Raw genomic sequence first — 115,343 nt, 5'->3', positions numbered from 1 at the left:
GTCCTCGGTGAGGCCGAGCGAGCGCAGGACCTCGTCGGTGTGCTCCGCGAACCGGGGTGCCCGGGTGAGGCCGGCCGGCGTCTCGTCGAACTGGACCGGGCTCGCGACCAGTTCACGGTCGACTCCGTCGGCGTCCACCACGGGCGCGATCAGACCGTTGGCGCGCAGCGCGGGATCCTGGCCGACCTCCCAGGCGTTCTGTACGGCCGCCCACTGGCCCTCTCCTCGGGAGAGGATCTCGGTCCACTCCGCGAGGGGGCGGGCCGCGATGATGCCGGCGACGATCCCGGCGGCTTCGGCGGCGTTGGCCATCAGCTTCCCGGTGCTGTCGAAGCGTGTGTCGCCGCTCAGTTCCTCGCGTCCGGCCAGCCTGCAGAATTCCGCCCAGTACCGGCCGGGTTGAAGCATCGACAGCTCGATCCAGCGGCCGTCCGAGGTGCGGTAGGCCCCGATCAGCGGGTTGGCGTGCGAGCCGTGCCGGGGCCGGGCGGGCGCGGGGAGCGGGCCGCCGGTCATCAGCGCGAGGTTGACCGTGAACTGGGTCGCCCAGGCGCCGACTCCGACCAACGAGACGTCCACGACGGACGGTCGACCGGCCGTGGCCCGGGAGTAGAGGGCGGCGGCGATGCCGCCGGCCAGCGTCATGCCGCCCATCGAGTCGCCGTAGGCGCCCGCGGGCATCCTGGTCATCCGGTCCGCGCCGGGCGGGGTGACACCGGCGGCGCTTCCGCCGCGGGCCCAGAAGGCCGTGCTGTCGTAACCGCCCTTGCCGGCCTCGTCCCCCCGGGCGCCGAAGCCGCTGCCGCGGACGTAGACGATGTCGGGGTTGACCGCCCGCACGTCCTCCAGGTCGATGCGCAGCTTCGCCCGTGCCTCCGGCAGGAAGTTCGTGAGGAACACGTCGCTGGTGCGGATCAGTTCCTCCAGCACGCGACGCGCGGAGGGCTTCTCCAGGGCGAGGCCGACGCTGCGTTTCCCGCGGTTGGGTCCCTCCATGATCGGGAAGAAGGACGACCCCTCGCTGGCGGCCTCGTAGCCGAGCACCCGGACCAGCCCGCGCTGGGCGTCGCCGCGCTCGGCGTGCTCGATCTTGATCACGTCGGCGCCCCAGTCGGCGAGCACGGCACCCGCCGCCGGGACGAAGGTGAACTGCGCGACTTCGAGCACCCGCACGCCCTCCATCGGCCTCTGCATCGGACCAACTCCTCTGCGGCTCATCGCAATTGCGCATACCCAATGCGCCAAGTCTGCCCCAGAGTATGGACCGGGGGCCACCAAAAAGTATACTGTTTTCGCCATGCTGGATTTCACGATCGACCCTGACTTCCAGGCCCGGCTGGACTGGGCGGCGGCCTTCGTGCGCGAGGAGGTCGAACCGCTGGACCTTCTGTTCCCGCACGGCGGCGACCCGTACGACACCCGCAACGAAAAGGCCCGCGCGATCCTGCGGCCGCTGCAGCAACAGGTCCGGGAGCAGGGCCTGTGGGCCTGTCACCTGGGCCCCGAACTGGGCGGGCCCGGCTACGGCCAGGTGCGGCTCGCCCTCCTCAACGAGATCCTCGGCCGCTCCTACTGGGCCCCGACGGTGTTCGGCACCGCCGCCCCGGACACCGGCAACGCCGAGATCCTCGCCCTGTTCGGCACCGAGGAGCAGAAGGCCCGCTATCTGCGTCCGCTGCTCGACGGGGAGATCGTCTCCACCTTCTCGATGACCGAACCGCAGGCGGGCGCCGACCCCAAGGAGTTCGTCTGCCACGCCCGGCGGGACGGCGAGGAGTGGGTGATCGACGGGGAGAAGTGGTTCTCCTCCAACGCCCGGTACGCGGCCTTCCTCATCGTCATGGCCGTCACCGACCCGGACGCCCCGCCGCACGCCCGGATGTCGATGTTCATCGTGCCGGCCGAGACGCCCGGCATCGAGATCAAGCGCAACGTCGCCACCATGGACGAGCGCGGCTCCCTCGACGAGGGCATCCACGCCTACCTCCGCTACCACCGGGTCCGCGTCCCGCTCGACGCCATGCTCGGCGGCCCCGGCGAGGGCTTCGAGGTCGCCCAGGCCCGGCTCGGCGGCGGCCGGGTGCACCACGCGATGCGCACGGTGGGCAAGTGCGCGCGGGCCTTCGACATGATGTGCGAGCGGGCGCTGTCCCGCCGGACCCAGGGCACCCTGCTCGCCGAGAAGCAGGCGGTGCAGCAGTTCATCGCGGACTCCTGGGTGGAACTTCAGCAGTTCCGGCTGCTCGTCCTGCACACCGCCTGGATCATCGACAACCGGCCGCACGGCGCCGCCCGCACCCAGATCGCCATGTGCAAGGTCCAGACGGCCAAGGTGCTGCACGACATCGTCCAGCGGGCGGTGCACCTGCACGGGTCGCTCGGCACCACCGACGAACTCCCGCTCGCCAAGTGGTGGATGGCCGTGCCCAACCTCGCGCTCGCCGACGGCCCGACCGAGGTGCACCGCACCACGATCGCCAGGCAGCTGCTGAAGGACCGCCGGCCGGCCGAGGGGCTGTTCCCCAGCGAACACCTCCCGCCGAAGCGGGAGGCCGCCCGCAAGCGGTACGCGCACATCATCGGCGACGACGGCCTCCGCGGCCGGGTGGACGGATGAGCGACGCCGACGCCCCCGGCCCGGACCGTCTGTTCGACCTGTCCGGCAAGGTGGCGCTCGTCACCGGCGGCAGCCGGGGCCTGGGGCGGGAGATGGTGCGGGCCTTCGCCGCCGCGGGCGCCGACGTGGTGATCGCCAGCCGCAGGCTCCCCGCCTGCGAGACGGTCGCGGCGGAGGTCCGCGACCTCGGCCGGCGCGCACTGCCGGTCGCCGCGCACGTGGGCCACTGGGACGACCTCGGCCGACTGGCCGACACCGCCTACGCGGAGTTCGGCAGGGTCGACGTCCTCGTCAACAACGCCGGCATGTCACCGCTCGCGCCCTCGTCGCAGGGGACCGGCGAGGAGCTCTTCGACAAGGTGATCGGGGTCAACTTCAAGGGCCCGTTCCGGCTCACCTCGCTGATCGGGCAGCGGATGTCCGAGGGCGACGGCGGCTCGGTCATCAACGTCTCCTCCTCGGGAGCGCTGTTCCCGCAGCCGAGGTTCGGCCCCTACGCCGGCGCCAAGGCCGCGCTCAACGCGCTGACCACCGTCTTCGCCCTGGAGTACGGCCCGAAGGTTCGCGTCAACACCATCTCGGCCGGTCCGTTCCTGACCGACGTCTCCCAGTCCTGGTCCGCGGAGAAGCGCAGGAGCACGCGCAGCGCGATCGGCCGCCCCGGCCGCCCGACGGAGATCATCGGCACCGCGCTGTACCTGGCGAGCGACGCCTCCAGCTACACCACGGGCTCACTGATCCGGGTGGACGGCGGGCTGTACTGAGCGCTGCGCCGGCTCCGCGGTTCGTTTGGCTGCGGTCCGGTCCTCCGACCGCGGCCGGTTCGTTCTGCCACGGGCCGGCTCTTCGGCCACGGGCCGGCTCTTCGGCCACGGGCCGGCTCTTCGGCCGCGGGCCGGTCCTCCGACCGCGGCCCGTTCGTTCTGCCGCGGGCCGGCTCTTCGGCCGCGGGCCGGTGGGGGCTGGTCGCGCAGTTCCCCGCGCCCCTGGGGGTCGGGCGTGGCGCGCCGGCTGCCTGGTGACGGCCCTTGGGTTCCTCGCGATCTCGGGGATGGTTAAGGCGTTACCCCTGGGGGTGGGGCACGGCACCCTCAGGGGAGCACGGCCTTCCTGACGGTGGGGCCCGGCGTCCCTGGGGTTCAGGCCGCTCGGCCGAGGAGGGCCATCGCCTCGGACAGCAGTACCGGCAGCGCCGGCCGCATGCGCCGGTGCATGTCGGTCAGCCGGTCCGCCTTGCGGCCGCGCTTGATCAACAGGGCGGTCGCGGCGGACTCCTTGTACTTGGTCAGCGCCTCGAACCAGGCCAGGTCCGGCAGCGGGCCGCCCCGCGCCTCCTGGTAGGCGTCGATCAGCTCCGCCTTGCCCGGCATCCCGGTCGGCTCCGGCGACGGGGACGCGGGGTGGCGGGCCTCGTCGGTGAAGAAGGTCAGCCAGGTGATGTCGACCCGGGGATCGCCGAGCGACCAGATCTCCCAGTCGATGACGGCGTTGACCGCGTCCGCGTCGCACAGGGCGTTGCCGAGCCGGTAGTCGCCATGGGTGAACACCGGCATCATCGCGGCGGGCATCGTGGCACGCAGCCGCTCCTCGACCGCCTCGTAGCCGGTGCGCAGATCCTCGGGCACGGTCGAGAAGGCCCGGGTCCAGCGGTCGATCTCGGCGCCGAGGGTGACGACGGGCTCGACGGCCAGGGCGGTCCGCTTGGGGTCCGCCCGGTGCAGGTGCGCGAGCATCCGGGCCGCGTCGAGGGCGCGGGCCCGTACCTGCCCGGCGGGAACGGTCCCCCGGGGCACGAGCACCGGCTCCACGCACTGACCGGGCACGAGCTCCATGGCCACGAAGGGCTGACGAGCCGTCGGTGCCCCCCGGTCGGAGAACAGCACCTTCGGCACCCGCACCCCGGGCACCCCCGCCAGCAGCTGCATCAGCCGCGCCTGACGCAGTACGTCCCGGTTGCGGACCGGTTCCAGGCCGGGCGGGGCCACCTTGAGGACGACGCGTTCACAGCCCGCCGGGACACCCGCCAGCGCGGCCACGTACGTGAGGCTGGACGTGCCGCCGGTGAGCGGTTCGACCGACTCCACGGTGGCCCCGGGCGCCCAGTCGCGGACCGCGACGGCCGTGCGCCGCGCCAACTCCTCGGTCGATTCGGTGCTGTTGGCGAAGACGGTCATGGGTCTCATCCCTGTCGGCAGACGGCCGCCCGGCGGTATCCGGCGGTCAGCGGTCGGCGGTCAGCGCCTCGACGATGTCGCGGCGTACGAGCTTGCCGGTCGGGGTACGGGGCAGTTCGGGCCAGCGGGTGATGCGGTCCGGCGTCTTCGAGCCGCGCAGCGTGCCGCGCACCTGTGCGCGCAGGGCGTCCGTGTCGGTCGCCACACCGTCGCGCAGGACGACCACCGCCTCGATCCGCTGGCCCCACTCCTCGTCCGGAACGCCGACGACGACCGCGTCGAGTACGTCCGGGTGGTCCAGCAGGACGTCCTCGATCTCGGCGGGCGCGATGTTCTCGGCGCCGCGGATGATCGTGTCGTCGGCCCTGCCCTCGATGTGGAGATAGCCGTCCCGGTCGATGCGGCCACGGTCACGGGTGTGGAAGAAGCCCCGCCCGTCGACCGCGGAGCCCTGCCCCGCGTACTCGCCCGACACCTGCTCGCCGCGCACCCAGATCTCCCCGGTCCCGCCGGGTGCCGCGACCGCGCCGGACGCGTCGCGGACCTCCACTTCGACACCCGGCACCGGCAGCCCGGCCGAGCCGAGCCGGGCCCGCACCACCGGATCGTCGCTCGCCACGGCCGTCCGGTGCTCCCGTGGCCCCAGGACCGTGATCGTGGACGAGGTCTCCGTGAGCCCGTAGGCGTTGACGAAGTCCACCTGCGGCCAGACGCGCAGCGCCGTCTCGATCACCCGCACCGGCATCCGTGCTCCGCCGTAGGCGAGCGCGCGCAGCGACGGCACCGACAGGTCGGGACCGCCGGTGTCCATGATGCGGGCGAGCATCGTCGGCACCACCATCGCGTGGGTGATCCGCTGCTCCCGTACGAGGCCGAGCCAGCCGTCCGGCGTGAACTGCTCCAGGGTCAGGGTCCGGCGCCCCGCGTACAGGTTCGTCAGCACGCTGGAGACGGCGGCGATGTGGTACGGCGGGACGCTCACCAGGGCCGCCGCGCCGGGATCGGCTCCGGCGAACTCGACCGTGCCGAGCACGTACGACACCAGGTGGTGGTGGCGCAGCAGCACCCCCTTGGGCGCGGAGGTCGTACCGCTCGTGTAGATGAGCACGGCGGGCGGTGCGGACCGCGGCGGCACGGGCTGGGATGGTGCGGGCCGGGCCGGTACGGGCTGGGCCGGTACGGGCTGGGCCGGATCGTCGGCGGCGGCGGGGCGGCCGGCGTTCCGCGCGGCCCCGGCCAGCCACTCGGCGGGGCTGTGCGCCGCCAGCCCGGCGCGTCGCAGCGCCTCGCCGTGTTCCGGGTCGGCGATGCCCAGCGCGCGGGGGTGGTTGGCCAGCAGCGCGTCGAGCTGGGCCTCGCCCAGGCGGTAGTTGACCGGCACGAGGGGGACTCCGGCGCGGGCCGCGGCGAACAGCGCGACCGGAAGGGCCGGACCGTTCGCCGCGAGGTACACGATCGCGTCGGCGTCGGACGCCCGCACCAAGTGTGCTGCGCCCACGGCCAGTTCGCGCAACCGCCGGGCGGTCAGCCCGTCGTCCGCGCGCCCGATGACGACCCGGTCGCCGAAACCCTCGGCGGCCATGTCCGACAGCATCGACAGGTTCACGGGGCCGCCCCGCCCCTCAGTCCGAGGCCGGGAGCGGCTTGGCGCTCTTCACCGGCAGCGGGACGCCGTTCACCGCGAGCGTGCCCGGTCCGGGCTTGGTGCAGAGGAGTTCGAGGCCGAGGTCCTCGGCGGCGTAGCGCTTGCCGAGCAGCGAACCGCCGAGCAGTTCGGGGTCGGCGGTGCCGGTGGCGGCGGAGGCGGGCCCGGTCCCGGTCCCCTCCACCATGGCGGCGCCGCCGCACGTGATCTCCAGCTCCTCGTCCGGGCACCTGACGACGATCACCGCCGTCGGATCGACCGTACTGGCGAGCATCTGCCCCACGCGTGGCCTCATCGCAGTGTCCTCCGCGGCTCTCGTGGTACCGGTCAGTGGCATCGAGCAACCAGAGAAAAGTATACTACTTTCCTCGATCGCGTCGAGAACGGAGCTGTTGGATGGAACTCAAGACCGTCCTGTTCGAGGTGACCGGCCACGTCGCCACGGTCACCCTCAACCGGCCCGAGGTCATGAACGGCTTCAACCAGCGGATGCTGGAGGAATTCGCCGCCCTCTGGCACACCGTCAGGACCGACGACGAGGTGCGGGTCGTCGTGTTGCGCGGCGCCGGTGACCGGGCGTTCTGCACGGGCATGGACGTGAAGGAGGGGATCGGCCGGCACCCCAACGTCTGGTCGCGGACCGATCCCGGGGAGCACCTCTCACCGAAGCTGAACCAGGTGTGGAAGCCCCTGGTGTGCGCCGTGCACGGGATGGCCGCCGGCGGCGCCTTCTACTGGCTCAACGAGGCCGACATCCTGATCTGTTCGCAGGACGCCACGTTCTTCGACCCGCATGTCAGCTACGGACTCACCGCGGCCCTGGAACCGATCGGCCTCGCCCGGCGCATCCCGCTCGGCGAGGCGCTGCGCATCGCCCTGCTCGGCCTGGACGAGCGCGTGTCGGCCGCCCGCGCCCTCCAGATCGGCCTGGTCAGCGAGGTGTTGCCACGCGAGGAACTGTGGGACCGGGCCGACGAGATCGCGCGCCTCATCGCCGCCAAACCGCCCGCCGCCGTCCAGGGCACCGTCCGGGCGATCTGGGAGTCGCTCGACTCGACCCGCACCCAGGCGCTGCGCACCGGTCTGTCGTACACCCAGATCGGAAACCCGGTCGGGACGGCCGGGCTCGACCGCTCGGCGGTTCCCCGTGGGCGGTGGACACTGCGCTGAGCCTCCCCTAGCCTCTCCTAAATAAGTGTACTTTTTTACAGGTGCACGTCCCAGCTTCGGACATCCAGCGGGAGGCTCTCATGCGGTTCGGCATGCCCTGGCCCGGCCGGGACGTCGGACGGGAGGCGGAGCAGTCGGGCGTCGGCGCCTTCTGCGCCGGGGAGTTCGCCGGCCACGACGCCTATCTCACCGTGGCCGACATCGTGGCGAACACCGAACACGCCCTGGCGGGCCCCGCCATCGCCTACGCCTTCGCCCGCACCCCCTACGCGCACGCCACCGCCCTGCGCCAGTTGCACGCCCGGGCGCCGGGCCGGCTGTTCCTCGGCCTGGGCAGCGCGGCGTTCCGGATCAACCGGGACTGGCTGGGCGTGCCCGCCGAGCGTCCGGTGGCCCGGATCGCCGAGACCGTCGGTGCGGTGCGGGCCTGGCTGCACGCGGAGAACGGCGACCGGGTCCGCTACCGCGGCGAGTTCTACGCACTCGACGCCGACGTCCGCGCTCCGGTGCTCGGCCGGCTGGACGTCCCCGTGCTGCTCGCCGCGTTCAACACCCGGATGGCGGCCACCGCGGGCCGGGTGGCCGACGGTCTCGTCGGGCACGGGCTGTTCACCGGTCCCTGGTGGAACGAGGTGGTACGCCCCTCGGTCGCGGGCGGCGCGGGCGACGGGGACCGGGCCGGCGCGCGTCCACTGGAACACGGCTGGATCATCACGGCGGTCGACGACGCCGCACCCGAACGCGCCATCGCCGACGCCCGGCGGATGATCGCCTTCTACCTCACCGTCAAGACGTACGACCCGTTCGTCGCCCACCACGGCTGGGAGGAGCCCGTCGCCCGGCTCCGGGCGGCGTTCCGCGCCGGTGACACCGACGCCATGGCACGGGCGGTGACCGACGAGATGGTCACCGGGATCGCCGTCTGCGGGACGACCACCGACGCGAAGGACACCCTCGCGCGCCGCGCCGGTTCGCTCCCCCACGATGTCGGCTACTTCGCGCCGCCGAGTTTCCTGGTGAGCCACCGGCGCCGGGCCGCGTACGCCAGGGCCTCGCTGGCCCTGGTCGGCGCCGTGCCGGAGCCGGCCCGACCCGGCGCCGCGCACCGGTCCCGGGGCGCGACCGCTCCCGGCCCGGTGCGCGGCCCGGCCGCGGTCAGGCGTCCTCGGTGACGGGGGCGAGCTTCCTGCCGGTGTCGAAGTGCACGACGCCGGCGAGGGTGCCGCCCAGGATGGCCGCGCGGTCCTCGTCGGAGACGGTGTCGTCGAAGTTGTCCGCGATGCACTCGGCGCTGCTGCGGAAGGTGCCCTCGGCATGGGGGTAGTCGTTGCCCCACATGACCGTCGAGACCCCGGTGATGTGGCGGGCCTTGACGGCGGTCGGGTCGTCCGCGAACTGGACGTGGATCTGACGCCGGATGTACTCGCTGGGCTTGAGCGGGTAGGGCCACTTGCCGTTGATGGTGAACAGCCGCCCCATGGCCGGCTGTTCCTTCGGCGAGCGGCTGTCGTCCCAGAAGCCGAGCCACCAGTCGGGGTCCTGGCCGATGCCCGTCCTGAAGGACTTGTCCATGAAGCCCATGTAGGAGACCAGCCAGCCGGCGCTGAACTCGATGAGGTTGAAGTGCAGTGCGGGGAACCGCTCGCAGACGCCGCCGCCGACGAGGTCGGCGATGATGCGCTGCGGGCTGGAGAAACCGGCGGCGGAGTTCTGGAGCCGGCCCGACACCATGTCGTCGGTCAACTGGCCCTTGCCCATGTTGACGGCCGTCATCATGCTCCGGACGGTCAGCGCCGTCTCGGAGGTGCTCTCCTTCGTCTTCACCCCGCCGGTGGCGACGTGGATGAAGACCGGCATCCCGTTCGCCTGGGCGGCCGCCCACAGCGGGTCGTACGTCCGCGACGCGTACGGCACGGGCGGGGTCTCCGGGATCAGGATCGCGCCCAGCCCGAGGCGCGCGCACCGCTCGATCTCGGCGACGGCCTCGGGGATGTCCGTGACGGGGATCGCCGCCGTCGGGCGAAGCCGGTTCTTGTACTGGAGGAACCGCTCGGCGATGTAGTCGTTCCAGACGCGCGCGTGCGCCATCGACAGTTCGTGGTCGTCGGTGAACAGGACGAAGAGGGAGAGGTTGGGGAACATCACGGAGGCGTCGACGCCGTCGAGGTCCATGTCCCGGATGATGTGCTGCGGCTCGCCGTCCGGGGTCTGCCCGCCGAACTGCCGGTACTTGGAGATGGTCCAGCCGTCGTAGCCGATGGTGTGCAGCTTCTTGAACTCGGTGTGCCCGCCTTCGACGATCGGCTCGTCGAGCGTGAACTCCTCTTCCCACAGTGCCCGTTCCCTGAGGTGCACGGGCAGCCGGGTCTTGAAGAGATCGACCGGCTCGATGATGTGCGAATCACCGGACACGACAAATTCCTTGAACACAGGCGGTACCTCTTTCGAACCTCGTCGTTCGTTGCAGAACCCACCCCGCGGATGCTGCCGAAGTTAGCTGTACCGACCGGTCCAGTCAATGATTCAGCATACGGATTCATCGACCGGCCGAGGCCTCGAAACCTGACAGAACGCTGACACAAAGCCGATGGCGCTCTCCTCTTCTACCGAAGGCGTAATTCAGTACACTCAAATAGAAAGCGTCCACAGGCGATCAGGAGACGGCACATGGCGACGGCGTACTCGTTCTCTTCGCGGCTCTACATCGACGGGCGCCGCACGGACGGCCGTTCGGACACCCCGGTGACCGTCCGCAACCCGGCGACCCTGGAGACGGTCGCGGAGGTCCCGGGCTCGTCGCCGGCGGATGTACGGCAGGCCGTCGAAGCGGCCCGGCGCGCCTTCGACGAGGGTCCCTGGCCGCGGCTCAGGCCCGCGGAGCGGGCCGCCGTCCTGCTGCGCATGGCCGCGGAGATGGAGCGCAGGCTGCCCGAACTCGTGGCCGTCAACATGGCGGAGGCGGGCTCGGTCCGCGCGCTGGCCGAGACCCTTCAGACCCGGGTCCCGGTGGCGCATCTGCGCGACATGGCCGAGCGGGTGATCCCGGCCTTCGCCTGGGAGCGCCCGATGGACGCGACGATCGCGCCGGGCGCCGGCATCTTCCAAGGGGTGCTGCGCCGTGAGGCGTTCGGCGTGTGCGCCCTGATCTCCGCCTACAACTTCCCGTTCTTCCTCAGCATGATGAAGGTGATCCCGGCGCTCGCGGCGGGCTGCACGGCCGTACTGAAGCCGGCGCCCGCCACTCCCCTGGAGTCCCTGCTGATCGGCGACTTCGCGGACGCCGCCGGACTGCCGCCGGGCGTGCTGAACATCGTCACCGGCGATGCCGAGGCCGGCCGTGAGCTGACCACCCACCCCATGGTGGACCTCGTGAGCTTCACCGGGTCGGACACCGTCGGGCGCAGGGTCCACTCCCAGGCAGCCGCCTCCCTGAAGAAGGTCGTCCTCGAACTCGGCGGCAAGTCGGCGGCCCTCGTCCGCGCCGACGGCGACCTCGGCGGCGCGGTCCGCTCCGCGCTCTCCGGCATCACCACCCACGCCGGGCAGGGCTGCTCCCTGCTGACCCGCACGCTCGTGCACGAGTCCGTGCACGACGAGTTCGTCGACCGGCTGAGCGCCGCCCTCGCCGAGGTCAGGGTCGGCGATCCGGCCGACCCGGCCACCACCATGGGGCCGCTGATCAGCGAAGCGCAGCGGGACAGGGTCGAGAAGCTGATCCGGGTCGGCGAGGAGGAGGGAGCGCGCCTCGTCCACGGCGGCGGACGTCCGGCCGGCCTCGACCGGGGCTGGTTCGTGGAACCGACCCTCTTCGCCGACGTCGGCAACGACATGACCGTCGCGCGTACGGAGTTCTTCGGACCGGTGGGCGTCGTCATCCCGTTCGCCACGGACGAGGAGGCGGTGCGGATCGCGAACGACAGCCCCTACGGCCTCGCGGGCGCCGTCTGGAGCGCCGACACCGCCGCCGCGTACGAGATCGCGTCCCGTATCCGGGCCGGCGGTGTGACCATCAACGGCGGCAGCGCCGGGGTGAACCCGCGAGCCGCGTTCGGCGGATACAAGCAGAGCGGACTCGGCCGGGAGTGGGGCGAGTTCGGACTGGACGAGTACCTCCAGACCAAGTCGGTCAGCTGGGCCGCCTGCTGAGCACCCGACCGGGATCACGCACAATTAAGAGCACTCAAATATGCGAAGCGAGGCCCACTGCTGCCCTGTTCCGCCATCCATCTCGACCAATCGAGTAATAGAGGATACCTTATCTTGGTGGACTTCGAGCTCAGCGAGGAGCAGGGCATGCTGCGCGCGGCCGCACGCGAGCTGCTGTCGGACCGGGCCCCGATGGAACACGTGCGGACCTGGGCGGATCGCGACGAGGACGTCGACCCGCAGGTGTGGCGGCTGACGGCCGGCCTCGGCTGGACCGGTCTGGGCCTGCCCGAGGAGTACGGCGGCGCCGGCCAGGGCCTGGTGGAACTCGCGCTCGTCGCGCAGGAGATGGGGCGGGCGCTCGGGCGGGGCCCGTTCGCGCCGACCGCGATCGTCGGCCGGTCCCTGGCCGCCGCGGGGCCGCCCGCGCTACGGGCCGCGGTGCTGCCCGAGCTCGCCACGGGATCGGGCTGGGGCACCTGGGCCTTCGCCGAACCGCGCGCCCCCTGGTCCCTCGACGGGATCCGCGCCACCGCCCGCACCGACCGGGACGCGATCGTCCTCGACGGGGTCAAGACGGCGGTGCAGGACGCGGGCGGCGCCCGCTGGCTCCTCGTCACCGCACGTCACGACGGCGTCCCCGGGTCGTTCCTGGTGGACCGGTCGGCGCCGGGCGTCACCGTCCGGCGGCAGCGGACCCTGGACCTGACCCGCTCGTTCCACGAGGTCCGGCTCGAAGGCGTACGGGTGCCGCCCGCACACCGTCTCGCCGGCGGGCCGAAGGAGATACAGCGGATGCTCGACGAGGCGTCGGTGCTGCGGTGCGCCGACGCCCTCGGGACGATGGAGCGGATGCTGGAGCTCACCGTCGAACACACCACGTCGCGCGTGCAGTTCGGCCGGCCGATCGGGATGTTCCAGGCCGTCAAGCACGCGTGCGCCGACATGGCACTGCTGGTGCACGGCACCCGCGCCGCCACGGCCTACGCGGCGATGGCCGCCGACGCGGGCGCCGACGACGCCGCCCGAGCGGCCTGCGCCGCCGCCTCGTACACCGCGGCCGGGACCGGCGAGGTCGCGGCCCGGGCCCTCCAGCTGCACGGCGCCATCGGCTTCACCTGGGAGCACGACCTCCACCTCCACCTGCGCCGGGCCAGGGCCGACAGCGTGCTGTACGGCGACGCCGCCGTGCACCGCGACCGGCTCTGCACCCTCCTGCGGCAATCCGCCGCGTCCGCCTGAGCCGGCGACCACCTGAGCCGGCGACCCGAAAGGTTCCCGATGGAGATCAAGGGCAAGAAGGCCGTGGTGTTCGGCGGCGCCTCCGGCATGGGCCGGGCCACCGCCGAGCTGCTCGCGGCCCGCGGCGCCGACGTCGCCGTGCTCGACCGCCCGGCATCGGCGGGCGCGGAGGTCGCCGCCGCGCTCGGCGGCAGCTTCCATCCCGTCGACGTGACCGACCACGACGCGACCGGGAGCGCGCTGGACGCCGCCGTGGCGGCCCTCGGCGCGCTGCATGTGTCGGTCACCACCGCGGGCGGCGGCAGCGTACGGCGCACACTCGGCAAGGACGGTCCGCACGACCTGGAGACCTTCCGCCGGGTGCTCGACCTGAACGCCGTCGCCACCTTCAACATCAGCCGGCTGGCCGCCGCGCACATGAGCCGCAACGCACCGGAGGATCCCGAGACCACCGGCGAACGCGGCGTCATCGTCAACACGTCGTCGATCGCCGCCTTCGAGGGGCAGATCGGCCAGGTCGCCTACTCGGCCGCCAAGGCGGCGATCGCCGCGATGAGCCTCACCATGGCCCGCGACCTCGGCTCGCTCGGCATCCGCGTCGTCGCCATCGCGCCCAGTCTGTTCGAGACCGGCGCCACCGAGCGGATCCCCGCCGAGACGCTGGCCGCGCTGGTGCGGGACGCCGCGTTCCCGCGGCGCCCCGGCCGCCCCGAGGAGTACGCCAGGCTCGCCCTGGCGATCGTCGACAACCCCATGCTGAACGGCCAGTGCCTGCGTCTGGACGCGGGCCAGCGGTTCGGTCCGAAGTGAGGTTCTGATGCCGGACAACCAGGTACCGACGCCACAGGACACCGCACTCCGGGGAAAGGTGGCCCTCGTCACGGGAGGTGGCCGGGGCTTCGGCAAGGCGTTCGGCGCGGCGCTCTCGGCGCTCGGCGCGCGGGTCGTGCTCGCCGACATCGACGGCGCCGCCGCGGCCGGGGCGGCGGCGGAACTCGACCCGCGGGGCGCCCGCGTGACCGCAGTCGCCTGTGACGTGGCCGACGAGGATCAGGTCGGCGCGGTCGTGAGCGAGGTCGCCGAGCGCCACGGCGGACTGGACGTCCTGGTCAACAACGCCGGCCTGCACGCCGCCTACAACAGGCCGTTCACCGAGCTGGGCCTCGCCGAGGTACGACGGGTCCTCGACGTCAACGTCATGGGCGTCGTCATCTGCTCCCTCGCGGCCCGGGAGGCGATGCGGGGCCGCGCCGGCGCCTCCATCGTCAACATCTCGTCGGCGGCGGCCTACGCGAACCGCAGCGTCTACGGCGTGTCCAAGCTCGCCGTGCGGGGCCTGACGGTGTCCTTCGCCCGCGAGTTCGCCGCCGACGGCATCAGGGTCAACGCGATCGCGCCGGGCCTGATCCTCACCGACACGGTGCGGGCCCAGCTGTCGCCGGCCGAGGCGGACCGCGTCCTCGGCGAGCAGATCCTGCGGCGGGAGGGCCGGGAGCAGGACATCGTCGAGGCGCTGCTCTACCTGGTCTCGTCGAAGGCGTCCTTCGTCACCGGGGAGACGCTGCGCGTGACGGGTGGCTTCGCGCTCTCGGTCTGACGTCGGCGCCACGCCGGTGGCCGTGCCCCGCGAGGTGGATCGCGGGGCACGGCCTCTGTGGTGCGGCCGGCCTACCGCGGCTGTCCTACACCGTCACCGGTTCGGCCTCCGGCTTCCCGGCCAGCTCCTTCTCCTCGGACGTGATCGCCTTCAGCAGCACGTACGGCGTGGCGATCTTCCAGAAGACGTACGCGATCGAGGGGATCAGGTACGCGAGGAGTCCGTCCCAGGCGAGCGGTCCGGTCCGGTTGAGGAAGACGAAGGCGCCCGGGACGAGCAGCACCCCCAGCGCCATGCTGAGCCAGCCGTACCAGCGCGGAAAGACCGGCTTCTCCCGGGTGTGGTCGATGAACGCGGCGTATCCGATCGACCAGACCTGGAGGACGAAGACGCAGGCGTTGCCGACGAACATGAGCCAGAAGGTGTCGGTCATCGCGGACAGGACGTCGGCGGAGTGGGCCTCCGGCCGGTAGGCCGCGGCGGCGAGGATCGCGAGCGGGAAGAAGAACCCGGCCGGGGCCATGATGCCCGTGGTGAGCTGGATCATGGACAGCATCCCCCAGCCGCCCTCGACCCGGCGCAGCTGCATGCTCGTCACGATGACGTACGGGTACTCGAACGGGATGAGCAGCACCATCAGGGAGACACAGGTGAGGATCCCCGTGCGATGGTCCTCGAGGAAGGCGGCGATGTCCTCGGGGCTCTCCGTGGGGCTCATGGGCGGGGTGAGACCGCCCACGGCGAACGCGGCGAGGAATCCCACGAAGAGGATGACACCGCACCACGCCGACACTCTCTGCAGTCTTGTGTAGAGGTCCTTCTTCATCTGCGGCTCCTTTTTCGCTCGCTGCTATCGGCCTGTCTCGTCCCACCCGACGAGCCTGTCGAGCAGCAGCGCGGCGCTCGACAGGTAGTCGCCGTATCCGCCCCGGAAGAACAGCAGCGGGGTCTTCATCGACTCGACGCGCAGATCGTGGACCGATCCGACGACCAGCAGGTGATCACCGATCTCGACGATCTGCTCGACCGTGCAGTCGACCCACGCGACGACCCCGTCCAGGACGGGGCTGCCCAGCGCCGACGCCTGCCAGCTCGTGTCCGCGAACCGCTGCCGGGCCGATCCGGCCGCCAGCCTGCGGGACAGCCGCTCCTGGTCGCCCGCGAGCGCGTTGGCGCAGAACCGGCCGGCGGCCCTGATCGTCCTCAGGGTCGTGGAGGAGCGGCCGGCCAGGAAGGACACCAGGGGCGGGGTCAGCGACACGGAGGTGAAGGTGCCGACGATCATCCCGTGCGGCCGGGCTTCGGCGTCCGTGGTGGTGATCGCGACCACGCTCGTGGGGAAGTTGCCCAGGACGTCGCGGAATCGGCGCCCGTCGATCGCGTCCGTCGTCCGGGGACGCCTCACGCCGTCGCTCATACGGCCTCCTTGCCTCTGCGATCTCACCGGGTCCACGTCAGATCAGGACGCGCATCGCCTCGGGCAGTTCGAGTCCCATCCGGGCCAGGGCGTTCGCGTGGTACGCCGAGCCGGGCACATGGATCATGTGCTGGAGTCCGACGTGCGCGTCGCGCCAGAACCGCTGGATCGGGTTGCCCCGCCGGATCGCGTTCCCGCCGGACCGCGCGAAGACCTCGTCCAGGGCGGAGACGGCCCGCCAGGCACAACGGACCTGGTTGCGCCGGACGTTCGCCCGGTCCTCCAGGGTGATCGGCCGGCCCGCATCGACCTGGTCGTACAACCGGCTGATGCCGTCGATGAGTTGCACCCGCGAGGCGGCGATCTCCGCCGCGGCCTCCCCGGCCGCGTAGAGGACGTACGGGTCGTCGCGGACCTGGACGCCGGTGACGGCGACCCGGTCGCGCTGCTGGGCCAGGTGGATGTCGAGCGCCCCCTCGCAGATGCCGATGACCGCCGCGGTGATCCCGAGCGGGAACATCGAGCTGAAGGGCAGCCGGTAGAGGGTGTCGGTCAGCCCGACCGCCTCCGCGGCCGCCCCGTCCTGGACCGACTCCTGCCTGATGACGCGGTGTTCGGGGACGAACGCCTTGTCCACGACGACGTCCTTGCTGCCGGTGCCCGACAGCCCGATCACGTCCCAGGTGCCGTCGATGATCTCGTAGTCCGAGCGGGGCAGCACGACGTGCAGCACCGTGATGGGCCCGGCCGGCCCGCCCTTGCCGTCCCCGAGGAGCGCGCCGAGGAAGTCCCAGTCGCAGTGGTCGCTGCCGGAGGAGAACGGCCAGCGTCCGCTGAGGACATAGCCGCCGTCCACCGGCTCGGCGATGCCGTTGGGCATGTAGGGCGAGGCGATCCAGGTGTCCGGGTCGTCGTCCCACACCTCGTGGGTGAGCCGCGGATCCATCTGGGCCAGCTCCCACGGGTGGACGCCGACGACGCCGCACACCCAGCCGGCGGCCCCGTCGTGCCGCGCGACGGCCATCACCGCTTCGGCGAAGTCCCGGGGGTGGGCGCCGAATCCGCCGAACTCCTTGGGCTGGAGCAGTCGGACGACCCCCGCGGAGCGGAGCAGTTCGACGGTCCGGTCGCTCAGCCTGCCGAGTGACTCGTTCTCGTCGGCGAGTGCTGCCAGTTCGGCGCCCAGCTCCTCGACACGACCGATCACTTCATGCGTCACGCCGTACACCTCCTGGTGACTGGTCCCTCGCATCCGCCGCGCTTCGCCGACGGTGGGACGGCCACAGTGTCGGGGCCCGCGGCCGGCACCCGCTGCGCACTTTCCGCTGACCGGGACTGTGGACTCAGCGGGTGACGCGGGGCCGCAGCGCGGCGGTGGAGCGGCCCTTCAGGGCCGAGAACCACACGCCGGCCCCGTAGGCGAGGTCGTCGAGGCGGCGGGCGAGGCCGTAGCGGAGCGGATCGAGAGGAGTGCCGTCGCGCCGGTACTCCAGTGCGATATCGGCCACCGCGGCGACCGCCGCGGCCCGGCGCAGCCGGCGGGAGGCCAGACAGCCGACGGCCGTGAGCGGCCACCAGTGGCGGGTCAGCAGCGCGGAGGTCTGCGCCAGGGTGCCGAGCGCCCCGTCGGCGGTGAGCCGTACGGCCAGCCGGTACGGGTGCGGGGTGTCGTCGAGCCTGCGGGCGATGCGCAGGGTGACGACACCGAGGACGGCACCCGCGGCCGGCACCGACCAGCGCCGCTGGACGAGCAGCGCGGCGGCGAGCGCCGCGCCCCACGGGGCGAACACGGCGGGTGCGATGTACGCGGGGTGCCGTCGGGCGAGCGGCTGTGCCCCGGTTCCGTACACGGCCTTGCGCAGGAGCCAGTCCCGCACGCGCACGCGATGCTCGTGGGCGGCCCGGACGGCGGGTTCGTAGCGCACGCGCCGGCCGGCCGCGATCAGCCGCCAGCACAGGTCGACGTCCTCCCCGACCCGCAGGCGCTCGTCGAAGCCCTCCCCCAGGGCGTCCACCCGTGCCACGAGGCAGGCCGAGGACGCCCAGGAGACGGGGGTGCCGGGCCGGACCCGGGCCGGGCGGTCGCCGAGGTCGAGCGAGGACCGGGCGTTCTCGTACCGTTCGATCCAGGTGGTGGCGGGGGCCGGCAGGCCGGTGATGCGCGGTACCGCCATGGCGACCAGGGGGTCGGCGAAGTGCCTCAGCAGGGTGGGCACGGTCTCGGGGTCCAGCACGATGTCGGAGTCGGCGAAGACCACGTACGGGGTGGTGACGAGACGGAGCCCGGCGTTGCGCGCGCCGGCCGGTCCGGCGTTGGCGGCCAGGACGACCAGCCGGGCGCCGTGGCCCGCGGCGACCCCCGCCACGGCGGCCGGGCGCCGGGAGGCGTCGTCGACGACGATCACCGGGACGTCCGCGCGGATGCTCCGCAGCAGCCGGTCCAGTTGGCGTGGGCGGTCGCGCACGGGTACGACGACCGTGTACCGGGGGTCGACAGGCGCCGGGAGCGCGTCGGCGACGGGATGGGCCATGCCGGTGTCGGTCAGCCGGTCCGCGAGGAGCGCGCCCGCCGCGTCCCGCACGGTGAGCGACCGGCCGTCGAACAGCCGCCGGGCCCTCGGGGTCAGTCGCAGCAACCGGGCCGGGAACCCGCCGAGCAGGGCCCGGCCGCCGTCGATCACCCGGGTGTGCCGGTCGAGTTCGACCCTGAAGCCGACGGGAAGCGTCACCGGCGTACGGCCTTCGGGGGTACCGGATCGGTGAGGCGGCCCCTGGCGTCGCAGGTCCACGCGGTGATCCGGCGGACCGCCGCTGCCACCATCGCCTCCGACGCCCGGCGGCCCTCCTCGGCCGAGGCCCCGGCCGGATCGCCCAGCACGCCGGAGGGCGAGACGGCGCGCACACCGCGGGCCGTCAGCTCCGGCAGCAGCGCGGCCAGCGGCCGGGCGTCACCGGCGACGGCGGCGTCGAGTCGTACCCGCTGCGGGGCCAGATGCAGCAGCACGGAGGTTTCCGCGCGCCCGGCGTGCGCGTCGCCGCCCGGCACCTCGCAGCCGGTCCAGCCGGCGTCGTGGCCCTCGGCCCGCAGCAGTGCGAGGGCGGTGTCGAGGGTGGCGGTGTTGCCGCCGTGGCCGTTGACGAGGACGACGCGGCCCGCCCACCGCGACAGCGAGCGCACCAGTTCCACGACGACCACGCGCAGCGCGTCGTGCCCGATCGAGACGGTCCCCGGGAAGTCCGCGTGCTCGCCGCTGGCGCCGTAGCCGAGCGGCGGCGCGACGAGCGGTGGGCCGTGCGGTCCCGGGGCGAGGGCGTCGGCCGTCCGCCGGGCGACGGCGTGGGCGACGACGGTGTCGGTGTCGAGGGGCAGATGCGGTCCGTGCTGCTCGGTGGAGCCGACCGGGACCAGGACGAGCGCGCCGGGCGGCACGGCCGGCCAGGCGGTGTCGGCCAGCACTCTCGGCATGGCGTCCCCCGCCCCGCTCAGGCGACCGGGGGCTCGGCGCCGGCCGGGTCCGCCGAGGGCGCCGCCGGCAGGCCCCCGCCGCCCAGGACGAGCGGGAAGCCCGCGGGAATCACCAGGTCCTCGGGCCCCAGCTCGTGGACGGAGGAGTGCCCGAGGCCCAGCACGGCCGAGTCGAGCCCGCCACGCAGGATGTCCAGCACGTTCTCGACACCGGCCTGTCCGTTCGCCGCGAGGCCCCAGAGACAGGCACGGCCGATCAGAACGGCGCGGGCCCCGAGGGCGAGTGCCTTCGCCACGTCGCCGCCCCGGCGGACGCCGCCGTCGAGGAGGACTTCGATCTCGTCGCCGACGGCTTCGGCGACGGAGGGCAGGATCCGGATGGTGGCGGGGGTGGTGTCCAGGTTGTTGCCGCCGTGGTTGGAGACGGACAGGGCGCTCACCCCGGCGTCGACGGCCCGCTTCGCGTCGTCGACCCGGGTCACGCCCTTGAGGAGCAGCGGTCCGCCCCACTCCTCGGCCAGCCACTTGACGTCCTCCCAGGTCGGGGGCGTGGTCTGCATCCACTCGCCGTAGGCCGCGAAGAAGCCGGGCGCCTCGCCGCCGGGGGCGCGCAGGTTGGGCACGGTGAGTTCGGGGAGACGGCCGGACCTGGCGTACCGCCACAGCCAGCCGGGCCGGGGCAGTACGTCGGGGGCGAACCGCAGCATCGTCCTGAGGTCGAGCTTCTCCGGTACGGCGGGGCTGCCCCAGTCGCGGCCGTGCGAGAAGGACCAGTCGAGGGTGACGATGAGCGCCTTCGCGCCGGCGGCCCTGGCCCGGTCCATGCGCTGCGTCATCGTCGCGCGCGTTCCGCTCCAGTACAGCTGGAAGAAGAGGTCCGGCTGGGCGCCCGCCACCTCCTCGACGGGCCTGCTCGCGAACGAACTCAGCCCCATGACGACGCCCCGGCTCGCGGCGGCCCGGGCCACGGCCACCTCCCCGTCCGGGTGGACGGCCTGGACTCCGGTCGGCGAGATGAGCACGGGCAGCGCGGTGGGCACGCCCAGCACGGTCGTGGTCAGGTCGCGGGCGGCGTGGTGTCCGACGACCCGTGGGGCGAAGCCCAGTTCGGCGAAGGCCGCCACGTTGGCGTCGATCGTGCGGCCGCGTTCCGAGCCCGCGACGAGCGCGCCGTAGACCGGCCCCGGCAGCCGCTTGCGCGCCCTGCGCTGTGCTTCGGCCACCGTCTCGAACCAGGGGTTCCTACGCATGTGCCGCGTCCCTTCCGGTCGGCGCCGGATCCATCCCGGCCAGCGGGCTCTCGTCGCAGCGCGCGACCGGTGGCCGGCGGGTGAGGACGAGGGGCACGGCCCTGCGCGAGTGGTCGCCGGACGGCCTGGGCGGCGCGGTGCCGTCACGGTCGGCGAGCAGCGCCTCGCCGTGGCCCCGCACGCACTCGGGGTCGGGGCCGTCCAGCGGAAGTCCGGTGAAGAACTTCGCGGCCATGCAGCCGCCCTTGCACGTGTCGTAGAAGGCGCAGGAGGCGCAGGCCCCGCCGTGCTGCGGGGTGCGCAGCCGCCGCAGCAGCCCGGAGTCGCGCCATACGCCGGAAAAGCCGCCCGGCCCGGTCACGTTGCCGGCGAGGAACTCCTCGTGGATGGCGAACGGGCAGGCGTACACGTCGCCGACCGGGTCGATCAGGCAGACGACGCGTCCGGCGCCGCACAGGTTGAGGCCGGGCAAGGCCGCGCCGTACGCGGAGAGATGGAAGAAGGAGTCCCCCGTCAGCACCTGCTCGCCGTGCGCCGACAGCCAGTCGTACAGCTCGCGTTGCTGCGCGGCCGTCGGACGCAGGTCGTCCCAGACGTCGGCGCCGCGTCCGGAGGGGCGCAGCCGGGTCAGCCGCAGCCGGGCGCCGAAGCGGTCGGCCAGCGCCTTGAAGCCGTCCAGCTGCGGGATGTTGTGCCGGGTGCAGACCACGGAGATCTTGAAGTCGCGCAGGCCGGCGGCGGTGAGGTTCTCCATGGCCCGCAGCGCCGTCGCGTACGAACCGGGCCCGCGCACCGCGTCGTTGACGTCGGCGGTCGCGCCGTCGAGCGAGATCTGGACATCCACGTAGTCGTTGCCGGCGAGTCGCTTCGCGGCCCCGGGAGTGACACGGACGCCGTTGGTGGAGAACTTCACTCCCACGTGGTGGGCCGTGGCGTAGTCCAGGAGCTCCCAGAAGTCGGCGCGGACGGTGGGCTCGCCGCCGCCGATGTTGACGTAGAAGACCTGCATGGCCTCCAGTTCGTCGATGACGGCCTTGGCCTGCGCGGTGCTCAGCTCACGGGGGTCGCGTCGGCCGGAGCTGGACAGGCAGTGCGTGCAGGCCAGGTTGCAGGCATAGGTGAGCTCCCAGGTGAGGCAGATCGGTGCGTCGAGCCCGTGCTCGAACAGGTCGACCAGCCGGGGCGTGGTGGTCATGAGGTCCTTCCGACGACCATCGACGACCGGACGAGGACGGCGAGGGCCCGGCCGTAGCGGGGCAGTTCGTCCTCTCCGAGACCCGCGGCCCGGCAGGCGGCACGGGCCGTGGGCGCGTGGGCGAGGCCCTGGACGACGGCCAGGAGCCGGCGGTCCTTGAGGAACGAGAGCCTGCGGGTTCCGAAGTGGTAGAGCAGCGCGCCGAAGGGTTCGGGCCGTACCGAGACCTGCGGATGCAGGTCCCAGGCGCGGTCGAGATCCATCCCTGACATCCGGCGGCGCCTAGTAGACGCCGCACATGCCGTCGATGGAGATCTCCTCCAGGAGGTCCTCGGCCTCGATGACCTCCGAGGGGAGGGCCTCGGCGTCGGCATCGATGACCGCCTCGGTGACGGACCCGGTGACCGCCTCGGTGACGGTCTCGGTGACGGTCGATTCGGGCTGGGCGGAGCGGAGCTCGTTCATGCGACTCTCCCTGGGCGCCCCTGGCGCCCGGTGTCGGAACCGAAGAGGTGCGCGCCGCGACCGAGGAGGTCCGCGCGGCCGACTCGCGTACGGCGTCCGACGCTAGGCCGGCGGCCCGCCCGGCACCCGGGCCGGTCCCGGCCACCGGGACGCACCACCGCGCCGCCCGGCCGCCGCGCCTTCAATCACGTGTCCATGAAGAGGACAGAGCGGCCCGAGCGGCAGGGGCGCGGGGACCGCCGGGTACGCCACCCGGACGTCATCGTGGTGGGCGCCGGTGGCAGCGGCGCCGCCCTCGCGGCGCGGCTCAGCGAGGACCCCGACCGCACCGTACTGCTGCTGGAGGCGGGCCCGGTCCCGCGTCAACCGGGCACGTTCGCAACCGAGTTGCTGGACGCGCGACTCGTCCCCGGTGCGCAGCCCGGCCACCCGGCCGTCCAGGCGTACGCCGTGCACCTCACTCCGACGCGGCCGTACACCGTGGTCCGCGGGCGCGGCCTCGGTGGCTCCACCACCGTCAACGGCGGGTACTTCGTCCGCGCCCGGCGGGACGACTTCGACCGCTGGTCGGCCGTGGGAGGCGCGGCCTGGTCCTACGACCGGACGCTGCCCCTGCTCCGCGCCCTGGAGACCGACCTCGACCACGGCGCCGGCCCGCTGCACGGCGACCGCGGGCCGGTACCGGTGCGCCGCGGGGAGCTCGGCCACCCCGCCGCCGTCGCGTTCCGGGCGGCCGCTCACCGGCTGGGCTTTCCCGAGGAGCCGGACAAGAACGCCCAGGAACCGCCGGGATTCGGTCCGGTGCCCTCGAACGCCGTGGACGGGGTGCGCGTCAACACCGGCAGCGGATACCTGCTGGGCGCGTCCGGACGTCCCAACCTCCGGGTGGAAGGGGACAGCACGGTCCTGCGGGTCGTCCTCACGCGCGGCCGCGCGAGCGGCGTGGAGGTCGAGCGGCACGGACGCCGCCGCCTGGTCGGCGGCGGCGAAGTCGTGCTCTGCGCGGGCGCGTTCCGCTCCCCCCACCTGCTGCATCTGTCGGGCATCGGGCCGCGTCGGGACCTGGAGGCCCTCGGTGTCCCCGTCGTCCGGGACGCTCCCGCCGTCGGAGCCCGGTTCGGCGACCATCCCCAGGTGACCCTGGAGTGGACGCCCCGACGGCCGTTGCCGGCGCCCGCCGACTCATGGCTCGGCGGGGCCCTGCACCTGTCCTCGCCGGACGGGGACCACCCGGGCGACCTGGAGATACTCCAGTCCCTCGTGCCCATGGCCGGGCTGACGGGCGGACGGGTGCCCGTTCCCGGTCCCGACGCGCCCCTCGCGTTCCTCGTCTGCGTCCAGACCCCTCGGCTGAGCGGCCGGATGCGGACCCGTTCCGCCGATCCCGCGACGCCCTTGAGCCTCGACTACCACTATCTGTCGACCGCGCGGGACCGGCGGCGCATGCGTGAGGCGGTTCGTGTCACGGCGGAGTTGGCGGCCACGCGTGACTTCGGGGAGGTCTCCGGCGGACTCGTGGAACCGGGGGCGCGGGTGCTGGACGACGACGGCCTGCTCGACCGGTGGATCCTCGGCCGTCTCGGCACGGCCCACCACACGTGCGGCACGGTTCCGCTGGGCCCCGCCGGTGATCCCCGGGCCGCCGTCGACCGCTACGGCAGGGTGCACGGTGTCGGCGGGCTGAGGGTCGCGGACACGTCGATCCTGCCCGCGCCCCCGCTGCGGGGCCCGGCGGCCACCGCCGTCCTCATCGGCGAACTCGTCGCCGACGCCATGCGGCGCGGACTGACGTGAACCGGTCCGAAGGCCGCGCGCATCGTCGTCGCACGGCTCACGAGGCCCCGCGGACCGCGCCGACGAGCCCGCCGGAGCGCGACGACCCGATGCTCGGTGACGTCCCGAGGCGGGGCGACGACCCGAGGCGGGGCGACGAAGGACTGATGCTCCGTCCCGACGGGCGGGTGGGGAATCCCGTGCGGTGCCTGGTTCTCGACGACTGGCACGACGCGTCCGCGAGCCGGGTCGAGGCCGAGGCCGCCCGGTTGGCCGACTCCCTGCCGCTGGCCTTCGGCATCGCCACCCGGCAGCCACCGGACCGGCTACGACCGCTGCTGGAGGCGTTGACGCTGACCCTGGCGGCGCCCCGGGCCGGCGCCCGGGCACGGGAGTCGGTGACCGTCCACGATCCGCAGGCCTCGTTCGACGAGCTGGCCCGGCTCGTCGGTCGTCGCCCGCAGGCGAGCCTGGTGCTGGGGCAGTTGCTGCGGCAGACGCCGCTCCTCGGCACCCTGCACGGCCTGGCGGCCGAGGCTACGGCCTACTCGACGCTCCTCGGCGGAGCGGAGTTCGCCTCCTGGCTCGCCGGGCGAGGTACGCCCCGGACCGCTCCGGAGGAGGGCCCACTGGTCCGCGTCCGGCGGGACCACGGTCGGCTGTCCGTCCTGCTCGACCGCCCGCGCCGGCGCAACGCGTTCAGCTTCCGGATGCGCGAGGAGCTGTTCGAGGCCCTGGAGATCGCCCTGCTCGACGGCACGGTCGACCGGGTCGAACTGGCCGGTGCCGGGCCGGTGTTCTCCAGCGGCGGCGACCTCTGCGAGTTCGGGACGGCAACGGACCCGGTCGCGGCCTGTCTGGTACGGCTGGACCGGGCGCCCTGGCGGCTGATCGACCGGATGCGGGACCGGGTGACGGTCCGCGTGCAGGGCGCGGCGGTGGGCGCGGGGGTGGAGACGGCTGCCTTCGCGGGGCGTGTGGTCTGCGCACCCGGGGCGTTCTTCCAGCTGCCCGAGGTCGCGATGGGTCTGGTGCCCGGCGCCGGCGGCACGGTGAGCGTGCCGCGGCGGATCGGCCGGTGGCGGGCGGCGTGGATGATGCTGAGCGGTGCCCGGATCGACGCGGCGACCGCCCTGCGGTGGGGGTTGGTCGACGAGATCACCGAGGCCGCCGGGTGCACCGAGATCACCGAGGTCACCAAGGTCGACGACAGCGACGAGGACGACGAGGGCGACGAGGGCGACGACGGCCGTCAGCGGTGAGCCGCGAGTGGCGGTCGCTGAGCGCTGATCGGCGAGGCGCCCCCGCTCGACGCCCTGCCGCTCCGTCCGTATCGGTCTCGGACCCCGATCTACCGCACCCACTGCACCCACCGCACCCACCGCAGGGCAGAGCGCCCGGCCTGCGTCGAGAACCTCAAGGCGGCGTCACTCGTCCTGCACCGCCGCGCACAGGCCGCCGTCGACGACGATGTCGACGCCGCTGACGAAGCTCGCCTCGTCCGACAGCAGGAACGCGGCGACCGCGGCGACCTCGTCGTACCGGCCGGTGCGGCCCAGCGGCGTGCGCTCGATGAGCTGGCGTACCGACTCGTGCCGGGCCGCCTCCTGCCGGGTCCCCGGGGTGTCGATGGCGCCGGGCGACAGGGAGCACACACGCGCGCCCACCGGCCCGAGCCGGACCGCCTCGGCACGGGCGAAGCGGTGCACACCGTAGGTGGCCCACGGGTACGCCCACGCGGGATCCTCGACGGCCGGTCCGATCGCCTCGCGGATCCCGTCGAGGAACCCCTCCTCGAGCGGATCGTCCAGGACGGCCGCGACCACCGGGTCGGGGTCGATGTGAGCGATCAGCGGGGACACCGAGGCGCAGTACACGAACGCCGTACCGGCGGTGGCCAACGGGCGGAGCGCCTCGGCGACCAGCGCCGTCCCGACGAAGTCGACCTCGAGGATCCGCCGCCAGCCGGCCTCCCCCGCCTCGACCCCGTCGGCGTGCGCGACCGCCCGGAGGGTGCCGAGCTCCCCGGCCCGTCCGGCCAGCCGGGCCAGGCCCTCCCCGTCGGTGACGTCCGCTTCGAACGGCTCGACGACGGCCCGCACGCCCCGTCCGGCGAGGTCCTTCGCGACCGCGGCCGCCGCCGCCTCGTTCCGGTCGGCGAGCAACAGCACGTCCACCATGTCGGCAAGACGCCTCGCGCACGCCTCCCCCGTCCCGCGGCCCGCGCCGGTGGCGATACCTACCGTGGTCATGCGTCACTCCTCACTGGGGACACTCGTCACAGCACGAGTGTCTCGCGGCCGACGGCGTCCGGAACCGCCCGGACGCCCGTCGCGCCTCCGGGGAGCCGTGACCGCGCCACCCGGGCTCGCCCCTTTGACGTACCGTCTGGTCTAGCAAACCGAGCGACGCCCCGGAGCCCGCTTCCCCCGGATCTGCCGAGAAAGCCGTCCGACGTGGTCCCGGGGGGTCGCCCTTGATCGACGTCGTCACGTCAAGCGGGGAGAGAAGCGATGCCACGACCGCCGGGCCATGGACCGGGTTTCGAGGTCAGACGCCAGAAGATCATCGACATCGCGGCGTCGCTGTTCGCCCAGCAGGGGTACGCGGCGACGTCCATCAACGACCTGGGCCGGGCGGTCGGCCTCGCCAAGGGAGCCCTGTACTACTACATCGGCTCCAAGGAGAACCTGCTCGTCGAGATCCAGGCGCGGGTGATGGGGCCGCTGCTCTCCCGCGCCCGCCAGATCGCGGACCTCGACACGGATCCCCTGTTGCGGCTGCGCCTGCTGTCCGAATCGCTGCTCACCATCATCTTCCGCAGGCTCGACCACATCTGGGTCTACGAGCACGACTACCGCAGCCTGAGCGGCGCGGAGCTGAAGACCCTGCTGGGCCAGCGTTCCGACTTCGAACAGGTGATCTCGGGGCTGCTCGCGGAGGCCGTCGACCAGGGCACCTTCCGCGCGATGCCACCGCGGCTCGCCACCCTCCAGTTCCTCAATCTGCACAACCACACGTATCAATGGGTGCGCACGGACGGGCAGTGGGACGCGGCGTTCCTGTCCCGTGAATACTGCGCGACCCTGTTCCGCGGCTTCGGCGCGCCCGACCACGCCCTGCCGAGGCTCGAGAAGCAGGCCGAGGCGTTCAAGCACGACCGCCCGGAACTGCCCCTCGACCCCGAGGCCGGCTGGAATTCCCCGTCCGCCACCGGACAGCCGGCCGGGCCCGGATCAGAATCCGCATGACGACCGGCCCCGGTCAGGTACCGTCCGGGGCCGTCAGCAGGGTCGGCTGGGCGAGGTGTTCCGGGACGTTCCAGCAGGCGCGGACCGGCCGGCTCGTCGGGGGCTGTGCCGACTTAGCCCTTTCGCAGGAGCCGGGGGGCCTATCGCCTCCGGTCGGGGTTCAGTCTGGTGCGCAGGGATTCGGCGTCGGTGTGGCCCAGGTCGTCCATGATGGTCAGGGCCTCGGTCCAGGCGGCGTGGGCCGCGTCCGGGGAACCGGCGCTCAGGTGGGTGTCGCCGAGGTGGGTGAGGGCACTGGCGACGAACCAGGGGAGGTCGCCCTGCCGCCGGTAGAGGGCGAGGGCCTGGTGGAAGGCCGGGACGGCTTCGTCGTACTGGCCCAGATGGTGGTGGGCGTAGCCGACGCTGTCCCAGGTGTGTGCCGCGTTGATGTCGTCGCCGAGTTCGAGGCAGAGGGCCAGAGCCTGTCGGCAGTGGTCGAGTGCTTGCCCGTAGCGGCCCAGCAGGACATGGCCCCAGCCGACGGCGTTGAGTGCCGAAGCGATCGCGGTCCGGCTGCGGCGCTCGTCCGCGCCCCGGCCTTCACTGGCGCGGAAGAGCGAGAGGGACTGTTCCGCGGCGTCGAGCGCGCTCTCCAGGTCCCCGTTCTGCTCGAGCGACCAGGCCAGCGTCCGGTGGCTCTCGGCTGCGGCTCTGATGTCGCCGGCCGCGGTGAAGAGGTCGATGGCCTGCCGGGCCTCGGCCGCGGCGCGGTCGAAGAGTCCCCGGCCTGCCAAGGCCAGGCCGAGGCCGCGGTGGGCGTACGCTTCGGCGACCCGGTCGCCCAGGCGGCGCGCCGAGGTCAGGGCGGAGCTCTGCATCGCCTCTTCTTCCTGCCAGAGACCGCGCAGGTGCAGATGGTTGGCGACGGCCCAGGCGAGCTGCCAGGTGTGGGTGTCGAAGTGGTGGGCGGTCGCCTGCTCGACGGCGGCGATCAGTACCGCCTGTTCGGCGGTGCACCAGGCCGTCGCCTTCCCCGCGTCCTCACCGAACTCCTCGGGCCGTACTCCCTGTGCCGCCGGTTCGAGGGGGATGAGTGCGCGGGCCCGGTTGGTGAGCGCGGCTGCCCGGTGGGCGGTGTGGAGGTAGTGGTCGAGAGCGCGGTGGCGGGCGGCCCGGGTGTCTTCGGGCGTTTGCAGGCTGTGGGCGAGTTCGCCGGCGTAGGTGCGGAGCAGGTCGTGGGAGGCGTAGCGGCCGGGCGTCGGTTCGTCGAGGAGGTGGGTCTGGACGAGTTCGGTGAGCAGGCGCCGGGTGTGCGGGAGGGCGTGGCCGGTGAGGCTGGCGGCGGCGGCCGCGGTGGTGTCGGGGCCGGGGTGGACGGCGAGGAGGCGGAACAGCCGGGCGGCGTCGGGGGTCAGGGCGCGGTAGGACCAGGAGAAGACGGCGCGTACGTCGGCGGCGCTGTCGCCGTGGCCCTGGAAGGCGTCCAGGTCCGCTGCGCTGTCGCGTAGTTCGGCCGCGAGGGCGGTCAGGGTGAGGGCGGGGCGGGTCGCGGCGCGGGCGGCGGTGACGGCCAGGGCGAGCGGCAGGCGTGCGCAGTGGGTGATGATCTCGTCGACGGCGTCCGGTTCGGCTTCCACGCGGGCGGCTCCCAGGCGTCGGGTGAGCAGGGCGTGGGCTTCGGCGGGGGTGAGTACATCGAGGTGGAGGGGGTGGGCGCCGTCGACGGCGACGAGGCCGGGGAGCCGGTCGCGGCTGGTGACGATGGCCAGGCAGCCGGGTGCTCCGGGCAGCAGCGGCCGGACCTGTGCGGCGTCGCGGGCGTTGTCCAGCAGCACGAGCACCTGCCGGCCGGACAGGAGGGTGCGGTAGGTGGCGGCGAGCGCGTCGAGTTCCTGGGGCAGACCGCGCAGGTCGGCGCCCAGGGACGCCAGCAGGGTGCGCAGCGCGTGCTCGGGTGCGACGGGGAGGCCGACCGGGTCGAAGCCGCGCAGGTTCAGATAGAGCTGCCCGTCGGGGAATCGGGTGGCGATCCGGCGTGCCCAGTGCACGGCGAACGCGGTCTTGCCGACGCCCGCCATGCCGGCTACGGCGCTGACCACCAGGGTGCCGTTCGCCGACTGCGCCTCCGCCTCGCGGAGTTCGGCCGTCCGTCCGACGAACACAGGCAGTCCTGGCGGGAGTTGGGACGGTACGGGCGGGGCGGGGGTGCGTGGTGCCCGAGTGGGGTTGGGGTCGGGCCGGGGCTCGGCCGGGGGCTGCGCCGGGATACCGGCGTGGGCGGGGGGCTGTGGCGTGAGGAGGGTGGGGTCGGCTCGCAGGAGGCGTTCGTACAGTGTCTGCAGGGCCGGGCCGGGGTCCACGCCCAGTTGCTCTGCGAGCAGTCGCTGGGCCTCACGGTAGGTGGCGAGTGCCGCTGCCTGTCGTCCCGAGCGGTAGTAGGCCAGCATCAGCAGGGCGCGGAACCGCTCGTCCAGTGGGTGGCCGGCCACCAGCCCGGCCAGTTCCGCGGTCGCCTCAGCGGGGGTGCCGAGGTCGAGCTCGGCGGTGAGGCGGGTTGCCTGGGCGGTCAGACGCAGCTCGGTCAGACGTCGGCGCTGATGTCGGGCGTACTCGCCCCGGAGACCGGCCAGTGCGGTGCCGTGCCACAGGCCCGACGCCTCTCGCAGGTGTTTCACCGCGCCCGCGGTGTCTCCCTGAGCGCGTGCCTGTTCGGCCCGGGTGCACAGGTCCCGGAAGTCGCGCAGGTCCGACTCGACGGGTGTGCGCAGTCGGTAGCCCTCTCCGGCGGAGCGGATGACGGAGGTGGCGGCGTCGGCGGTCGGGTGCAGGGCCTTTCGGAGGCGGTGGACGTAGGTGCGCAGAACGCCGGGCGCCGATGCCGGTGTCTCGGTTCCCCATACGGCGTCGGTCAGCCTGGGCACCGACACCTGTGCGCCCTCGGCGAGCAGCAACGTGGCCAGTACCAGGCGTTGTTGAGGTGAGCCGAGTTCGACTTCGGTCTCGTCGCGCCATGCCCTGACCGGGCCCAGCACCGAGAACCGCCACCGTTGTTCCATCCCGACGTCCTCCCCGTGGCCGGTCTGAAGTCTCCCAGAGCGGCGCGGGTGGGCGGACCGCCCGGTGGGCCGGGCCGGGGACGACAGTGGTCAGCGTCTCCCCGGGCCGCGCGGGTCGGAGGTCCGCTGGTTCAGGTGGGCCGGTGGCGTCGGCGTGGGCGGGCGGGGCGAGGTGGTGGCCGCCGGGGTGGCCGGGGCAGTGGTGATCCTCATCGCCGCTGCCGCCGCCGTGCTCGTCCAGGGGTCCGTCGCCGACGGTGGGGTGGGTCGCCGGCTTTCCAGCCGCTGTCCGACCTCACGCACGGTCAGTTTCCCGCCGGTGTGGCGCCGTCGTGCCTCGGCCACCGATGCGCGCATGGCGTGCAGAGCGCTCTCCAGGTACTGACTCTGCTGCGTCACCGCGGCGGTCAGGCCGTGGACAGCCGCATTGGCATAGCCCTGGTGTACCGCCACGGCCAACCGGTGCACCACTTCTTGGGTATTCCTCAGAGCGTCGCCGTGGACCGAGTCCAAAGTGTTCACGGAGGATCCCAGAGAATACGCGTAGGTGACTCCTTCCTCACCTCTGCGGCCACCGAACGAATGGCTCGCGATCGGCCTGGAGAGCTGATCGTCCCGTTCCCTGGCGACCGTTGCGATCTCCTCCCTGCACTGCGTGAGGATGCGCTGGAAATCTTTGTGCGCGGCGGCGAACTGCTGGTGTGCCACGTACTTCTCAACGACTTCACGCGCCGCCTTGAAATGCTGTGACGATGATTTGTCCATGGCGGATCCTCCCCCCTGCCCCGCACGCCTGCCGTCCTTCTCCCGGTTCATCAGCGCGTTGAGCCTGTCGGCCACCTGCCACAGGTTCCCCTCCTGGATGACGTGTTTCGTCAGGAACAGATCGGGCAGCGTGGGTCTGTCGGCGCGGTGCCTGTACGCGTGGATGGCGTCGACGACCTCATCGATGGGGTCCATCTCTCTCCTTCGGGTGAGGCGTTCTCCTGCATGCCGTCGGCGGTCCCGAGAGCTGCCTGGTGCCACGGCGCGGCCACCTCGTCCGGTGCAACGGCTCGGCCGCCCGCCCGGTTCACGGGCTCATGTCTTCGCAGGTTCGCCGGGTCGTGTACACCGGCAGGGCTTACGGACTGCGCCTCTTCCCCCGGCCGGCCCGGTGTCCCCGGCGCACCGGGGTGACCGCGGGACCCGCGCTCGGCGGCCACCAGGCCGGGACCTCCACAGGATGCCCCGGCCCCGCCGCGTATCCGGACCTTTGGGGGTACGCGAGCGGGCCGCCCCGCGCGAGATCAGGCCGGAGAACCCTGAATCGACGGCGCCGCAGGCCGTCGTTCCGGGTGGCACGACACCACGTCCGCTGGTCGGGGGCGTGCACGGTGTTCGGAGTGTGTGCCGGGTGTGCGGGCACCCGTGTGCGTCATCCAGGTGGTGCCGCCGTCCGGGGTTCCTCGACCGGGGGCGGCTCCTTCGGCCGGTGCTGGCCCGGCTTGCAGCCCGCGAAGACGCCCGAGGGATCACGCAGGTTGTTCATCGTCGGCGTGAGGAAGTCCCGGTGCCACATGGCGGGGCCGGTCAGCGGTGAGCGGCTCCCGGTGAGGTCCTGCCACGCCATCCAGAGCCCGTAGAGCTGCGCGACGGCTTCCACGTGTTCGTACCAGCGCGTGCACCAGGGGGCGGTGGAGGAGACCTCGCGGCCGTATACCGGCACCAGCAGGCCGTGCACCCACAGCGCCAGGTCCGCGACAGCCACGCCGAAGTCCTCCCCCGCCTTGTAGAGGATGAACGGCGGATCGTCCGGAAGGACGGGATCCGCCGGGACGGAGCCCGGAGAGGCGGGATCCGCCGGGGCGAAGCCCGAAAGGCCGGGATCCGCCGGGGCGAAGCCCGAAGGGCCGGGATCCGCCGGGGCCAAGCCCGAAGGGCCGGGATCCGCGGGGGCGGGGACTGTGGGAGGGCGCTGCGGGGGCTCGCCGGGCGGCGGTTCCGGGGCCGACGGGGCGTGCGGCTCGGTGGGACGGGGGTCCTCGTCGGCAGCCGGTGCGGCGCGTACCCATCCGTCCATGACCGTCCTCTCCGCCCCCGCCGGATCCGTACCCGGCAGGTCCGCGCCCTCAGTGCTCGGTCCCATGTCCCTCCCCTGTCCACTTCTGTGCGGCGCGGCGGGTGATGGCCTGCGTCTCCTCGGCCGCGGCGGCGGAGACGGCCGCCGCGCCGGGCTCCTTGTACCAGGGGCGCAGCCGGATCATGGCGGGTTTGACCCCGGTGGCCAGCAGGAGCGCGGTGCCCTTGGGCAGGGCGCGGATGCGGTCGGGCGGGAGAATCGGGTCGAGGCGGTACGACGTGGAGCGCGAGGTGCCGTCCTTGCCGCGGGAGACGCTCACGGTGGCCACCTCGTGCTGGCCGACCAGCTTGGAGACCTTGTCGACGAAGTCGGCGTCGTCCAGGCCCGCGCCGAGGAGTTTGATGGTCGCGGCGCTCCACAGCGCGTCCATGCCGGCCTCGCCCCAAACCCGGCTGCCCTGGCGGTAACTCTGCAGCAAGGTGACGACGTTGATGCCGCGGGATCCCAAGTGGCTGTACAGGTCGGGGAGATCGGAGATGCGGCAGACGTTGGCGGCCTCGTCGAGGACGGCGGTCATGGGCGGGTCGAGGCGCCCGCCCATGCGTTCGGCCGCCATCACCCCGGCGCGCATGGTGCTGTCGGCGAGTCCGGCGACGACCCCGGCCGCGGAGCCTCCGCCGTCCTTGGAGAGGAGGTAGAGAGTGTCGCGGGTCAGGACGTGGTCGTGCGGCCGGAACTCGGGGAGGCCGGGCTGCGGGGTGACCCAGGCGACGATCTCGGGGTCCAGCAGACACGACACACACTGGCGGGCCGTCTCGTAGATGCCGTCGCGGGTCTCGACGGCGCCGCGGACCGTGCCCTGGAGCTGTTCCGCGAAGGCGTGCATGCCCATGTCGCGCAGCAGGTCGATCGGGGTGCGGTCGGCGGGGTCGGCGAGCCAGGCGAGCAGGTCGGTGACCTGCCGCCTGCCGCCGGCGGCGGCGTGGAAGAGCGCGGTGAGGGTGTTCTGCGCGGCGGAGATCCAGAAGTCCTTCTTCGAGGAGTCGTCGTTGACGGAGGCCACGAAGTGTCCGGAGAGGCGGCGGGCGCCCTCGATGGTGACGCAGTCGGCGAGCATGTCCCACCACATCTCACGCGGGGCGTGGGCGATGCCCTGCGGGTCGAAGGTCCAGACCCGGCCGGTCGCGGCGCGGGCGGCGCGGGTGACGGCGTAGACGTCGGACTTGTTGGAGGTCAGCAGGACGGCGCCGCGGGCGCGCAGGACGCGCGGGATCGCGATGCCGGTGGACTTCCCGGCGCGCGGGGCCATGAGGTCGAGTTCGACGTCCTCGAAGGAGGAGCGCAGTTCGGGGCCGTCGGGTGCGAGGTCGCCGAGGAGGTTGCCGGTGTCGTCGCCGTGCAGTTCGGCGATCCCCTTGAGGGAGGGGCGCAGATCACGGGCGCGGGCGGCGATGCCCTTGGGAGTGAGGGCGGCGAGTTCGCGTGCGCCGGCCAGGCCGGAGCCGGGGCTACGGCGGCCGCGTACGACCGTCAGCAGCACCACGACCAGGGCGGTGACCGAGGCGAAGGCTCCCGCGATGCCGCCGTACACGGCGAGCGGCGGGGCACCGGGCCATGCGCTCTGCGTCCCGTGGGAGGCGAGCTGGGCGAAGGTGGACAGGGCGAAGGGCGGTGGGTTCCAGCCGGCGCCGGTCAGTACGGCGGCGGTGGTTCCGCCGAGCCAGACGGTGGCGGAGAGCAGCAGGGTGACGGCGGCGACGGCGACGACCGCCCAGGGGGCGAGTTCGTTGCCGGTGAGCCGGGGGCGGTTCGTCATGTCGTCCGCCTGTGGTCGGGTCCGGTGGGGCGGGGCGGTTCTCCGGCGGCCCAGCGGCTGTTGGTGTTGTGCAGGTCGCGTTCGGTCTGCGTGATGGCGACCTTGATGGGGATGCCTGGCCGGCCGCCGACCTTGATGAGGAACCGGCCGCGCCCCGGAGGTTCCTCGTGTCCGCCGGTGACGGCCCAGCCGGGCGGGGAGGACCAGGAGGAGACGAGGTCGATCTCGCGCTCCGACAGCCCTACGACGCGGCCGAGTTCCTCCATCTCGGTGCGGGGCAGCCCGGCACAGACGACCATGCCGGCGCGTTCGACGAAGCCGCGCGCCTTGGCCCGGTCGGACTCGCTGCCGAGGGCCTCGGCGTCCTTGAGGGTGTGGGTGATCTTGGCGTCGCCGAGGCCGAGGGAGCGGTTGAGGCGGGTCAGGGCGTCGATGCGGTCGACGATGCCGGAGGCGGCGCGCAGGGGGCGCCAGAGTTCGTCGAGGACGGTGAAGTACCAGCGGCGGGGGGCGAGTCCGGCGTCGGCCAGGGCGTGCGCGGCGGCGACCGTGCCGAGGCCGTCGGACCAGGCGGCGAGCATGGCGGCCGCGGTGAGCTGGGTGTCGGACTCGCCGATGCGGGAGATGTCGATGCACACGGCGGGCGCGGCGGGGTCGATGCGGGTGGAGGTCGGTGAGGAGAAGGTGCCGCCGAGCGGGCCGTCGAGGATGCCGAGCAGGGAGCGGTGCAGGGGGTCGACCGCGTCGCGGTACCGGGTGTCGTCGCCGCGGTCCAAAGTGACGGCGCGGACCCTGTCGGGACCTTGCTGAAGGACGGCGAGCAGGTCGGGCAGCAGCGGTGCGCGGCCGGTCGGCGTACGTTCCCTCAGATGGTGCAACGCCGCGGCGAGGACGGACTGTTCGTGGTCGTCCATGGGGCGGCTGCGCACGACGGAGATGAGCGCGGCGACCATGTTGAGGACGCGGCCGTGTGCCTCGGCGGCGAGGCTCTGTCCGGCCGTTCCGCCGAGGCGGGCGGCGGCGGCGCCCATCGCGCCGGGGTCGAGGATGTTGATGCCGCCGACTCCGCGCCCGATGGAGATGACCTGTCCGCCGAGCGCCCGCACGGTGTCGGCGTAGTCGGGCTTGAGGTCGCCGAGGACCAGGGGCACGACTCCCGTCGCGGCGAGGCCGATCAGCATGCGGTTGACGAGGGTGGACTTGCCCAGGCCGGGCATGCCGAGCATGAACAGGGAGGGGTTGGAGATGTAACGGGCGCGGGTGAACCAGGAGATGGGGTCGCCGCATACGGTGGCGCCGGTGTCCAGGTGCTGGCCGAGGGGTACTCCCGTCATGGGGGACCCCGATCCGGCGGCGAACGGCCAGAGCCCGCAGGCCTGTACGGTCGTGGCGCGCCACATGGTGGGCGGGTCGAGGTGGCCGATCTCGCCGCCGCCGGGGCCGGGCCAGCCGCGTGCGCCGGGCAGCGGCTGGGTCTTGGGGGCCGGGGGCCGGGGGCCGGTGCTGCTCACAGTGCCTCCTGGAGTGCCTGCGGGACGAGGGTGTGCTCCCAGGGCAGTACGCCGACGGGGAGGGTGCAGGTGAAGGCCGCGGCCTGCATACGGTCGGCCGGACGCAGCGAGAGCCGGGCGGCGGCCTGGAGGTTGCGTACGGTGACGGCGGCGTCGGCGAGTTGCTCCTGGGTGTCGACGGTCACGGTGACCATGAGGGAGAACTCCACCAGCCCGGCGCCGGCGGCTTCCTCGGCGGCGGTCTGCTCGGCGGCGCGCATCTCGGAGGCGGCCCGGGCCTGGACCATGCCCTTGCCGGAGGTCGCCATGAACTGGGCGGCGCGGCGGTCGGCTTCGACGATCCTGGCCGAGGTCGCCGGATCGATGGGCCGGTAGAGCAGGGCGACCCGCTTGCGGCGGGTGTTCGGCGCGGCTTCCAGGAGGCCGCGCAGCACGCTGGAGCGGACGGTGCCGCGCGGTGCCAGGGTCAGCAGCCAGGTGCGGGAGATACCGGAGTCGTGCCGGTAGGAGTCGACCGTCTCGACGGCGGCGGCGGGGCCGGCGTCCTCCCAGGCCAGCCCGGTCGCGCCGTAGCGTGCACGGGCGTCGAGGACGTCTCCGGCGATGTCGGGGTCGTAGGCGACACGGACCATCTCGGCGATGCGCTCGGCCGACAGCGGCGCGGCGGAACCGCCGCCCGCGCCGACGAGCCCGCTGAGCAGGCCGGGGATGCGCATGGCCAACTCGGTCACGATCTCGGACTGTCGGCGTTTCTGGCCGGGCAGGACGCCGTAGGTGAGGGCGATGTAGGTGTTCATCTCGGAGGAGGCGGAGGGGTAGCGTTCGACGACCTCGCGCATCACGGCCTGGGCGGCGGCGGGCGCGTCCGCCTTGATCCTGGGCAGCACCTCGTTGGCCAGCCGGGTGCCGGAGTCGGGTGCGGTCTCCACCACCACGCAGGCGCCGCGCAGTTGGGGCTCCTGGGAGAGCCGCGCCAGCCACTGCCCCCAGGCGGCGACCCATACGTCCGTCTGGTCGGGGTCGACGAGCGAGCCGCCGTCGGGTTCACAGCCGAGCACGATGGTGTACGTGTTGCGCCCCGGGTGGTGCAGGACGCCGAAGGGACGGTCGTAGGCGTCGCGTCCCTCGCTCATGGTCAGGCGGCTGAGCAGTCCGGGCGGGCCGAACCGTCCGCCGGGGCGGGTCGACAGGGGTCCGCTGACGTAGAGATGGGCGCCCTTGGAACGGCGCCGCAGCCAGCCGACGCGCAGGCCGAGCAACTGGTAGAGGTTGCGGCCGTCCTGGGTGCGCACCATGAGCGGCACGATCACCGAGGCGAGCGGGAAGAGGACGAACAGGGCCGCCACGAGGGAGACCAGGGAGACGAGCAGGGTGAGCACCAGCCCGCCGAACACCACGAACGTGCCGAGCAGCCCGAGCGGGCCGAGTCCGGGGCGGCGGGGGCGGCGCCAGTTCCCGTAGGTGGGATGGACGACCGTATCCGTCGACATGGGGGTTCCTGGGGTGATGAGTTGATGGGTCGTGGGGGCTGAGGAAGTGGGCCCGGCATTCCCGCGGATCGTGGGGATGCGGCGGTGCGGGCCGGCATGGGCCGTGGTGGGTGGCGCGGCTAGGGCGGTGTCGTGGGCCGTGCCCGGGACAGTGCCCGCGCCCGCGCGCACCCGCGTCCCGCTTACCGGTTGTGTCCTCGCTCGCCGTCGGCGCCGTCGACGGCTCCTGCGGCCACCCGGCCCACGAACCGGCCCGCGGTCATCGCGGCGGCAGCGGCGGTGCCCACCGGTCCGGCCGCGGCGGCGGCGCGCGCTTGGCCGGCGCCCGCGGCGCCGGAGGGCCCGGCCGCACCGGACGGTCCGGCGGCGCCGGGCATCTGGCCGCCGCCGCCGGAGGAACCGCCCCCGCCACCGATGGACTTGGCGCCCGAGGCGAGCGAGCCGACCGCGGCACCCGTACTGCCCGGGGCGCCGCTGCCGAGCGCGGCCGTGGCCGGCACGATCAGCTTGAGCAGGGCGGGCAGGGCGAGCGCGGAGAGCAGCAGGACCCCGATGCCGGCGATCTTCTCGTGGATGCGGCTGTCGCCTTCGCCGTCGTTGGACAGCATCGCCGCTCCGGCGAAGATGACGAGTCCGGCGGCGGGCTTGTAGAGCAGCCAGGCGACCATCCAGCCGATGTGCTTGCGCCACCAGCCGCCGCCCCAGTTGGTCATGGACGCGGCGGCGGCGAGCGGCAGGGTGCCGAGCAGGATGATCATGACGCCGAGCCGGATGTAGAGCAGGACGGTCTGCACGATCGCGGCGATCAGCAGGAGGAACGCGAGGACCAGCAGGAGCACGGAGGGGATGCCGTCGCCGCCGCTGCATCCGATGGTGGTGAGCTGCTGCTGGGCACCGGTGGCGAAGAGATGGTCGGCGTACCGGTCGGAGAGGCTCGCCAGGGCGGTGACGACGGCGGTCGCGCCGCCGGCCACGAGGATCACCCGCAGCAGCCCCTTGAGTGCCGCCGCGCCCGCCTCGCCGCGTCGCTCCAGCGCCATCCGTCCGGCGGCGAAGAGCAGCGATCCCACGGCGGTGTAGACGACGACCCACTGGGTCTGCTGGTTGACCTTGTTCGCGGTGCCGTCGGAGACCAGGGTGGGGATGCCGGTGGTCAGGTCGCCGAAGACCGCGATGGCGCCCGCGAGCACCTTGTTGGCGATCACCTCCAGGATGGTGCCGATGGGGTCGCCGAGGAAGTCGAAGAAGCCCTTGATGACGTCGCCGGGGCCGCTGCCCGTTTCGCAGGCCATGTCACACCTTCCAGAGCACGAAGCCGTCGGTGCCGCCCACCGAGGACAGTTCGGTGTGCAGTGCCCCGTCGTTGGCGGGCCGGACCTTCCAGTCGCCGCCGCTCCACAGCAGCCGGACCGAGGTGCTGAAGCAGGGCCCGTCCGGGCTCTTGATCAGCACGTCGACCGTGGCGGCGGCGGGGCTGTACTCGGCGAGCAGGAATCCGGCGTAGGTGCCGTTCCTGCGGGTCTTGAGGCGCGCGTCGGAGAAGGAGGCGCGCTGCGAGACGAACAGGTCGCGTCCGAACCCGGCCACCACCTGGTCCCGGGTCACCGCGCGCCAGTCGGGCGAGGTCATCTGGGCCGGGATGACATGGGCCGCCAGGACCGCGCCCATCGGGGTGCGGGCGAAGCACCACAGCACCGGTCCGGTCTCCTGGGTGGGACCGGCGGCCGCCGAGACGGGGACCCGGGTCCCGCCGAGGGTGCGCCAGCGCAGATCGGCGGGCGGTGCCTCGGGGGTGGCACGGTCACCGTCGTCGGTGGCACAGCCCGCGGGGCGGCCCGTGGTGTCCGAGGCGGCCTCCGTCAACGGGCCGGGCGCGGAGGCGGTTTCGAGGAGGGGAGGGGCGTCGCCGCGGGTGGCGAGGGCGAGGAGCGAGAGGGCGAGGGCCGCCGCGAGGAAACCGGCGGCGAGCAGCCGGCCCCGCTGTCTCCAGAAGGGAAGCGCGAACGGGTCCTCACCGTGATGCCGGGAAGGGGCGGGGAGGGGGACGACGGGGGCGGCCGGGGGGCCGACGCCCGCCTCGGCGGTCGAGGGGCCACCCGCCGCATCGGCGGCCGAGGCTCCACTGTGGTTCTCCGGAGCCCCGCCGGGGACCGCCAGGGTCCCGCCGGGGACGGCAGGGAACCCGCCGGGGACGGCAGGGAACCCGCCGGGGACGGCTGGGAACCCGCCGGGGACGGCTGAGGCTCCCCCGTGGTCGGCTGAGGTAGACATGGGGTGTTTTCCCGCCGGTTCAGTTGAAGACGAACTGGACGAGGGGGCCGGCGGTGGCGACCAGGACACAGCCGCCCAGCACCATGCCGAGTCGGCTCATGTGCTCCGAACTCTCGCCGCGCTTCACGGAGATGGCCATCATCGCGCCCGTCACCAGCACTCCGGCCACTCCGGCCGCGGTGCCCGCCCAGGCGGCGATGCCCAGCACGAGGTCGATCTTCTCGGTGAGGGCGGCGGGGGCCTGTCGCTGGGGGTCGGGGACGGCGGCGGCAAGGAACGTGAGCATGACGAATCTCCTGATGGGCGGTGAGAGGTGTTCGGTGACGTATGACTTGGGGCCTGACGACCCGTTTTCACAGCCCCAGGGGGCCGAGGAACTGCACGATCGGTCCGGCGGTCGTGGCGAGCACGCATCCGGCGATCACGAAGAACAGGCCCCGCATGTACGAGGCGCCCTCCCCGGGTTCACCGCGGCGCAGTTGGAGGGCCATGAGGATGCCGGTGATGAGGACGCCGGCGACCCCGGCGGCGGAGGCGCACCAGGCGAGGACGCCGAGGAGGAAGTCTGCGTCGGCGCCTGGGTCGAAGGTGGCGGCGAGGACCTCGTGGGCGGCGGTGGCACGGGGCATGGACCGTCCTTGGGTACGGGTCGGAGGTGACGGGGCGGGGCGGCGGGGCGGCGGGCGCGGTGTTCGAACCGGGGCCGGCTACGCCGGGCGGCGGGCGGCGGTCTCGGGGGGTGGGGTGGCCTCGGGACGCGTCGGGATGAGCGCCGCGAGCTCCACGACGGAGCGGGGCGCCTTGGGGGCGGGCCTCCCCACCCGCCACTGGGCGATCCAGGGCACGCTGAAGGTGCGTACGGCAGCGCGCAGGACCCGGACGCGACGCCACAGTTCGGGCGGGAGGCGGCCGGGCGCGTCGGCCACCAGGACGAGCGCCACCAGCCGCACCCCGGCGGGGTGGCGGCCCGTGCGCAGTGAGTCCAGCGCCTTGGACGCGGCCTGGAGACCGGCCAGATGGGTCCGGGCCAGCAACAGGATGTCGCCGGGTTCGCCCTGGGCGACCTCCGGCCAGGCGTGGCCGATGTCCGTCCCGCCGAGCGCCGCCGCGAACGTGGTCGCGCCGGCACCCCCGTGCGCGCCGACCCAGCTGATCCCGACAGCGGGCGCGGGCGGGGCCTTGAACACGGGGGGCGGGGCCTGCCGGATCTCGGGGGGCAGGGACAGGACGGCAGTGGGCGAGCCCTCCTGGAGCAGAGCGGGCGAGGCCTCCTGGACCGTGGGGGCCGGGGCCTCCTGGATCGGGACGGGCGGATCGGGGCGGTCCACGGGGACAGGGGTGGGGGCGGAGGCAGGGACGGAGGTGGGAACGAGGCTGTCGGTGGGGCCGGGGGTGGCGGGCTTCGGCGCCGGCCGTTCGAACGGCCTCGGCTCGGCGCTCGGCTGACGTATCGACACCGGGCCGCGGACCCAGGGGTCCGTCGGGGGGTTCACGGCCGAGGCGCTCATCGGGTTCCTCTTCCTTCTTCCGCGCGGGGTGTTTGCGGGCACGCCGGACACCGGGTCGGTGACGGCGGTTCGGGGAGCCCCGGGGACCTGTGCGGACGTACGGGGTCCCACCCGTGGCGGGCGGGGACGCCGGGTTCCGGGCTCCGTCGTCCGGCGCGGTCGTCGGGCCGTGGTGCCGGGCTTCGGAGGTGTCCGCAGGAGGGTGGTTCGCCTCCGTGTGCTCCCTACGACAGCCACCTACGGCCGCAAGCCCGCCGACAGTTCACTCCCGGATCCGATTGATCGAAATTGAACTGCCCGGGCGGTCATGGCCGTTGCCGAGCACGAACAGATCCGCACCCCGCCCCGAGCACGGGGAGCGTGCCGGATCCGGTCGGACGAGGCCGCGCAGGGGACGGCCGTCAGGAGTCGGGAGAGGTGGGAGCGGTGAGCGGGAACGCGGGTGATTCCGGAGGGGGGACGGGCGGCGAGGGCATGGGGACCGCCGTGAAGGCCGGTGCGGCGGTGGGCGGCCTGGGGTGCCTGCTGTCCCCCGTCGCCATGGCCGTGGCGATCTCCTCCGTGTTCGTGATCGGCGGCTTCGGAGTGCTGTTCGCGCCGCTGATCGCACTGATCCTCTTCTTCGGCGGCGGAGGCGGCGGGGGCGACGGCGCCGGTGAGGCGCCCGATCCCGACCTCATCGCCGGGATCATCCAGGGTGACGGGAGCGGCGAGTTCGACCCGAAGTCGGTACCGGAGGGCATGGCCGACCCCATCACCGAGGCGGGCGCGCTCTGCCCCGGCATCGGCCCGGTCGTCATCGCCGCCCAGATCGACCAGGAGTCCGGCTTCCGGAGCGACAGGACCGGCCCGGAGGGCGAGCAGGGCGTGTCCCAGCTGCCGCCCGACGTGTTCACCCGGCTCGGCAAGGACGACGACGACAACGGCGAGACCTCCGCGCTCGACGCGGCCGACTCGGTCCTGGCCCAGGGCCGCTTCATGTGTGAACTGGCGGACCGGATGCGGCCGTTGGTGAGCACGGAACCACTGAGCGATCTGGTGAGCCTGACCCTGGCGGCCTACGACGCCGGGCCGGACGCCGTGCGCGAGGCCGGACGCGTCCCCCGGACCAATGCCTCCCAGCAGTACGTCCTGGCGATCCGCGCCAAGTTCGCGATCTACGAGGGCGCGGTGCCCGCGTCCCCGCCCGCCCAAGACACCGAAGGACAGTGAGAGCCATGTTCCAACTGGAACGGCGTGGCGCGAAGAACGCGCAGGCCGACCTCGGCGCCGTCGCCGGCGCCGGCATCGAGCGGGGCGACGGCCCCGGGGGCAGGCCGTGCCCCGTGTTCGTCTCCGCCGACGGCACCGTGGCGGTCGACGGCGAGGTCATCGCGACGGCTGCCTCGGGCGACGCCGCGCAGACCGCCGTGCTCGACCGTCTGCACCGGCGGGCGCTGGACCTGGCCGCGCCGGTCGAGGCGTCGATCCTGGACCAGCAACGGCGCATCGTGCTGCGCATCCGGGTACGGGAGGACGGCGCGAGCGAGCTGCTGGAGGACCCGCTCCCCCTGGACACGGCCGACTCGCCGACCGCGCCGGGTCCGGCGCCGGTGCATCCGTCGCCCACGGCCTCGCCGGTGCATCCGGAGCCCACGGCCACGCCGGTGAGTCCCGCTCCCCTGATAACCCCGGCCCCCTCTGCCGCACCCTCGACGCCGGAGGTGCCCGGTTCGGGCGCGGGGGCGGGGGCGGGCGCGGGGGCGGGCGCGGGGGCGGAGGGAGGCTCGAGGTCCGGGCCGTACCGGGATTACGACACCGCCATACTGACCGCGCTGAGAACACCCCCTCACGGTCCTCCGTCACAGGCCGTCCCGGCGCCGAACCCGTCTCCGCATCCGTCACGCGCGCCGGTCGCGGTGCCGGAGGAGCTCGTCGCCGGGGTGACTCTGGTCTGCGAGACCGTCACCAGCGGCGAGCCGGCGCTGGCCAAGGTCCAGGCGGCGGCGCTGGAACGGCAGGCGGCCCATCGCTTCGGACCCGAACACCACTACACGCTGGAGGCCCGCGCCCTCGAAGCGTACGTGGCCCATCTGACGGGCGATCACGCCGCGGCGACCACGCTCTCGCTCCAGGTGGCCGAACTACGGCACCGGCAGGGCGACCTCCGGGCCCGCGGGGACATCGAACGTGCCGTCGCCTTCTGGGAGTTGCTGGCGTCCCCGTTGGCCGCAGTGCCACTCGGCCGGCGGCTGCTGCCGCTCTGGAACGGGATCAGCGGGGCCGACGGAACCGAGCGCTACGCGGCTGCCGGGCGACGCCTGTCGATGCTGGCCCAGGTGACTCCGCCCGCATTCGCGGCGGCACTGAGAAACATCTTTTGAACCGCCCGTCAGCCATTCACGTTGTGAGCCATGAAGCCTTCGGCGATTCAGCCGAAGTGACTTCATCCAGGAATTCGAACTCGACACACTTGAGGAAATGAAAATGACCCAGGCCCGATTGGCAGCGTACACGGCGGCTCTCCTGGCGGCTTCCTTCGGCCTCATGGCCTGCGGAGCGGAAGATTCCGATCAGGGCGCCGACAAGTCCTCGGAGAAGTCCGATCTGACGGCGCTCAGCGGCGAGCAGCGCAAGGTTTCGGAACAGCAGATTCCGCTTCCGGTCTTCGACGACAATCCGAACCCGCAGGGCGAGTTCAAGGTCGAGGTCTGCTCGCACACCGGCTTCAAGGAATGCGAGAGCAAGTCAATCGGCATCACCGCGCTCGGTTCGGACAACGACAGCATCAGCTCGATCAAGAACCCCAACAACTTCAGCATGACGTTCTACGCCGACGACGACTTCACCGGCGCCTCCCTCACGCTCAAGCCGCATGAGTCGATCGACAACCTCAGCACCCCGCAGTCCCCGATCGAGATGAACGACAAGATCAGCTCGTGGCAGCCGCAGGTGGCGGGCCGCGCGGCGGAGCGGGCGGTGGTCAGCGTCTGCACGGAGCCGGAACTCCGCGGTGAGTGCGAGGACCTTTCCGTCTCCAAGTCGGAGATCAAGCTCAACGACAAGATCAGCTCGATCCAGAATCTCAGCGATCTCGACCTCGTGTTCTACGTCGACAAGGATTTCCGGGGCGCGGCCATCAAGATGCCCTCGCGGACGTATCTGCCGAATCTGAACCCGGACGGTCCGAACAACGGGATCGACGAGAAGATCTCCTCCTGGCAGCCCGAGGCCAGCGACAACGTCGCACCGCAGTATCCGAACTGAGCCGCGGCTTCCGGAGATTCCCGTGGAATACTTCAAGCAGCCGATCAGACCCGATCTCATCCCCGATCCGACCTCCGACGCCGACCTCGGTCACGACGGCAACGAAGAGGCGGGCCCCGATCCGGACCAGGATTTCCTGGCCGACGCGGACTTCGGTGAAACGGGCCGCTCACGCTTTCGGGCGCGCTTCGGTACACCGCGCGCCACGCGGGTTCCGAGCAGTCCCTTCTCCTCCCGTGCGCCGCGCCTCTCCCGTCCCCCGCTCCATCGCCGGCTCGGGCTCGACAACAAGGCACTGGCGACACTCTCCGTGGCGTTCGTCCTGGTCGCCGGTTCGGTGACGGCGTTCGCGCTGTCGGGTGAAGACCGGACGGTCGCCGGTGATGTGCCTCCGCCGTCGACCGTCACCACCTTCCCCGCGTTTCCGACCGCGAGTGTGATGCCGCCGGCGGATGCCGAGGAGCAGCCCGACGGAGGAGTGATCCTGGCTCCGGAGCTGACCGGGGACGAGGACACGGGCGGGGACGCGGGCGACGACCCGGACGCGGACTCGGTCGCGGCGCCACCGGAGGGCGAAGAGGGCACGGAGCGGCGGGACGTGGCGTCCCCCGGGCCCTCACCGAGCGAGCGGCAGCGCCGGGGCGCGGGTTCGACGGCGGGCCAGGCGGCCGGTACGGCGACCGCACCGGTCCAGGGGTATGTGATCACCGCCGGCTATGCGCAGGCGGGGAACTGGTCCACGGGGCATCACACCGGTGTCGATCTGGCGGTACCGGTCGGCACTCCGGTGGTGGCGGTGCGGGCGGGAGCGGTGCTGATGTCGGCCACCGACGCCGGCTACGGCCACTACATACTGATCCGGCACGCCGAGCACGAGTACAGCCTGTACGCCCATCTCTCGCGGCTGGAGGTGGAGCGGGGGACGACCGTTGCCGCCGGGCAGCGGATCGGGCTCTCCGGAGCCACCGGCAACGTGACCGGACCCCATCTCCATTTAGAGGTGCGGACCGAACCGGTCTTCGGCTCCGACGTCGACCCGGTCGCCTATCTGGCGAGCTTCGGCGTACACCTCTGACGGTCCTCCACCCGCCATCGTCCCCACCCCGTCGCGCCGTGTTCCGCCACTGTCCAGCAGTGGGGTGACACAGCGCGGCGGGGCACACGTGTTTCCCGCGGACGGAAGCGAATACGGCCGATCACGTTTGGATAACGCACACCGTTTCTTAGAACTCCCCCCGAGCCCGCAGCCGTGTTGCGGGTGTCAACCGATCTGGAGCGACCAGAACGGCATCACCACCTTCTTACGGGGGTCTCCCATGTATCGCACTCGTATCGCCACCGTCGCAGCGACCGTCATGACCGGTGCTCTTCTTCTCACCGCTTGCGGTGGTGGGGACGAACAGGGCGCACGGGATTCGGAAACGACGATCCCGGCGGATGAGGTCAGTTTCAAGGCAGGCACGGCCGAGCAGAACAAGGCCGATCTGAGCACCGGCGATTTCGCCGCGAACGCGGCCCCCGCCAAGCAGTCCCAGCAGTCCAGCCCGGTCACTCGCAACTGGGTCCAGCTTTCGGCCGCCTCGGCGGGCGATCTGGATCCCGTGGTGACGAACGCCGCCGGTTTCGTGCTCTACCGGTTCGACAAGGACGAGCCGTCGAAGTCCAACTGCTTCGACGCGTGCGAGAAGACCTGGCCGCCGTATCTCGTCAAGCCGGGCGGCAAGGTCTTCATCGACGGCATCAAGAAGGGGGATGTCGGCTTCATCAGGCGGGGCAAGGGCTTTCAGCTGACCCTCGGCAAGGCGCCGCTGTACCTGTTCAGCAAGGACCTGGCGCCCGGTGACACCAACGGCCAGGGCGTGGGCGGCACCTGGTTCGGTGTGACACCCGACGGCCGGCGGGCCGGCGAGGGCGGCGGCGAGGCGGCCGAGCCCGAGATCGAGGAGGCGGGGAACGGCGGCGGCACCGGCGGTGGCGGCTCGGCCGGGGGCGCGACGAAGGGCGAGCTGGTCGAGCGATCCACCGACGGCCTCTACAAGTTCGTCGACGACCCCAACGACTCCGAGAGCGCGGCCGGCACCGTCTCCGGGCGGGGCTGCAAGAACACCTCCCTGGGCGGCGCCATCTCCGCGATCAGCCCGGACGACGACCAGTCGGTCGGCAAGCCGATCAAGCTGTGGGACGGCCCCGACTGCACCGGGAAGTCTCTGCTGCTGGAGCGTGGCGTCTCCGCGAACCTCGCCGCGCAGGACTTCGACAACAAGACCCGCTCCGTCTTCATCGGGGAGTTCGCCTCCAGCACCCGGTAATCACCCGGAAACCGCGTCCCCCGCGGGCACTTCCCACACACCAGGCCGCCTCTGTCGAGATTTCCTCCCCCGGCAGGGGTGGCCACGCGCGGTGGGGAAGAGGCGTGGATCACCGACTCATGGCGAATGGGCAGCTGTACAGCACGGGAAAGGGCGGCGACCAGTGATGGCGGACGAGATGAACCGGCGGAGAAGCGGAACGCGCACGCCGTTCGGGATCCTGCTGGGTGTGACGGCCGCCCTGCTGCTCACGGTGTCCGGCTGCCAGAGCCCGCCGGATTCGGTGTCGGGCTCGGTGTCGGACGTGGTCGGGGAATTCACCGAACCGGAGCCCTGGTCGTCGTCGGACATGTCCGAGGCGGCCCCTTATGACATGTCGATGCCGGACGGGACCGAAATCGACTCGCGCGTCTCCGACCCGGAACCGAAGGCGGTCACCGCGCGACCGGAGAAGGCGCCTTACGTCGAGAACGCCGCCGTACTGGGAAAGGTGTTCTTCGACACCCCCGAAGGCCCCCGCGTCTGTTCCGGGACCGCGGTCGCGGATCCCGGGGACCCGGGCCTGTCGAGCCTGGTGTGGACCGCTGGGCACTGTGTGCACACCGGCCGCACCGGCACCTGGTACCGCAACATCGTGTTCGTGCCGTCGTACAACAACGAGGCGCTGTCCGGAGTGAGCGCCACCGTCAGGGATACGCGGGAGATCTCCCCGCTGGGTGTCTGGTGGGCCGACCGGGCGGGTGTCTCCACCGGCTGGGCGCGCGAGGGCGAGGACGTCGGCGGGGCGGGCGCGGCCTTCGACTACGCGGTCCTGCACGTCCGCCGCTCGGGGGATCCGTCGGCGTCCCTGGAGGAGGCGATCGGGTATGCGATCCCGGTCGCGTTCGACGCGCCGGCCATCACCGGGATACCCGTCCTCAAGATCTGGGGTTACCCGGCGGAGGCACCCTTCGACGGCAACCTGCTGTTCTCGTGCCAGGACCGGCCCGGCAGGCTGTCCATCGCCACGGAGGACCCCACCCTCTACCGGATCGGCTGCACCATGAACGGCGGCGCTTCGGGCGGCGGTTGGTTCATGGCGCGCAACGACGGCGTGCTGGAGCTGGTCAGCAACACCTCGGTCGGCCCGAGCGAGGCCCAGTGGCTCGCCGGGCCTCGACTGGGCTCCGAGGGGCGGGAGTTGCTCGACACCATCGGCGCGGGTGGGCAGACCGGAGCGGGCTGACCCGTCCGGAGAGCGGGCGGACCGCGAGCCCGCCCTGCGGACGGGTCACCGATCCGACGGTCTGCGGGGCCGTGACCGGCGCGTAGCGCCCGCGCGGCGGTGCGTGGTCCACCTCCTCGGCGCTGCGCCCGATCATCGTCCGGCGCGCGTTCCCAGGCGGTCACCGAGCCCCTTGGACCGCTCGTACGCGGAGTCCCGCGGGGACGACGAACCCGCCTTCGACCGTCGCTGCGAGGCCGGTGGCCATCCGGCGATTCCGGTGGGCAATCAGCCTGTCCCGTAAGCGAGTTGTCGTGGTCGGTCACAATGGCCTGCGTGTGCGAGCAACTGCTATTCACCGTCCTCGGCCCGGTCAGAGCCTGGAGAGGCGCCGAAGAGGTCGATCTGGGTTCACCGCAGCAGCGGACCGTGCTGGTCGCGTTGCTCCTGTCCCGGGGCGCGGCCGTGCCGGCGGAGCAGCTGATCGACGCGGTGTGGGGCACGGAGGCGCCCTCCTCGGCGCGCGGCACGCTCCGTACCTACGTGCACCGCCTGCGCCGGGCGCTGGACGACGACGGCGCTCCGTCCGTGATCACGTCGGCGGGGCTCGGCTATCAGCTCCTCGCCCCGCGCGGCGCGCTCGACCTCGACGTCTTCCGGGATCTGCTCACCCGAGCCGAACGCGCTCTGGATGAAAGGGAATTCAAGGATACGGCGGAGCATCTGCGCGAGGCACTCGGCCTGTGGCAGGGATCCGCCCTGTCGGGGGTCCGTGGCGAGTACGCCGATGCCCGGCGGCACGGCCTGGACGATCAGCGGCTGTCCGCCGAACTGCTGCTCATGCGGGCCGAGATCGAGCTGGGCTCCCACACCCTGGCGGTCGGGAGGCTCAGCGGCCTGGTGAGCGAGCATCCGCTCGACGAGCGCTTCCGGGAGATGCTGATGCTCGCCCTGTACCGGTCGGGACGGCAGGCCGCCGCCCTCGCCACCTACCGGGAGATCCGGGAACTGCTCGCGCAGGAACTCGGGGTCGATCCGGGACCGGGCCTGCAGACGATGTTCCAGCGGGTCCTGCGCGCGGATGCCGGGCTCGCGGCACCGGCCTCACCGGCACCGGCTGCGGGATCGACGTCGGCATCGGCTGCGGCCCCGGCTCCGGATCCCGCTCGGAGGAAGTCGGCGCACGTGCGGTCCCGGGCCGTGGCCGTGCCGACGCCACCCGCCCAACTGCCGGCCGCGCTCGCGGCGTTCGTCGGCCGGGAGGCAGAACTGGCGAGTGTCTCCCGCCGCGTCGCGCGGTCCGAGGCGGCGATCACCGTCGTCACCGGCATGGCGGGCGTCGGGAAGACGACCTTCGCCGTCCGCTGGGCTCGGGACATCGCCGGTGACTTCCCCGACGGGCAGATCTATCTCAACCTGCGTGGTTTCGACCACTCGAGCACGCCTCTCGCGCCCGGCCAGGCCATCGGCACGGCCCTGGACGCCCTCGGAGCGGACTCGGCGGAGGTACCGCAGGACATGGATGCCCGAGCGGCGTTCTACCGCACCTGGCTCAGCGGCAGGCAGGTCCTGCTGCTCCTGGACAACGCCCGGGACGCCGCCCAGGTCCGGCCGCTGCTCCCGGGGTCGCCAGGGTGCCAGGTCATCGTGACGAGCCGCGACCAGATGGCCGGACTGGTGGCCGTCGAGGGTGCCCACCCGATCCCGCTGGGCGCCCTCAGCGACGCGGAAGGCCACAGCCTTCTCGCCCGCCGTCTGGGCGGCGACCGGACGGCGGCGGAGCCCGAGGCGACCGCGGAGATCGTCGCGCTGTGCCGGCGGCTCCCGCTGGCCCTGGCCGTCATCGCGGGCCGGGCGGCGACACGTCCGGCCCTCACCCTGTCCGCCATCGTGGCGGAACTACGCGAGAGCGCGGGCGGGTTGGACGCGTTCGACAGCGGTGACGCCGCGGCCGACGTGCGTGCCGTCTTCTCCTACTCCTACCGCGCCCTCGGCGCCGAGGCGGCACGGCTGTTCCGGCTGCTCTCCCTGCATCCCGGACCGGACGCCGCACCGGGCTCCCTGGCAAGCCTCGTCGGCCTGCCCGTCCCCCGTACCAGGCGGCTGCTGGACGAGTTGCTCCGGGCACACCTCGTGGACGAGCACTCCCCCGGCCGGTACACCTCCCACGACCTGCTGGCCGCGTACGCCTCGGAACTGCTCCACGAGGAGGACACCGAGGAGGAGCGGACGACGGCGCGGCGCAGGCTGCTGGACCACTACCTGCACAGCGGTGTGAACGCCCGGCTGTACCTCTCGTCCGTCCCCACCCCTGCCAACGTCAGGATCCCGCCCGCGGCACCCGGCGTACACATCGCGCAGTTCGACGGCGAGCGCACCACCGCGACCACGGCACGGGACTGGTTCGACGCCGAGCACAACGTGCTGCTCGCCTGTGTCGAACTGACCGCCGCACGGCGCCTCGACACCTACGCATGGCCTCTCGCCTGGGCCCTCGGCCCGTACCTGGAACGCCGGTTCAAATGGAACGAGGTGAAAACGGCGTTCCGTCAGGCCCGGGAGGCGGCCCAGCGGCTCGGGGACCTGTTCGCCGAGGGGTACGCGCACGGAGCGCTCGCGCAGGCGAGCGTGTCGTCGGGCTCCTTGGAGGACGCTTCCGCACACATGACGCGGGCGCTGGAGCTCTTCACCGAGTTCGGGGACCCGGGCGCCCTCGGCAAGGCCCACAGTCAGGCGAGCTGGGTGGTCGAGCGCACGGGCGACATCCCGGGTGCGCTGGACCACGCGCGACAAGCGCTGAAGCTGAACCGCTCGACCGGTGCCGAGACGATCACCACGGGACGCATCCTCAACACGGTCGGCTGGTATCACGCCCACCTCGGACAGTACGAACAGGCTCTGGCCCATTGCCAGGAGGCGCTGCCGCTCCTCGAGGAGGGCGGCGACGTCATGGGATTCGCGGACACACTTCTGAGCATCGGCTACACCCATCGCCTGATGGGTGCGTACGGACCGGCGGCGTCCTTGTACGAGGAGGCCCTGCCTCATCTCCGAGCCACCGGCGCCACCTTCAACTGCGCGACCGCCCTCGATGAACTAGGTGACATCCACCTGCACCTGGGTCGTCCGAAGGACGCGACGCGAGTGTGGCGTGAGGCGCTGGAGATCCTCGACACGCTGGGCCACGCCAAGGCGGAGCCCATCCGGAGCAAGATCCGGGACGCGGCCGCGAACAGCGTCCGACCTCCGATGGGGCCGTAGCGGAACCGGTCGCCCAATGGCGTGCCGCGACGGCTGCGTGACGTCACCAGTCGCCCGTGCGGCTCTGACAGCGGCCTCATCGGGGCGGCCGGCCTGACACCGTCCGGCAGCCTGGGCGGCTGCCGGACGGTGTCAGGTCACGGCGTCAACGGGACCTGCCCACACGCGATGAGCGTTTATGTGTGATGGGGATTCCGGCTCGCTTGCTGACCGCCCGCGGTGTAGGTCGAGGAAGACGCTCCATACGTCGAGGACGATGCGCCGTAGGCCGAGGAGGAAGCCCCATAGGAGGAGGACGAAGCCGCGGACGTCGAAGACGACGATGCCCCGTATGCTGACGCCGCTTGCGCCTGCGCCGCCTGCTTCAGTTCACTGATCCGCGTTCCGAGATCCCGAACGGTCCGAGCCGCATTGGCTTCAGTGGCCTCGCACTCTCTCAACGCGGCCAGTTTCGCAGCGACCTGTTGAGCCGCGTGCTGTACCGCCGGCAACTGCGCAATGGCCCGACCGGCCTCACTCCGAGCCTGATCCGGAGAATAGTAGCGGTATCCATCCTTCTTCAATTCGTGCTCAAGCGCCGTATCGCGAGTCACCGCGGCGCTCCTGACTCTACCCTCGTAGGTGCTCCTCGCTATCCCCGTCGCCTTGGTCGCCGCCTCCAGCCGCTTTTGAGCCGCAGCTTGTTCACCCATCGCGTCTATGACTTGCTGACGGACCGAGATCATGCGCATCCCGGGCGGGGAGGGGGTGTGCGGTGAATTTGAGTCCGACCGCCCGTACCCCGAAACGGGCTGCGGAATCGGAATGGCTGAGAGATAGGACGGGGGGATGGCGCCTGATGGCCCATCGGAAGTCAACCTGTGCTGCCAGTAGACCGACGGGGCAGCATTCGGGTCCAGACCGCGGCTGTAAGCGCTCACCCTCGGCTCGGCGCCCGGAGCACCATAAGTGGATGAATTGTTCCTCCCGGCAACCGCGGAAGGCTGATCAGCCTCTTTCGTATAGTGCACATTGAGCCCGACCTGGACACCGGGGAGCATGCTGCGCACCTCTGCGAGGAAGATACCCTCCCGCTCCTTGCATCCGTTGCACGAACCCTTGTCCCCCTGCAAGTCCACAACTATCTTGCGAGGCCATGTCTCTTGCCTCTTCACATCGGATGCGTACGCGTAGAGCCAGTCGAGCGCATGCACCTCAGCATCGTTCTTCGATCCTTTGGCATCATAAGTAAGCCTGGGATGACTTGAGTACCTACTGCCCTGACCGGCACGGGTGCGACTGTCATGAAGTGCCGATATGACAGGCGGTCGGTCATCAACCCACACAAGCGCCTCGACCACCGTGACGCCCTTTCCTTCCGTCCTCGTGAGTCTTGCAGCTTCTCGATCGACGCGCTGCTGGGATTCGTATCGGGCTCGCGAACCCAAGCCCGGTGTCGGAGTACTCATGTTTCCTCGTCCGTCGCATTCCGTGACGTGTCTTGCTCTGTCATCCGGAACGACGGCTGACGGCGCCGGCTGGTTCAATCTTTTTCCTGGGCGATTCCGGCGGATCCCCCACCTGCCCTGCCGCTCTCTCCCCGCATGAACCCGGGACGCCGGTTCCGCGTAGTAGCAGTGATCGCGAAGGGCTTTCGCGCCGGCGCGGCAAGGAGAGAGGACTCAGCTCATGTACGGGACTTCCGGGAACTACCCCTACGGGGTTCCAGCCCAGCCGGATCCGCGGACCCGGGATCAGATCCAGCAGGATTTGGCGCTGCGCCATCAGGCCATCGTCCAGCGCCGTCTGGAACAGGACCGAATGGCGGCCCCGCCCCCAGTCCCCATCCCACCGATGGCCCCTGCCGTGCGATATCCGGTGCCCGCTCCCGGCCGGCCCGCCGCAGCGCCCCTCGCCCCCTACGCGGCACCCCATCCACAGGCCTATGCGCAGCCTCTTCCGCAGGCTTACGCACAGCCTCGTCCGCAGGCTTACGCGCAGGCTCGTCCGCAGGCTTACGGACCTCTCCATGGTCCCCCGCCCTCGCACGTTCCGATGCCTCTCTCCGTGCGCCCGCCGGCCCCGCTTCCGCCGATGGTCACCCGGCTCCAGCCCGCGCCCGCCCCTGCGCGGCGAGAGCCGCTCGGCCGCCCGGCGCCTCCGTTCACGCCTCAGGACGCCTCCGCCTGCGACATCGCGGCGATCGAGTACCAGAAGGAGGCGGAGCTGTTCGAAGCCGCGCTGGCGCGTTACATCATCTACAGGCGTTCGGACGTCACCGCACAGATGCGTACCGTCGCGTGCGCGGCATGGAACATGGCGCGCACGATCGATCCGGCCAGGACCACCACCTTCGCCGAGACGAATGCGGCGCAGCCGGGCGCCGTGGGAAGCGATCCGGGAGCCCTGTGGCGAGTCGCCTGCTCCGGGAACGTCAGGGAGACCGTGGCATTCCTCCTCGCCGGGCAACGCGCCGGGGCGTTCAACGGGCTGTCGGATTTCCGGTTTCTGACAAGCCTGGATCCGCAGCGCGCGAAGAGAGTGAAACAGCCGGTCGAGCTGCAGCGCAGGATGGCACAGGATGTGCATCCTCCGCTTTCCGCGGACGAGACGAGATTCGCGTCCCGGTCCACGATGAACGGCGACCGATTCGTCGAGTGGTGCCGGGGTGAACAGTTCCTGTCCCTTCCGGCCTCCGACTCCTCCCACCAGAACGCTGAGCCCACGGGAGGGCTCGTCGGCACCGGCCTTTCCGGATCGACCATGACCCTTCTCGAAATAGCCAGACTGGCCCAGGACCAGGGCGTACGGAACATCGACCTCGAACTCGTACGGCTCGCCGCGATCGCGGTCTTCGTGGAACACGGACATCACACGGTGCACGAGTGTCTCACCAGCGCGCAGATGTGGGCCGCTCACACGAACGCCGGGAACAAGCTCACCTACGACAACGACTATCTCCGCTACCGCTCGATCGCACCCCTCACCGAGCGGGAGCTTCGAGGTGTCGCCAGGTCCGCACGGTTCCCCGACGAGTCGATGAACGAGACGGCCCCCGCGGCCTCCGCCGCGAACCACCCGGTCCCGGCCGGCCACTCCGTCCTGCGTCAGACGCGGCAGCACGTTCCGGTCGCGTACCGCGGCAACGAGTCGGGTCACGCCGGCGTACGACGATGACGTCGCTGCCGGACCCGCTGCCGGACCCGCTGCCGGACCCGCTGCCGGCCCTGGCGGGCCGGGGCGTCGGCAGGTCGGCGGCCGACGGAAGAGCCCCGAGTGCCTTACCGGAAGACCTCGTTCAACTGGATCACACGGCGGAACGTGGCCACCGGTGAGAGCGCTCGCCGATACCGACCAGATATTCCTGAATTTCGCCGAGGCCCGCGGCGAGACGAATCCATCGACGGAGGACCGAGATGCCAGATTTCCCCCTTCCCGGCAGTGACGCCACCAACGGCCGGCGATCTTCCGCGGCGCCAGATCCGGAACTGGAGAGGCTTTGGATGAGCGGGTTCCACGACTGGCCCGCACCCGAGGAGAAGCCCGCGGTCGTGGAAGAGCGTGATCGCCGTCGCGCGGACTCTCCGGCCACGATGTCGGGAGTGACCCACCCCGACGTACCTCCCCAGGCCGGACCCGCCCCCGCGCCCGTACCCACCGTCGTGTTCAGCGCGGGCAGTCGGTTCCTCGAGGGAATCGAGACCCCGGCCCCTGCCGCCCCGGCCCCGTCGCCCCCGGCACCAGCACCAGCACCCACACCCGCACCCGCACCCGCACCCACGGTCGGTGCTCTCCCCCAACCGGCGCGTGGCAGTGCGGCCTCCGCTGCCGGGCGCCTGCTCGATCTGGCGAAGCGTGGATGGCAGATGGCGAAGACCCTCGTGAGCGATGTCGTGGAGTTCGCCCGTGAGAATCCGCATGTGGTGGTGGGCGCGGTGATCGGCGCGGTCGCCGGTGCCTCCGTCGGCGGCTTCGCCGGTCTTGTGGGCGGCGCCGTGCTGGGCGCCGCGGCCGGCGCCGGAGCGCGCGTCTACCTGGAGCGGTCCACGCAAAGGCGACACGCGGCCCAGAGCCCCGCGCAGAGTGACGCGCAGGCGACGAGGGACACTCGGAGCGTCTCTCCCGCTCCCCTGCGGGACACGAACCCGGTGCGGACGCAGTCGGCGGTGGCGGACCGGTCCCGGTCCCGGCAGTTCGACAGCCCCGTACGTTCCGAGGCCCCTCGGGTGGGGCCGGCGACGAGCGCGCAGGTGGCGTCCTCTGCCGCACTGCGAGCCGACGGCACGGATCGGGTCGTCCCCTCCGCCGCCGACGCCTCGCAGAACTCGGTCACCCGGCCTGCCACGACCTCGGCCCAGGGTCCGGGGCGCCGTAGGAGCGCGTGACCGGGAGCGCCGAACTCCCCGTATCAGGGCGCGGACAGCCCGGGGCGCGTATCGCGTGTCTCAGCGCTCTCGGGTGCCGCGTTCGCCTGCGCGGCTCGGTCACAGAGGTGGCCGACCGCTCGCCCACCTCATGGCCACCTCGCAATCCCCCCGCCCGAGGTCCGCGGCGTGCAGCGCGAGACGCGGCTCGGCTGCACGCCGGTCACCGGCGTCCCGGCCTCGGTCACGGGTGGAACCGCCACCGGCCTTCGGAAAGGACATCCACCTTGCCGTCGCTGACGCGGACGGCCGTCTCGTCGTCGATGAAGTAGATCGGGAAGTCCGCCCGCGCGGCGATGTGATCGGCCCAGGCGTCGTCCCGCTCGGGGAAGTCCGGTGAGTACAGGTGGGGTTTGAGATACCAGTCGAAGAGGCCGAACGGCGGTTCCACGGTCGTCGCGCCGAGCACGTGGAGGTCTGCGGTGTCCCCGATGACGTCGGCGGAGTGTTCGGTGAGATGACGGCTGAAGATCATCGATCCGGCGCTGACCCCCACATAGACCCGGCTCTCCAGCGCCTCCAGAAAACCGTCGGCCAGGCCGTTGCCGGTGATGCTGCGCGCGAGGTGGTAGTGGCTGCCGCCCTCGACGTAGATGACATCGGCGTGCAGCAGCCGGTCGAGCACCAACTGCCGGGGCAGGCCGTTCAGCTCCAGGACGTCGAACTCCCGCCAGCCGAGGCCGTGCAGCCGGTTCATGTCCTCGACGACCCACCCGTGGTCCCCGGGCTCGGCGACCGACGCCGTGGGAACGAACACGACGTTCGCCGATCCGAACGGCCGTCCCAGCATGTCCCGCAGCGCGTCTCGCAGCGTCTCGTTGCGCAGGCCGCTCGCCGTCAGAAGAAGGTTCATCGGGCGAGCCAAGCACGCCTGACGCACACACGCAACGAACCCGGGATCCACCGGACCGTCATGCCGCGGCCGCATCCCGAACAGGCCGAGGAGGGCCTTCGAAGGCCCTCCCGAAGATCTCTGACACGCGCAGTGCGGACGCCCTGTTCGTCGGTGTCCCCAACGCCGTGCGACAGGCCTCGTCAGGGTCTTGACCGCGTCTCTGGACCGTCATCGCCCTCCGCTCGGACGACGCGCTCAGGGCAGCGGCCTGATCCGTTCGTCCCGGGCGGAGGGCGTGATGGTGCGCAGGGCTGGAAGCGCGCTACTGGCCCGGTCGGGTTCCGTGGTGCCGGTTCGGTGCGGGCGCGCGGTACACACCGCCGTGGGCCCCGCCCAGCGAGGGAACTCCCGGGTGGGGAGCGTGCGGTTGGGGAACGCCCGGGTACAGGGCGCGGCCACCTGCGGGCGGGTAGGTCCCATGCCCGTGGCTCGCCGCGGGATGCAGGGCGGCGGTGGCTGGATGCCAGGCGGCAGGTGCCGCAGCGGCGCGAGGGGCGCCGTAGGACGCGTAGGCCACGCCAGGGGGGTGCACCCCGGGAACTCGCTGCGCGGGTGCGGGGGCCGGGTGGGGGGCGCCGTAGGACGGATGGCTGCCGAGGGGACGGTAGGCCGCGGGTATCTGCTGGTGGGCCGCCGGGGCGGGGGGTGCCTGCTGGTGGACCGGCGGGGCCGGCGGCATCTGTTGGTGGGCCGCAGGGGGTGTGTGGGGCCGTGGGGCGGCCAGTTGCGGAATATGTACGGCCAACTGGTCGGGCTGGGCGAACTCCGAGGCCCCCAAGGTCATGTACTGATGCAACCGCGAGGCGTGCAGCAGTTCCATCTCAACAGCTGTCGGGTACGACGCGGCAGAGCGCCTGGGAGCGAAACAGACGTCACGCCCACGGTCCAGACCGATGCGATAGTGATCGGCGTACCGCTTGTACCCGTCCGCTTCGTACGCCATCTCCGGTGGCGGCGGATTCTGCGCATAGTACTCGGCCAGCATGATCCTCTCGCGGTGCAGGCCGATAACCGGGTCGAGCGTTTTCTCCGCAAGCTGCTTGGCCTCCCTCAGGAGTGCGCAGGTCGTTCTGTAGTCGACGAGGGCAGCCTCCGACAGGATCGTGGCCACCCTGTCCTCGGGAACCTCCTTTCCTCCCTTCTCCACCACGTAGTCATAGAATTTGGCCAGGCTCGCCACGATTTTCGCCTGTTCCGCAGGATGCACGAGGGACCCGTCTCTCCGAATTTCATCAAGTCGATTTTTCACTCGGTTCTACGGTGGTACGCCACTCAGGGTTCACCGTGTCACGGAGGCATTCGGCGTCGGCCTGGCCGGGATCACGTTCCTCCTCGCGAGCTGCTCGTTCACGGTGGCCCGGCCGGGGCGGCGCGGGTACGCGTGCACGGTGTCGACGATGTCGGCTGTGGAGACAGACGGATCCCAAGGCTCATGGGGTGGCACTGCACAGCACCCTGGCGAGTTCAGGGCGGGGCGTCCACGATCCATGGACAGGTCGTCAACGGGACGTATACAGGCGGCTGGTTGCCTGATCGGGCAATGGCACCGGTGAAATCGGCGGGTGCCGACGTTCCGCACCAGAAACCCGATCACGATGAATACGCCTCACACGGCCCTCGAGAACCCCGCCCTCGGTGCCGGCCTGCTGGACACCCTCATGGCCGAGCACTCCCCCGCAGTCATCGCCTACGCGGAGAGGATTCTCCGGGACCGGCATCTGGCGGAGGACATCGCCCAGGAGGCGTTCATCCGGGCCTGGCCGCACACGGAGCGGCTCTGTTCCACCGCCGGCTCCATCCGCGGCTGGCTGCTGACGGTGACCCGTAACCTGATCATCGACCGGTCACGCAGTTCCATGGCGCGCAACGAGGTGGTCGGGGCGGATGAGATATTCGGGGCGGGCGGGCGCGAGACGACGTTTCCGGATCACGCCGAATCCGTCGCCACCTCCATGCAGACGCTCGCGCTGCTGCACGGCCTCTCCCCTGAACACCGGGAAGTCGTGCTGCATCTCTATGTATTCGAGCACAGTGTCCGGGAAACCGCCGATCTGATCGGCATACCGGTCGGCACCGTGAAATCCCGGCACCATTACGCGCTCAACGCCCTCAGATCGAGACTTGCCGACGAGGTGAGTACGGCGGTGCGAAGAAAGTGCGCGCCGCGATGACCCGAACCGGCTCCGAAACCGTTGGTTCTCATATGTACCGCATGCAATGGACCGAACTTGTGGAGCTGCTGCTCCGCCGCCGCGTGGCCGCCTTTCGGGAGAGCCGCCTCACCAGCGGCGCCTCAGTGCACGACTGGCGGCGAGCCCGCGCCGCCGCCGAGGCCGCGGTCCGGCACGCGGTACGACGCCGTGAACGCGTGGTCCTGGTCTCGGATGTGCTGCGACAGGCGGAGGAACAGTTCATGCTCCGTCTGTCGACCCACATGGCCTCGCTCGTCCTCAGGGAACGGATCGCCGCGCATCGCGGGCTGATGACCGACGCCACGGACCGCTGAGCGGCCCCCTCCGACCGGGGAGACGACCGCGGCCTGGCCCCCGAGAAACACGGGCCAGGCCGAGCCTGTGTTCCAGCGCCGGAGTCGCCCCTGCGCTCAGACCGTCACCTCTACGTACCGTTCTCCCCGGTCGTTCTCCACGGTCACGGACTTCACCTGGTCCATGGGCACGGCCGCGAAGCCGGAGAGGTCGAGGCCCTCGCCCTGCGCCGCCTGTTTCCGCTCTCCCGCCACCCAGCTGCCCGCGATCTCGCGCTCGCCCGACTTCGACAGGACGACCAGCCGGCACTTCTCACCGGGCTGGAGTCCACCGACCGTCGCATCGACCCGGACCCAACCCGTGGCCGGTGTCAGGCTCACCTTCATGGTCGCCCGCGTCGCCGAGTCCGTCGCGGAACCTGTCCATGCCCCGTCCACGCCCTCGGCGGACCGGGACGCGAGCGTGTCGGGTGCGGTGTGCGCCCGGCCCGCCACATACCCGCCGCCGAGGAGCACCCCGGCCAGCGCCGCGGCGGCGAGGCCGACCACGACGCCCCTGCGCCGCCGACGCACAGCCTCCTCCTCCCGCGCCTGCCGCAGCGTGCGCCCGAGGAGCAGTTCACCGTCCTCCGGCGGCCCCTCGAGGAAGAACTCGGGTGGCACCTCACCGAGTTCGGCCTCAAGTGCCCTCAGATCAGCCAGCTCCACTTGGCATACCTCGCACGCCTCGATCTGTTCCTCAAGCCTGGATCGCTCGTCGGCGTCGAGGAGGCCCAGCGCGTGGGCGCCGAGGAGTCCGTCATGGGAGTGCTCCTGCGTGGTCACACTGCCACCTTTCGAAGCTGAACGTCACTGCCGGGCTTACCCACATACACCTTGCGAAGGGCCTTCAGAGCGTGATGGGCACGGGACTTGACGGTGCCCTCCGGGATACCGAGCCGTACGGCGGCCTCAGCGGCGCTGCGCCCGTGATAGTAGACCTCCATCAACACGTTTCTCTGGTCGGGCTTGAGTTGGGCGAGAGCCTCCATCAGGACGACCGACTCGACGACGTTCTCCGCGTGGTCCTGCTGGACCGGCACCGTCGCCTCGCTCTCCCCCACCTCCGTCGGACGGGCGGCCTTGGCCCGATAGCGGTCCGCCACGAGGTTGCGCGTCACCGTGATCAGCCAGCCCCGCAGCGAACCCTGGGGATCGGACACCACCTCCGGGTGACGCCACGCCCGGATCAGCGTCTCCTGGACCACGTCCTCCGCGATCAGTCGATCACCCGTCAGGCGTGTCGCGTACGCCAACAGGGCTTTGCCGTGCTCGGCGTAGAGAGTCCTGATGACCGCTTCGTGACTTGTGGCTTTTGTGGCACGCGGCCGCAGAATCGCCATTCACTGTCTCCCATGTGTCCCCGCTGTTTTGATAGACACATCGAGCAGTCCGCCCCCCGGGTTCAACGGATGTCCGTGACCTGGATCACTCGCCAACTCACTTACCTGGAAAGCCAGTTGACTTTCGCCAGGGACCCGGAGGACACCCGCGGCCGTCGTCGGTGCCGCAGGCCGACAACCCGGAGCCGGTAACAGCGCCGTGGCCCGGTCCGTCGGTGGAGAGCGGAGTCGGGCCACGGCCTTCCCGTCCGGGCACGGGGCCGGGGCGGGGCCGGATGCCGAGAGGCGCGCGCCCACCGTCCGTTGCGGGGGTCCGGCCAGTGGTTCGCCTCGGGGAACCCGGCATCCATGCGCTACTACGGCGACCAGGGCGACGACGGTTCGATTCCTGCCGGAGCTGGCCAAAATGCCATCGCCTGGCCGAATCCCGATCACCGTCGCCCACCCAGCTCCGACCTCCCCCGAAAAGGAGTGAACTCACTTTCCGCACCGCGCCGTAGGTGTCGGTACAAGGCAGCCGATCTTGACGGAGCGCATGGTGAACAACACGTATCCCCGATCCAGGCCCCAGGCGGAGCGCGGGCTTCCCGCGTCACGCCGGCGCTTCCTCGCGGTCCTCGGGACCGCCACCGCCGGGCTGCCGCTGCTCGGCGCGTGCGGTGCGGCCGCGGGCGGCCCGGCGGCGGCCTCCGACCGCCGGGGCTCGACGGATGGCGCGCCGCCCCGGGTCCGGGTGTCGCAGGAGGCCTCTCCCGGGCGCGAGGTGAAGCGGACCTCCTTCCCGATCACCGCGGTCGGTCTCACCTGGACCGGCTCCCCGCACGGGGTGCGGCTGCGGCTGATCGACCGGAGCGGCAAGCCGGGCGACTGGCAGGACGTCACCGCCGGATGCCCTTGCGGCAAGGACGCCGAGGCCCTGCGCACGAAGTCGACCACTCCGCCGAACCGGGCACTCGTACCCGCTCATGGCAGCTACGGCTACCAACTCGACGTCGACTCCGGGGTCAAGGTCGTCGAAGCGATCGCCATCGACGCCGGACACCTCGGGCGAAAGCAGCGCCCCGCCCCGTCGGGCCCACCGGCGAAGAGCGCCCCGGCGACGACACCCGGTACCTCCGGGTCCGCCGCCGTCGCCTTCCCGCCGCCCGGTCTGGTGCTCCGCGCGGACTGGGGCGCCGACGAGGCGAAGCGTCTGACCGCGGACGGGCGTGAGTCGTCACCCACCCGCTTCACCCGGGTACAGGCGATCACGGTCCATCACACCGCCACGCCCGTGGACGACCCCGATCCCGCCGCCACCGTACGCGCGATCTACGAGCAGCACGCCGTCTCCAACGACTGGGGCGACATCGGCTACAACTTTCTGATCGATCGTCAGGGCGCGATCTACGAGGGCCGGTACAGCGGTACGGACGGGATACCCGCGCACAACGCGGACGACGAGGTCGTCACCGCGTTCCACACCTTCGGCTTCAACCCCGGGAACATCGGCATCGCCCTGCTGGGGGACTTCGGCAAGCAGAAGCCGTCGTCCCGGATGTGTGACTCCCTGGTCCGGCTGACGGCGTCCCTCGCCGCGCGCCACAAGCTGGATCCGCTGGCCGGTATCACCTACCTCAGTCCCACGAGCGGCAAGTCCACCGACGGCCCCGCCCTCGGTGGCCACCAGGACTGGACATCCACCGAATGCCCCGGCTCGGCCGCGTATCTGGGTCTCCCGGACGTGCGTGAACGGGCGGCTCAGCTCACCCGCTGACCGCACCCGTCTGCGCGCTCCCGTACCCGTGCCGTACGGCCCGGACGAACCGGGGACACGACCCGATCAGCGCCGGATCCGCCGCCCGCGCGCGGCGTGACGCGACCGCCGGACCCCGCCGAGCCCCACCGCCCGCGCACGCGCCGGCCACCCCGGCGCCGTCGCCTCGGCGCCGCCGCCCCCGCCGTGCGCCACCGGCGCCACCCGGCAGACGGCCGTCCCCCACTCTCTCGCCAGCCCCTCCCGGACCGGCACCCCTCGCTTCGCCCATCCCCTCCCCCCTCCCACCCTGCCCGCGGGTCGCGTCACGCGCCGCGTGCCGCACGGGCGCGGTCCGGTGGGGAGCGCCGTCGTGCGCCGAGGCGCCGCCTGTTCCGGGGACACCCCCAGGAGTGCTCATGAGTTGGACGTTCATGGGGTCCGACGGACCGGTTCGGCCGGACACCGAGGAGTGCCGTGCCGACCACCGCACCCAGGTCCTCGCCCTGCACGCCTATGTGAGCCGCCTGTTGCGGGGCGATCCGGTCCGGGCCGAGGACATCGTGCAGGAGACGCTGCTGCGCTGCTGGCGCACCTACGGCAGCATCGGGGACAGCGTGCTGCGGCCCTGGATGTTCCGGGTGGCGCGCAATCTCGTCATCGACAACTACCGCAGCGTGAAGACCCGCCCCCAGGAGGTCGACGGGGAGGGATGGCAGGAGTACGACGCGGCCGAGGGCGAAGGGGGCCTCGAAGAGCGCGTGTTGACGGCGATGGTGATACGCGAGGGCCTGGCCACCCTGTCCCCGGCCCACCGGCAGGCCCTGTTCGAGGTGTACTACCGTGGCCGCACCCTGGAGGAGGCCGCCGACGTTCTCGGCATCCCGAAGGGCACCCTCAAGTCCCGTTTGCACTATGGCCTTTCGGCCCTGCAGAGGTCCCTCACACACCTGCACGCCGACGGGCCCGCCGAGTCATCGGCGGACGGCCGCCGGTGACACGGCGCAGCAGCGCCTCGGCGGGGCCGTGGCGGACGTGCGCCAGAGGGCGCGCGCTGAGGGCGAGTTGGGCCGCCCAGAGGGCCACGCATCCGCCGGCCAGCGCGGCCGGTCCGGCAGTGCCGTACCGGGCGAGGCCGTAGCCGGTGAAGACGAAGGCCAGGACGCCGGACTGGAGGAGGTAGTGCGACAGGGACATACGGCCGGCCGGCGCCAGCGCTGCGGCGATCCCCGGGCCGGACCTGCCGCGTAGCAGCGACAGCAGCACGGTCGCGTAGGCGGCGCTGAGCACGGGCGCCGTGAGGATGTCCACCGCCTGGCCGAGGTAGTAGTAGCGCGCGTCGAAGGGACCGTAGCTGCACATCGCCGTCAGGATGCCGCCCGGCAGGCCGATCAGCAGGCCGGCGGCGAGCAGGCGCCCGCGTGCGCGGGACGCGGACGGGAGACGCGCAGGGTCCAGCCACCCTCGCCGGCCCGCGGCGAGGCCGGTCAGCATGGCGGCGAGGAGATGCGGGCCGTAGAGGAGCGCGCCGGTGAAGGCCTGCCGGCAGGCGGCGAGGTTGGCGTGCACGACCGTGCGGGGGCCGCCCCGGTACCACGCGCTCTGCCGCGCCTCCAGGGCCCGGTCGGAGACCTGCCCGGCGTCCTCCGTGCCCAGCGCCAGTACGCCGACGACGAGGAAGACCGCGGTGAGGAGGACGACCAGGGCCCCGGCCGTCCACAGCACGGCCCGTGTGTCCAGCCCTCGCAACGCGTAGAGGAGCAGACCGAGAACGGCGTAGGTCATGAGGATGTCGCCGGGGTAGAGCACAACCGCGTGGGCGAGACCCATCAGGAACAGTCCCAGGAGGCGGCGGGCGTGGCGGCGGGCGAAGGGCACTTCGTCGCGTGCCGCCGCTGCCTCCTGGAAGACGAAGCTGTAGCCGAACAGGAACGCGAAGAGCAGATAGAACTTGGTCGTGAACAAGGCCGTGACCAGCCAGGCGGCCGTCCGGTCCCACGGTGCCGCGGCCTGGCCCGCCGCCAGGGTCCACGCTCCCGCGAGCACCGGGGCGTTGACCACGCAGATGCCGAGCAGGGCGAAACCCCGCAGCGCGTCGATCTGCGGAAGCCGGGGCACCCGCGCGGGCGGACCTCCCCGGCCGGGGGGCATGGTCGTGCTTCCTCGGGTCCGGGGAGGGAGGTACCGGTCACCCGGTGGGCGGCGGACGCCGTCGGGGTTCCTCGATGACGGGAGGCCCGTTCGCCTCCGTGTGCTCCTCACGGCAACCACCTACGGCTGCGGCCCCTCGCCCGGTTCACTTGTCGACGCCGTCAACCCGGCCGCGTGGCGGCGTAGTGCGAGAAGGTGAAAGCGGAGGCGTTTTGAGCAGACTGCGTGAAAAAGTCGGCCTACCTGCGGGCAATTCAACGGGCAGTTCAACGGGCAAGCAAATCCGATATTTCGCAGAAAGCGCCATCGCCCGCCAGAGTTCCGATCCATTCAGACATCAGCACGAAAGCAAACAGAATGGAACGCCCTTAAGTCCACACGTTTCATCGACTGACCGTAGCGGCCGCCATCACCGTCACCGTCCCCCTTTCTGGCGCGAACGCGTCAACGGCACAGGCTGTCGTCCTCTCGACGAACGGCTGCATCATGAGGGGCCTCGGCGAGGGCTGACCGACCCCGTCGGACGACCGGCCGACAAGGAAGGCGGGCCCGCCGTCTGGGGCAGACCCGCTGTTCGGCTCTCTGACATCTTTGCTGTCCCCGCCTCCGAGGGACTCGGGCCGACGTGTCAACACCGCCTGTCGGCAGGCATGATGGGGCCGTCGGCACCCTGCCACAGGGCGACCAGCGCCGTGAGAGGCTGCGAGAGATGGAGAGCGCGTGTCACGCCAGGTACTGACGGTCCGCCCCGACGGATCCGGCGGCTTCCGCACGATCGGTGAAGCGCTCGCGGGGGCGCGCAGCGGTGCGGTGATCAGCGTGGGGCCCGGGACCTACGAGGAGAGCCTCGTCGTAGGCACCCGGGTGACCATCGTCGCCGAACAGTCGCGGGGGACGGTGGAGATACGCCCCCGGCGCGGCAGCGTGGTCAGCCTGCGCGCCGACGCGGTGATGCTCACCGACCTGGTGCTGCGCGGCCGGGACGAGGACCTGCCCGTCGTGGACGCGGTCCGCGGCCAGGCGGCGATGGAAGGCTGCGACGTGACCGGCTCCGCCTGGACGGCCGTCCTCGCCCGGGAGACCGGTTCGCTGGCCATGCGCGACTGCCGGATCAGCAACGGCTCGGGGGCCGGGGTGGTCGTCACCTCGGCCGTGGAGAGCTCGCTCGAGTCCTGCACCGTGGAGCACCTGGGCACGTCCGGCGTGGTCATCGGCGAACGCGGCCGGGTCACGGTGCGCGGCTGCACCGTGCGCGACGCGCGGGCCAACGGGATCCTGGCCAACGGCGACGCCCAGGGGTCCGTGGAGGACTGCGACATCTCCTCCACCGACCAGCCGGCCGTGGCGCTCGAGGGCCGCTGCACCACCCGCGTGCTGCGCACGGTCGTCCACGACGTGGCGATCGGGGTGCTGGTGAGCAGTGCCTCCCGCACCGTGCTGGAGGACATCAGGGTCACCGCGACCACCGGTCCGGCCTTCGTCGTGTCGCAGGGCAGCGACCCGCTGCTGCGCCGCTGCCGCACGGCCCGCACGACGGGCAGCGGCCTGCTGGTCACCGACCGGGGGCGCGGCACCTACGAGGACTGCTGGCTGGACTCCTCCCAGGCGCCCGCGCTGCGGGTGGCCGGCTCCGGCTCGCCGTCGCTGGCCTCGCTGACGGTGCGGGACTGCGCCGCCCCGGCCGCCCTGCTGCTGGAGGAGGAGTCCACCGCCGAGCTCGACCGGGTGGAGGTGATCGACGCCGCGGGCGCCGGGATCCGGATCGCGACCGGCGCCAACCCGATGATCCGCCGCGCCCGGATCAGCGGCGCGGGCGGCAACGGCGTCGAGGTCGTCAAGGACGGCCGTGGCCGGCTGGAGGACAGCGAGATCGCCCGGACCGGCGCGGCGGGCATCCAGGTGGAGAGCGCCGGCAACCTCTACGTCGGCGGCACCACCGTGCTCGCGCCGACCGCCGCGGGCCTGTCCGTGGGCACGGACGGGACCGTCACGGCCCGCGACTGCGAGATTCGCGAGGCCGGCGCCGACGGCGTGGTCGTCGAGGCGGACGGCGAGCTGACCGGCGCCCGGCTCCAGGTCGTGGGCGCCCCGGAGTGCGGCGCGGTGATCCGGCAGGGCGGGCGGGCCGCGCTCAACGGGTGCACTCTGGCCGGCAGCGGCAAGGACGGACTGCGGGTGGAGACCACCCTGCCGGTGTCCGTCGTCAACTGCACGGTCCGCGACAACGCGGGCAGCGGCCTGGTCCAGTCCCAGCCCGGCGACCGGCTGGCGGTCGAGGGCCTCACCTCCAGCGGCAACGGCCGTCGCGACGCCTGGGGATACGGCGACGCCGAGGGCACCGACCCGGCGGGCACCACGCCGGACGGCCCGGACGCGCCCGAGCAGATCGGTCCGCTCGCCGAGCTGGAGGCGCTGATCGGACTGTCGAACGTGAAGCAGCAGGTCCGCACCCTCGTCAACCTCACTCAACTCGCCCAGCGCCGGGCCCAGCTGGGCATGTCGGCACCGCCGATGAGCCGCCACCTGGTGTTCTCCGGCCCGCCCGGCACCGGCAAGACCACCGTCGCCCGCCTCTACGGCACCGTCCTGGCCCAGCTGGGCGCGCTGCGCTCCGGGCACCTGGTCGAGGTCTCGCGCGCCGATCTCGTCGCGCAGGTCATCGGCGGCACCGCCATCAAGACCACCGAGACCTTCAACAGGGCGCTGGGCGGGGTGCTGTTCATCGACGAGGCCTACACCCTGACCGCCGACGGCGGGCGTTCGGGACCCGACTTCGGACGGGAGGCCGTGGACACCCTGCTGAAGCTGATGGAGGACCACCGCGAGGACGTGGTGGTCGTCGCGGCCGGCTACTCGGGGGAGATGCAGTCCTTCCTCAACAGCAACCCCGGGCTGGCCTCCCGCTTCTCGCGGACCGTGGAGTTCGAGAACTACGCGGTGCACGAGCTGGTGGCCATCGTGGAGAGCATGTGCGCCCGGCACCAGTACGAGCTGGGCGAGGGCGCCGCCGCGGCGCTCGCCGTGCATTTCGAGCGCATGCCCAAGGACGCCGCGTTCGGCAACGGCCGCGCCGCCCGCCAGGTGTTCGAGGAGATGGTCGACCGGCAGGCCGTACGGCTGGCCACTCAGCCCGAGGTGAGCGAACGGGACCTGAGCCTGCTGCTCGCCGAGGACACCGGGGCGCAGGTCCCGGCCGGCCCGCACGGGGACGCGGACGAACCCGAGCGCGGCGACGCCCTGTCCCGGCTCGGCGCGATGGTGGGGCTGGCGGCCGTGAAGCGCGACGTCACCGATCTGGTCAACCTGCTGTCGACCGCCCGACGGCGGGAGGCCGCCGGGCTGCCGAGCCCCCGGGTCAGCCACCATCTGGTCTTCACCGGCCCGCCCGGCACCGGCAAGACCACCGTCGCCCGGCTCTACGGCGAACTGCTCGTCTCGCTCGGGGTGCTGCCGCAGGGCCAACTCGTCGAGGTGGCGCGGGCCGACCTGGTGGGCCGCTACGTCGGCCACACCGCGCAGTTGACCCGCGAGGTCTTCGAACGGGCCCGCGGCGGCGTGCTGTTCGTCGACGAGGCCTACACGCTCACGCCGGCGGGCGGCTCCTCCGGCTCCGACTTCGGCCAGGAGGCGGTCGACACCCTGCTGAAGCTGATGGAGGACCACCGCGACGAGGTGGTCGTCATCGTGGCCGGCTACACCCGGGAGATGGAGTCCTTCCTGGCGTCCAACTCGGGCCTGTCGTCGCGGTTCTCACGGCGCGTCGAGTTCGCCGACTACACCTCCGACGAGCTGGTCACCATCGTCCGGATGCACGCGGACGGTTCGGGCTACGAGTGCGGGCCCGGGGTCGGAGCGCTGCTGCGCGAGTACTTCGACTCCCTGCCGCGCGACCGCTTCTTCGGCAACGGGCGGCTGGCCCGGCAGGTGCTGGAGTCCATGATGACCCGGCAGGCGGGCCGGGTCAGCGCCATGGCCGCACCGGGCCTGGACGACCTGCGGCTCCTGCTGCCCGACGACGTGCCGGGGATGCGGACGCCGACCCCGGAGAGCTGACCGCAGAGTTGACCGGACGGCTGCGGGGAGGGCTGAGGGAGGGCCGCTCGCGGGCGACGGCTGCCCGTAGGATGCGGGACATGTCTCGCCGCTCTCGACTGGCTCATCTCCCTTGCACGACACGGATGTTGACCGCCCCCCTGTGCCTGGGAGCCCTGCTTGCGCTGGTGAGCGGGCCGGAGACCGCCGCCGCGGACGGCGCCCCGGTACGGCTGCCCGTGATGCCCGCACGACTGGACGCGGACGCCGCCTGCACCGGGGCCTCCGCCCAGCGGGCCACCACCGTGCCCTGGGAGCAGGGGAGCCTCCAGCTGACGGGCACCTGGCCGTTCTCGGACGGCTCCGGGGTGACGGTGGCGGTGGTGGACACCGGGGTGTCCACCACGGCGCCCGCCCTGTCCGGCCGGGTCACCGCGGTGGGATCGGCGGGCCAGGACTGCGTGGGGCACGGGACGTTCGTCGCGGGGCTGGTCGCGGCGGCCACGGTCGACGGCGTGCGGTTCGCGGGGGTCGCCCGGCGGGCGAGGATCCTCGCGGTGCGCGGCACGGACGAACGGGGCGCGGCCACGGCGCAGAGCGTCGCGTCGGGGATCGCCGAGGCGACGGCGGCCGGCGCCGACGTGATCACCGTCTCGTCGGCTCTGGCACAGGGGTCGACCGGGCTGACGAAGGCCGTCGAGGCGGCCCTGGCGAAGGACGTGCTGGTGGTGGCGGCGGCCGTGCCCGACCCTGCGACCGGGTCCTCCGCCCAGGACGAGGAGCCGACCCCGCAGGCGTACTGGCCCGCCGCGCAGTCCGGTGTGCTGTCGGTGCTGGACGTGGACGCGCAGGGACAGCGTCCGGACGACGCCCTGCTGCCGCGCGCCGCCGACCTGGCGGCCCCCGGCGACGGGGTGGTCGGGATCGGCCCGCGCGGCAGCGGGCACTTCATCGGCTCGGGAGCCTCCTTCGCCGCCGCGTACGCGGCCGGGGCCGCGGCCCTGGTGCGCTCCTCCCACCCGGACCTGACGGCCGCGCAGACGGCCGCCCGCCTCACCGCGAGCGCCTACCCGGACGACGTCCCCCGGCTCGACCCGTTCGCGGCCGTGACCGGGGTGGTCCCGGAGCCGCCCGTCCGGGCTGCGGCCCCCGCGCCGGAGGCCCCGGTGCAGCTGCCCGGCGACGACGCGGCCCGGCCGATCCGGCGGGCCGGGGTGTTCGCGGCGGCGGGCGCGGCCCTGGTCCTCCTGGTGATCTGGGCCGCCCTGGCCCTCCCCCGAGCCCGCACCCGCAACTGGCGGCCGGCCGGCGCTCCGGCCGCCGAGGAAGGCGGCGGCGCCCGGAGTTGAGGGGCGGAGCCGACGCCCGGACGCCCGGAGCCGAGGACGGACGACGCCCGGCCTCCCGGGCGCCCTCCGTCAGGTGTTCCCGCCCTCCCCTTCCCCTTCCCCGGCGGGCTCCGCCGGCTGCGCCAGCGCCGTCTGGATCAGGTTCGCCTTGCGCCGGGCGATGTACTGCGCACGGCCCGCCGGCAGGTTGCGCGGTTTGATGTTGCCGAAGACATAACCCTCCGACGGCGGGCAGGACAGCAGCACCCCCGGGGTGTTGACCTCGTCGAGACGGCGCAGCAACTGGTCGTTGAGGCCGCGGCCGGCGCCGGTGGCGGAGCGGACCGCGACGACGTGCAGTCCCAGCTCGTGCCCCAGGGCCAGGTGGTCGAAGAGCGGGGCGAAGGGGTGGTCGAAGTTGTTGCTGCCGACCACCATGTCGTAGTCGTCGACCAGCACGAACAGCCGGGGCCCCTGCCACCAGTCGGCGAGACGCATCCGGGCGGGGGTGATGTCCGGCCCCGGCAGCCGGGTCTTGAGCGCGCGCGCCGAGCCGGCGACGAGTTCCTTGAGGGCGTCGACGGAGACGGCGTGGCCGAGCTGGTACTCCGGCGGGACGGCGTCCACGAGCTCGCGCCGGTAGTCGACGACCAGGACGCGCGCCTCGCTGGGAGCGTAGCGGGCGGTGACGGCCTGCGCCACGAGCCGCAGCAGGTTGGTCTTGCCGCTCTCGGTGTCGCCGACCGCCACCAGGTGCGGGGTACGGCTGAAGTCGTGCCACACCGTGGAGAGCTTCTCCTCGTCCTGGCCCAACGGCAGCCGCAGCCCGTCGCCCAGCTCGGGGGCGGGCAGCGTCGAGGCCGGCAGCCGGTGCGGCAGCATCCGGACGGCGGGCGCGGGCTCGCCCGACCAGTGCGCGGCGGTCCTCTCCACCAGGGCGGCGACGCCGTCGACGAGGTCCTCCGTGGTGCTGACGCCGTCGAGCCGGGGCAGCGCGGTCAGGAAGTGGAGTTTGCCGTCGACCGTGAGGCCGCGTCCCGGCAGCCGGGGCACGACGGCGGCCTTGCGCACGTCCACCACGGAGTCCATGGGGTCGCCGAGCCGTAGCTCCAGCCGGGTCGCGCTCTGGTCGCGGACCTGCGCGCTCAGTTCCACCCAGCGGGTGGTGGTGACGACCAGGTGGATGCCGTAGTTGAGACCGCCGGTGGCGAGCTGGTTGAAGGTGGGCAGCAGATGGTCGAAGTTCTGCTTGACCTGTGCCCAGCCGTCCACCACCAGGAAGACGTCCCCGTGCGTCTCGTCGGCGAACTCCCCGGCCGCGCGCCGCCGCCGGTAGCCGGCCATGGAGTCGATCCCGTGGTCGAGGAAGAACTGCTCGCGGTGGTTGAGGACGGCGGTGACCTCGGCCACCGTGCGGCTGATCCGCTCGCTGTCGAGCCGGGAGGCGACCCCGCCGACGTGCGGCAGCCCGGCGAGCGAGGAGAGGGTGCCGCCGCCGAAGTCGAGGCAGTAGAACTGCACTTCGGCCGGGGTGTGGGTGAGGGCCAGGGAGGCGAGGAGAGCGCGCAGCACGGTGGACTTGCCGCTCTGCGAGCCGCCGGCGATCGCGACATGGCCGCCGCCCGCGGACAGGTCCAGCACCAGCGGCTCGCGTCGCTGGTCGAAGGGCTTGTCGACCAGGCCGACGGGGACCCGCAGCCGGCCGGCGCCGGGCCAGCGGGTGGCGCTCAGGCCACGGTCGGCGGTGGGTTCGAGGCCGGGGAGCAGGGCGTCCAGGGTGGGCGGCTCGTCGAGCGGCGGCAGCCAGACCTGGTGGGCTTCGGGGCCGGAGTCGCGCAGCCGGTCGACGGCCACGGCCAGCAGGCTCTCGGCGGACTCCGTCTCCTCCTCGGGCTGGGGGGCGGGGGCGGCGGAGGTCCGCGGGACCACCCAGCCGGCCGTCCAGGGCACGACCTGGCTGGCGACCCTGGCCTGCACGGCCGCGCCGCGGCGGCGCCGGTAGGGCCCCGAGACGTAGGCGGCGCGGAACCGGGTCAGCGCCTCCACCCCGCTCTTGAGATAGCCGGCGCCGGGCTGCGAGGGCAGCTGGTAGGCGTCGGGGACGCCGAGCACTCCGCGGCTCTCCATGGCCGAGAAGGTGCGCAGGCCGATCCGGTAGGACAGGTGGCTCTCCAGCTGGTGCATGCGCCCTTCGTCCAGGCGCTGGGAGGCGAGCAGCAGATGCACGCCCAGCGACCGGCCGAGGCGGCCGATCATCACGAAGAGGTCCATGAACTCCCGGTGTGCGGCAAGGAGTTCGCTGAACTCGTCGACGACGACGAAGAGGCTGGGCAGCGGCGCCAGCGGGGTGCCGGAGGTGCGGGCCTTCTCGTACTCCAGGGCGGAGGTGTAGTTGCCGGCCGCCCGCAGCAGCTCCTGGCGTCGCATGAGTTCGCCGTGCAGGGCGTCCTGCATGCGTTCCACCAGGGCGACTTCGTCCGCGAGGTTGGTGATGACGGCGGAGGTGTGCGGGAGTTCGTCCAGGCCGAGGAAGGTCGCGCCGCCCTTGAAGTCGACCAGGATGAAGTTCAGCGTCTCGGAGGAGTTGGTGAGGGCCAGTCCGAGGACCAGGGTGCGCAGCAGCTCGCTCTTGCCGGAGCCGGTGGCGCCGATGAGCATGCCGTGCGGGCCCATGCCGCCCTGCGCGGACTCCTTGATGTCGAGTTCCACGGGTGTGCCGTCGGCGCCGACCGCCACGGGGACCCGTAGCCGGGCGGCCCCCGTGTGGCGCTTCCAGAGGGTGTCGGGAGTGTGCCGGTAGAGGTCGGGGATGCCGAGCAGGGTGGTCAGCTGCACGTCGGCGCTGAGGGGTTCGGCGACGTCCACGGCCAGGCTCATGCGGTACGGGGCGAGCAGTCGGGCCAGCGCCTCGGCTGCGACGGGTCCGACCTGGTCGGGGCGGCCGAGGAGGGTGGTCTGCTCCTTGCGGCTGCGGTCGGTGCGCACCAGGCGGACCGCCGCCGGGGCCACGTCCAAGCGCAGGGTGGTGCGGCCGGGACGCCAGGCGAAGGCTCCGGAGAGGTCCAGCACGACGGTGTTGCGGAAGCCGGGGCCGTCCAGGCGGTGACCGGCGGGCACGGTGACTCCGTCGACCACGATCACGGTGTAGGGCTCGTCCCGGCCCGGCGCCGCGTCCGGGTCGAAGACCGGGCGCTCGGTGAACTCGGCGCCCAGCAGGTCCTCCAGGTCGTTGAAGGTGCCGGCCACCATGCGGGCGGCGCCGGCGCCGTCCTGCTCCTGCGGATGCAGGTTGTGGGGCAGCCACTTGACCCATTCCCAGTCCGCGCGCCGCTCGTCCGAGACGCACAGCGCGATCCACAGCTCCTCCGGCGGGTGGAACACCGCGAGCTGGCACAGCGCCGCGCGGACCATGGCGCGGGTGGCGGGCTCGTCACCGCGGGTCAGCACCCGCGACCAGGAACGCAGATAGAGCGCGATGGGCTGGCCGGGGACGGTGCTGTAGGCGCGGATGAAGCGGCGCAGGGCGTGCGCGCTGAGCGGCTCCAGGTCCTCGACGGGCTTGGTGGACAGCGAGTTGAGCCGCATCGCGAACTGCTGTTCGCCGACGGCTATCCGGACCTCGCCGAAGTCCTCGTCCTTGACCCGCCGTTCCCACAGCCGGGTGGTGCGGACCATCGCGCGCAGCGTCCGGGGGTGCGGATGCCGCCAGGCGAGGGCCAGTTGCTGTTCGACGACGGCCCGGTGGACCTGGCGTCTGATCTGGGTGAGATAGCGCAGATAGTCCCGGCGCTCGCCGCGCAGCCGCTGCTTGCGCTCTCCGGACTTGCGCATGACCTGACCGACCATCATGGCCGCGGAGGCCAGCACCATCATGCCCAGCGCTATGTAGGTGAAGGAGCTGTTGCCGCCGCCCGGCCTGATGAACATCATCATCATGGACACGGACATCATGGCCATCGGCAGGTACGTCCAGACCGCCGAGCTGTCCGGCACGGTCTCCGGGAGCGTCGGGGGTTCCTGCAGGCTCAGCTCGCCCTCGGGCATGTCGGGGCCTCGGCGACGGGCCGGCCTGCGAAAGAGAACCACACTCAACGCAACTGCTCCTTAGAGGGATCGGGGCTTCGCGCCGCACAACGGAGCGCTGATCCCCGGCGTTGTGACACGCCGTCGGTCTGGGGCCCATAATTCTGTTCGACTGCCCATCGGTAGTCTGCATGGCGACGACACATACGTCCAAGCAGCCACCGACCTAACTCCCGTTAGAGCCCTGCCAGTTCGGCGCCCGACCTCCGGCCTCGCCCGGCTCGACTCATGGAGACGTGAGACCCACGATGACCGACAGCTCCGTTGCGGGCCTGTGCCGCCTCACCGTCCGGGCCCCGGCCAGGACCATCGACCTGGCCGTGCCCTCGGACGTGCCCGTGGCCGATCTGCTGCCCACCGTCCTGCAGTACGCGGGCGAGGAGGTCGAGGAGAACGGTCTGGAGCACGACGGCTGGGTGCTGCAACGCCTCGGCGGGGCCGCGCTGGACGACGAGGCCACCCTGGCCGCGCTGGACCTCAAGGACGGCGAGGTCCTGTATCTGCGTCCGCAGACCGAGTCGCTGCCGGAGGTCCGGCTCGACGACCTGGTGGACGGCATGGCGACGGTGACCCGGGACCGGCTGCACAGCTGGGACGCGGCGGCCGGCCGGCGACTGCTGCTCGGCATGGCGGTGGCCGCCCTGACGCTGGCCCTGGCGGTGCTGGCGTGGCCCGGCGGTCCGGCCGGGCCGCGGATCGCCACCGCCGGCGTGGCGGGGCTGCTGCTGCTCGCCGGGGCCGCCTCCGCGAGCCGGGCGGTGGGCGACGCGGCGGCCGGCGCCGCGCTCGGGTTCATGGCCGGACCCTTCCTGGCGCTGGCCGGCTGGCTGCAGCCGGGCGGCGAGATCGCGGGCCCGCAGGCCCACCAGGTGCTGGGCGCCCGGCTGCTGGCCGCGGCGGCCGCCTGTGCGGGCGGAGCCGTGCTCGCCCTCGCCCTGACCGCCGTGCGCACACCGCTGTTCGTGGCCTCGGCGCTGGTGTCGCTGGCCGGGGTGGTGGCCGGCGTCCTGATGAGCCTGTTCGACCTGAGCGTGGACAGTGCGGCGGCCGCCGTGGCCTCGCTGGCCGTGCTGCTGGGCGGCTTCGTGCCCGCCCTGTCGTTCCGGCTGGCCGGGATGCGCATGCCGGCCCTGCCGACCAACCCGCAGCAGCTCCAGGAGGGCATCGAGCCCTACCAGGGCGAGGACGTGACGACCCGCACCGAGCTGGCGAGCGGCTGGATGACCGCCCTCTACGCCGCCTCGGGCATCCTGTGCGCGGGCTGCCTGGTCCCGCTGGCCCGCAACCCGGTGCTTCCGGAGGCGCTGACCGCCGCGGTGCTCGCCCTGCTCCTGCTGGTGCACGGCCGGGGCATGGTCAACGTGTGGCAGCGGCTGGCGCTGGTGCTGCCCGGCGCCTGGGGAGTGGCCCTGCTGGTGTTCGCCCTGACGTCCGACACCGCCGCGGCCGACCGGCCCGCGGTGGTGGCCGGGCTGCTGGCGTCGGCCACCGTACTGGCGGTCGCCTCCTGGACGGTGCCGGGCCGGCGGATGCTGCCCTACTGGGGCAGGGCGGCGGAGCTGCTGCAGTCGCTGCTGGCCATCGCCCTGCTGCCGCTGGCGCTGTGGGTGCTCGGCGTCTTCGCCGCGCTGCGCGCCCTCAACGGCTGACCCGGGCCACGGTAACGACGTGCACGACCACTTCGACGCGAACGGCCCCGCGCTGCGGGGGCCGGTGCGGACCGGCTGACCGGAAGGACCGCGGTTCATGCAATCCAAGCGCGACCAGGTGCAGGCGCACGCCTTCGTCATGGGCCGCCTCACCTCCGGCATGCTGCTCGCCGACCCGGACGCCCCCGAGAGCCCGCTGGGGCGCACCACGCGCGGGGCGGGCATCGGCGTGGTGATCGCGGTGCTGATCTCCGCCGGGGCGGTGGTGTTCGGGCTGATCTCGCCGGGCGGCAACGACTCGTGGCGCAGCGGGAAGAACCTGATCGTCAACCGGGACACCGGGGCCCGTTACCTCTATCTCGACGGACGGCTGCGCCCGGTGCGCAACTACTCCTCCGCGCTGCTCATCGGCGGTGCGGACCTGGAGACCACGGACGTGGGGACGGCCTCGCTGCGGGACACCCCGGTGGGCGCCGCGGTCGGCATCCCGGGAGCGCCTGACTCGGTGCCCTCCTCGGGCGACCTGGAGTCGGGCGCGTGGGCGGTCTGTTCGGCGACGGCCACGACGGCCGGCGCCGCCGGGAGCGACGGGGAGACGACACGGGCGCTGACCGCGGTGGCGGCGGGCACGCCCCTGGAGTCGACCGCGCTCGGGGCGGACGAGGCGCTGCTGGTCAGCGGCCCGGACAAGAAGAAGTACCTGATCTGGCAGGGCAGTCGGCTGCCGCTCGACACCGCGTCCGGGGCGCTGCTCTCGCTCGGCTACAGCTCGGTGGCGCCCCGCCCGGTGTCGGCCGCGTTCCTGGACGCGTTCGTGCCCGGTCCGGCCCTGACGCCGCCGTCGGTGACGGGCCTGGGGAAGCAGGGCCCCTCGCTGGGCGGCACGGCGACCAGGATCGGCCAGGTCTTCCAGGTGACGGTGCCGGGCGGCACGGCGACGGGCTCCGGCGAGCCGGACGACGTCCAGTACTTCCTGCTGCGGGACTCCGGCCTGGTCCCGGTGACCCCGACCGCGGTGGCGCTGCTGCTGGGCGATCCGGCCGTGCGGTCGAAGGCGTACGGCGGCGCGTCGCCGACGGCGCTGCCCATCGGGACGGACCTGCTCAAGGACCACCAGGCGCCGGGCTCCACCGGTCGTGACCCGTCGGTGGCCGGGCTGCCGGACAGGCCGCCCCGGGCGGCCCGGGTGCCCGACGGCCGGGCGGCGTGCGCCCGGGTGCAGCCCGGCGACGACGGCGTCCGCGTCAGCTCGGTGCTGGTGCCCGCCGGCGCGCTGACCCCGGTCGCCCAGCACAGCGGCGACGCGGTGGCGCAAGCCTGTCTGCCGGTGGACGCGGTGGTGATCCGGCCCGGTCACGGCGTGCTGGCGCGGGCGCTCGGCGCGGGCGGCGGGACGGTCGGCGCCACCACGTACTTCGTGGCCGAGGACGGGGTGAAGTACCGGGTCGGCTCGAAGGAGGCTCTCGCGGCGCTCGGTTGGACGGAGTCCGACGTGCAGGGGCTGCCCTCCCCGCTGCTGGCGATGGTGCCGACCGGCCCGGACCTGAGCCCGCAGGCGGCGACCGGCGCGGCGCCCGCGTCGTCGGCGCGAACCTGTGCGGGGGCCATTGCCGACGCCCCGGTCGGACCCGGCGCACAGACCGGGACATCCGCCGCCGGTGGCGACAAGTTGCAGGCACGTAAAGAAAGTTGACGATTCGACAATTCACTGACGCGCCGATCGCTTCTCATTGCACCCTTCTCCCCGGCGAGCCTAGGCTCGCCGGTGCCACAGTTGTGTCGGCACCCCGATCCCGAAAGGCGGACCCATGGCAGGAACAGGTCAGCAGTCAAACGAGCAGGCGACCCGGAACGGGATCCAGGCCCTGGAGAGCGCGTTCAGCGGCATCCTGAAGTCCCGGCAGGACGTGGACAACACCCGCGCCACCCTGTCCACGGGCTACCAGGGCAGCGACGGCGGCCAGTTCGGCGGTCTCCTCAAGCAGTGGGACGAGCAGTGCGACAGCATCCTGCGCAGTCTCGAGGACATGGTCGACAAGCTGAACCAGAGCCTCACCCAGCACGGCAAGACGCAGGGCTCGTCGAACGAGGCGATCAACACGGCCTACAACCAGTCGCAGGCGGCCTACGACCAGCTCATCGGCTGAGCGAGCCGCTTCCCCGAAGTCCGGATCCCCACCGCGCCGTTCCCATCGCGCAGTCCCCATGGCGCGGTCCCCATCGAGCAGGAGGCCTCATGCCCGACAACCTGACCGACGGTTACATCTACGTCGACTACAACCACATGAACAACGCCGCCGACGACATGGTCCAGCAGACCAAGGCGATAGCGAACACGCTGGCGTCGCTGGAGGCGGAGCTGAACGAGCTGGTCAAGTCCTGGTACGGCGAGGACGCCGACATGTACCGCCAGAAGCAGGCGGCGTGGGGCCAGGCGGTGAAGAACATGGAGAACCTGCTGACCTCGCACTCCGCGCTGCTGACGGACATCTCCGACAACTACCGCTACAGCGAGAACTCGCTCTCCCAGATGTGGTCCGAAGTACGCATCGGCCGCTGACCGAGGGGCGTCGCGGAACGGAGCCTCCGGTGAACCGGGCAGACGGCCACCAGGGCGCCGCCCGTCCGGTTCCCCTGCCACCGCGCGCCTCCTCCCCCGGCCCCGGCCGCTCCTCCAGCCCCTCCCTCCCCGTCCCTTCGCCGACCGAGCACCCACGAGGACCACGCCATGGCGGACCTGACCCATCTGAACGGACAGCAGCTCAAGCAGTTCCGTGAGCACGACCTGGCGACGTTCATCACCGATCTGAAGAACATCGTCAAGGACGATCCCAACGGGGTGCTCGCGCTGCACAGCATCGTCAGGGGCACGATCCCCTCGCAGTACATCGGGGAGAACTCGGTGCTCGGCATCGGTCTGATGACGGGCGACGACACGGTGTACGGCAAGACGCTGGTGGACGCCGCGCTCAAGTCGGCGAAGTCGATCGACGACGTCTTCGGCGACCAGGGCTTCCTGTTCGACGACATCGACGACAGCCTGGAGACCACCATCACGACCCTGTTGAACACCCAGGGCTCCTCTCTGGAGAACATCAACGGGGAGAAGTTCCTGGACGTCTGGTCCGGGGTCGACGAAGACCTCGAAGGCTCGTCGGACTCCGACGACTGAGCCGCGGCCTCCTCCGGCACGGCGCCGCCCGCGCCCCCCTCGTGCACGCCCACCTCCCTCCACCCAGCGGAGTCCCGTCATGCCAGTCACCTCCGATCCCGGCGACTACTGGGGTCAGGCGGTCACCCTCTACACCGGGTACAACGTCCCCAGTCGCAAGAAGCTGTTCGACTCCCTCAAGAGCAGTGAGGGCGTGCCGCTGATGCGGCTGGGCTTCGAGGTCCTGGCGTCGACCGAACTGACCGTGAACAACTTCACCGCCCTGGTGGGCTGGCACACCCAGCACGGCGAGGACTACGACCTGGCGTTCGTCGAGGCGGGCGGCAACGGCAAGCACGACGGCGGCACCCTGTACCAGGCGACCATCGTCTTCATCGGCATACCCACCACCGACGGCACCGGGCGGCTGCTCGAACCGGGCGAGCTGTGGAGCGCCGGAAAGTTCACCGGCGTCCTGGGCAACGAGTGGGACCTGAGCCTGCTCCAGCAGTACCAGAGCGGGTCGAAGGCGGCGATCAACACGCTGCGCGCCGACCACACCACGCGGCACTTCGAGTTCAGCGGCCTGAGCGTCCAGGACACCGAGGCCGTCGACGTCGACTCCTTCGAGCGCACCGCACAGGCCTACGACCGGGGGCTGAAGTTCTTCGAGGACCACGCGGCGATCCTGAAGCAGTGGGAGACCTCCCTCGGGGAGGAGAACGCCGCCTGGCGCGGCCAGGCGGCCGGCCTGTTCTGGCAGCTGGTCCACCAGCTCAACAAGAACTACGACAGCTACGTCGAGCAGCTCACCGAGGACGGCACCGCGACCGCGGCGGCCATGCTCAACGGTCATGTGCCGAAGTCGAAGCTCGCCCGGGCGCTGGCGACCGCCCAGACGGCCCTCATGACGGAGGCCAAGGCGCTCAGCGACGCCTGGGACACCTGGGCGACCAACGGCAGGCACGATCCGCACCGGATCCTGATGGAGGTCCTCCAGGAGGTCTCCGTGTGGGTGCTGGAGAACCAGATCAAGCACACCCGGGTGACGAGCAACGGGGCGGCGAAGGACTACAACACCGACGCCGGGTTCATCCAGCACCATCCCACCTACGGCAACCTCCGCGACATGGCCACCTGGGTGAAGATCGGCGACGAAGCCGTGACCCGGTGGAACAAGCACGTGGAGGACGTCCTCGTCGCCAAGGCCCAGGTCTCGCTCACCGCGCTCAAGACGGCGTGGAGCGATGTCTCGGACGCCTTCAGCGAGATCCGCACCAAGGACACCTCGACGCTGACGGAGTCGTACGAGGACGACCGGCGCCAGATCGCCGAGGACGAGGCGAACCGGCAGCAGGACGAGTACAACAACGCGCTGAACAACCTCGGCAACAACATCAACAACCTGGGCGACAACCTCGGCGACGGTCTGAACGACCTGGGCGACAACCTCGGCGACGGTCTGAACGACCTGGGCGACAACCTCGGCGACGACTTCAGCAGCCTCGGGGACGGACTCGGCGACAGCCTCAGCGACTTCGGGGACGGACTCGGCGACAACTTCAGCAATCTCGGCGACGGCCTCGGCGACAGCCTCAGCGGCCTCGGCGACGGCCTCGGGGACGGCCTCGGCGACGGCCTCGGCGACGGCCTCGGGGACGGGCTGGGCGACGGGCTCGGCGGCACCGGGAGCATCGGCCTGGGCACCGGTCTCGGCAACCTGCTGAACGGCAGCGACGACGGCAACGACAAGACCAAGGGGTCCACGCTCACCAACCCCGACGGCAGCACCACCACGCTCAACCCGGACGGCACCCTCACCACCCGCTACCCGGACGGCACCACCCAGCTGCTCGACCCGGAGACGGGCATCGTCAAGACGACGTCACCCGACGGAACCGTCACCACCGGCGACCTGACCGTCCCCGGCGGGTACCTCAACCCCGACGGCAGCACCACCACGCTCAACCCGGACGGCACCCTCACCACCACGTTCCCCGACGGGACGACCACCACCATCGACCCGGAGACCGGACAGCTCACCACCCGCGACCCCGACGGCACGGTCACCACGGGGAACATCGGCAGCGGCCTCGGCGACTCCCTGGGCGACCTCGACCTCGCCGACCCCTCCACGACGCCGACCACGAGCAGCAGCCTGGACCTGGACGGCCTGACGTCGAACCACTCCTCCGGCGGCGGTCTCGGCGACGGCCTCACCCTGGGCGGCGGCTCCTCCCTCCTCGACAGCGGCGGGTACGGAAACTCCGGCTACGGGGACTCCGGCTACGCCGACTACGACGACGCCAGTTCGGCGGAACTGCTGTCCGGCGGGACGGTGCGCGCACCCGGGAGCACCGATCTGTCGGCCGGCACGTCCGCGGCGGCCGACGAGTCGGGCTCGGCGGCCGGCGGGAGCGGCAGCCCGCTGTTCCCGGGCATGGGCGGCATGGGCGGCATGGGATCGGGGGCCGGCGGCGGCAACGGCAACAACGGGGAACGCGTCCGCAACGTGCTGACCGACGCGGGACCGGCGGCCGGCCGTGGCCGGTCCCGGACCCGGAAGGCCGCGGACGAGGACGAGGACGTGGTGGTGACGCGGGGCCGGACCGCGACGACCGGCGCCGCCGCCGGATCCGTCTACCCGGCGGGCGCGGGCGCGGGCCAGAACGGCCGCTCCACCGAGAGCGGCGACCGGGCCCGCGTCAGCTGGACGGAGGAGGACGAGGACGTGTGGGGAACCGACGAGGGCGGCGCTCCCGCCGTGATCGGCCGCTGAGCGCGGTGCGGCGGACGGGAAGGACGGCGCAGGCATGAGCGACATGAAGGAGACGATCGAGCAGCGGCTCGCCCGCGCCATGGCGGACCTGGAGACCACCACGGCGGCGGTGGCGGAGGCGGAGGCGGAGCTGAGCCAGGCCAGCTGCACGATCCGCTCCCAGGACCGGTCGGTCGAGGTGACCGTCAGCGCGCAGGGCGATCTGACCGACGTGCGCTTCCTGGAGGGCAGGTACCGCACCATGCCGGCCGGACAGCTGGCCGCGAGCGTGCTGGAGGCCGCCCAGGAGGCGCGGGCGGTCATGGCCCGCCGGGTGATGGAGACCTTCGAGCCGTTCACCCGGCCGCACGAGTCCGTGCCCGAACTGCCGGGCGTGAACATCGACTGGAACAAGATCTTCGGTCCGGGGGTCCTCGACGGCCCCTCGGGCGGGGACCGCCATGCCTCGTCGCGCCGACTGCTCGACGAGATCCACGAGGACCAGGAGGACTGATCAGCGATGAGCGAAGGAAACGCGTACTACGCCGAGCCCGACCGACTGGTGGCCGGTGTGCGCCAGATCGACCAGATCAGCACGCTCGCCCACGAGATGCTCCGCGACTTCACCATGGGCCTCAACGCCACGGTCGGCTGGCCCGGCCACGACGACAGCTTCGCCGAGGAGGTGATCCCGCAGGAGAAGCGCGAGCGCACGATGGCGGTGGACACCGGGACCTCGCTGGTCGAGGCGGTGACCGGGGTCGCCGACGGCACGCTGGCCAACCTGGACAACATCCGCACCACCCAGAGCGGCGTGCTCGACTCGATCAACTCGGCCCGCCGCGGAAAGCACTGACACTGCGATGAGCATCATCGTCTCGCCCCAACTCAACAACCTGCTCTTCGTGCTCATCGGCGAGAAGATGCTGCAAGCGGACGAGGACCTGGCCTACCGGAGCCACCAGCCCTACAAGCGGCTCGGCAAGAACGTCCGGGAACTGTCCGATCTGATCGAGCAGTCGGTCTTCGGCGTGGGCCAGGCGCTGCCCCCGCAGGTCGGCCGCCAGTACGTCCGGGCCATGCGGCTGTTCGTGGACAACGGCGGAACGAACTACCTGCGGGAGTTCGCCAGGCAGTTGGACGACGTCGGCGACGGCCGGGTCAAGATCTCCATGGACATCATGGAGGCCAAGTGGTCGATCATCGCCGAACTGGTGCGCCTGCTCATCGAGTTGGCCATCATCGCGGCGCTGTCGTTCTTCACCGGCGGGGCCTCGTCCAGCCAGACCGCGACCGCCAAGGCCCGCAGCCGGGTGACGATCCTCGCCACCCTGGACCAGCTGCTCAAGCGGACGCATCTGCTGCCGAGCCTGTCGGAGGCGTTCGACGAGGCGTTCCAGACCTTCGTGGTCCGGCTCGCCATGATGACCCTGGCCCCGCCCGGCCGCAGGCCGGACGGCTTCGACTGGAAGCAGATCGTCGAGGACGGCTTCTTCGGCGCCGTGACCGGCATGTTCCACGGCGCGTTCGAGTCCCTGACCAAGAACCTCGGCAAGGGCTTCCGCAACATCCTGGACGGGCCGGACGGAAGCAGGTTCGGCAAGAACAACACCAAGAACATCACCGACGACGTCACCTCCAAGTTCGACGATCCGCCGCCGACGCGGTCCGTCGGCGACCGGTTCGTCCGGGGGACCGGCGACGGCGCCAACGAGTTCCTGGTGGCGGGCGGTTCGGAGGCCGTGGCCGAGATCGTCGTCAACGGCGTCCTGCACGGCAAGTGGGAGGGCAGCGCGGACACGTTCATCGGCGCGGGCGTCAGCTCCGTGGTCGGCGCGGCGCTGTTCGCGGCGGCCGGGAAGTTCGGCGGCGTGTTCGGGTCCGGGTTCGACTTCGGCAGTGTCAACGTCCTGCCGGTCACCGGCGACGACGACTCCGCGACGGGCAAGCAGGACGCCGGGAGGGACGAGAGCGACGACGACCGCGCACGGGAGACGGTGCCGACGACGTCCTCCGCCGACCCGTCGGGAACGGGCACGCCGAACCTCTCGACCTCAACCGTCTCCACTCCCCGCGGCGGCGCCGGCGCCGGCACGGTCCCCACCTCCTCCTCCACCTCCGCGCCCCCGACGACCGGCAGCGGCAGCGGTACTCCGCAGAGCGGCGGCGCCCGGCCCGGCACGACCACCGGCGCCCAGCAGCGCAACGACGACTCCGACGCCGCACAGGAAGATCCGGCGGCCTCCGGCACGGACGACGGCGCGGACGAGAGCACGGGCGAGACCGCCCCGACCCAGGAGACGACCGGCGGGGACGCCGACTCCGGCCGGCAAGGCACAGCCACCGGCACCGGCACCACCACCCAGGAGGCCGACTCCCCGGCGGTGAACGGGCAGACCTCCGCAGGGAACGACGGGGCGATACCGACCGTCGGCACGGCTGCCGCCCCGCCCGTCGCCACGGCTTCCGGCGCGCCCGGCGGCTCCGGCTCGGCGCAGGGGCACGGAACGGGGCAGGGAAATCCGGCGAACGGCACCGCCTCGCCGCAGCGCGCGAACAAGGGCACGCCGGAGGCCTCCGACGCCGAGTCGGCGGCCGGGTCCACGCCCGACTCCTCCCCCGGGTCCGCGGCCCGGCCGGAGACGACGTCCACGACCACGACCGCGTCCTCGTCGGAGAACAGCGGGTCCGACCCGAACGTCGACACGAACAGCGGCACGGACAGCGGCACGGACGTCGTCCGGGAGACGGAACCCGGGCCGGCCACCGCTCCGCCGACGACCGGTACCGAGGTCCGGGACACGCCGCGTTCGGCCGCGCCCTCGCCGGAGCCGTCCCGGACCACCCCGCAGCCGGCACGCCCCGGCGTCGGACCACGCCGTTCCGCGACCGAGGGCGACCCCGGCGAGGACTCCGCCCCCACAGCCGCCCCCACACCCGTCCGCACACAGTCCGAAACGGGCGCGCCCGCCGAAGGACCGGCAGCCGCGGACACGGTCAGCACGTCGTCCGAGAAGGAGAGTGCACCGACGACGGCCGGCGCCGCCGCGGACCCGGTGGGGACGTCCTCGTCCATCGCCCCGCCGACGCCCCTCGCGACCACATCCGCGCCGGAGCGGTCGGCGCCCGAGAGTCCCACGCCGAAGAGTCCCGCGCCGAAGAGCCCGGCGACCACGCGGTCCGCGTCGACCGAGCCCGCCCCGGCCTCCCCCGTACCGACCAAGTCCACTGCGAAGAAGCCGGACTGGGACGCCGCACGGTCCGCCGTACCGTCCGTCACCCGCAGTCACACCTGGACGGACCCGGTCTCCACGCCCCTGACGGCCGACGACCGGCCCACCCGCTACACCGTCGACTCCTCCTTCGACGTCCGCCGCTTCACCCATGACGGCGAGACGGTCGTGGACCTCACCGTCGAACTCGCCCTCACCGGCACCGACACGGTCACCGACGCCGAAAGCCGGGCGCTGTGGGACCGGATGACGGCAGGAGTGCAGCGGACGTTCAACGATCCGGGCCACCGCCTCGCCACCGGAGAGCGTCTGCACGTCACCGTGGTGCCCGCGGTCGCCGGCCGACAGCCGCATCTGACGGTGGAGTTGACGGGCTCCGACCCCGGGCCGCGCACCTCGCAGCACACCTGGCGCTCCGATGCCACCGCACAGGACCTCGCCCACGAGATCGGCCACCAGCTCGGTCTGCGCGACGAGAACCGCGACGCCACCGCGCCGCAGCGACCCCACGTCGACGGCAGCCTGATGGGCGTCTACCAGCGCCCCGTCGCCGAGGACGTCCCCGAGGAGCAGCGGGGAAGTTACGCCCAGGGCGGTCTGCGCCCCCGCCATCTCGCCCTGCTCAGCGCCCTCGTCGGCGGCCCCGACGACCCGGTCGGCTCGATGCCCCGGCGCGCCCGGTCCCAGGGCGCCGACCCGCTCGCGCCGGTCGTCCCGTCGTCGTACGTCCAGACCTACGGCAGCCGGCGCGACGGCAACGTGGGACTCGTCCAGGTGGAGCCGCTGCCGGCGCGGATCGTGGAGGGCCTGCATCAGCATGTGCTGAACCTGCTGGGCATTCCGGCGGAGCAGCAGGCGACGCACCCCGTGCGCGAGCGGTTGCGCCGTGACCTCGGCGGCGAGCAGCTGGTGCTCAACCTGCCCTATCTGCTGAGCAGCATGGGGCACCGCCTGACCGTGGACGTCGACGGGCGGCGACGGACCGTCGACGTGCGGCTGTCCCTGCACGATCCGGCGCCCTCGCCCCGCCAGGGCACGCGGGACCCGTCGGACCCGGACGTGCGCGTCGAACGGCGCGGGGTCGGCGCGCAGGAGTCGGGCGACACGGAGTCCTCGGGAACCGTGCGGACGCTGTCGGTGCCCTGGTCGGCGACGTTGCCGATCCCGGCCGCCGGGCCGGTGCGCGGGGTGGACTTCGGCCCGTCCCTGGCTCTGACGCACAATCAGCTGTCGCTGTCGACGTCGGTCACCCAGACCGTGCAGACGACGACGGCCCAGCGCAGCAACGAGCTGTCGCACGCCTTCAGTTACGGATCGAGCTGGCAGGCGCGGGTCGACACCCCGCGCATGGCGCCGACCGACAACTGGGGCCCCGCGTCCGAACTCGGGCCGGTCACCGTCTGGTTCCCGGAACATCTGGCCGCGCAGCGGGAGACCGACGAGCCGCTGCCGCAGCCCGCCGATCTGGACGAGCTGCCGGTATGGGGCGTGGACACCGTCAAGGAGCCGCAGCAGCTCCTGGAGATGGTGAACAGCGCCTTCCACGACGATCTCGTCACCCTCTCCGACTCGTCCGCGCAGGCGCTGGAGGCGTTCCTCTCCGAGCCGGTGCTGCGCGGCACGCTGCCCATGCAGCGGTCGGGCGGCATCTTCTCGCCGCTGCTGCTGGACTCGCGCGGGCGGGCCGTCGGCATGCTGAAGGTGACCACGGAGGTCACCCCGGGCACGCCCACGCACCAGAGCCAGGACACCAAGATCAACCTGGAGAGTCATCTCGTCAACACGGTCAAGGTGGACGGGCAGGCCAAGGTCACCAACGCCGTGGGCGTCGACCTCGGCGTGGGACCGGCGTTCACCGGCAGCCGCGCGGCGGGACATCCCGACGCCTCCGGCAAGGTCGCGGGTTCCGTCATGGGCAAGGGCGGGGTGCGCTGGCAGACCAGCGACACCCTCAACAACGGGGGCAGCGCGTCCGTCCTGCACGCCCTGCGCAGCAACCGCAGCCATCTGCTGACGCCCGCGGAGGTGCGGCACACCGTCACCCTCGTGCGCCCCGGTGGCGGGGAGAGCCCTCAGGAGTTCGGGCCCTGGGCCGACGGCATGCAGCTGCGCCTGCTGGCCAAGTCCGATGCCGCGGGGAAGATCCCGTCGGGTGACGAACTCCGTTCACTGCCGCCGGAGTTGGAGCACCTCCAGAGCATCGGCATCACCGCGGCCCCGCTGGCCGTCGACGGTCCGCAGCAGCTGTTCGCCCACGCCGAGGTCTGGTTGCGGGCGAACGGGTTCCTGCCGGCGTCCACGACCACGACGAGCCGCACCACGGTGCTGCCCGACGAAGCCCTGACCCAGGCCCAGTTGAACAACCTGCGCCGGTTCGAGCAGGCCCGCTCGGACGTCGGGCTGCGGGCCGCCGCCGACGCGATGGTCGACGGCGGTCACGCCCTGTGGATGGACAAGCCCACTCCGACCGGGACCCGTCGTATCCGGCTCGACCTGAACGCCACCCGTGACACGACGCCGCAGCCGGCCGCCGCGGACCCGGGCCCGGCCGAGGCGCAGACGCGCCCCTCGATCCCGCCGCCCGCGCGGCATGTGCGCACCCTGCCCGCCGTCCAGCACATCGGCCTGACCTCCTTCGGCATGAGCGGCACCGAACAGCAGTCCTCCGGCTACGGCTGGACGGCCGGTCTCGGCGGCAGCGTCAGCGGCCCCGTGGGCTCCCCCGACGGCGGCTCGGGCACCTTCGGCACGGGCGCCGACTACGCCTACGCCGGCCAGATCTCCCACACCGGCACCGCCGGCGCGGGCCTCGGCCACGACCAGCTCTTCATCGGCTCGAACCAGGGCAGCGAGGTCTTCGACATCCCGGCGCGGTTCACGCTCGACCTGTACGACGGCCCCGGCGCGGAACCCGCCGTGCGCTTCGCCGAGCACACCGCCGCCGCCTCGTACGTCGCACCGGGCGAGACCCCGCCCCCGGCCGGTCCCCCGCCGACGGCCGTCACCGGCACGGTCAGGGTCGCCGTACCGCACCACCGCACCCTCGCGGCCGCCGCGGAACCCGCCCCGCGCCCGCAGGACGCGCAGATCCGCGAGGCGACCGAGGGCGACCGGACGGCGCTGGCCACGACCGGGCCCGACGGCCGCCCGCTGGAGGGGATCGTCAAACTCCCGGACGACGCGGTCCTGGACGTGTTCCACGGCTCGGGCGACCTCCAGGAGGCGGTGCGCCGGATAGCGGCGGGCACCCGTCCCGGCCGTCCGCAGCCCGGCTGGGCGGCCGGTCTGGGCGCCGCCGTCAGCGGTATGAGCCCGGACGTCCTGAAGTCGGCGGCGTCCCTGGTGGCCACGGCCGCGGCGGGCCAGAGCGCAGCCGACCCGACCACGCTCGCCGCCGAGGTGCGGCAGGCGGCTCTCTCCCCGGCGAACCTCACCGCGCGCGGGCACCAGATCTTCAAGGGCAGCTATGTGATCGAGGGGGTCACCCTGCCCGGCCTCGGCGCCGACCAGGAGTACTCCCTGGAGATCAGCGGCGTACTGCGCAACCCCCGGCTGATGCACAGCGCCAAGCAGTATCTGGAGACCGGCGTCTCGTCCTTGGACACCGCCGCCCAGCAGAAGTCCGTCGCCGGCTCCCACCAGGGCGGGGCGGCCCTGACCGGCACCAGGACGCCCGCAGCGGCCAAGACGACCGATCCCGCAGCCGCCCCGCCGAAGCGGCCGGACGTCTTCGGGCCGTCCGCGAAGTACACGTACACCGCGAAGTCGGAGGACTCGGCCACCCTGTCCACCGCGACCGCCGTGAACCGCACGAGCACCGAGAGCGGCGACGAACACCGCATCAGCGCCGACGCGTTGCTCCTGGTCACCGTGCGCGGCGGCACCCGCAACGTGGTCGGCAACACCCTCGGCCTGGGCAGCGGGCAGCCGGTCACCCTTGCCGTGGAACTGCCGCAGGCCGTGCAGTTCCTGATGACGGACGGCCAACTCGCCCGGCATCAGGAGTGGTTCACCGGCGTCGAAGGTCTTCCCCGCCCGCGGCAGGCGGAGGAGGACGTGCCGCTGCCCGGCCGCTTCGCCCGCACGGGCGAGCCGGGCCTGGCCGGCGTGCTGTCCGTCACCCAGCTCGGCGCCCCGCAGAACGCCCCGGGCGACGCCCTGGACGACGAGCCGACGGGCCCCACGCCGACGGCGGCGGACACCCCGGCAGACACGACCACGACACCCCCGTCCGACGCGCCCTCCGACGCCCCCGCAGCCACGGCCGACCCCGTTCCCGCGGAGTCCGGCGACCGCCCGGCCCCACCGCAGCCGGTGGAACGCCGCAACCGCCTCCACGACGAGCTGATCGCCCTGGTCGAGGCGGAGGCCCCCGGTGTCACCCAGCCGGGGCACTCCTCCTACCTTCCCGGCGTGGCGTCCCGGATCGCCGACTACACCTCCCCCACCGGTCTGCGCGCCCTGCCCGGACGCGGCCCGAGGGGCGTGCAGCGCTTCCACTTCCGGCATCTGGCCAAGGGCGGCGCCCGGCTGGTCGAGGTCACCCTGTCCGCCGGACCGCGCGCCGACGCCGAGGAACGGCGCACCATCCGCGGGCGGAACGCCGGTGCGGGCACCGGACTCGAGCAGTACCACGCGCACCAGCCGGCGGGGGTCGCCACCGGGACGACGGACACCGCCCAGCACGCGCTCGCCTTCCACCCCACCACCCGCTATCCGCAGCCCGGCCACGACACCCGTACCGACCGCAGCGGCCCGGCGCTGAGCGCCGCCACCACCCGCAGCCACGGCACGAAGTCCACCTCCACCGCCGAGGACCGGTTCTGGCTGCGCACCGACAGCGTCGCCGACTTCGACCTGGAGTACGACTACCAGGTCGGCGTCCGCTCCGAGCTGGTCGCGGACTGGCCGCCGAACGTGCTGGGCGGCATGGTGCAGGGCTGGTTCCTGCCGTCGGCCGGCGAGCCGGACACGGGATCGGGATCCGGGGTCAGCGGCTGGATCAGCCGCACGCTCGGCGAACGCCCCGCCCGCTCGGCCGTCGTGCCCGCCCGGGTGACGCTCCGGTTCACCGGCAGCGAGGCCGCCGAAGGCCGGCAGGTGGACCCGCCGCTCCCGCCCGAGGTCTGGCAGACCCCGCCGGTCATGAAGGGCAACCGCTACGTCCCGACCGGACCGGCCCCCGTCTTCGACTTCAACGCCTGGCCGGAACTGATCACCGCGTTGAACACCGTCGCCCCCGGACAGAACCGCACCTGGCGGTCACTGGAGACGTCCACGTCAGCCGAGAGCACCGCGGTCCGGATCGGTGAGCTGATCCAGGCCGGCGAGATCAGTCTGGACCACCCGCGCACCGCGGCCGGGCTGACGGACAGCATGCCCGGCGCCTATCCGTTCGAGTCGGCCCCCGACACCCCGCCGTCCCTGTCGGTGACCCTGCACAACCCGCGCCGGGTCACCGAGGCGTCCGACGTGACCCTGGACCGGCTCCGCGTCAGCAGCACCGGAGGCGGCTCCTCGTCCAACGGCGCGACGACGGGAGGGATCAGCTTCCAGGGCGTCTACAGCCACGACGACGACAACCAGGCGGCAGGCGGAGCCACCATCCCGGTCCTGGCCCGCCAGCCCCGGACGACGGGCAGCACGACCGGTGCGTCCGGGGGACGCCGCGAATGGCTGAAGACGGGGACGACGACGGCCCCCGCGGACGGTTCGCACGGCACCCGTACCTATGAGGCGCTGGTCGACACCCAGCTGACCGTGCGGGGGCCGGAGGGAACCCGGCGCGTCACCGGCACCGCCACCGTGCGCGTCGCGGAACGGGACGTCCTCGGCCACGGCATCACCCCGCCCCGCACCCATCCGCAGGTCTACGACCTGGCCTCCATGGTGCAGGCCGGCGCCGACCGGGCGGTGCCGACCGCGGGAGCCGCCGCGGACCTGAGGGACTGGCGCACGCATCCGCTGGACGCCCTGCCCGATCTGCTGGCGGCACAGATCGACCCCGCCGACCCGCAGGCCCAGCTGTGGCTGGCGATCGGCGCCGACCCGGCGGCCGGGGACGGAACTCCCGCCCGGCCGGATCCGCAGGAGCTGGGCCGCGCCCTGTTCGCCGCGTCGCAGACGGCTGCCACGGCCGAGAAGCCGGTCGAACTGGCCGTACGGTACGAGGACGGCACGATCCACTTCTGGAACTTCGACTCCGCCGGTCAGCCTTCGGGACTCGACCCGGAGGCGACGACCGCATGGCAGCGGTTCCACACCGAGGCATCGGACCTCACCAGGGCGGCGCAGGAGGAACAGGAGAACCGCCGGAGGGAGTTCGAGCTCCGGGAGGAGCTGGACCGGCAGGCCGCCGTCCTCGCCGAGGCCCTGCGCGAGGTCGAACTCGCCCTCGCCGAATCACGACCCGCGTCCGGTCAGGACGACACGACCGCCGAGGCCGGACCGCCCAAGCCACCCCGGATGCGGCTCGACCGCACGCCGCGCTTCACCGTCCCCTCAGGCTTCGACGTCCGCCGCTTCCGCCACGAAGACGACACGATCACCGACCTCACCGTCACCGTCGCCTACCGCGGCGGCGACAGCACCACCGTCCACGCCAAACTCGCCCAAGGCGTCGAGGACTACTACAACACCCCCGGCCACCGCCTCCCCAACGGCGACCTCCTCCACCTCACCGTCCAAGTCGCCCCGCCCGGAACCAAACCCCACCTGACCGTGGACCTCGTCGGCTCCGACAAGACCATGGACCACCACACCTGGCACCACGACGCCAACCCCATCGACTACGCCCACGAACTCGGCCACCAACTCGGCCTCCGCGACGAATACCAGGACGACACCACCCCCCACCGCCCCGACATCACCGGCAGCCTCCTCGGCAACTACCACCAACCCGCACCCGACACCCTCCCCCAAGGCCACCTCCGCGAACGTCACTTGCAGCTCCTGGCCGCCCTCATCGGCGACACCGATCCCCCCACACAGACCGTTGACGGAGACTGGCAGCAGGCCCGCGACTCCAGCATCCCCTCGCCCCGCTCCCACAAATGGGTCGACCCCGTCTCCGAGCCCCTCGGCCCGGCAGACGAGAACACCGACCGCCCGGAGACAGACTCCGTGGCCGCCCGCATGCTGCCGATGCCGAGCAGACTCCAGCGCTACGACTCCGACGACTCCGACGCGGCCGACTCCGACGACTCCGACTGGGACGCACCCGCCCCAGCCACCACGTCCACCACGTCCACCACCCCCCACTTCACCTGGACCGCCCCACCACCCGTCGCCGCACCCTCACCCGCCCAGACACCCCCCTCACCGCAGCCCACGCAGGACGACGAGGCAGAGCAGAGCGAACCCTTCGACCCCTCGTCCCTGGTGACCTACGTCCTGCCGGACAGCATCCAGGGGCAGGCGTTCGACGCGGCGACCCTGTGGTCGCAGGCACCCGAGCTGGAACCCTTCGCCGTGGTCACCTCCTCCTCCTACGGCGTGACGATTCCGCTGCGGTACATGGACGACCGCGAGAGCGCCGACTGGGACGATCCGTGGGACGGCAACCTCGCCTTCAACGCCGTGATGGAACCGGCCGACAAATACCTCGCCCTAGTCATCGAGCGCGCCGAACGCACACAAACGGACCCCCAGGCCTCCGCCGAGGACAAGGCAGCCGCGAAGCACCTGCTGAAGACCAACAAGCTGCTGGAGGACGACGGATGGCGTCCCGAGTACCGCAGCGAATTCCTCCGGATGCAGATGCTCCTCACAGAGAGCGGACTGCTCGACGACCTGCCCCGCGAACTGGTCGCCAACCCGAACTGGTCGCGGGACCAGGGCGTCGTGGACCCCGAGGACACACCGTGGGCCCTGGTCGACCCCGCCAACCTGCTCGGCCCGGTGGGCGGTTCACTGCGCGGCCCCGACGGGGTGTCCGCCAGATTCCACACCTGGCTCAACGCCAACGGCGGGGACAGCAACTGGCTGGCCGCCTGGGCGACTGATCAGGCCGGTGGTTCGATCAACACCGAGTCCCAGCGGTTCAAGGTCATGGTCAGCCACTTCCGGCCGCCGAAGTCCCCCGACGGCTATCATTTGGCCGGACTGAACAGCGGCCTGAGGAACGACACCTGGCAGTCGGACGGCCGCGACTACCCGGTCACCCGATTCGACCCGCAGCACCTGGACCACGCGACATACATACGCAGCATGGTCGCCCAGCACGCCTTCACCTACGAGGTGCTCAACCGGGTCAGGATGCCCAACGTCGACGCCGAACAGGGGATCGTCCAACTCATCCGGCTGGAGAAGCGGAGCCTGCTGGAGGAGCAGAACGGCGGAGCCATGAACCTGGGCGACGAGGTGCAGATGCGACGGGGTCCCGCGGAGTCGTACAGCCTCCTCACGCCGTACAAGGACCCCACGGACGAGAGCAGCCACATGCTCGGCCCCTTCTGGGTGACGTCGCAGAAGGTGCCGCTGCACCGCGTGTTCGGCACCTACCTCCAGAGCCGGGCACACACAGACCCGGACCACTCGCTCCTCCTGGGCGAAGGGGAGAACGAGTTCCTGGCGCTGGGCGAGGGCGCGCCCATCACCTACCACGGCACCGCCACCCCACCCCAACTGCCCGTCACCACCCCCGGCGACGTCGCAGCCCGGGCACCCCGACCCGGACAGCGATCCACTCCGACGACGGTCGCACAGTCACACCCGCAGAACCCCGCGGAAGCAGCGAGCGAGGAACCGGCCGCTGACCGAACTCGCCTGCGCACGGCCGAAGCGGCCCTGGAAGCCGCCGGCCTGCGCGCCGACGAACTCCAGCAGAGAATCAACACCACCCTCGACCCTCAGCAGAAGTCGGCACTACAGGCAGAACTGGACCAGCACGCCGACGTCCTCGCCGACGCCCTGAACGAGGTCGAACTCGCCCTCGCCGAATCACGACCCGCGTCCGGTCAGGACGACACGACCACAGAAGCCGGACCGCCCAAGCCACCCCGGATGCGGCTCGACCACACGCCCCGCTTCACCGTCCCCTCCCGCTTCGACGTCCGCCGCCTCCAGCACGAAGACGACACGATCACCGACCTCACCGTCACCGTCGCCTACCGCGGCGGCGACAGCACCACCGTCCACGCCAAACTCGCCCAAGGCGTCGAGGACTACTACAACACCCCCGGCCACCGCCTCCCCAACGGCGACCTCCTCCACCTCACCGTCCAAGTCGCCGCACCCGGAACCAAACCCCACCTGACCGTCGACCTGAGCGACCACTCCCGGCCGATGGACCACCACACCTGGCACCACGACGCCAACCCCATCGACTACGCCCACGAACTCGGCCACCAACTCGGCCTCCGCGACGAATACCAGGACGACACCACCCCCCACCGCCCCGACATCACCGGCAGCCTCCTCGGCAACTACCACCAACCCGCACCCGACACCCTCCCCCAAGGCCACCTCCGCCAACGCCACCTCCAACTCCTCGCCGCCCTCATCGGCGACGCCCCCCTACAGACCGTCGACGGAAACTGGCGACAGGCCCGCGACGCCACCGCCCCCACCCCCCGCTCCCACAAATGGGTCGACCCCGTCTCACGGCCTCCGGCCCCACCGCACACCGACGCGGTGTCCGCTCGCGTTCACCCAAGTGACGACGACGTCCCAGCGGGACCGTTCACCGTGGAAACCCTCTGGTCGAACGCACCCGAGCTGCCTGACTTCGGGCTGATCAGCATGGGCGGCGGGCGCTCCTTCCCGCTGGCCTATCCGGAATCCAGCCCCGAGGACACGTGGAGCGACCCCGAGCAGGGCCACCGCGACTACAACGACATGTCGGAGCGCGCGGAGCAGTACCTGGGCAAGATCGCGCAGCGCGCCGAGGAGACCCGGCTGTCAGCCACGGCGTCCACCGAGGAGAAGGCGGCCGCCGTCCGGTGGCTGGAGACGAACTCCGCGCTGACGGGGGACGGCTGGCGTCCCGAGTACCGCAGTGAGTTCCTGCGGATGCAGATGCGGCTCGGGGAGAGCGGACTGCTCGACGACCTTCCCCGCGAACTCGTTGTCAACCCGAACTGGGAGAGAGATCGCAGGGTACCGGACCCCGAGGACACGCTGTGGGCCCTGGTCGACCCCGCCGACCCGGCCGGCCTGGTGGGCGGTTCGCTGCGCGGCCCCGACGGAGTGTCCCACCGGTTCCACCATTGGCTCGACCAGGAGGGCGGTAGCAGTATCGCCCTGGGCAACTGGGCGTTCGACCAGGCCGGCGGGTCCGTCAACCAAGAGTCCCGACGCTTCAAGGTGCTGGTCAGCCACTTCCGACCGTCGACGGCCGAGAACGGCTATTTCCTGCTCGGTGAGCCCGACCCCGACCGCTCATGGTCCCCTGACGGCAACGACGGTTACCCGGTCATCGTGTTCGCGCCCTGGATGGTGCGGAACGCCGCCGCCCAGCACGCCTTCACCTACGAGGTGCTGAACCGGGTGAGGATGCCGAACGTCGACGCACAGCGCGGGGTCGTCCAGCTGATCCGCCTGGAGAAGCGGGACCTGCTGGAGGACCAGAACGGCGGCGGCCCGCTGACCCTGGGGCAGTCGGTGGAGATGTCACGGGGTCCCGCGGAGTCGTACAGCCTCCTCACGCCGTACAAGGACCCCACGGACGACAGGAACCACACGCTCGGCCCCTTCTGGGTGACGTCCCAAGAAGTGCCGCTGCACCATGTGTTCGGCACGTTTCTCCAGAGCCGACCCGACTCAGATCCGGACCGCTCGCTCTTCCTCGGCGAAGGGGAGAACGAGTTCCTGGCGCTGGGCGAGGGCGCGCCCATCACCTACCACGGCACCGCCACCCCACCCCAACTGCCCGTCACCACCCCCGGCGACGTCGCAGCCCGGGCACCCCGACCCGGACAGCGATCCACTCCGACGACGGTCGCACAGTCACACCCGCAGAACCCCGCAGAAGCAGCGAGCCAGGAGCCGGCCGCTGACCGAACTCGCCTGCGCGCCGCAGAGACAGCCCTCGAAACAGCAGCACAGCGCGCCGACGAACTCCAGCAGAGAATCGACACCACCCTCGACCCTCAGCAGAAGTCGGCACTACAGGCAGAACTGGACCAGCACGCCGATGTCGTCGCCGACGCCCTGAACGAGGTCGAACTCGCCCTCGCGGAAACACGGCCCACACCCCCCGACAACGACACGACCACCGAAGCCGGACCGCCCAAGCCACCCCGGATGCGGCTCGACCGCACGCCGCGCTTCACCGTCCCCTCAGGCTTCGACGTCCGCCGCTTCCGCCACGAAGACGACACGATCACCGACCTCACCGTCACCGTCGCCTACCGCGGCGGCGACAGCACCACCGTCCACGCCAAACTCGCCCAAGGCGTCGAGGACTACTACAACACCCCCGGCCACCGCCTCCCCAACGGCGACCTCCTCCACCTCACCGTCCAAGTCGCCCCGCCCGGAACCAAACCCCACCTGACCGTGGACCTCGTCGGCTCCGACAAGACCATGGACCACCACACCTGGCACCACGACGCCAACCCCATCGACTACGCCCACGAACTCGGCCACCAACTCGGCCTCCGCGACGAATACCAGGACGACACCACCCCCCACCGCCCCGACATCACCGGCAGCCTCCTCGGCAACTACCACCAACCCGCACCCGACACCCTCCCCCAAGGCCACCTCCGCCAACGCCACCTCCAACTCCTCGCCGCCCTCATCGGCGACACCGATCCCCCCACGCAGACCGTTGACGGAGACTGGCAGCAGGCCCGCGACGCCACCGCCCCCACCCCCCGCTCCCACAAATGGGTCGACCCCGTCTCCGAGCCCCTCGGCCCGGCAGACGAGAACACCGACCGCCCGGAGACCGGCACCGTCGCCGCCCGCATGTGGGCGATGCCGAACAGACTCCAGCGCAACGACTCCGACGCGGCCGACTCCGACGACTCCGACTGGGACGCACCCGCCCCAGCCACCACGTCCACCACGACCACCCCCCAATTCACCTGGACCGCCCCACCACCCGTCGCCGCACCCTCACCCGCCCAGACACCCCCCTCACCGCAGCCCACACCAGACGACGAGGCAGACACCCAGCCGAGCACGCCTCCGCCGCCGGCCGCGCTCTCGCCCGACGCCCTGCCGACAGGTCCCTTCACCGCGGCGACACTCTGGTCGAACGCTCCCGAGCTGCCTGCCTTCGGCGTGATCACTTTGGGCGACGGCAAGACGTACCCGGTGCTCTACCCGGGGAACCGGCCGATCGCCGACTGGACAGATCCGTACGAGGGGGTGAACGCTTACGACCAGAACATGGTGGCGACAGGTCAGTACCTGACGCTCATAGTGCAGCGCGCCGAAAGCGTCGTCGCCGACGCCGAAGCCTCCCCGATCGAGAAGGAGGCCGCGGAGCGTCTCCTGAAGGCGAACACCCTGCTGGAGACGGGCGGATGGCTCCCGGAGTACCGCACCGAGTTCCTGCGGATGCAGATGCTCCTCGGGGAGAGCGACCTGCTGGCCGACCTGCCCGCGCGGCTGGAGCCGGACAGCAGCCTCGGCGTTCCGTGGGCGCTCACGGATCCCACCGATCCCGCCCTGCCGGCGGACCGCCAGGTGGGCGGATCCCTGCGCGGTGAGAACGGAGTGTCCTCCCGGTTCCACTCCTGGCTGAAGGAGAACGACGGGGACAGCTACTGGCTGGCCGACTGGGCGATCGGTCAGGGGGCTGGTTCCATCCACGCCAGTTCGCAGTACTTCAAGGTGATGGTCAGTCACTTCCGGCCCCCGCGGGCAGACGAGGGCTATCACATGTCCACCCTCAGCAGGGAGGGCAGCCTCGTCCGCAGCGACGTATGGGAGAACGAGCACGGCAGGGAATTCCCGGTGACCATGTTCTCCTCGGAGTACGTCCGCAGCATGGCGGCCCAACACGCCTTCACTTACGAGATGTTGAACCGGGTGAGCATGCCGAACGTCGACCCGCGGCGGGGGGTCGTCCAGTTGATCCGCCTGGAGGAGCGAAAGCTGCTCGCGCAGTACAACGAGACCATGCCCGCGGAGGGCGGCTCGGTGCACATGAAGCGCGGCCCGGCGGAGTCGTACAGCCTCATGGAGCCGTACAAGGACGCCACGAAAACGGAAACGGACGAGAACAAGGACATGCTCGGCCCCTTCTGGGTGACGTCCCAGGAAGTGCCGCTGCACCATGTGTTCGGCACCTATCTCCAGAGTCGGGCCGTCCTCGACGGAGAGGCCTGGTCGGAGCACACGCTCTTCCTGCGCGAGGACGAGAACGAGTTCCTCGCGCTGGGCGAAGGCGCGCCCATCACCTACCACGGCACCGCCACCCCACCCCAACTGCCCGTCACCGCCGCCACCTCCCAGGACGTCTCGGCCCGGGCCCCCTTCACCGGCCAGGGGTCGTCCGGCGGGTCGGCCACCCGGAACGAGGATCTCCGTGACCGCCAGGCCCGGCGGTCGCTCGAACGGCTGCGCAAGACCAAGGAGTCTCCCGGCACGGAGCCGACCGGGGACGATGCGCAGCAGAGCGAACTCGCCAAGGCTGCTCGGGCACGCAGGTACGCCGCGGAGAAGGCTCTGGAGGAGGCGGGCCGACGTGCCGACGAACTGCGGGAGTTGCTCGACTCCGCGCGCGAACGGCAGCGCACCGCGGCTCGCGCGCAGAAGGTCGCCGCCGGTCGCCTCGCGGAGCTGGCGGCCGACGTGAACGACCTCCGGGGCACCACCTCGTCGGTCGAGTTGCCGACGGGATCCCTCGCGCGCACACCGGCCCGGTGGCCCGAACCGGGCTCCCGGCCCAACCCGCCAAGAGGCCTGACCGCCAACGCCGTTCAGGTTTCGGCCGTTGACACCCTTGCGCCGTCGCCCGAGGAGTCTTTCTCGGCAGCGTTGTTGCGGGAGGTGAGCCCGCAGTCCGCCCCCGCGCAGGACGGCGGAGGCCGTGACGCCCTCAACCACTGGCTGTCCGAACGCATTTCGGCCCTTGAGGCGGACGGTGCGCCCCCGTTCCCCGGTCTGCCCACCGGCGCGGACACGGCCGACCTGGACGAGATGCACGCACTGGGCGTCGTCCTCGGACCGGGCCAGGCGGCCGAGGCGAGCCTTCTGGGCGGTCGGCTCTCCGTGTCCGCGGCGCAGTTGGACATCGGGCAGCGGATCCAACTGCTCGTCAACCGGGCCGCGCCCGGCTCCTATCCGGAGACGCTGGCCGCACTGACGGCGGCGGCCTCCGGCCGGAACGTCGTGATCGTCGGCCAGGACGGGGTCGAGCACAGCCAAGGGGACGGAACCGGTGAGCCGATCCGGATCGTCTTCGACGGCGTGCGGTATTCGACGCCTCCGCAACCCGTGCCGCCTCACCCCGTGCCGCCTCAACTCACGCCGCCTCAAACCGTGCAGGAGACCTGAGACATGGCCTGTGCGACCACCCGCCAGCACACCACGGGAACCGCTGGACCCCGCCACCCCCACAGCTGCTTCGCCAGGAGGACGTCTTGACCACCGCACCGCACACAGCCGGGTCCCCGCAGGGTTCCGAGGGCGAGGCCGCCACGGCGGCCGCCACCACGCCGGACGGAACCTCGGAGCCGGCCGCCGCGGTCACCACCCCGGGCGTCGAACCGGGTGGTGAGCCGGTCGGCAGACCTGCCGGCAGCGCAAAGCCGGAGTCGGAGTCGGAGTCGGAGTCGGAGGAGTCTGAAACCTCGGAGCCGGAAGCGGCGCCGGGCTCCGCCGAGGCCGCCCCCGACTCCGAGGCCGCCCCCGGTTCCGAAGGCGCGGACGGCGCGGACGGCACCGCCGCCGCCGAAGGCGCCGCCCAGGCCCAGGGGGCGGACGCCGAGGTGGCCACCGTCACCTCCGGGGACGGCTCCGGCGCGGACGCCGCACGGGAGGGGCAGCCCGGCCGGCCGCCGCGCACCATCCTGGCGGCCGCCGCCATAGCGGGCGCCCTGCTGGTGTCCGTCCCCTTCCTGATCAGCACCCGCGACGACGACGGCGGCGGCGTCCGGGCCGGTGGTTCCGGCAGCACCGCGGACTCCGTTCTGAAGGATCCCTTCGACGGCGCCCCCGGCGCCTTCGAGTCGGCCGCTCCCGTGGCGGGCAAGCCCAACTCGGGCTCCCCCAAGGCGCATACGGCGGACGGCAAGCGGTCGGACGCGTCGGGATCCGGCGCGGCCGGGGGCTCGTCCGGCTCCGGCGGGAGCGGATCGACGAAGGAGGACTCCACGTCGGGCACTTCCTCCTCGACGATCGACGACAAGGCGGCGAGCGGCACCTCGTCGAAGCCCCCCGCCAAGTCCTCGTCGTCCAACTCGTCCTCGTCCTCGTCCTCGTCCTCCAGCAGTGGCGGCACAGCGCAGTCCGGCACCTCCGGCAGCACGACCACGCAGGTGGCCGCCGGTGTTCTGGTCTACAGCCATGCCGGCGGCGGCCGGTGCGTCGACATCGTGGGCAACAAGGGCAAGGACGGATCCCCGCTGGAGATCTGGGACTGCAACGGGAATAGCTGGCAGAAGTGGGACTTCCGGTCCGACGGAACCGCCCGTTCCATGGGCCTGTGCATGGACATCGCGTGGGCCTCGACCGCCAACGGGGCCGTGATCCAGCTCGCCAAGTGCAACGGGGGCTGGGCCCAGAAGTTCAAGGTCAACTCGTCGCACGACCTGGTCAACACGGCGATCGGCAAGTGCGTCGACGTCAAGGACACCGGGACCGCCAACGGCACACGGCTGCAGCTGTGGACCTGCAACGGCCAGGACAACCAGAAGTGGAGCAAGCGCTGACGGCACGGTGAGGATCATGCGGGACGACCGCCCGGCCGCCGTCGTCCCGCCGGACCCCCGTGGCCCTCACCGGGCACCGAAACGATCGACAGGGTCTGCCGAATCTCTCCGGCAGACCCTGTGAACCACGACTTCGAAAAGTCGCGACGACAGGATTCTGCCGGATGCTGGGAGAGCGCCGACCTCCGCGCGAGGCTGCGGCCACGCAGTCGGCCCGCCGCGCATTCCCCGGATGGCCTCTGATGCTCGCCAGGCCCGGTCCCTGTCAGGGACCGTCATTCGGCGTGAAGCGAACAGCTCCACGACTCGGCCCTCTGCCCTGGTGACACGACCTGCCAGAACAGCGCTCTGACCAGCATCTTTGCGGAAGTTCTTCCGCCTGGCAGAAGTCGCCTTGCGGAGCCACCGCCGGCGTCAGGACGCTGGCTCCAACCACGGCACGCGGGGCGACGACGCCCCGCCGACAGGGACGGGAACCCCATGCCCCACATGACCGCCTTCGCCAGGAACCAGTGGTACGTCGCCGCCTACAGCGCCGAGGTCGGGCGCGAGGAGTTGCTCGGCCGGACGATTCTGGGTGAGCCGCTCGTCTTCTACCGGACCGAGGAGGACGGGACGCCCGTCGCGCTGCACGACCGCTGTGTGCACCGCAGGTTCCCGCTGTCGGAGAGCCGGCTCGACGGCGACCGCATCGTGTGCGGATACCACGGCTTCACGTACGACACGACCGGCGCCTGCGTGTACGTGCCGGGGCAGAAACGCATCCCGCGCACCGCCCGGGTCACCGCCTGTCCGGTCGTCGAGCAGGACTCGCTGGTCTGGGTGTGGATCGGCGACCCGTCCCTCGCCGACCCGCGGACGATCCCGCGCGCCCGGCACCTCGACGCCCCCGGCTGGACCACCGTCCGGGGCATGGAGCCCATCGACGCGGACTACGGGCTGCTCGTCGACAACCTCCTCGACCTCTCGCACGAGACGTACCTGCACGGCGGCTACATCGGCACCCCCGAGGTCGCCGAGACGCCGATCACCACCGAGGTCGACGAGGGCGCGGGGATCGTGCGGGTGAGCCGCCACATGGACGACGCGCAGTGCCCGCCCTTCTATGCCCGTTCGACCGGCATCGAGGGCCGGATCACCCGCTGGCAGGACATCGAGTACCACGCGCCCTGTCTGTACCTGCTGCACAGCCGTATCGCGCCGGTGGGCGTCCTACCCGAGGCGGACGGCAGCGACCCGAACGGCTTCCACACCGAGATCACCTACGCGATCACTCCGTCCGCCGACGGCAAGGTGTACGACTTCTGGATGGTCTCGCGGGACTGGGCGACGGACGACGCCGAGGTGAGCGAGTTCCTGCGGGGCAACAACCACACGGTGGTCATGCAGGACGTCGACGCGCTCAACCTCCTGCAGCGGACGCTCGGTTCGGAACGCGCCGGCTACCAGGAGCTGAGCATCAACATCGACACCGGCGGCCTGGCCGCGCGCCGGATCCTCGCCCGGCTGGTGGAGGAGGGCGACAAGCCCGTGGAGAAGGCCCTGTGAGCACCGGTCCCACCGGCGAGATCTACCGCGTCGACTGGCTGCCGGGCACCGACGTGCTGCACGGCACCTGTCACTGCGGGGCCGAGCACACCTCGCAGGACCCGGTCGAGATGTGGGAGTGGATGCTCGGCCACCCCGAAGGACACCGGCCGCGAGGAATCGACTCATGAGCGTGCACGAAACCGAACTCGTCGTCTCGAGCCGCGAGTTCGCCGCCGAAGGGGTGCTCGCCCTCACCCTGCGCCACCCGCTGGGCGAGCCGCTCCCGGCCTGGGAGCCGGGCGCCCATGTGGACCTCGTCCTCGGCCCGGAGCTGGAGCGCCAGTACTCGCTGTGCGGCGATCCGGCCGACCGCCGCGCATGGCGGGTCGCGGTGCTGCGCGAACCGGCCGGACGGGGCGGATCCGCCCATGTGCACGAGCGGTTGAGGCCGGGCGACAAGATTCGGGTGCGCGGCCCGCGCAACCACTTCGCACTGCGCCCGGCAGCCCGTTACCGCTTCGTCGCGGGCGGCATCGGGATCACCCCCATCCTGCCGATGCTCGCGGCGGCCGAGGCGGCGGGCGCCGAGTGGAGCCTTCTCTACGGCGGCCGCACCCGCGGATCCATGGCGTTCGCCGAGGAGTTGGCGCGCTACGGCGACCGGGTCACCGTCGCCCCGCAGGACGAGACGGGTCTGCTCGACCTGGGTTCCGTCCTCGACGCGCTGCCCGAGGGCACCCTCGTCTACTGCTGCGGCCCGGGTCCGCTGCTGGACGCCGTGGAGGAGCGCTGTCCGGCCGACGCGCTCCGGATCGAGCGGTTCCAGGCTCGGGAGCAACCGGGCGGTGAGGAAAGCGAGTTCGAGGTCGAGCTCGCGCGCAGCGGCCGGACGCTGACCGTCGCGGCGGGTGTGTCCGTGCTGGACACCGTGCGGGCGGCGGGGGTCGAGGTCCTCTACTCCTGCACGGAGGGCACCTGCGGCACCTGTGAGACCGACGTGCTCGAGGGCACGCCGGAACACCGGGACTCCGTCCTCAGTCCGCAGGAGCGGGAGGCCGGGGAGACGATGATGATCTGTGTGTCCCGGTGCCGGGGGAGGAGACTCGTCCTGGATCTGTGACCCGAGGGGTGGCGGCACCTCCCGTCGGGCCGGTGACCGGCAGGTCGGCCTCGATCCGTGCCACGGCCGCGAGCAGCGGTGGCAGGAGATCGCGGCGGACCGCCGCCACCGAGGTGCGGCCGGCGTGGACGGCTGTGTTCACGCCGGCCACCACCGTGCCGTCCCGGCCTTCACCTGTGCGACGATGTGCTCCAGATGCGGCTCGGCGACCTGCGGGAGCGCGAGGCCGGCCAGATGGGCGTAGCCGAGTTCCAGCACCCTCGGGGTGAGCCGGAAGAGGCGGCCGTCGCTGTGCACGTATCCCGGATCCGCGAGGGTGAGCAGCAGGCGCCGGGCGGCCGCCCGGGTCAGTCCGCAGGCGCGGGCGACTTCGCTGAGGGTGCGCGCGGGGTGCTCGGCGTCGAAGGAGCGGATCACCGCGAGACCGCGCTCGAAGGACCTCACGAAATGCGGTGCTCGGGCCACGGTGGACATGCCGCCTCCCGAACTGTCAACAATTTCGTCAGCCAAACCCATTGACCCCGTCGGACGGCGGGCTCTACGTTCCCTGCACGCCAATCGAGCACTACTGTGCGGTGTGCGCACAGCCTGTCGGAACACCGTTGTCTGCACAGGAGGAGCCTTGCGTCGTCTGTTCGCCGGTCTCGCGGCCGGCACTTTCCTGTTCGCCTCGGCGGCCTGTGGCTCGTCCGACGACTCCGGTACGTCCAGCGGAAGTTCGTCGTCCGCGGGCACCACGACCGTCAAACTCGGACTCATCCCCATCGTCGACGTGGCGCCCGTCTATCTGGGCGTGAAACAGGGTTTCTACGCCAAGCACGGCCTGAAGCTGTCGATCACCACCGCGCAGGGCGGCGCGGCGATCGTGCCCGGAGTCGTCAGCGGCCAGTTCCAGTTCGGCTTCAGCAACATGACCTCCCTCATGGTGGCCCGGTCCAACAACGTTCCCGTGCAGGCGGTTTCGAACGGCATCGCCTCAACGGGTCTACAGGGCAAGGACTTCGGGGCGATCACGGTGAAGAAGGACAGCCCGCTCAAGTCCGCGAAGGACCTGGAGGGCAAGAAGGTCGCCATCAACACCCTGAAGAACATCAACGAGACCGCGGTGCGCGAGTCGGTGCGCAAGGCGGGCGGCGACCCGGACCGGGTGAAGTTCGTGGAGCTGGCCTTCGACCAGATGCCCGCCGCCCTGGACAGCGGGCAGATCGACGCGGCGATGGTCGTCGAACCGGCCCTGGCGACCGTCAAGAGCCAGGGCGGTGTGGAGATCGCCTCGCCGCTGGTGGACGTGGCGCCGAACCTCACGGTCGCCATGTACTTCACCTCCACGCAGTACGCGCAGAAGAACCCGGACGTGGTGAAGAAGTTCCAGGAGGCCACGGCGGAGTCCCTCGCCTACGCCGACGCGCACCCGGACGAGGTCCGCCGGATCGTCACCACCTACACCAAGATCCCGACGTCGGTGCTGGCACAGGTCACGCTGCCCAAGTGGCCCGCCGAGGCGAACCGTTCGTCGATCGAGGCTCTGGAGAGGCTCGGCGAGCAGGACAAGCTCTTCAAGTCGGCCCCGGACCTGGAGAAGCTGCTGCCGTGAGAGGCGCGAACCTCGCACTCGGTACCGCCGGGCTCGCGGTCTTCCTCGCCCTGGGCGAGGCGGTGCCGCGGCTCGGGCTGGTCAAGGAGGCCTACTTCCCGCCGACCAGCCGCATCGCCGGCGCGCTGGGCGACGAACTCGCCGACTCCGCCTTCTGGACGGCGCTCGGCGACACCCTCACCGGCTGGGCGCTCGGTCTGGCGATCGCGGTGGGCGCCGGGATCGTCGCCGGCGTGATCGTCTCGGTCGTCCCGCACCTGCGCGAGGCGACGGCATCGACCGTCGAGTTCCTGCGCCCGATCCCGTCGGTCGCCCTGATCCCGCTCGCCGTGCTGCTGTACGGCACCGAACTGCGCTCGGTCCTGCTGCTGGTCGTCTACGCCGCCTTCTGGCAGATCCTGATCCAGGTCCTGTACGGCGTCCAGGACGTCGACCCGGTCGCCGAGGAGACCGCCCGCTCCTACGGGCTCGGCACCTGGGCGCGGGTCCGGCACGTGCTGTGGCCGACCGCGCTGCCGTACGTCATGACCGGGGTGCGGCTCGCGGCGGCCGTCGCGCTGATCCTCGCCATCACCGCCGAACTGGTCATCGGGGCACCGGGGTTGGGCGCACGCATCGCCGTCGCCCAGACCTCGCAGGCGGTGCCCGAGATGTACGCCCTGATCGTGGTCACCGGAGTGCTGGGGCTGCTGATCAACGTGGGCGCCAGGACGGTGGAGCGGCGCGCGCTGGCCTGGCATCAGTCGGTGCGCGGGGAGGTGGCGGTATGACCGGGACCTCCCCCACCGCAGGGGGCTCGGGAGTCTGGCGGCGCGTGCTGCGGCGGCTGCTCCTCACCCTCGCCCTGCCGGCCGTGCTGGTCACCGCGTGGTGGATGGCGTCCGACGGCAGTACGAACGTGTACTGGCCACCGCTGCGCACGATCCTCAAGGCCTTCCCGGACGTGTGGACGACACAGCGGCTGCGCACCGATGTGCGGCCGAGCGTGCTACGGCTGCTCGGCGGCTACGCGACGGCGGCCGTCGTCGGGGTCGCCCTGGGCACGGTCATCGGCTCCTACCGCCGGGTGCGGGCGATGTGCGAGCCGGTCCTGGAGTTCCTGCGGGCGGTGCCGCCGCCCGTGCTGGTGCCGGTCATCATGCTGTTCGCGGGCATCGGCGACACCATGAAGGTCATCGTCATCGCGAGCGGCTGTGTGTGGCCCGTCCTGCTCAACACGGTCGAAGGAGTACGGGCGGTGGACCCGGTGATGGCGGAGACGGCACGGTCGTACGGCATCTCGGGTGTCGCCCGGTTGCGCGGTGTGGTGCTGCCGTCGGCGAGCCCGCAGATCTTCACGGGGCTGCGCCAGGCGCTGTCGATCGGCATCATCCTGATGGTCATCAGCGAGATGTTCGCCGCGAGCAACGGGATCGGCTTCACCATCGTGCAGTTCCAACGGGGTTTCGCCGTCCCCGACATGTGGACCGGAATCCTGGTGCTCGGCCTCCTGGGCTTCGCCTTGTCGGTGCTCTTCCAGGTCGTCGAGCGTCGGGTGCTCGGCTGGTACCACGGCCTGCGCGCATCCACCCGGCGGTCTCCGTGACCCTCGCGAAAGGGCGTTCCATGCACCCGCGTCTTGCAGTGTCCGGCCTGCGGAAGGTCTACGAGGGGTCCGGGCGCCGGGTCGAGGCGGTGCGCGACCTCACCTTCACCGTAGAGGCGGGTGAACTCGTCTGTCTCGTCGGCCCGTCCGGCTGCGGCAAGACGACCCTGCTGAAGTGCATGGCCGGCCTGCTCACACCGACCTCGGGCGAAGTGCTCCTGGAGGGGCGGCGGGTGACCGGGCCGCCGCCGGACATGGCGTTCGTCTTCCAGGAGTACGGGCGGAGCCTCTTCCCGTGGATGCGGGTCGGCGAGAACGTCGAACTGCCGCTGAAGCAGAAGGGGTTGACCAAGGCGCGACGGCGGGAGCTGGTCGCGGACGCCCTTGACTCGGTCGGCCTGCAGGACGCGCTCTGCGCGTACCCGTGGCAGCTGTCGGGCGGGATGCAGCAGCGGGTGGCGATCGCCCGGGCGCTCGCCTACGAGCCCCGGGTCCTGCTGATGGACGAGCCCTTCGCAGCCGTGGACGCGCAGACCCGCGCCGAGCTGGAGGACCTGGTCCGCGGACTCTGGCGGGAGCGCGGGATCACCATCCTGTTCGTCACGCACGACATCGACGAGGCCGTCTACCTCGGTGAGCGGGTCCTCGTCCTGTCCGCCTCCCCGACGGTCGTCCAGGAGCAGCTGAAGGTCGACCTCCCCGCGGAGCGCGACCAGCTGCACACGCGGGTGGCCCCGCGCTTCGCGGAACTGCGGACCCATGTGTACGAGCAGATCCAGGCGGCGAAGCGAGGGACCCCGGTGGACCGCCTCACGAAGTCGGACGCTCCCGAGCCGCACTGAACGCGCAAGCGGTGCCGACCCGGGCGCCGTCGGCGACCTGAACGCCGACGGTGCCCGGTCAGGCCTCGGGGGCCGGGACCACGCTGAGGTGGCTCGCGCCGCGGCGTGCGCCGCGTGTCCTGCGGGGCACGGGGGCCGGGCGGCTGGAGCGCAGCACCATCGTCAGCCGGGTGTACCCCATGTCGTGCAGGGTCCTGGGGGTGTCGCCGACGATACGGCACTCCGTGGCGCCCCAGCGCGGGTCGGGATGCAGCAGGGGCCGGACCGCCCCGTCGTGCTCGACGGCCTCCTCGCCCACCGCGCGGATCCAGTGCGGCAGCCCGTGGCGGTAGGCGGCCTCCATGATCGGATCCTGGGCGATCTCGCGGCGGATCGCCTGGAGCCCGTGGTCGTGACCGTGGCGCTCCACGGCCGCGGCGAAGCGGGCGAGCATCGGCAGGCACCAGCCGGCCTCGTGGTCACCGAGGACCGAGGGGGCGTCGGGATGGAAGAGGACGAAACGCAGGAAGTTGTCGCCGGGCAGGGCCGTCGGATGCGGGCCCACCTCCCGGAAAAGTGACGCGAAAGCGTCGTTGGAGAGCACGACGTCCCAGCGGTGGTCGAGGACGACGGACGGAAAGGGGACGGCCTCCAGGTACGTGGCGTAGTCCTGCAGGTACGCCTGGGCCTCGAGACTCTCGGGGACGGGCCGCGGTACGGACCGCTGCCCTCCTGCCTGATATGCCATCGGGAGGTCACCCCTCTTGCCTATGCGGCCTTCACGCGGCGCACCGATCCTGCTGCCCCGACGCGATCGGTGTCAACTATCGTGGCATTCCGTGCTGGTTGACGGCTGAAATTGGCCACAGTTGTGGCGAGACCTGGATGTGAGTTCGAAAGACCCGCTACTCTCCACGCAGTTCACGGCGACCGTCTGTATTGGTGATCGTGTGCCTGTGAGAGGGACGTGAGAGACCTAGGAGACCTGTCGGTGTCGGAGGATGGCTTCGAGGTTCCGGGCGCCGCGGCGACGGTGCTGATGTCGGCCGTCGTCGCCCGTGTCGCCGCGCTCGCCGACCGGCTCGGCGTGCCGCACGCGGAGGTCTTCGGCACCGGGCGGCTGTCCGTCGCCTCCGGTGTGCCGGAGTCGGTGGTCAAGGCCCTGCTCAGCGGCCGGCCCGCCGGTGAGCCCGATGTGCAGGCCCGCTTCCTGCAGCGCCTGGACCTGCTGCGCCGCACCCGGCTCAAGCCGAACGGCCGCAAGTACACCCAGCAGGAGATCGCCGACGGCGCCGGCATGTCCCGCCAGCAGGCGGGCGCCCTCATCAACGGCGACCGGCGGCCCACGATGGAGCACTGCGACGCCCTCCAGCGCTTCTTCCGGGTGCACGCGGGTTTCCTCACCGCCGAGGACCCGGAGGCGCTCTCGGGCGCCCTCCAGCACATCGAGCAGGACCTGCTCCAGAAGCTCGCCGCGCGGGAGGCGGCCGCGGCCGCCGAGGACCCGCTGGAACGGCTGCTGCAGGACCACGGCGTGCGCGGGATCGCGTGGCGGGCCGCCCAGCTGCCCACCGACCAGCACCGCGACAAGGTCGCCGAGTGGCTGGACATGCTCCTGGAGAGCGTGAAGCGGCCCGAGTCGTGATCCGGGGGAGAACTGTGAGCATCGCCAGGCAAATGCGCCGTCTCAGCGGCGAGCTGGTCGCGGAACTGACCCTGCCGGCGCCCGCCGTGCCGGCCGACCTGTACACCGCCCTGTGCGACGGGATGAGCAGACGGCGCGGCCGTCCCGTGCACTTCCGCATGGCCCCCTTCCCGGCCGACACGGCCAGCGGGCTGTGGCTCGACATGGCCGACCAGGACCTCGTCGTCATCGAGGAACGCACCGCGCCGGAGCACCAGTTGGTCATCCTGGGCCACGAGCTGTGGCACATGAAGGCGGGCCACTGCGGCCACCACGTCGAGGGCGCGGCCGTCGCGGCGCGCTTACTCAGCGACGGGGCGGATCTGCGGGCGACGGTGCGCAGCGTCGCCGCGCGCACCCGTTTCGACCTGACCGACGAGCGGGAGGCCGAGAGCTTCGGCCTGCTGCTGGCCAGCAAGTGCCGTACCTGGCTGTCGGGTTCGTCGCCGCGGGAACGGGGCCAGCGGGACCACCTGGCCGGCCGGATCGAGGCCTCGCTGGGCTATCTGGGGCCGTAGGAGCGCGCTCGCGGCCGGGTTGCCGTCCGCGCTCCTTCGCGCTCGCTCCTGCCCCCTCGTACGGCCTTCAGGTCGCGCTGCGCTCGCTCGCCCCGCGCAGGTCCCGTTCCGTGCCGTCCGGCGCACCCTCCGTCCCCGCTGCGGGCCCGCCCTCGCGCAGCAGCCGGCGCCAGTGGTCGCGGCTCCAGTCGGCCGGGGCCGTGGTGCGGGTGAACTCCTCGACGAGCGCGCGGAACCGGGCGGGGTCGCTGTGGAACGGGAAGTGGCCGGCTCCCTCGAAGATCTCCAGCCGGCTGCCGGGCATCGCCTCGTGGGCGCCGTACGCGTGCCGCACGGGCACCACGCTGTCCCGGTCGCCCCACAGCAGCATCGTGGGCATTCCGGCCGTCAGATAGCAGCGGTCGAGCATGGTGACGACCTGGCCGCGCCAGTCGACGACCGCGCGCAGGGTGCGGATGAAGGCGTTGCGCGCGGTCTCGTCCGGCAGGGCGTCGACGAGGTGGAGCAGATCGGGGGCGTCCTGGCCGAGATCGGTGTCCAGCAGCTTCATCAGAGCGACGGCGAGGCCGACCTGGAAGCGCGCGCCCGGCAACCGGAGCGCGGACAGCGCCAGATGGGCGCCGGGCAGTGAGACCAGCCGCAGGGCGGGGTTGACCTCGCGGCCGACCCCGCCCGCGCTGACGAGGATCAGCCGTTCGGTGCGCTCGGGGAACTGGTAGGCGAACTGCATCGCCACTCCCCCGCCCAGCGAGTGTCCGACCAGGGTCGCCGACTCGATGCCGAGCGTGCTGAGCAGATCGCGCAGACCGTTGGCGTACGCGGCCACCGAGTAGTCGGCGCGGGGCTTGTCGGAGGCGCCGTGGCCGAGGAGGTCCGGGGCGATCACGGTGTGGGTGCGGGCGAGGTCGGGGATCAGTTCGGCCCAGGTCTGCGAGGAGTCGCCGATGCCGTGGACGAGGACCAGCGCCGGGCCCTCGCCGGCCATGCGGAAGGCACGCCGGTATCCGTGCACGACCCGGTGGCGCAGCTCCAGTTCTCCGTCGCCCACCGGGCGCAGCCGAGTGCCGCGCGCCGGGCGCCGCTGTGGGACGTCGACCACCCGATCGCCTCCTGTTCCGCCGGCCGTCGACGGTCCGCCGAAGGCCCTCTCAACAGCGTAGAACCCCTTTCGGCCGGGGGATTTCGAGCAGGTTTCACCTCCGCTAAGCGGGCGAACCGAGGCCGGGTCGGGCCGGATTGTCAGTGGTGGGCGGCAAGCTGGGGGTGCGCCACCGTACGGGGGCGTGCGCGCCGTCGGGCGCGGGGGACACGACGCCGACACGGGGAGAGCCGACCGATGCCCACTGCCGTACTGACCGACCGCGAGCGCACGGCCGTACAGGCCTACCTGCGACTGCTGCACACCGTACGTGCCGCCTTCGGCGACGAGGGGGACGGCAAGGGCGTCGGCGCCTCCGGTCCGCCGCAGGACCGGCTGCCCCCGGTCGTCCCGCCCGCCGTCCTGGCCGAGGCGGAACAGGCCCTGGCCGCCGCGGGCCTGGCGGGCAACGAGGAGGAGTTCTTCCGGCTGCTGCACCACTGGTGCCCGGGCCGGTGACCGGGGGTCTGCGCCTCAGCCGTGGTGCACGGTGACCGCCGTGGCCAGCAGCCCCCGGCGGACGGTCCAGCGGCCGTCGAAGTGCCCGAGCCGGTGGCCGCCGACCACCGGTCCGGGGACGAGCAGCCGGGCGCGGAAGACGCCCTCCGCGCCCTCGGCGGGACCGGTCGCGGAGGCGGTGGCGGGAGCGAGGTCGATGTCCGCCTCGCTGAAGTCCAGCCACTTACGGGTGAGGGGGAACCACGCCTTGTAGACGGACTCCTTGGCACTGAACAGCAGCCGGTCCCAGTGCACCTCGGGGCGCCCCGCGGCCAGCCGGCCGATCCGCTCCGCCTCGGCGGGCAGCGCGACGGCGGACAGGACGCCCTCGGGAAGGGGCTCGTGGGGTTCGGCGTCGATGCCGATCGAGGCCAGGTCGGCGGCCCGGACCAGGGCGGCCGCGCAGTAGCCCTCGCAGTGGGTCATGCTGCCCGTCAGGCCGTCCGGCCACTGCGGGGCGCCCCGCTCGCCGGGCAGCACCGGCTGGGCGGGCACGCCGAGCTTCTCCATGGCGCGCCGGGCACAGGAGCGTACGACGGTGAACTCACGGCGGCGTTTGGCGACCGCTCGCACCACCAGCGCCTCCTCCTGCGGGTACAGCGGCGTGTTCCCGAACTCGCGGACGCCCTCCTCGCCGAAGGCCTCCACCGCCACCACCGACTCCGGCAGCAGTTCCTCGATCATTCGGTCCCGGCCTCCCTGGGCAGGATCCTGCGCAGCCGGCCCGGCGGCTGCGCCCGCTTGCGCCATTCGCGGGGGTAGCCCACCGACACCTCCTCGAAGCGGACGCCCTCGTGCCAGGTGGTCCGCGGGATGTGGAGGTGGCCGTAGACCATGGTCTCGATCCGGAACCGGCGGTGCCAGTCCGCCGTGAGCCCGGTGCCGCACCACATGGCGAACTCGGGGTGCCACAGCACGTCCATCGGGTGCCGGTGCAGGGGGTAGTGGTTGACGGGGACGACGGGCAGGTCGTCGGGGATCTCGGCGAGCCGCCGCTCGGTCTCGGCGACGCGGGCCCGGCACCAGGCCTCGCGGGTCGGATAGGGGTCGGGGTGCAGCAGGTACTCGTCGTTGCAGACGATGCCGGTGCCCTGCGCGTAGGCCAGGCCCTCCTCCTTGGTGGCGCAGCCGGCCGGGAGGAACGAGTAGTCGTACAGCAGGAACAGCGGCGCGACGGCCACCGGGCCGCCGGGGCCCTGCCAGATGGGGTAGGGGTCCTCGGGGGTGGTGACACCGAGGTCGCGGCAGATCTCGACGAGGTGTTCGTAGCGGGCGACCCCCCGCAGGGTGACCGGATCCGAGGGATGGGTCCACAGCTCGTGGTTGCCGGGGACCCAGACGACCCTGCGGAAACGGCCGGCGAGGGTCTTCAGCGCCCAGCGGATGTCGGCCACGTTCTCCGAGACGTCGCCGGCGACCAGCAGCCAGTCCTCGTCCGTCTCCGGGGCCATGGCCTCGACCAGCGCGCGGTTCTCCGGATAGCCGATGTGCAGATCGCTGATGGCCAGCAGTTGTCCGGCGCCACCGGCCGTCGACGTCACCTTCCGCCCCCGCTCACGAGCCCACTCTCCGCATTCCCTCGAATACACCAGTGCCACCACGAGAACACATTCACGCGTGCGGTACAAGGTCGGACCGGGCCGCCCGCCGGGCCCGGACACGGTCCCACCTGCGCCGTAGCGCGCCCCTACCCGAACAGGCGCCCCACGTGAACAAGATCGGAAAATCCGTAACACGGGCGTTGCACGCCGCACCCCCGGGAAGCCGTATGATCGCCCCAACACCACCGCCATGGACGACCCTTCCGCAGGGCGGTTTGGTGACCCACCAATTCCCCTGCCCGGGCCGGGCCCGCTTTGCCCTGCCCGCGAACCGTGAAAGGCGGCCTGCATGGTCTCTCGCGTACGCGTCTGGCTCAACCGCACGTACGCGGAGAACGTGTTCTTCACGGATCAGCTGCGACGAAATCCCAGCGACCGCGCCGTCGAGATCCACGCCACGCACGGTGACGCCGACTCCCCCGTACTGGCCGCCGCCGACACCGCCGAGCTGGAGCCGGAGGGCCTGTCCCCGGCCGCGTACGTCGAGTACGCCCTCGCGCAGTGCAAGCGCCGCAGCATCGACGTGTTCGTGCCCCGGCTGCACCAGTCGGCCGTCGTGGCGCACCGCGCCGACTTCGACGCGGTCGGCACGGCCCTGCTGGCGCCGCCGCCGGAGGCCGTCGCCGTCTTCCACGACAAGGTGATCGCGTACGAGGCCGTGCAGGCGATCGGCGTGCCCGTACCGCCGTGGTTCCGGGTCCGGACGGCGGACGAACTGGTGGCCGCCGTCGAGGAGTTGGAGGAGGCCGGGCACCGGGCGTGCTTCAAGCCGGCGTCCGGCGCGGGCGGCGTGGGCTTCCGGGTGATCACCCGTACCCCCTTCTCGCTGATGCACCTCAGCGGCTTCCCGACCCCGTACGTCCAGCTCGACATGGTGGTCGAGGCGCTGACGCGGGCCGCGGAGCAGGGCGAGGAGCAGATCGACTGGCTGGTCATGCCGCGCCTGGAGCAGCCGGAGGTGTCCGTGGACTGCCTCACCGGCCCGGACAACATCCTGCGGATGGCCATCGGCCGGACGAAGAACGGCCGCCGTCGGGGGTTCACCCTGCACGAGCAGTGGCTGGAGCCGGCGCGTCTGATCGCCGAGGGCTTCGGTCTGCACTACCTGTCCAACATCCAGTTCCGGATGTTCGGTGACCGGCCGGTCCTGATGGACGTCAACACCCGCCCGGCCGGCGGACTCCACCAGCTGTCGCTGTGCGGCGTCAACGCCCCTTGGGCAGCGGTGCAGTTGGCGCTCGGCGAGGACCCGGGCGAGATCGTGCCGCCGTTCCTGGGGCAGGACTACACGGTGGTGTCGGGGCCGCGTCCGCTGCGCGCGGTCACGCTGCCGCACCAGCGGGTGGAGGAGACCGCCGAGCCGCTGCTGTCAGCCGTGCCCGCGCCCGCCGACTCCGTCGAGGTGACCACGGCGGGTGCCGCACAGGCACTGCCGCTCTAGGAAATACCAGGACTCCAGGAAAGACCGAGAAGGACATTTCCCTCACCGGTATGGACCAATTCCGTCTGTCTGCTTGACAGGCGGATTGGTCCATACCAACTTTGTTGCGCACCCTCCTGCATTCCCCTGCACTCCCGAACACCCCCATTCCTTCAGGGAGATCGCGTGCGCACCAGACCCCTCGGACGCCCATGGCGTCGGTTCCTCGCCCTGCTCGGCACCGCCGGACTCGCCCTCGCCGGGGCCGTGGCCCTGCCGGGCACCGCTCAGGCGGCCAACATCCTCAGCAACCCCGGTCTCGAGTCGGGCGCCCTCTCGCCCTGGTCCTGCACCGGCAACCTCGGCTCCGTCGTCTCCTCGCCCACCCACGGCGGCTCCAAGGCCCTTGCGGGGGCGGTGGGCTCGAGTGACATCGCCAAGTGCGGCCAGACCGTCCCGGTCCAGCCGAACACCACGTACGCGCTCACCGGCTGGGTGCGCGGCTCCTACGTCTACCTCGGCGTCGACGGGGGCGCCTCCACCTGGACGTCGTCACCGTCGGCGTACAGCCGGTTGTCGGTGTCCTTCACCACCGGGGCCTCGCAGACCAGCGCGACGATCTACGTCCACGGCTGGTACGCCCAGGGCACCTACTACGCCGACGACATCAGCCTGGACGGGCCGGGCGGCGGGGGCGGCTCGGACACCCAGGCGCCGACCGCGCCGGGCGCTCTGACCTCGACCGGCAAGACGTCCTCCAGCGTGTCGCTGTCCTGGAACGCCGCCACCGACAACGTCGGCGTCACGGGCTACGACGTGTACAGCGGGTCATCCAAGGTCCTCACCGTCTCCGGTACGTCCGCCACGGTCAGCGGACTGTCCGCGAGCACCGGGTACACCTTCACCGTGAGGGCGCGCGACGCGGCCGGGAACACCTCCGGGGCCTCCAACTCCGTGGTCGTCACGACGAACGCGGGCGGCGGTGGCGGCACCGGGTTCAAGCAGGCGGCGCCCTATCTGTTCGAGGGCTGGGGAGACCCGCCGAGCGTGTCCACGGTGATGAGCTCGACCGGCGTCAAGTGGTTCACGATGGCGTTCATGCTGGACGGGGGCGGGTGCAACCCGATGTGGGACAGCAACCGGCCGCTGACCGGCGGGGTCGACCAGAGCGTCATCAACCAGGTCCGCTCGGCGGGCGGTGACATCGTGCCCTCGTTCGGCGGCTGGCAGGGCAGCAAGCTCGGCGCCAACTGCTCCTCGGCGAGCGCGCTGGCGGGGGCCCTCCAGAAGGTGATCGACGCCTACTCCCTCAAGGCGATCGACATGGACATCGAGAACACCGACGAGTTCGAGAACGAGGCCGTGCAGGCGCGGATCCTGACCGCCCTGAAGACGGTCAAGGCCAACAACCCAGGCCTGAAGACCATCGTCACCTTCGGGACGTCCACGACCGGGCCGACCTACTACGGCAACCGTCTCATCGAGCAGGCCAAGTCGCTCGGCGCCGACATCGACGTCTTCACCATCATGCCGTTCGACTTCGGCGGCGGTTCGGACATGTACGGCAACACCGTGAACGCCACGGAGGGGTTGAA

Annotated in this window: 83 protein-coding genes and 2 pseudogenes (2 of these 85 only partly in view); 48 read left to right on the top strand and 37 right to left on the bottom strand. The window is 72.0% G+C overall.

What is annotated here, in order from left to right:
* Positions 1 to 1,194, bottom strand: the 5' portion of a protein-coding gene (locus QQM72_RS13260; RefSeq protein WP_314221049.1) for a CaiB/BaiF CoA transferase family protein. Its footprint begins 39 nt before the window's first position; the window shows 1,194 of its 1,233 coding nt (coding positions 1–1,194); it begins with the start codon at positions 1,192 to 1,194; its stop codon lies off the left edge, out of view.
* A 103-nt stretch (positions 1,195 to 1,297) separates the two neighbouring features.
* On the opposite strand from QQM72_RS13260, the gene QQM72_RS13255 reads away from it, so the two are divergent.
* A complete protein-coding gene (locus tag QQM72_RS13255) occupies positions 1,298 to 2,617 on the top strand; it encodes an acyl-CoA dehydrogenase family protein (RefSeq protein ID WP_314221048.1) in 1,320 nt (439 codons plus the stop codon).
* Complete coding sequence (locus QQM72_RS13250; RefSeq protein WP_314221047.1) at positions 2,614 to 3,381, top strand: SDR family NAD(P)-dependent oxidoreductase; 768 nt, start codon at positions 2,614 to 2,616, stop codon at positions 3,379 to 3,381. Before QQM72_RS13255 ends, QQM72_RS13250 begins: the two co-directional genes overlap by 4 nt.
* Positions 3,382 to 3,756: 375 nt before the next feature.
* On the opposite strand, the gene QQM72_RS13245 is transcribed toward QQM72_RS13250, so the two are convergent.
* Genes QQM72_RS13245 through QQM72_RS13235 form a run of 3 tightly spaced genes read right to left on the bottom strand, consistent with a single transcriptional unit; the run spans position 3,757 to position 6,731 of the window.
* The gene (locus QQM72_RS13245; protein WP_314221046.1) at positions 3,757 to 4,791 is read right to left on the bottom strand and encodes a phosphotransferase family protein; all 1,035 of its coding nucleotides are present in this window, start codon (positions 4,789 to 4,791) and stop codon (positions 3,757 to 3,759) included.
* A 46-nt stretch (positions 4,792 to 4,837) separates the two neighbouring features.
* Positions 4,838 to 6,397, bottom strand: a complete 1,560-nt coding sequence (locus QQM72_RS13240) for a class I adenylate-forming enzyme family protein (RefSeq protein WP_314221045.1) — start codon at positions 6,395 to 6,397, stop codon at positions 4,838 to 4,840.
* Positions 6,398 to 6,413: 16 nt separating this feature from the next.
* Positions 6,414 to 6,731: a hypothetical protein gene (locus QQM72_RS13235; RefSeq protein WP_314221044.1), complete on the bottom strand. Its 318-nt coding sequence runs from the start codon at positions 6,729 to 6,731 to the stop codon at positions 6,414 to 6,416.
* A 101-nt stretch (positions 6,732 to 6,832) separates the two neighbouring features.
* Here QQM72_RS13235 and QQM72_RS13230 point away from each other — a divergent pair, with 101 nt between their 5' ends.
* Together QQM72_RS13230 and QQM72_RS13225 are read left to right on the top strand one after the other, a co-directional pair.
* Positions 6,833 to 7,606, top strand: coding sequence for an enoyl-CoA hydratase/isomerase family protein (locus QQM72_RS13230; protein ID WP_314221043.1), 774 nt, complete (start codon positions 6,833 to 6,835; stop codon positions 7,604 to 7,606).
* 41 nt (positions 7,607 to 7,647) lie between these two features.
* On the top strand, positions 7,648 to 8,778 hold the full coding sequence (locus tag QQM72_RS13225) for an LLM class flavin-dependent oxidoreductase (protein WP_314221042.1): 1,131 nt from the start codon (positions 7,648 to 7,650) through the stop codon (positions 8,776 to 8,778).
* On the opposite strand, the gene QQM72_RS13220 is transcribed toward QQM72_RS13225, so the two are convergent.
* A complete protein-coding gene (locus QQM72_RS13220; protein ID WP_314221041.1) occupies positions 8,762 to 10,018 on the bottom strand; it encodes an amidohydrolase family protein in 1,257 nt (418 codons plus the stop codon). The genes QQM72_RS13225 and QQM72_RS13220 overlap by 17 nt on opposite strands.
* A 255-nt stretch (positions 10,019 to 10,273) precedes the next feature.
* Between QQM72_RS13220 and QQM72_RS13215 the strand changes: the two genes are divergently transcribed.
* From QQM72_RS13215 to QQM72_RS13200, 4 genes are all read left to right on the top strand, one after another.
* A complete protein-coding gene (locus tag QQM72_RS13215; RefSeq protein ID WP_314221040.1) occupies positions 10,274 to 11,752 on the top strand; it encodes an aldehyde dehydrogenase family protein in 1,479 nt (492 codons plus the stop codon).
* A gap of 117 nt (positions 11,753 to 11,869) precedes the next feature.
* The gene (locus QQM72_RS13210) at positions 11,870 to 12,994 is read left to right on the top strand and encodes an acyl-CoA dehydrogenase family protein (RefSeq protein WP_314221039.1); all 1,125 of its coding nucleotides are present in this window, start codon (positions 11,870 to 11,872) and stop codon (positions 12,992 to 12,994) included.
* A 39-nt stretch (positions 12,995 to 13,033) separates the two neighbouring features.
* Positions 13,034 to 13,804, top strand: a complete 771-nt coding sequence (locus QQM72_RS13205) for an SDR family NAD(P)-dependent oxidoreductase (protein ID WP_314221038.1) — start codon at positions 13,034 to 13,036, stop codon at positions 13,802 to 13,804.
* A 7-nt stretch (positions 13,805 to 13,811) separates the two neighbouring features.
* Complete coding sequence (locus tag QQM72_RS13200; RefSeq protein WP_314221037.1) at positions 13,812 to 14,591, top strand: SDR family NAD(P)-dependent oxidoreductase; 780 nt, start codon at positions 13,812 to 13,814, stop codon at positions 14,589 to 14,591.
* 85 nt (positions 14,592 to 14,676) lie between these two features.
* Here QQM72_RS13200 and QQM72_RS13195 read toward each other — a convergent pair whose 3' ends face one another.
* The 9 genes from QQM72_RS13195 to mftA all read right to left on the bottom strand — a co-directional run bounded on the left by QQM72_RS13195 (position 14,677) and on the right by mftA (position 22,384).
* Entirely contained in the window at positions 14,677 to 15,417 is a 741-nt protein-coding gene (locus QQM72_RS13195; protein ID WP_314221036.1) for a hypothetical protein, read from the bottom strand.
* Positions 15,418 to 15,441: 24 nt separating this feature from the next.
* Positions 15,442 to 16,008: a flavin reductase family protein gene (locus QQM72_RS13190; RefSeq protein WP_314221035.1), complete on the bottom strand. Its 567-nt coding sequence runs from the start codon at positions 16,006 to 16,008 to the stop codon at positions 15,442 to 15,444.
* A gap of 37 nt (positions 16,009 to 16,045) precedes the next feature.
* The gene (locus QQM72_RS13185) at positions 16,046 to 17,227 is read right to left on the bottom strand and encodes an acyl-CoA dehydrogenase family protein (protein WP_314221034.1); all 1,182 of its coding nucleotides are present in this window, start codon (positions 17,225 to 17,227) and stop codon (positions 16,046 to 16,048) included.
* 124 nt (positions 17,228 to 17,351) lie between these two features.
* Positions 17,352 to 18,737: a mycofactocin biosynthesis glycosyltransferase MftF gene (gene mftF / locus QQM72_RS13180; RefSeq protein ID WP_314221033.1), complete on the bottom strand. Its 1,386-nt coding sequence runs from the start codon at positions 18,735 to 18,737 to the stop codon at positions 17,352 to 17,354.
* Positions 18,734 to 19,474: a mycofactocin biosynthesis peptidyl-dipeptidase MftE gene (gene mftE / locus QQM72_RS13175; RefSeq protein ID WP_314221032.1), complete on the bottom strand. Its 741-nt coding sequence runs from the start codon at positions 19,472 to 19,474 to the stop codon at positions 18,734 to 18,736. The genes mftF and mftE overlap by 4 nt, the downstream gene beginning before the upstream one ends.
* A gap of 17 nt (positions 19,475 to 19,491) precedes the next feature.
* Complete coding sequence (mftD, locus tag QQM72_RS13170) at positions 19,492 to 20,724, bottom strand: pre-mycofactocin synthase MftD (protein WP_314221031.1); 1,233 nt, start codon at positions 20,722 to 20,724, stop codon at positions 19,492 to 19,494.
* Positions 20,717 to 21,919 (bottom strand): mycofactocin radical SAM maturase, encoded by a 1,203-nt coding sequence (gene mftC, locus QQM72_RS13165; protein ID WP_314221030.1) that lies wholly within the window; start codon positions 21,917 to 21,919, stop codon positions 20,717 to 20,719. Before mftC ends, mftD begins: the two co-directional genes overlap by 8 nt.
* Positions 21,916 to 22,182: a mycofactocin biosynthesis chaperone MftB gene (mftB, locus tag QQM72_RS13160; RefSeq protein WP_171402341.1), complete on the bottom strand. Its 267-nt coding sequence runs from the start codon at positions 22,180 to 22,182 to the stop codon at positions 21,916 to 21,918. The genes mftC and mftB overlap by 4 nt, the downstream gene beginning before the upstream one ends.
* 19 nt (positions 22,183 to 22,201) lie before the next feature.
* Positions 22,202 to 22,384, bottom strand: coding sequence for a mycofactocin precursor MftA (mftA, locus tag QQM72_RS13155; RefSeq protein WP_314221029.1), 183 nt, complete (start codon positions 22,382 to 22,384; stop codon positions 22,202 to 22,204).
* A 195-nt stretch (positions 22,385 to 22,579) separates the two neighbouring features.
* On the opposite strand from mftA, the gene mftG reads away from it, so the two are divergent.
* Positions 22,580 to 24,178, top strand: coding sequence for a mycofactocin dehydrogenase MftG (gene mftG, locus QQM72_RS13150; RefSeq protein ID WP_314221028.1), 1,599 nt, complete (start codon positions 22,580 to 22,582; stop codon positions 24,176 to 24,178).
* Positions 24,179 to 24,324: 146 nt separating this feature from the next.
* Positions 24,325 to 25,419, top strand: a complete 1,095-nt coding sequence (locus QQM72_RS13145) for an enoyl-CoA hydratase/isomerase family protein (RefSeq protein WP_314221027.1) — start codon at positions 24,325 to 24,327, stop codon at positions 25,417 to 25,419.
* A 165-nt stretch (positions 25,420 to 25,584) separates the two neighbouring features.
* On the opposite strand, the gene QQM72_RS13140 is transcribed toward QQM72_RS13145, so the two are convergent.
* Positions 25,585 to 26,409, bottom strand: coding sequence for an SDR family oxidoreductase (locus tag QQM72_RS13140; RefSeq protein WP_314221026.1), 825 nt, complete (start codon positions 26,407 to 26,409; stop codon positions 25,585 to 25,587).
* A gap of 261 nt (positions 26,410 to 26,670) precedes the next feature.
* On the opposite strand from QQM72_RS13140, the gene QQM72_RS13135 reads away from it, so the two are divergent.
* Positions 26,671 to 27,408 (top strand): TetR/AcrR family transcriptional regulator, encoded by a 738-nt coding sequence (locus QQM72_RS13135; RefSeq protein ID WP_314221025.1) that lies wholly within the window; start codon positions 26,671 to 26,673, stop codon positions 27,406 to 27,408.
* Between the two features lie 140 nt (positions 27,409 to 27,548).
* On the opposite strand, the gene QQM72_RS13130 is transcribed toward QQM72_RS13135, so the two are convergent.
* The 11 genes from QQM72_RS13130 to QQM72_RS13080 all read right to left on the bottom strand — a co-directional run bounded on the left by QQM72_RS13130 (position 27,549) and on the right by QQM72_RS13080 (position 41,104).
* A complete protein-coding gene (locus QQM72_RS13130; protein WP_314221024.1) occupies positions 27,549 to 30,446 on the bottom strand; it encodes an AfsR/SARP family transcriptional regulator in 2,898 nt (965 codons plus the stop codon).
* 90 nt (positions 30,447 to 30,536) lie between these two features.
* Positions 30,537 to 31,406 (bottom strand): hypothetical protein, encoded by an 870-nt coding sequence (locus tag QQM72_RS13125; protein WP_314221023.1) that lies wholly within the window; start codon positions 31,404 to 31,406, stop codon positions 30,537 to 30,539.
* Between the two features lie 457 nt (positions 31,407 to 31,863).
* Complete coding sequence (locus tag QQM72_RS13120) at positions 31,864 to 32,574, bottom strand: DUF4913 domain-containing protein (protein ID WP_314221022.1); 711 nt, start codon at positions 32,572 to 32,574, stop codon at positions 31,864 to 31,866.
* The gene (locus tag QQM72_RS13115; RefSeq protein ID WP_314221021.1) at positions 32,558 to 34,324 is read right to left on the bottom strand and encodes a type IV secretory system conjugative DNA transfer family protein; all 1,767 of its coding nucleotides are present in this window, start codon (positions 34,322 to 34,324) and stop codon (positions 32,558 to 32,560) included. The genes QQM72_RS13120 and QQM72_RS13115 overlap by 17 nt, the downstream gene beginning before the upstream one ends.
* A complete protein-coding gene (locus QQM72_RS13110; protein WP_314221020.1) occupies positions 34,321 to 35,835 on the bottom strand; it encodes an ATP/GTP-binding protein in 1,515 nt (504 codons plus the stop codon). Before QQM72_RS13110 ends, QQM72_RS13115 begins: the two co-directional genes overlap by 4 nt.
* Positions 35,832 to 37,325 carry an SCO6880 family protein gene (locus tag QQM72_RS13105; RefSeq protein WP_314221019.1) on the bottom strand — a complete coding sequence of 498 codons (1,494 nt, stop codon included), beginning with the start codon at positions 37,323 to 37,325 and terminating at the stop codon, positions 35,832 to 35,834. The genes QQM72_RS13110 and QQM72_RS13105 overlap by 4 nt, the downstream gene beginning before the upstream one ends.
* Positions 37,326 to 37,507: 182 nt before the next feature.
* The gene (locus QQM72_RS13100) at positions 37,508 to 38,617 is read right to left on the bottom strand and encodes a hypothetical protein (RefSeq protein ID WP_314221018.1); all 1,110 of its coding nucleotides are present in this window, start codon (positions 38,615 to 38,617) and stop codon (positions 37,508 to 37,510) included.
* Between the two features lies 1 nt (position 38,618).
* The gene (locus tag QQM72_RS13095) at positions 38,619 to 39,596 is read right to left on the bottom strand and encodes a hypothetical protein (RefSeq protein WP_314221017.1); all 978 of its coding nucleotides are present in this window, start codon (positions 39,594 to 39,596) and stop codon (positions 38,619 to 38,621) included.
* 19 nt (positions 39,597 to 39,615) lie between these two features.
* The gene (locus tag QQM72_RS13090) at positions 39,616 to 39,882 is read right to left on the bottom strand and encodes a hypothetical protein (RefSeq protein ID WP_314221016.1); all 267 of its coding nucleotides are present in this window, start codon (positions 39,880 to 39,882) and stop codon (positions 39,616 to 39,618) included.
* Between the two features lie 67 nt (positions 39,883 to 39,949).
* A complete protein-coding gene (locus QQM72_RS13085; RefSeq protein WP_314221015.1) occupies positions 39,950 to 40,225 on the bottom strand; it encodes a hypothetical protein in 276 nt (91 codons plus the stop codon).
* Between the two features lie 78 nt (positions 40,226 to 40,303).
* Positions 40,304 to 41,104, bottom strand: coding sequence for a DUF6668 family protein (locus tag QQM72_RS13080; RefSeq protein ID WP_314221014.1), 801 nt, complete (start codon positions 41,102 to 41,104; stop codon positions 40,304 to 40,306).
* 474 nt (positions 41,105 to 41,578) lie between these two features.
* On the opposite strand from QQM72_RS13080, the gene QQM72_RS13075 reads away from it, so the two are divergent.
* The 6 genes from QQM72_RS13075 to QQM72_RS13050 all read left to right on the top strand — a co-directional run bounded on the left by QQM72_RS13075 (position 41,579) and on the right by QQM72_RS13050 (position 47,884).
* Positions 41,579 to 42,316, top strand: a complete 738-nt coding sequence (locus QQM72_RS13075; RefSeq protein ID WP_314221013.1) for a transglycosylase SLT domain-containing protein — start codon at positions 41,579 to 41,581, stop codon at positions 42,314 to 42,316.
* Between the two features lie 5 nt (positions 42,317 to 42,321).
* Positions 42,322 to 43,467, top strand: a complete 1,146-nt coding sequence (locus QQM72_RS13070; protein WP_314221012.1) for a hypothetical protein — start codon at positions 42,322 to 42,324, stop codon at positions 43,465 to 43,467.
* Positions 43,468 to 43,570: 103 nt separating this feature from the next.
* Positions 43,571 to 44,350 carry a hypothetical protein gene (locus tag QQM72_RS13065; RefSeq protein WP_314221011.1) on the top strand — a complete coding sequence of 260 codons (780 nt, stop codon included), beginning with the start codon at positions 43,571 to 43,573 and terminating at the stop codon, positions 44,348 to 44,350.
* A gap of 22 nt (positions 44,351 to 44,372) precedes the next feature.
* Positions 44,373 to 45,425: a M23 family metallopeptidase gene (locus tag QQM72_RS13060; protein ID WP_314221010.1), complete on the top strand. Its 1,053-nt coding sequence runs from the start codon at positions 44,373 to 44,375 to the stop codon at positions 45,423 to 45,425.
* 241 nt (positions 45,426 to 45,666) lie between these two features.
* Complete coding sequence (locus QQM72_RS13055) at positions 45,667 to 46,659, top strand: hypothetical protein (RefSeq protein WP_314221009.1); 993 nt, start codon at positions 45,667 to 45,669, stop codon at positions 46,657 to 46,659.
* Positions 46,660 to 46,837: 178 nt separating this feature from the next.
* Positions 46,838 to 47,884 (top strand): trypsin-like serine peptidase, encoded by a 1,047-nt coding sequence (locus tag QQM72_RS13050; protein WP_314221008.1) that lies wholly within the window; start codon positions 46,838 to 46,840, stop codon positions 47,882 to 47,884.
* 49 nt (positions 47,885 to 47,933) lie between these two features.
* On the opposite strand, the pseudogene QQM72_RS13045 reads toward QQM72_RS13050, so the two are convergent.
* Positions 47,934 to 48,035 (bottom strand): annotated as a pseudogene (locus QQM72_RS13045) (carbon monoxide dehydrogenase subunit G); the annotation flags it as partial.
* A 164-nt stretch (positions 48,036 to 48,199) separates the two neighbouring features.
* On the opposite strand from QQM72_RS13045, the gene QQM72_RS13040 reads away from it, so the two are divergent.
* The 3 genes from QQM72_RS13040 to QQM72_RS13030 all read left to right on the top strand — a co-directional run bounded on the left by QQM72_RS13040 (position 48,200) and on the right by QQM72_RS13030 (position 55,488).
* Entirely contained in the window at positions 48,200 to 51,124 is a 2,925-nt protein-coding gene (locus QQM72_RS13040) for an AfsR/SARP family transcriptional regulator (protein WP_314221007.1), read from the top strand.
* 2,034 nt (positions 51,125 to 53,158) lie between these two features.
* Positions 53,159 to 54,280: a hypothetical protein gene (locus QQM72_RS13035; protein WP_314221006.1), complete on the top strand. Its 1,122-nt coding sequence runs from the start codon at positions 53,159 to 53,161 to the stop codon at positions 54,278 to 54,280.
* A 689-nt stretch (positions 54,281 to 54,969) separates the two neighbouring features.
* Complete coding sequence (locus QQM72_RS13030; RefSeq protein WP_314221005.1) at positions 54,970 to 55,488, top strand: hypothetical protein; 519 nt, start codon at positions 54,970 to 54,972, stop codon at positions 55,486 to 55,488.
* 223 nt (positions 55,489 to 55,711) lie between these two features.
* On the opposite strand, the gene QQM72_RS13025 is transcribed toward QQM72_RS13030, so the two are convergent.
* Entirely contained in the window at positions 55,712 to 56,380 is a 669-nt protein-coding gene (locus QQM72_RS13025) for a Type 1 glutamine amidotransferase-like domain-containing protein (RefSeq protein WP_314221004.1), read from the bottom strand.
* Positions 56,381 to 57,984: 1,604 nt separating this feature from the next.
* On the opposite strand from QQM72_RS13025, the gene QQM72_RS13020 reads away from it, so the two are divergent.
* Together QQM72_RS13020 and QQM72_RS13015 are read left to right on the top strand one after the other, a co-directional pair.
* Positions 57,985 to 58,593: a sigma-70 family RNA polymerase sigma factor gene (locus tag QQM72_RS13020; protein WP_314221003.1), complete on the top strand. Its 609-nt coding sequence runs from the start codon at positions 57,985 to 57,987 to the stop codon at positions 58,591 to 58,593.
* Positions 58,594 to 58,634: 41 nt separating this feature from the next.
* Positions 58,635 to 58,928 (top strand): hypothetical protein, encoded by a 294-nt coding sequence (locus tag QQM72_RS13015; protein ID WP_314221002.1) that lies wholly within the window; start codon positions 58,635 to 58,637, stop codon positions 58,926 to 58,928.
* Between the two features lie 96 nt (positions 58,929 to 59,024).
* Here the strand turns inward: QQM72_RS13015 and QQM72_RS13010 are convergent, their stop codons facing one another.
* Entirely contained in the window at positions 59,025 to 59,732 is a 708-nt protein-coding gene (locus QQM72_RS13010; RefSeq protein WP_314221001.1) for an anti-sigma factor, read from the bottom strand.
* Complete coding sequence (locus tag QQM72_RS13005) at positions 59,729 to 60,289, bottom strand: sigma-70 family RNA polymerase sigma factor (RefSeq protein WP_314221000.1); 561 nt, start codon at positions 60,287 to 60,289, stop codon at positions 59,729 to 59,731. Before QQM72_RS13005 ends, QQM72_RS13010 begins: the two co-directional genes overlap by 4 nt.
* 535 nt (positions 60,290 to 60,824) lie before the next feature.
* On the opposite strand from QQM72_RS13005, the gene QQM72_RS13000 reads away from it, so the two are divergent.
* A complete protein-coding gene (locus QQM72_RS13000) occupies positions 60,825 to 62,045 on the top strand; it encodes a peptidoglycan recognition protein family protein (RefSeq protein WP_314220999.1) in 1,221 nt (406 codons plus the stop codon).
* A gap of 398 nt (positions 62,046 to 62,443) precedes the next feature.
* The gene (locus tag QQM72_RS12995; RefSeq protein ID WP_314220998.1) at positions 62,444 to 63,022 is read left to right on the top strand and encodes a sigma-70 family RNA polymerase sigma factor; all 579 of its coding nucleotides are present in this window, start codon (positions 62,444 to 62,446) and stop codon (positions 63,020 to 63,022) included.
* Here QQM72_RS12995 and QQM72_RS12990 read toward each other — a convergent pair.
* Positions 62,967 to 64,175 carry a DUF418 domain-containing protein gene (locus QQM72_RS12990; protein WP_314220997.1) on the bottom strand — a complete coding sequence of 403 codons (1,209 nt, stop codon included), beginning with the start codon at positions 64,173 to 64,175 and terminating at the stop codon, positions 62,967 to 62,969. The two genes, QQM72_RS12995 and QQM72_RS12990, sit on opposite strands and share 56 nt — an antisense overlap.
* A 720-nt stretch (positions 64,176 to 64,895) precedes the next feature.
* Here QQM72_RS12990 and QQM72_RS12985 point away from each other — a divergent pair.
* Both QQM72_RS12985 and QQM72_RS12980 read left to right on the top strand, forming a co-directional pair.
* Positions 64,896 to 68,228 carry a right-handed parallel beta-helix repeat-containing protein gene (locus tag QQM72_RS12985; RefSeq protein WP_314220996.1) on the top strand — a complete coding sequence of 1,111 codons (3,333 nt, stop codon included), beginning with the start codon at positions 64,896 to 64,898 and terminating at the stop codon, positions 68,226 to 68,228.
* A 125-nt stretch (positions 68,229 to 68,353) separates the two neighbouring features.
* A complete protein-coding gene (locus QQM72_RS12980; RefSeq protein WP_314220995.1) occupies positions 68,354 to 69,556 on the top strand; it encodes a S8 family serine peptidase in 1,203 nt (400 codons plus the stop codon).
* Between the two features lie 69 nt (positions 69,557 to 69,625).
* Here the strand turns inward: QQM72_RS12980 and eccCa are convergent, their stop codons facing one another.
* Complete coding sequence (gene eccCa, locus QQM72_RS12975; protein WP_314221093.1) at positions 69,626 to 73,579, bottom strand: type VII secretion protein EccCa; 3,954 nt, start codon at positions 73,577 to 73,579, stop codon at positions 69,626 to 69,628.
* Positions 73,580 to 73,866: 287 nt separating this feature from the next.
* Between eccCa and eccD the strand changes: the two genes are divergently transcribed.
* The 13 genes from eccD to QQM72_RS12910 all read left to right on the top strand — a co-directional run bounded on the left by eccD (position 73,867) and on the right by QQM72_RS12910 (position 102,889).
* Entirely contained in the window at positions 73,867 to 75,267 is a 1,401-nt protein-coding gene (eccD, locus tag QQM72_RS12970) for a type VII secretion integral membrane protein EccD (RefSeq protein WP_314220994.1), read from the top strand.
* A 97-nt stretch (positions 75,268 to 75,364) separates the two neighbouring features.
* Positions 75,365 to 76,960, top strand: coding sequence for a type VII secretion protein EccB (gene eccB, locus QQM72_RS12965; protein ID WP_314220993.1), 1,596 nt, complete (start codon positions 75,365 to 75,367; stop codon positions 76,958 to 76,960).
* A 115-nt stretch (positions 76,961 to 77,075) separates the two neighbouring features.
* A complete protein-coding gene (locus QQM72_RS12960; protein ID WP_314220992.1) occupies positions 77,076 to 77,414 on the top strand; it encodes a hypothetical protein in 339 nt (112 codons plus the stop codon).
* Between the two features lie 89 nt (positions 77,415 to 77,503).
* Positions 77,504 to 77,827 carry a WXG100 family type VII secretion target gene (locus tag QQM72_RS12955; RefSeq protein WP_314220991.1) on the top strand — a complete coding sequence of 108 codons (324 nt, stop codon included), beginning with the start codon at positions 77,504 to 77,506 and terminating at the stop codon, positions 77,825 to 77,827.
* 168 nt (positions 77,828 to 77,995) lie between these two features.
* The gene (locus tag QQM72_RS12950) at positions 77,996 to 78,439 is read left to right on the top strand and encodes a type VII secretion system-associated protein (RefSeq protein WP_314220990.1); all 444 of its coding nucleotides are present in this window, start codon (positions 77,996 to 77,998) and stop codon (positions 78,437 to 78,439) included.
* 79 nt (positions 78,440 to 78,518) lie between these two features.
* A complete protein-coding gene (locus tag QQM72_RS12945; RefSeq protein ID WP_314220989.1) occupies positions 78,519 to 81,197 on the top strand; it encodes an AAWKG family protein in 2,679 nt (892 codons plus the stop codon).
* Between the two features lie 34 nt (positions 81,198 to 81,231).
* A complete protein-coding gene (locus tag QQM72_RS12940) occupies positions 81,232 to 81,690 on the top strand; it encodes a YbaB/EbfC family nucleoid-associated protein (protein ID WP_314220988.1) in 459 nt (152 codons plus the stop codon).
* A gap of 6 nt (positions 81,691 to 81,696) precedes the next feature.
* Entirely contained in the window at positions 81,697 to 82,032 is a 336-nt protein-coding gene (locus QQM72_RS12935; protein WP_189928181.1) for a hypothetical protein, read from the top strand.
* Between the two features lie 7 nt (positions 82,033 to 82,039).
* On the top strand, positions 82,040 to 98,863 hold the full coding sequence (locus QQM72_RS12930) for a hypothetical protein (RefSeq protein WP_314220987.1): 16,824 nt from the start codon (positions 82,040 to 82,042) through the stop codon (positions 98,861 to 98,863).
* Positions 98,864 to 98,949: 86 nt separating this feature from the next.
* Complete coding sequence (locus QQM72_RS12925; protein WP_314220986.1) at positions 98,950 to 100,239, top strand: RICIN domain-containing protein; 1,290 nt, start codon at positions 98,950 to 98,952, stop codon at positions 100,237 to 100,239.
* 480 nt (positions 100,240 to 100,719) lie between these two features.
* Positions 100,720 to 101,787: an aromatic ring-hydroxylating dioxygenase subunit alpha gene (locus tag QQM72_RS12920; RefSeq protein ID WP_314220985.1), complete on the top strand. Its 1,068-nt coding sequence runs from the start codon at positions 100,720 to 100,722 to the stop codon at positions 101,785 to 101,787.
* The gene (locus QQM72_RS12915; RefSeq protein WP_314220984.1) at positions 101,784 to 101,957 is read left to right on the top strand and encodes a hypothetical protein; all 174 of its coding nucleotides are present in this window, start codon (positions 101,784 to 101,786) and stop codon (positions 101,955 to 101,957) included. Before QQM72_RS12920 ends, QQM72_RS12915 begins: the two co-directional genes overlap by 4 nt.
* Positions 101,954 to 102,889: a PDR/VanB family oxidoreductase gene (locus tag QQM72_RS12910; RefSeq protein WP_314220983.1), complete on the top strand. Its 936-nt coding sequence runs from the start codon at positions 101,954 to 101,956 to the stop codon at positions 102,887 to 102,889. Before QQM72_RS12915 ends, QQM72_RS12910 begins: the two co-directional genes overlap by 4 nt.
* On the opposite strand, the pseudogene QQM72_RS12905 reads toward QQM72_RS12910, so the two are convergent.
* Positions 102,804 to 103,363: pseudogene (locus QQM72_RS12905) on the bottom strand (helix-turn-helix domain-containing protein). The gene QQM72_RS12910 and the pseudogene QQM72_RS12905 overlap by 86 nt on opposite strands.
* Before the next feature lie 148 nt (positions 103,364 to 103,511).
* Here QQM72_RS12905 and QQM72_RS12900 point away from each other — a divergent pair.
* Genes QQM72_RS12900 through QQM72_RS12885 form a run of 4 tightly spaced genes read left to right on the top strand, consistent with a single transcriptional unit; the run spans position 103,512 to position 106,910 of the window.
* Entirely contained in the window at positions 103,512 to 104,483 is a 972-nt protein-coding gene (locus QQM72_RS12900) for an ABC transporter substrate-binding protein (RefSeq protein WP_314220982.1), read from the top strand.
* Positions 104,480 to 105,253: an ABC transporter permease gene (locus QQM72_RS12895; RefSeq protein ID WP_314220981.1), complete on the top strand. Its 774-nt coding sequence runs from the start codon at positions 104,480 to 104,482 to the stop codon at positions 105,251 to 105,253. Before QQM72_RS12900 ends, QQM72_RS12895 begins: the two co-directional genes overlap by 4 nt.
* A complete protein-coding gene (locus QQM72_RS12890; protein WP_314220980.1) occupies positions 105,250 to 106,068 on the top strand; it encodes an ABC transporter permease in 819 nt (272 codons plus the stop codon). The genes QQM72_RS12895 and QQM72_RS12890 overlap by 4 nt, the downstream gene beginning before the upstream one ends.
* Positions 106,069 to 106,088: 20 nt before the next feature.
* The gene (locus tag QQM72_RS12885) at positions 106,089 to 106,910 is read left to right on the top strand and encodes an ABC transporter ATP-binding protein (protein ID WP_314220979.1); all 822 of its coding nucleotides are present in this window, start codon (positions 106,089 to 106,091) and stop codon (positions 106,908 to 106,910) included.
* Positions 106,911 to 106,968: 58 nt separating this feature from the next.
* Here QQM72_RS12885 and QQM72_RS12880 read toward each other — a convergent pair whose 3' ends face one another.
* Positions 106,969 to 107,637, bottom strand: a complete 669-nt coding sequence (locus QQM72_RS12880; RefSeq protein WP_314220978.1) for an MmyB family transcriptional regulator — start codon at positions 107,635 to 107,637, stop codon at positions 106,969 to 106,971.
* Positions 107,638 to 107,928: 291 nt separating this feature from the next.
* Between QQM72_RS12880 and QQM72_RS12875 the strand changes: the two genes are divergently transcribed.
* Both QQM72_RS12875 and QQM72_RS12870 read left to right on the top strand, forming a co-directional pair.
* Positions 107,929 to 108,534 (top strand): helix-turn-helix domain-containing protein, encoded by a 606-nt coding sequence (locus tag QQM72_RS12875; RefSeq protein ID WP_314221092.1) that lies wholly within the window; start codon positions 107,929 to 107,931, stop codon positions 108,532 to 108,534.
* Positions 108,535 to 108,566: 32 nt separating this feature from the next.
* Positions 108,567 to 109,091, top strand: coding sequence for a hypothetical protein (locus QQM72_RS12870; protein ID WP_057601732.1), 525 nt, complete (start codon positions 108,567 to 108,569; stop codon positions 109,089 to 109,091).
* A 67-nt stretch (positions 109,092 to 109,158) separates the two neighbouring features.
* Here QQM72_RS12870 and QQM72_RS12865 read toward each other — a convergent pair whose 3' ends face one another.
* Positions 109,159 to 110,190 (bottom strand): alpha/beta fold hydrolase, encoded by a 1,032-nt coding sequence (locus tag QQM72_RS12865; protein ID WP_314220977.1) that lies wholly within the window; start codon positions 110,188 to 110,190, stop codon positions 109,159 to 109,161.
* Between the two features lie 237 nt (positions 110,191 to 110,427).
* Here QQM72_RS12865 and QQM72_RS12860 point away from each other — a divergent pair, with 237 nt between their 5' ends.
* Positions 110,428 to 110,688, top strand: coding sequence for a hypothetical protein (locus tag QQM72_RS12860; RefSeq protein ID WP_314220976.1), 261 nt, complete (start codon positions 110,428 to 110,430; stop codon positions 110,686 to 110,688).
* Between the two features lie 15 nt (positions 110,689 to 110,703).
* On the opposite strand, the gene QQM72_RS12855 is transcribed toward QQM72_RS12860, so the two are convergent.
* Both QQM72_RS12855 and QQM72_RS12850 read right to left on the bottom strand, forming a co-directional pair.
* Positions 110,704 to 111,411 carry a 4'-phosphopantetheinyl transferase family protein gene (locus QQM72_RS12855; protein WP_314220975.1) on the bottom strand — a complete coding sequence of 236 codons (708 nt, stop codon included), beginning with the start codon at positions 111,409 to 111,411 and terminating at the stop codon, positions 110,704 to 110,706.
* A complete protein-coding gene (locus QQM72_RS12850; protein WP_314220974.1) occupies positions 111,408 to 112,268 on the bottom strand; it encodes a metallophosphoesterase family protein in 861 nt (286 codons plus the stop codon). The genes QQM72_RS12855 and QQM72_RS12850 overlap by 4 nt, the downstream gene beginning before the upstream one ends.
* A gap of 349 nt (positions 112,269 to 112,617) precedes the next feature.
* On the opposite strand from QQM72_RS12850, the gene QQM72_RS12845 reads away from it, so the two are divergent.
* Entirely contained in the window at positions 112,618 to 113,769 is a 1,152-nt protein-coding gene (locus tag QQM72_RS12845; RefSeq protein WP_314220973.1) for an ATP-grasp domain-containing protein, read from the top strand.
* Between the two features lie 165 nt (positions 113,770 to 113,934).
* Positions 113,935 to 115,343 carry the 5' portion of a fibronectin type III domain-containing protein gene (locus QQM72_RS12840; protein ID WP_314220972.1) on the top strand. It continues 280 nt past the right edge of the window, so only the first 1,409 of its 1,689 coding nucleotides appear in the window; its start codon is at positions 113,935 to 113,937; the stop codon falls past the right edge of the window.

This window comes from Streptomyces zaehneri (genome assembly GCF_032248645.1).
GTDB classification, from domain to species: domain Bacteria; phylum Actinomycetota; class Actinomycetes; order Streptomycetales; family Streptomycetaceae; genus Streptomyces; species Streptomyces coriariae.
This window is presented reverse-complemented; position numbering and strand designations above follow the sequence as displayed.

Bases quoted from the DNA above. Each gene is read 5' to 3' on its own strand.
- QQM72_RS13130 (WP_314221024.1), bottom strand. From the start codon at position 30,446: ATGGAACAACGGTGGCGGTTCTCGGTGCTGGGCCCGGTCAGGGCATGG.
- QQM72_RS13085 (WP_314221015.1), bottom strand. From the start codon at position 40,225: ATGCCCCGTGCCACCGCCGCCCACGAGGTCCTCGCCGCCACCTTCGAC.
- QQM72_RS13250 (WP_314221047.1), top strand. From the start codon at position 2,614: ATGAGCGACGCCGACGCCCCCGGCCCGGACCGTCTGTTCGACCTGTCC.
- eccB (WP_314220993.1), top strand. From the start codon at position 75,365: ATGCAATCCAAGCGCGACCAGGTGCAGGCGCACGCCTTCGTCATGGGC.
- mftA (WP_314221029.1), bottom strand. From the start codon at position 22,384: ATGAACGAGCTCCGCTCCGCCCAGCCCGAATCGACCGTCACCGAGACC.
- QQM72_RS13205 (WP_314221038.1), top strand. From the start codon at position 13,034: ATGGAGATCAAGGGCAAGAAGGCCGTGGTGTTCGGCGGCGCCTCCGGC.
- mftG (WP_314221028.1), top strand. From the start codon at position 22,580: ATGAAGAGGACAGAGCGGCCCGAGCGGCAGGGGCGCGGGGACCGCCGG.
- mftB (WP_171402341.1), bottom strand. From the start codon at position 22,182: ATGGATCTCGACCGCGCCTGGGACCTGCATCCGCAGGTCTCGGTACGG.
- QQM72_RS12845 (WP_314220973.1), top strand. From the start codon at position 112,618: ATGGTCTCTCGCGTACGCGTCTGGCTCAACCGCACGTACGCGGAGAAC.
- QQM72_RS12880 (WP_314220978.1), bottom strand. From the start codon at position 107,637: ATGGCATATCAGGCAGGAGGGCAGCGGTCCGTACCGCGGCCCGTCCCC.
- QQM72_RS12955 (WP_314220991.1), top strand. From the start codon at position 77,504: ATGCCCGACAACCTGACCGACGGTTACATCTACGTCGACTACAACCAC.
- QQM72_RS12855 (WP_314220975.1), bottom strand. From the start codon at position 111,411: ATGATCGAGGAACTGCTGCCGGAGTCGGTGGTGGCGGTGGAGGCCTTC.
- QQM72_RS13005 (WP_314221000.1), bottom strand. From the start codon at position 60,289: ATGGCGATTCTGCGGCCGCGTGCCACAAAAGCCACAAGTCACGAAGCG.
- QQM72_RS13075 (WP_314221013.1), top strand. From the start codon at position 41,579: ATGGGGACCGCCGTGAAGGCCGGTGCGGCGGTGGGCGGCCTGGGGTGC.
- QQM72_RS13100 (WP_314221018.1), bottom strand. From the start codon at position 38,617: ATGGCCTGCGAAACGGGCAGCGGCCCCGGCGACGTCATCAAGGGCTTC.
- QQM72_RS12980 (WP_314220995.1), top strand. From the start codon at position 68,354: ATGTTGACCGCCCCCCTGTGCCTGGGAGCCCTGCTTGCGCTGGTGAGC.
- QQM72_RS13065 (WP_314221011.1), top strand. From the start codon at position 43,571: ATGACCCAGGCCCGATTGGCAGCGTACACGGCGGCTCTCCTGGCGGCT.
- QQM72_RS13095 (WP_314221017.1), bottom strand. From the start codon at position 39,596: ATGTCTACCTCAGCCGACCACGGGGGAGCCTCAGCCGTCCCCGGCGGG.
- QQM72_RS12890 (WP_314220980.1), top strand. From the start codon at position 105,250: ATGACCGGGACCTCCCCCACCGCAGGGGGCTCGGGAGTCTGGCGGCGC.
- QQM72_RS12995 (WP_314220998.1), top strand. From the start codon at position 62,444: ATGAGTTGGACGTTCATGGGGTCCGACGGACCGGTTCGGCCGGACACC.
- QQM72_RS13235 (WP_314221044.1), bottom strand. From the start codon at position 6,731: ATGAGGCCACGCGTGGGGCAGATGCTCGCCAGTACGGTCGATCCGACG.
- mftD (WP_314221031.1), bottom strand. From the start codon at position 20,724: ATGCGTAGGAACCCCTGGTTCGAGACGGTGGCCGAAGCACAGCGCAGG.
- QQM72_RS13025 (WP_314221004.1), bottom strand. From the start codon at position 56,380: ATGAACCTTCTTCTGACGGCGAGCGGCCTGCGCAACGAGACGCTGCGA.
- QQM72_RS13215 (WP_314221040.1), top strand. From the start codon at position 10,274: ATGGCGACGGCGTACTCGTTCTCTTCGCGGCTCTACATCGACGGGCGC.
- QQM72_RS13115 (WP_314221021.1), bottom strand. From the start codon at position 34,324: ATGACGAACCGCCCCCGGCTCACCGGCAACGAACTCGCCCCCTGGGCG.
- QQM72_RS12945 (WP_314220989.1), top strand. From the start codon at position 78,519: ATGCCAGTCACCTCCGATCCCGGCGACTACTGGGGTCAGGCGGTCACC.
- QQM72_RS13120 (WP_314221022.1), bottom strand. From the start codon at position 32,574: ATGGGACCGAGCACTGAGGGCGCGGACCTGCCGGGTACGGATCCGGCG.
- mftC (WP_314221030.1), bottom strand. From the start codon at position 21,919: ATGACCACCACGCCCCGGCTGGTCGACCTGTTCGAGCACGGGCTCGAC.
- QQM72_RS12940 (WP_314220988.1), top strand. From the start codon at position 81,232: ATGAGCGACATGAAGGAGACGATCGAGCAGCGGCTCGCCCGCGCCATG.
- QQM72_RS13030 (WP_314221005.1), top strand. From the start codon at position 54,970: ATGGCGAAGACCCTCGTGAGCGATGTCGTGGAGTTCGCCCGTGAGAAT.
- mftE (WP_314221032.1), bottom strand. From the start codon at position 19,474: ATGCCGAGAGTGCTGGCCGACACCGCCTGGCCGGCCGTGCCGCCCGGC.
- QQM72_RS13105 (WP_314221019.1), bottom strand. From the start codon at position 37,325: ATGTCGACGGATACGGTCGTCCATCCCACCTACGGGAACTGGCGCCGC.
- QQM72_RS13035 (WP_314221006.1), top strand. From the start codon at position 53,159: ATGCCTCTCTCCGTGCGCCCGCCGGCCCCGCTTCCGCCGATGGTCACC.
- eccCa (WP_314221093.1), bottom strand. From the start codon at position 73,579: ATGCCCGAGGGCGAGCTGAGCCTGCAGGAACCCCCGACGCTCCCGGAG.
- QQM72_RS13015 (WP_314221002.1), top strand. From the start codon at position 58,635: ATGCAATGGACCGAACTTGTGGAGCTGCTGCTCCGCCGCCGCGTGGCC.
- QQM72_RS12990 (WP_314220997.1), bottom strand. From the start codon at position 64,175: ATGCCCCCCGGCCGGGGAGGTCCGCCCGCGCGGGTGCCCCGGCTTCCG.
- QQM72_RS13230 (WP_314221043.1), top strand. From the start codon at position 6,833: ATGGAACTCAAGACCGTCCTGTTCGAGGTGACCGGCCACGTCGCCACG.
- QQM72_RS13200 (WP_314221037.1), top strand. From the start codon at position 13,812: ATGCCGGACAACCAGGTACCGACGCCACAGGACACCGCACTCCGGGGA.
- QQM72_RS12930 (WP_314220987.1), top strand. From the start codon at position 82,040: ATGAGCATCATCGTCTCGCCCCAACTCAACAACCTGCTCTTCGTGCTC.
- QQM72_RS13190 (WP_314221035.1), bottom strand. From the start codon at position 16,008: ATGAGCGACGGCGTGAGGCGTCCCCGGACGACGGACGCGATCGACGGG.
- QQM72_RS13135 (WP_314221025.1), top strand. From the start codon at position 26,671: ATGCCACGACCGCCGGGCCATGGACCGGGTTTCGAGGTCAGACGCCAG.
- QQM72_RS12870 (WP_057601732.1), top strand. From the start codon at position 108,567: ATGCGCCGTCTCAGCGGCGAGCTGGTCGCGGAACTGACCCTGCCGGCG.
- QQM72_RS13050 (WP_314221008.1), top strand. From the start codon at position 46,838: ATGAACCGGCGGAGAAGCGGAACGCGCACGCCGTTCGGGATCCTGCTG.
- QQM72_RS12885 (WP_314220979.1), top strand. From the start codon at position 106,089: ATGCACCCGCGTCTTGCAGTGTCCGGCCTGCGGAAGGTCTACGAGGGG.
- QQM72_RS13080 (WP_314221014.1), bottom strand. From the start codon at position 41,104: ATGAGCGCCTCGGCCGTGAACCCCCCGACGGACCCCTGGGTCCGCGGC.
- QQM72_RS12910 (WP_314220983.1), top strand. From the start codon at position 101,954: ATGAGCGTGCACGAAACCGAACTCGTCGTCTCGAGCCGCGAGTTCGCC.
- QQM72_RS13070 (WP_314221012.1), top strand. From the start codon at position 42,322: ATGTTCCAACTGGAACGGCGTGGCGCGAAGAACGCGCAGGCCGACCTC.
- QQM72_RS13055 (WP_314221009.1), top strand. From the start codon at position 45,667: ATGTATCGCACTCGTATCGCCACCGTCGCAGCGACCGTCATGACCGGT.
- QQM72_RS12935 (WP_189928181.1), top strand. From the start codon at position 81,697: ATGAGCGAAGGAAACGCGTACTACGCCGAGCCCGACCGACTGGTGGCC.
- QQM72_RS12950 (WP_314220990.1), top strand. From the start codon at position 77,996: ATGGCGGACCTGACCCATCTGAACGGACAGCAGCTCAAGCAGTTCCGT.
- QQM72_RS13090 (WP_314221016.1), bottom strand. From the start codon at position 39,882: ATGCTCACGTTCCTTGCCGCCGCCGTCCCCGACCCCCAGCGACAGGCC.
- QQM72_RS13000 (WP_314220999.1), top strand. From the start codon at position 60,825: ATGGTGAACAACACGTATCCCCGATCCAGGCCCCAGGCGGAGCGCGGG.
- QQM72_RS13255 (WP_314221048.1), top strand. From the start codon at position 1,298: ATGCTGGATTTCACGATCGACCCTGACTTCCAGGCCCGGCTGGACTGG.
- eccD (WP_314220994.1), top strand. From the start codon at position 73,867: ATGACCGACAGCTCCGTTGCGGGCCTGTGCCGCCTCACCGTCCGGGCC.
- QQM72_RS12920 (WP_314220985.1), top strand. From the start codon at position 100,720: ATGCCCCACATGACCGCCTTCGCCAGGAACCAGTGGTACGTCGCCGCC.
- QQM72_RS13145 (WP_314221027.1), top strand. From the start codon at position 24,325: ATGCTCCGTCCCGACGGGCGGGTGGGGAATCCCGTGCGGTGCCTGGTT.
- QQM72_RS13245 (WP_314221046.1), bottom strand. From the start codon at position 4,791: ATGACCGTCTTCGCCAACAGCACCGAATCGACCGAGGAGTTGGCGCGG.
- QQM72_RS12860 (WP_314220976.1), top strand. From the start codon at position 110,428: ATGCCCACTGCCGTACTGACCGACCGCGAGCGCACGGCCGTACAGGCC.
- QQM72_RS13195 (WP_314221036.1), bottom strand. From the start codon at position 15,417: ATGAAGAAGGACCTCTACACAAGACTGCAGAGAGTGTCGGCGTGGTGC.
- QQM72_RS13125 (WP_314221023.1), bottom strand. From the start codon at position 31,406: ATGGACCCCATCGATGAGGTCGTCGACGCCATCCACGCGTACAGGCAC.
- QQM72_RS12960 (WP_314220992.1), top strand. From the start codon at position 77,076: ATGGCAGGAACAGGTCAGCAGTCAAACGAGCAGGCGACCCGGAACGGG.
- QQM72_RS13140 (WP_314221026.1), bottom strand. From the start codon at position 26,409: ATGACCACGGTAGGTATCGCCACCGGCGCGGGCCGCGGGACGGGGGAG.
- QQM72_RS12875 (WP_314221092.1), top strand. From the start codon at position 107,929: ATGTCGGCCGTCGTCGCCCGTGTCGCCGCGCTCGCCGACCGGCTCGGC.